90 protein-coding genes, 1 tRNA gene, 1 pseudogene and 1 riboswitch (1 of these 93 running past the window's edge) are annotated in these 115,343 nt (G+C 51.1%); of the genes and pseudogenes, 24 read left to right on the top strand and 68 right to left on the bottom strand.

Annotation, left to right across the window (positions count from 1 at the left end):
• From HQ41_RS00465 to cysS, 4 genes are all read right to left on the bottom strand, one after another.
• Positions 1-720 carry the 5' portion of a CsgG/HfaB family protein gene (locus HQ41_RS00465; RefSeq protein WP_044186398.1) on the bottom strand. The gene continues 222 nt to the left of window position 1, outside the view, so 720 of the gene's 942 nt are visible here — the first part of the coding sequence; it begins with the start codon at positions 718-720; its stop codon lies off the left edge, out of view.
• A gap of 36 nt (positions 721-756) precedes the next feature.
• Positions 757-1,470, bottom strand: a complete 714-nt coding sequence (locus HQ41_RS09190) for a hypothetical protein (RefSeq protein ID WP_052405192.1) — start codon at positions 1,468-1,470, stop codon at positions 757-759.
• An 83-nt stretch (positions 1,471-1,553) separates the two neighbouring features.
• Entirely contained in the window at positions 1,554-2,501 is a 948-nt protein-coding gene (locus tag HQ41_RS00455; protein WP_044186396.1) for a glycosyltransferase, read from the bottom strand.
• 15 nt (positions 2,502-2,516) lie between these two features.
• Positions 2,517-3,992 (bottom strand): cysteine--tRNA ligase, encoded by a 1,476-nt coding sequence (gene cysS, locus HQ41_RS00450; protein ID WP_044186395.1) that lies wholly within the window; start codon positions 3,990-3,992, stop codon positions 2,517-2,519.
• A gap of 1,000 nt (positions 3,993-4,992) precedes the next feature.
• Here cysS and HQ41_RS09185 point away from each other — a divergent pair.
• The 4 genes from HQ41_RS09185 to cobA are packed head-to-tail and all read left to right on the top strand — an operon-like array spanning position 4,993 to position 10,690.
• The gene (locus tag HQ41_RS09185) at positions 4,993-7,053 is read left to right on the top strand and encodes an ATP-binding cassette domain-containing protein (RefSeq protein ID WP_052405191.1); all 2,061 of its coding nucleotides are present in this window, start codon (positions 4,993-4,995) and stop codon (positions 7,051-7,053) included.
• On the top strand, positions 7,031-8,281 hold the full coding sequence (hemA, locus tag HQ41_RS00440; RefSeq protein ID WP_081964696.1) for a glutamyl-tRNA reductase: 1,251 nt from the start codon (positions 7,031-7,033) through the stop codon (positions 8,279-8,281). Before HQ41_RS09185 ends, hemA begins: the two co-directional genes overlap by 23 nt.
• Entirely contained in the window at positions 8,278-9,177 is a 900-nt protein-coding gene (hemC, locus tag HQ41_RS00435) for a hydroxymethylbilane synthase (protein ID WP_044186393.1), read from the top strand. Before hemA ends, hemC begins: the two co-directional genes overlap by 4 nt.
• The gene (cobA, locus tag HQ41_RS00430) at positions 9,170-10,690 is read left to right on the top strand and encodes a uroporphyrinogen-III C-methyltransferase (protein WP_044186391.1); all 1,521 of its coding nucleotides are present in this window, start codon (positions 9,170-9,172) and stop codon (positions 10,688-10,690) included. Before hemC ends, cobA begins: the two co-directional genes overlap by 8 nt.
• Before the next feature lie 7 nt (positions 10,691-10,697).
• Here cobA and HQ41_RS00425 read toward each other — a convergent pair whose 3' ends face one another.
• From HQ41_RS00425 to HQ41_RS00410, 4 genes are all read right to left on the bottom strand, one after another.
• Complete coding sequence (locus HQ41_RS00425) at positions 10,698-11,870, bottom strand: hypothetical protein (protein WP_044186389.1); 1,173 nt, start codon at positions 11,868-11,870, stop codon at positions 10,698-10,700.
• The gene (locus tag HQ41_RS00420) at positions 11,870-12,493 is read right to left on the bottom strand and encodes a viroplasmin family protein (protein ID WP_044186388.1); all 624 of its coding nucleotides are present in this window, start codon (positions 12,491-12,493) and stop codon (positions 11,870-11,872) included. The genes HQ41_RS00425 and HQ41_RS00420 overlap by 1 nt, the downstream gene beginning before the upstream one ends.
• A 5-nt stretch (positions 12,494-12,498) precedes the next feature.
• Positions 12,499-13,632: a metallophosphoesterase gene (locus tag HQ41_RS00415; RefSeq protein ID WP_044186387.1), complete on the bottom strand. Its 1,134-nt coding sequence runs from the start codon at positions 13,630-13,632 to the stop codon at positions 12,499-12,501.
• 143 nt (positions 13,633-13,775) lie between these two features.
• Positions 13,776-13,958: a (2Fe-2S)-binding protein gene (locus HQ41_RS00410; RefSeq protein WP_044186386.1), complete on the bottom strand. Its 183-nt coding sequence runs from the start codon at positions 13,956-13,958 to the stop codon at positions 13,776-13,778.
• 322 nt (positions 13,959-14,280) lie between these two features.
• On the opposite strand from HQ41_RS00410, the gene HQ41_RS00405 reads away from it, so the two are divergent.
• Positions 14,281-14,787 carry an RNA polymerase sigma factor gene (locus tag HQ41_RS00405; protein ID WP_044186384.1) on the top strand — a complete coding sequence of 169 codons (507 nt, stop codon included), beginning with the start codon at positions 14,281-14,283 and terminating at the stop codon, positions 14,785-14,787.
• Positions 14,788-14,862: 75 nt separating this feature from the next.
• Here HQ41_RS00405 and rmuC read toward each other — a convergent pair whose 3' ends face one another.
• A complete protein-coding gene (gene rmuC, locus HQ41_RS00400) occupies positions 14,863-16,182 on the bottom strand; it encodes a DNA recombination protein RmuC (RefSeq protein WP_044186383.1) in 1,320 nt (439 codons plus the stop codon).
• 780 nt (positions 16,183-16,962) lie between these two features.
• On the opposite strand from rmuC, the gene HQ41_RS00395 reads away from it, so the two are divergent.
• Positions 16,963-17,036 (top strand) — tRNA-Met (locus HQ41_RS00395).
• 228 nt (positions 17,037-17,264) lie between these two features.
• Here HQ41_RS00395 and HQ41_RS00390 read toward each other — a convergent pair.
• The 5 genes from HQ41_RS00390 to HQ41_RS00370 all read right to left on the bottom strand — a co-directional run bounded on the left by HQ41_RS00390 (position 17,265) and on the right by HQ41_RS00370 (position 32,064).
• A complete protein-coding gene (locus HQ41_RS00390) occupies positions 17,265-21,056 on the bottom strand; it encodes a LamG-like jellyroll fold domain-containing protein (protein WP_044186382.1) in 3,792 nt (1,263 codons plus the stop codon).
• A gap of 116 nt (positions 21,057-21,172) precedes the next feature.
• A complete protein-coding gene (locus HQ41_RS00385; RefSeq protein ID WP_044186381.1) occupies positions 21,173-24,955 on the bottom strand; it encodes a LamG-like jellyroll fold domain-containing protein in 3,783 nt (1,260 codons plus the stop codon).
• Positions 24,956-25,044: 89 nt separating this feature from the next.
• The gene (locus HQ41_RS00380) at positions 25,045-27,057 is read right to left on the bottom strand and encodes a hypothetical protein (RefSeq protein WP_044186380.1); all 2,013 of its coding nucleotides are present in this window, start codon (positions 27,055-27,057) and stop codon (positions 25,045-25,047) included.
• An 89-nt stretch (positions 27,058-27,146) separates the two neighbouring features.
• A complete protein-coding gene (locus tag HQ41_RS00375; RefSeq protein WP_044186379.1) occupies positions 27,147-28,907 on the bottom strand; it encodes a SusD/RagB family nutrient-binding outer membrane lipoprotein in 1,761 nt (586 codons plus the stop codon).
• A 34-nt stretch (positions 28,908-28,941) separates the two neighbouring features.
• Positions 28,942-32,064, bottom strand: a complete 3,123-nt coding sequence (locus HQ41_RS00370; RefSeq protein ID WP_081964694.1) for a SusC/RagA family TonB-linked outer membrane protein — start codon at positions 32,062-32,064, stop codon at positions 28,942-28,944.
• Positions 32,065-33,390: 1,326 nt separating this feature from the next.
• On the opposite strand from HQ41_RS00370, the gene HQ41_RS00365 reads away from it, so the two are divergent.
• Together HQ41_RS00365 and HQ41_RS00360 are read left to right on the top strand one after the other, a co-directional pair.
• Positions 33,391-35,091 (top strand): glutamine--tRNA ligase/YqeY domain fusion protein, encoded by a 1,701-nt coding sequence (locus HQ41_RS00365; RefSeq protein WP_044186378.1) that lies wholly within the window; start codon positions 33,391-33,393, stop codon positions 35,089-35,091.
• 22 nt (positions 35,092-35,113) lie between these two features.
• Positions 35,114-35,761, top strand: coding sequence for a DedA family protein (locus tag HQ41_RS00360; RefSeq protein ID WP_044186376.1), 648 nt, complete (start codon positions 35,114-35,116; stop codon positions 35,759-35,761).
• A gap of 79 nt (positions 35,762-35,840) precedes the next feature.
• Here the strand turns inward: HQ41_RS00360 and HQ41_RS00355 are convergent, their stop codons facing one another.
• The 18 genes from HQ41_RS00355 to ychF form a co-directional block, all read right to left on the bottom strand.
• The gene (locus HQ41_RS00355) at positions 35,841-37,217 is read right to left on the bottom strand and encodes an Omp28-related outer membrane protein (protein ID WP_044186374.1); all 1,377 of its coding nucleotides are present in this window, start codon (positions 37,215-37,217) and stop codon (positions 35,841-35,843) included.
• Positions 37,217-38,902 (bottom strand): DUF6029 family protein, encoded by a 1,686-nt coding sequence (locus HQ41_RS00350; protein ID WP_044186372.1) that lies wholly within the window; start codon positions 38,900-38,902, stop codon positions 37,217-37,219. The genes HQ41_RS00355 and HQ41_RS00350 overlap by 1 nt, the downstream gene beginning before the upstream one ends.
• 5 nt (positions 38,903-38,907) lie before the next feature.
• Entirely contained in the window at positions 38,908-39,396 is a 489-nt protein-coding gene (locus tag HQ41_RS00345) for a TlpA disulfide reductase family protein (RefSeq protein WP_044186425.1), read from the bottom strand.
• A gap of 833 nt (positions 39,397-40,229) precedes the next feature.
• Complete coding sequence (locus tag HQ41_RS00340; RefSeq protein WP_044186371.1) at positions 40,230-42,833, bottom strand: leucine-rich repeat domain-containing protein; 2,604 nt, start codon at positions 42,831-42,833, stop codon at positions 40,230-40,232.
• A 176-nt stretch (positions 42,834-43,009) separates the two neighbouring features.
• Positions 43,010-43,630 carry a YigZ family protein gene (locus tag HQ41_RS00335; protein WP_044186370.1) on the bottom strand — a complete coding sequence of 207 codons (621 nt, stop codon included), beginning with the start codon at positions 43,628-43,630 and terminating at the stop codon, positions 43,010-43,012.
• Positions 43,631-43,643: 13 nt separating this feature from the next.
• Positions 43,644-44,222: an acyltransferase gene (locus HQ41_RS00330; protein WP_044186366.1), complete on the bottom strand. Its 579-nt coding sequence runs from the start codon at positions 44,220-44,222 to the stop codon at positions 43,644-43,646.
• A gap of 34 nt (positions 44,223-44,256) precedes the next feature.
• Positions 44,257-45,276 (bottom strand): type IX secretion system protein PorQ, encoded by a 1,020-nt coding sequence (gene porQ, locus HQ41_RS00325; protein ID WP_052405188.1) that lies wholly within the window; start codon positions 45,274-45,276, stop codon positions 44,257-44,259.
• A 3-nt stretch (positions 45,277-45,279) separates the two neighbouring features.
• On the bottom strand, positions 45,280-45,699 hold the full coding sequence (locus HQ41_RS00320; protein WP_044186363.1) for a 2-amino-4-hydroxy-6-hydroxymethyldihydropteridine diphosphokinase: 420 nt from the start codon (positions 45,697-45,699) through the stop codon (positions 45,280-45,282).
• Positions 45,696-46,766 carry a bifunctional 3-deoxy-7-phosphoheptulonate synthase/chorismate mutase type II gene (locus HQ41_RS00315; protein ID WP_081964693.1) on the bottom strand — a complete coding sequence of 357 codons (1,071 nt, stop codon included), beginning with the start codon at positions 46,764-46,766 and terminating at the stop codon, positions 45,696-45,698. Before HQ41_RS00315 ends, HQ41_RS00320 begins: the two co-directional genes overlap by 4 nt.
• Complete coding sequence (locus HQ41_RS00310) at positions 46,763-47,992, bottom strand: glycosyltransferase (protein ID WP_044186360.1); 1,230 nt, start codon at positions 47,990-47,992, stop codon at positions 46,763-46,765. Before HQ41_RS00310 ends, HQ41_RS00315 begins: the two co-directional genes overlap by 4 nt.
• A gap of 6 nt (positions 47,993-47,998) precedes the next feature.
• Complete coding sequence (locus HQ41_RS00305; protein ID WP_235316866.1) at positions 47,999-49,456, bottom strand: polysaccharide deacetylase family protein; 1,458 nt, start codon at positions 49,454-49,456, stop codon at positions 47,999-48,001.
• 19 nt (positions 49,457-49,475) lie between these two features.
• Entirely contained in the window at positions 49,476-50,804 is a 1,329-nt protein-coding gene (locus HQ41_RS00300) for a DUF5723 family protein (RefSeq protein WP_044186358.1), read from the bottom strand.
• Positions 50,805-50,840: 36 nt separating this feature from the next.
• Positions 50,841-52,106 carry a DUF5723 family protein gene (locus tag HQ41_RS00295; protein WP_044186355.1) on the bottom strand — a complete coding sequence of 422 codons (1,266 nt, stop codon included), beginning with the start codon at positions 52,104-52,106 and terminating at the stop codon, positions 50,841-50,843.
• 118 nt (positions 52,107-52,224) lie between these two features.
• Positions 52,225-53,385 carry a GTPase ObgE gene (gene obgE / locus HQ41_RS00290; RefSeq protein WP_044186352.1) on the bottom strand — a complete coding sequence of 387 codons (1,161 nt, stop codon included), beginning with the start codon at positions 53,383-53,385 and terminating at the stop codon, positions 52,225-52,227.
• A gap of 16 nt (positions 53,386-53,401) precedes the next feature.
• Positions 53,402-53,974: an adenylate kinase gene (locus HQ41_RS00285; RefSeq protein WP_044186350.1), complete on the bottom strand. Its 573-nt coding sequence runs from the start codon at positions 53,972-53,974 to the stop codon at positions 53,402-53,404.
• 24 nt (positions 53,975-53,998) lie between these two features.
• Positions 53,999-54,538 (bottom strand): phosphoribosyltransferase, encoded by a 540-nt coding sequence (locus HQ41_RS00280; protein WP_044186349.1) that lies wholly within the window; start codon positions 54,536-54,538, stop codon positions 53,999-54,001.
• A gap of 28 nt (positions 54,539-54,566) precedes the next feature.
• Positions 54,567-55,358, bottom strand: a complete 792-nt coding sequence (locus HQ41_RS00275) for an IS982 family transposase (protein WP_152567283.1) — start codon at positions 55,356-55,358, stop codon at positions 54,567-54,569.
• Between the two features lie 298 nt (positions 55,359-55,656).
• A complete protein-coding gene (gene ychF, locus HQ41_RS00270) occupies positions 55,657-56,760 on the bottom strand; it encodes a redox-regulated ATPase YchF (RefSeq protein ID WP_044186347.1) in 1,104 nt (367 codons plus the stop codon).
• A gap of 311 nt (positions 56,761-57,071) precedes the next feature.
• On the opposite strand from ychF, the pseudogene HQ41_RS00265 reads away from it, so the two are divergent.
• Positions 57,072-57,538: pseudogene (locus tag HQ41_RS00265) on the top strand (IS982 family transposase); the annotation flags it as partial.
• Positions 57,539-57,587: 49 nt separating this feature from the next.
• Here the strand turns inward: HQ41_RS00265 and HQ41_RS00260 are convergent.
• On the bottom strand, positions 57,588-58,745 hold the full coding sequence (locus tag HQ41_RS00260; RefSeq protein WP_161780563.1) for a T9SS type A sorting domain-containing protein: 1,158 nt from the start codon (positions 58,743-58,745) through the stop codon (positions 57,588-57,590).
• A gap of 1,440 nt (positions 58,746-60,185) precedes the next feature.
• Here HQ41_RS00260 and HQ41_RS00250 point away from each other — a divergent pair.
• From HQ41_RS00250 to HQ41_RS00230, 5 genes are all read left to right on the top strand, one after another.
• A complete protein-coding gene (locus HQ41_RS00250; protein WP_081964692.1) occupies positions 60,186-61,544 on the top strand; it encodes a leucine-rich repeat domain-containing protein in 1,359 nt (452 codons plus the stop codon).
• A gap of 257 nt (positions 61,545-61,801) precedes the next feature.
• On the top strand, positions 61,802-62,794 hold the full coding sequence (gene trpS / locus HQ41_RS00245) for a tryptophan--tRNA ligase (RefSeq protein ID WP_044186336.1): 993 nt from the start codon (positions 61,802-61,804) through the stop codon (positions 62,792-62,794).
• Positions 62,795-62,851: 57 nt separating this feature from the next.
• Positions 62,852-63,286: a DUF3127 domain-containing protein gene (locus HQ41_RS00240; RefSeq protein WP_044186333.1), complete on the top strand. Its 435-nt coding sequence runs from the start codon at positions 62,852-62,854 to the stop codon at positions 63,284-63,286.
• Between the two features lie 115 nt (positions 63,287-63,401).
• Positions 63,402-63,875 (top strand): 23S rRNA (pseudouridine(1915)-N(3))-methyltransferase RlmH, encoded by a 474-nt coding sequence (gene rlmH / locus HQ41_RS00235; RefSeq protein ID WP_044186330.1) that lies wholly within the window; start codon positions 63,402-63,404, stop codon positions 63,873-63,875.
• Between the two features lie 14 nt (positions 63,876-63,889).
• A complete protein-coding gene (locus tag HQ41_RS00230) occupies positions 63,890-65,629 on the top strand; it encodes a phosphoethanolamine transferase (RefSeq protein ID WP_052405186.1) in 1,740 nt (579 codons plus the stop codon).
• A 116-nt stretch (positions 65,630-65,745) separates the two neighbouring features.
• Here HQ41_RS00230 and HQ41_RS00225 read toward each other — a convergent pair whose 3' ends face one another.
• From HQ41_RS00225 to HQ41_RS00185, 9 genes are all read right to left on the bottom strand, one after another.
• Positions 65,746-67,053, bottom strand: coding sequence for an acetyl-CoA hydrolase/transferase family protein (locus HQ41_RS00225; protein WP_044186328.1), 1,308 nt, complete (start codon positions 67,051-67,053; stop codon positions 65,746-65,748).
• A gap of 242 nt (positions 67,054-67,295) precedes the next feature.
• Entirely contained in the window at positions 67,296-69,044 is a 1,749-nt protein-coding gene (locus HQ41_RS00220) for a RagB/SusD family nutrient uptake outer membrane protein (RefSeq protein ID WP_044186325.1), read from the bottom strand.
• Between the two features lie 7 nt (positions 69,045-69,051).
• Positions 69,052-72,102 carry a TonB-dependent receptor gene (locus HQ41_RS00215; protein ID WP_152567281.1) on the bottom strand — a complete coding sequence of 1,017 codons (3,051 nt, stop codon included), beginning with the start codon at positions 72,100-72,102 and terminating at the stop codon, positions 69,052-69,054.
• Between the two features lie 1,169 nt (positions 72,103-73,271).
• On the bottom strand, positions 73,272-74,318 hold the full coding sequence (locus HQ41_RS00210; protein WP_052405185.1) for an FAD:protein FMN transferase: 1,047 nt from the start codon (positions 74,316-74,318) through the stop codon (positions 73,272-73,274).
• Positions 74,319-74,322: 4 nt separating this feature from the next.
• A complete protein-coding gene (locus HQ41_RS00205) occupies positions 74,323-75,276 on the bottom strand; it encodes a glycosyltransferase family 2 protein (protein ID WP_044186319.1) in 954 nt (317 codons plus the stop codon).
• A 3-nt stretch (positions 75,277-75,279) separates the two neighbouring features.
• Entirely contained in the window at positions 75,280-75,819 is a 540-nt protein-coding gene (locus HQ41_RS00200) for a DUF4199 domain-containing protein (protein WP_044186317.1), read from the bottom strand.
• Between the two features lie 54 nt (positions 75,820-75,873).
• On the bottom strand, positions 75,874-76,416 hold the full coding sequence (locus HQ41_RS00195) for a 5-formyltetrahydrofolate cyclo-ligase (RefSeq protein ID WP_044186315.1): 543 nt from the start codon (positions 76,414-76,416) through the stop codon (positions 75,874-75,876).
• A gap of 1 nt (position 76,417) precedes the next feature.
• Positions 76,418-78,013: a S41 family peptidase gene (locus HQ41_RS00190; RefSeq protein ID WP_044186312.1), complete on the bottom strand. Its 1,596-nt coding sequence runs from the start codon at positions 78,011-78,013 to the stop codon at positions 76,418-76,420.
• A gap of 20 nt (positions 78,014-78,033) precedes the next feature.
• Entirely contained in the window at positions 78,034-78,465 is a 432-nt protein-coding gene (locus HQ41_RS00185; protein ID WP_044186309.1) for a dCMP deaminase family protein, read from the bottom strand.
• A gap of 1,069 nt (positions 78,466-79,534) precedes the next feature.
• Here HQ41_RS00185 and HQ41_RS00180 point away from each other — a divergent pair.
• The gene (locus HQ41_RS00180; protein WP_044186307.1) at positions 79,535-80,782 is read left to right on the top strand and encodes a hypothetical protein; all 1,248 of its coding nucleotides are present in this window, start codon (positions 79,535-79,537) and stop codon (positions 80,780-80,782) included.
• Positions 80,783-81,073: 291 nt separating this feature from the next.
• Here the strand turns inward: HQ41_RS00180 and HQ41_RS00175 are convergent, their stop codons facing one another.
• Positions 81,074-81,559 carry a GAF domain-containing protein gene (locus HQ41_RS00175; protein WP_044186305.1) on the bottom strand — a complete coding sequence of 162 codons (486 nt, stop codon included), beginning with the start codon at positions 81,557-81,559 and terminating at the stop codon, positions 81,074-81,076.
• A 183-nt stretch (positions 81,560-81,742) separates the two neighbouring features.
• Here HQ41_RS00175 and mfd point away from each other — a divergent pair, with 183 nt between their 5' ends.
• The 7 genes from mfd (at position 81,743) to HQ41_RS00140 (ending at position 91,897) form a co-directional block, all read left to right on the top strand.
• The gene (gene mfd, locus HQ41_RS00170; RefSeq protein WP_044186302.1) at positions 81,743-85,069 is read left to right on the top strand and encodes a transcription-repair coupling factor; all 3,327 of its coding nucleotides are present in this window, start codon (positions 81,743-81,745) and stop codon (positions 85,067-85,069) included.
• A gap of 21 nt (positions 85,070-85,090) precedes the next feature.
• A complete protein-coding gene (locus HQ41_RS00165) occupies positions 85,091-85,792 on the top strand; it encodes a Sir2 family NAD-dependent protein deacetylase (RefSeq protein WP_044186300.1) in 702 nt (233 codons plus the stop codon).
• A gap of 47 nt (positions 85,793-85,839) precedes the next feature.
• A complete protein-coding gene (locus tag HQ41_RS00160; protein ID WP_044186297.1) occupies positions 85,840-86,457 on the top strand; it encodes a hypothetical protein in 618 nt (205 codons plus the stop codon).
• Between the two features lie 14 nt (positions 86,458-86,471).
• Complete coding sequence (locus tag HQ41_RS00155; RefSeq protein ID WP_044186294.1) at positions 86,472-87,026, top strand: RNA methyltransferase; 555 nt, start codon at positions 86,472-86,474, stop codon at positions 87,024-87,026.
• On the top strand, positions 87,019-87,702 hold the full coding sequence (gene mnmD / locus HQ41_RS00150; RefSeq protein WP_044186292.1) for a tRNA (5-methylaminomethyl-2-thiouridine)(34)-methyltransferase MnmD: 684 nt from the start codon (positions 87,019-87,021) through the stop codon (positions 87,700-87,702). The genes HQ41_RS00155 and mnmD overlap by 8 nt, the downstream gene beginning before the upstream one ends.
• Positions 87,703-88,029: 327 nt before the next feature.
• Positions 88,030-90,780 (top strand): leucine-rich repeat domain-containing protein, encoded by a 2,751-nt coding sequence (locus HQ41_RS00145; protein WP_044186288.1) that lies wholly within the window; start codon positions 88,030-88,032, stop codon positions 90,778-90,780.
• An 808-nt stretch (positions 90,781-91,588) separates the two neighbouring features.
• Entirely contained in the window at positions 91,589-91,897 is a 309-nt protein-coding gene (locus HQ41_RS00140) for a hypothetical protein (RefSeq protein WP_152567280.1), read from the top strand.
• Positions 91,898-91,964: 67 nt separating this feature from the next.
• Here HQ41_RS00140 and rplQ read toward each other — a convergent pair whose 3' ends face one another.
• From rplQ to HQ41_RS00060, 16 genes are all read right to left on the bottom strand, one after another.
• The gene (gene rplQ / locus HQ41_RS00135) at positions 91,965-92,429 is read right to left on the bottom strand and encodes a 50S ribosomal protein L17 (RefSeq protein WP_044186283.1); all 465 of its coding nucleotides are present in this window, start codon (positions 92,427-92,429) and stop codon (positions 91,965-91,967) included.
• 8 nt (positions 92,430-92,437) lie between these two features.
• Positions 92,438-93,430 carry a DNA-directed RNA polymerase subunit alpha gene (locus HQ41_RS00130; protein ID WP_044186281.1) on the bottom strand — a complete coding sequence of 331 codons (993 nt, stop codon included), beginning with the start codon at positions 93,428-93,430 and terminating at the stop codon, positions 92,438-92,440.
• A gap of 21 nt (positions 93,431-93,451) precedes the next feature.
• On the bottom strand, positions 93,452-94,057 hold the full coding sequence (rpsD, locus tag HQ41_RS00125) for a 30S ribosomal protein S4 (protein ID WP_044186279.1): 606 nt from the start codon (positions 94,055-94,057) through the stop codon (positions 93,452-93,454).
• A 237-nt stretch (positions 94,058-94,294) separates the two neighbouring features.
• Entirely contained in the window at positions 94,295-94,681 is a 387-nt protein-coding gene (rpsK, locus tag HQ41_RS00120) for a 30S ribosomal protein S11 (protein ID WP_044186277.1), read from the bottom strand.
• Positions 94,682-94,692: 11 nt separating this feature from the next.
• Positions 94,693-95,073 carry a 30S ribosomal protein S13 gene (gene rpsM, locus HQ41_RS00115; RefSeq protein WP_044186274.1) on the bottom strand — a complete coding sequence of 127 codons (381 nt, stop codon included), beginning with the start codon at positions 95,071-95,073 and terminating at the stop codon, positions 94,693-94,695.
• Between the two features lie 32 nt (positions 95,074-95,105).
• Positions 95,106-95,222, bottom strand: coding sequence for a type B 50S ribosomal protein L36 (gene ykgO / locus HQ41_RS00110; RefSeq protein ID WP_044186271.1), 117 nt, complete (start codon positions 95,220-95,222; stop codon positions 95,106-95,108).
• Positions 95,223-95,238: 16 nt separating this feature from the next.
• Complete coding sequence (infA, locus tag HQ41_RS00105; RefSeq protein WP_044186268.1) at positions 95,239-95,457, bottom strand: translation initiation factor IF-1; 219 nt, start codon at positions 95,455-95,457, stop codon at positions 95,239-95,241.
• Between the two features lie 5 nt (positions 95,458-95,462).
• Positions 95,463-96,248, bottom strand: coding sequence for a type I methionyl aminopeptidase (gene map / locus HQ41_RS00100; RefSeq protein ID WP_044186266.1), 786 nt, complete (start codon positions 96,246-96,248; stop codon positions 95,463-95,465).
• Positions 96,249-96,251: 3 nt separating this feature from the next.
• A complete protein-coding gene (gene secY / locus HQ41_RS00095) occupies positions 96,252-97,592 on the bottom strand; it encodes a preprotein translocase subunit SecY (protein WP_044186264.1) in 1,341 nt (446 codons plus the stop codon).
• 4 nt (positions 97,593-97,596) lie between these two features.
• Entirely contained in the window at positions 97,597-98,043 is a 447-nt protein-coding gene (gene rplO, locus HQ41_RS00090; RefSeq protein WP_044186262.1) for a 50S ribosomal protein L15, read from the bottom strand.
• 24 nt (positions 98,044-98,067) lie between these two features.
• The gene (gene rpmD / locus HQ41_RS00085) at positions 98,068-98,244 is read right to left on the bottom strand and encodes a 50S ribosomal protein L30 (protein ID WP_044186260.1); all 177 of its coding nucleotides are present in this window, start codon (positions 98,242-98,244) and stop codon (positions 98,068-98,070) included.
• Between the two features lie 28 nt (positions 98,245-98,272).
• Positions 98,273-98,791: a 30S ribosomal protein S5 gene (gene rpsE / locus HQ41_RS00080; RefSeq protein ID WP_044186257.1), complete on the bottom strand. Its 519-nt coding sequence runs from the start codon at positions 98,789-98,791 to the stop codon at positions 98,273-98,275.
• Positions 98,792-98,797: 6 nt separating this feature from the next.
• On the bottom strand, positions 98,798-99,145 hold the full coding sequence (gene rplR, locus HQ41_RS00075) for a 50S ribosomal protein L18 (RefSeq protein WP_044186255.1): 348 nt from the start codon (positions 99,143-99,145) through the stop codon (positions 98,798-98,800).
• 20 nt (positions 99,146-99,165) lie between these two features.
• Positions 99,166-99,717 carry a 50S ribosomal protein L6 gene (gene rplF / locus HQ41_RS00070; protein WP_044186254.1) on the bottom strand — a complete coding sequence of 184 codons (552 nt, stop codon included), beginning with the start codon at positions 99,715-99,717 and terminating at the stop codon, positions 99,166-99,168.
• An 18-nt stretch (positions 99,718-99,735) separates the two neighbouring features.
• Complete coding sequence (gene rpsH / locus HQ41_RS00065; RefSeq protein ID WP_044186251.1) at positions 99,736-100,131, bottom strand: 30S ribosomal protein S8; 396 nt, start codon at positions 100,129-100,131, stop codon at positions 99,736-99,738.
• A gap of 388 nt (positions 100,132-100,519) precedes the next feature.
• Positions 100,520-101,095, bottom strand: a complete 576-nt coding sequence (locus HQ41_RS00060; RefSeq protein WP_044186249.1) for a 50S ribosomal protein L25/general stress protein Ctc — start codon at positions 101,093-101,095, stop codon at positions 100,520-100,522.
• Positions 101,096-101,945: 850 nt separating this feature from the next.
• Between HQ41_RS00060 and HQ41_RS00055 the strand changes: the two genes are divergently transcribed.
• On the top strand, positions 101,946-102,764 hold the full coding sequence (locus HQ41_RS00055; RefSeq protein ID WP_044186247.1) for a glycoside hydrolase family 16 protein: 819 nt from the start codon (positions 101,946-101,948) through the stop codon (positions 102,762-102,764).
• 106 nt (positions 102,765-102,870) lie between these two features.
• On the opposite strand, the gene HQ41_RS00050 is transcribed toward HQ41_RS00055, so the two are convergent.
• From HQ41_RS00050 to HQ41_RS00010, 9 genes are all read right to left on the bottom strand, one after another.
• The gene (locus HQ41_RS00050) at positions 102,871-103,206 is read right to left on the bottom strand and encodes a hypothetical protein (protein ID WP_052405184.1); all 336 of its coding nucleotides are present in this window, start codon (positions 103,204-103,206) and stop codon (positions 102,871-102,873) included.
• A 122-nt stretch (positions 103,207-103,328) separates the two neighbouring features.
• Positions 103,329-104,321 carry an electron transfer flavoprotein subunit alpha/FixB family protein gene (locus HQ41_RS00045; RefSeq protein WP_044186244.1) on the bottom strand — a complete coding sequence of 331 codons (993 nt, stop codon included), beginning with the start codon at positions 104,319-104,321 and terminating at the stop codon, positions 103,329-103,331.
• Between the two features lie 14 nt (positions 104,322-104,335).
• Positions 104,336-105,121, bottom strand: a complete 786-nt coding sequence (locus HQ41_RS00040; protein WP_044186243.1) for an electron transfer flavoprotein subunit beta/FixA family protein — start codon at positions 105,119-105,121, stop codon at positions 104,336-104,338.
• Positions 105,122-105,130: 9 nt separating this feature from the next.
• Positions 105,131-106,270: an acyl-CoA dehydrogenase gene (locus HQ41_RS00035; protein ID WP_044186240.1), complete on the bottom strand. Its 1,140-nt coding sequence runs from the start codon at positions 106,268-106,270 to the stop codon at positions 105,131-105,133.
• 117 nt (positions 106,271-106,387) lie between these two features.
• Positions 106,388-107,743: an aldehyde dehydrogenase family protein gene (locus HQ41_RS00030; RefSeq protein WP_044186236.1), complete on the bottom strand. Its 1,356-nt coding sequence runs from the start codon at positions 107,741-107,743 to the stop codon at positions 106,388-106,390.
• A 30-nt stretch (positions 107,744-107,773) separates the two neighbouring features.
• Positions 107,774-108,886: a 4-hydroxybutyrate dehydrogenase gene (locus HQ41_RS00025; protein ID WP_044186233.1), complete on the bottom strand. Its 1,113-nt coding sequence runs from the start codon at positions 108,884-108,886 to the stop codon at positions 107,774-107,776.
• Between the two features lie 9 nt (positions 108,887-108,895).
• Positions 108,896-110,191: an acetyl-CoA hydrolase/transferase family protein gene (locus HQ41_RS00020; RefSeq protein WP_044186230.1), complete on the bottom strand. Its 1,296-nt coding sequence runs from the start codon at positions 110,189-110,191 to the stop codon at positions 108,896-108,898.
• A 20-nt stretch (positions 110,192-110,211) separates the two neighbouring features.
• A complete protein-coding gene (locus HQ41_RS00015; RefSeq protein WP_044186228.1) occupies positions 110,212-110,520 on the bottom strand; it encodes a NifU family protein in 309 nt (102 codons plus the stop codon).
• Positions 110,521-110,524: 4 nt separating this feature from the next.
• Complete coding sequence (locus HQ41_RS00010) at positions 110,525-111,985, bottom strand: 4-hydroxyphenylacetate 3-hydroxylase family protein (protein ID WP_044186226.1); 1,461 nt, start codon at positions 111,983-111,985, stop codon at positions 110,525-110,527.
• A gap of 249 nt (positions 111,986-112,234) precedes the next feature.
• Positions 112,235-112,435, bottom strand: a riboswitch (cobalamin riboswitch).
• Between the two features lie 983 nt (positions 112,436-113,418).
• Between HQ41_RS00010 and HQ41_RS00005 the strand changes: the two genes are divergently transcribed.
• Positions 113,419-115,239: a tetratricopeptide repeat protein gene (locus HQ41_RS00005; protein ID WP_235316865.1), complete on the top strand. Its 1,821-nt coding sequence runs from the start codon at positions 113,419-113,421 to the stop codon at positions 115,237-115,239.
• Positions 115,240-115,343: the final 104 nt, after the last annotated feature.

Here is a 115,343-nt window from a genome sequence, read left to right as displayed (position 1 = left end):
CTGAGACACTCCACCAGCGATGATGACACCCTCGTCATCCACACTGAGCAGATAGGTGCGCCAAGGCTTGTCCGTACACTTGTTGATGATATTCTCTACGAGCATATCGATCGCTCCAGAGATGGCCTTATCGCTGAGCGTGGCGTCGTAGCCAGCCTTGCCGCCAAAGCCTAGAGTACTCTTCGAGGTAGTCTCGGCCGAGCCTTTACCCTCCTCCGAGTAGATAATAAGCCCCGTGGCGACATCTACGATGCGGATGCTCACACCTGCCTCTACGATCTGGCTCTTCTCGGTGGTAAAGAGTCCCTCCTTGCCTGTCGTCTTACGTCCAAACTCTGTAATAGACCCCAAGATCAGATAGTCGGCCCCGATCTTCTGTGTCGTAGAGGCTTGCGTCTTGAGTTCGGCCTCGATTTTGTCTAGATCTCCACGCTCTAGGAGGATAAACTTACCCGAGCTACTGAGCTTAGTCGAGAGGATGTCGAGAGCTTGCTTGGCCATTGGGTCGTTTTCGCGCTCGTAAAAGATCCCTTTGCCATACTGCGTCTCATTGGAGAAGCGACCGATGGCGACCTTCCACTTGAGTACTTGTGTCGGCTGTGGTGTAGCCTTGTGTTCTGTTTCGTGCTCGATGCGTTGCGGGTTTTGTGCCACTACTATCCCAGAGGCTACCAAGATGCCTAGTAGTCCTAGCGCATACGCTCTAATATTTGCTTTCATATAAATCTAATAATTACGTGTGTACCACTTACTCCTCTAGCGTAGGCGGAAGCCAAACCCAAAGCTGATAGTCCAGTCGTAGAAGCCATTGACCTGATTGAGGCCTAGGCCTGTATAGAAGTCCACGGTGCGTCCCAAGTGGCGACGGTACTGTCCTCCAAGTTCCCAAGAGAAGAGGGTGCGACCCACCCAGTTTCCTTCTAGCTGATAGCGTGCAAAGCCAATAAGAGGCTTCAGCTCGAAGCGATCGTATTTACTCGTGGGCAGAGACAGAAGTCCACCGACCATCATAGAGGCTAGGGATATATCCTCATCGTAGCGCTGCCCGTAGAATGTCTGATCTTCTAGATCATAGACCCGTGCTCCTATCTTGGCCGCTATGCCGACATTGGGCGTCAGGAGAAAGCCAAAATCAATAGGGCTAATATAGCCCCCGATGCTCCTCATACCTCCACTATAAGCCATACCAGCAGAGAAGCCAATATATCCACGCTTCTCAGTATAGCCACTAGAGGCTTTGCGATTGAGTGGAGCATCCTTGACGATACGCTCCACCTCGCTGGAGTTGTACACAAATATGCTCCCATCGGCAGTAAGGATTTTGACCTGCTTGCCCTGCACAACCTCCAGTACTGTACCTCGGATAACCGAGCCGTTTTTGAGGTAGACAACCTCATTGCCCGACTTCTGTGCATAGACACTCGCCCCCACTAGGAGCAAGCTCAGAGTAACTAATACTCTAAAGTTCATACTAATCGAATTTTGAATTTATACCTGAGTATATAACGCGATCTACAAAGGCCGTTTACAGCTCCCCGAAACCTCTAGGGACTCTACCCTACCCAGTGCTTGTCTACCCACGCGCGGATGAAGCCCGAGCCGTAGCCCCAGAGCTGTACGAAGCTAGCAGGGACTGCTCGCACTGCCACGTCCCAGCGCCCAGAGCGCTGCTTGGCATCGACAAGGAGCAAGAGTGCATAGAGCAAGAGTGGCGCGCAGCCTACTACCGAGAGCAGGCAGAGGGCAGAGATCATCGTAAAGAGGGCAGGCAAGTAATGTACAAGCCTCGTACTACCCGGATGCCGTGCCTCTAGAGCGATGCGTGCCATGCCCGAGTGATGCACCTGCATGAAGAACTTACTGAGGTCTACACGACGCTTGTGATAGACAAAAGCATCGGGGAATAAGCGCACCGAAGCGCCAGCCTCAATCAATCGCAAGCTAAAGTCGATATCCTCGCCGTAGCGCATATCCTCGGCGAAACCTCCCAAACGGAGAAAGAGTTCTCGGCGACAGCCCATATTGAAGGTGCGAGGCTTGAACTGCTCCATAGCATCGGCACTACCGCCACGTATGCCACCTGTGGTGAGCCATGAGGTCATGGCATAGTTTACCGCCTGCTGCATCGGTGTGAAGTCAGGTGAAGCGGCGTCTGGCCCGCCGAAAGCATCGGCACGGGTACCATAGATACCTCTCTGCACGGCTTCTAGATAGCCAGAGGGGAGTACCACATCGGAGTCCAAAATGAGAAGATACTCGCCGCTAGCACATTCTGCCCCTCTATTGCGTGCAACGCTAGGGCCAGAGTTGGGAATGCGCAGATATTGCACTGCGGGGAGAAGCGAACGAAAGCGCTCCACCTCCCGCTCGCAGCTGAGCGTAGAGCCGTCCTCCACGATGATGACCTCATAGTCGAGCATCAACTGACGCGTGAGGCTATGTAGTAGCTCACGCACTTCGTCGGGGCGGTTGTAGACGGGGACAATGATTGAGAGGAGCATTATTCTTAGGTTGAGTTATTTAAGTTGCCACTCGGCACCGTCCTTCGTATCCTTGATTACGAAGCCTAGAGCTGTGAGTTCATCTCGAATGCGGTCGCTGGTTGCCCAGTCCTTGTTGCTCTTGGCGGTTGCTCTGAGCTGTAGCAGTAGGTCTACCGCACCGCTGAAAGCCGTCTGCGAGGCCGAGTCTGTCTGTCGCTCGTCTACCAGCCCGAGCAGATCGAAGAGGAAGAGGCGGAAGGTAGCCCTGAGCTCCTCTAGGTCTTCGGCCGTGATGCTCGCCAGACCGCTATGGATGCTATTGATCGCACGGCTCGCCTCGAATAGCTCGGCGATAACCATGGGGCTATTGAGGTCGTCGTTGAGCGCCTCGTAGCAACGCTCTCTAAGCCCTGCCACCGATACGGTCGTCTGCCCCGAGGCCTTGAGCCCATCAAGCAGAGCTGCAGCATCAAGTAGGCGAGCGAGCCCCTTCTCGGCAGCTTGTAGAGCATCATTGCCGAAGTCTACGGTGCTGCGGTAATGCGCTCCAAGGATGAAGAAGCGAATCGTCATCGGGCTATAGGCCTGCTGCAAGTGCTGATGCTCCCCAGTGAAGAACTCATCTAGAGTGATGAAGTTGCCTGCACTCTTGCTCATCTTCTTGCCCTCGATGGTGATCATATTGTTGTGCATCCAGTAGCGCACCATCGCCTGCCCCTGCTGCGAGGCAACCGCTTGAGCGATTTCACACTCATGATGCGGGAAGACGAGGTCCATACCTCCACCGTGGATATCAAACGTTTCGCCGAGATACTTGCGCCCCATAGCCGTACACTCGCAGTGCCAGCCGGGGAAGCCCATACCCCATGGGCTAGGCCAGCGCATGATGTGCTCGGGTTGGGCATTCTTCCACAGTGCGAAGTCTAGGGGGAAGCGCTTCTCGCCTTGGCCATCGAGCTCGCGTGTATTGTGGAGCATATCCTCGATGTTGCGCCCACTGAGCTTGCCATAGCCATAGACCTCGTCGAACTTGCGCACGTCAAAGTACACCGACCCTGCACTCTCGTAGGCGAAGCCTGCCTCTAGGATCTGCTTCGTCAGCTCAATCTGCTCGATGATATGCCCCGATGCCATAGGCTCGATGCTGGGCGGCAGGACGTTGAGACGCTCCATAGCCTTGTGGTAGCGAGTCATGTAGTACTGCACAACCTCCATCGGCTCTAGCTGCTCTAGGCGAGCTTTCTTGGCGATCTTGTCCTCGCCCTCGTCGGCATCATGCTCAAGGTGACCAACGTCGGTGATGTTGCGCACATAGCGCACCTTGTAGCCGAGGTGCTGCAGGTAGCGAAAGAGCAGATCGAAAGTAATCGCAGGGCGTGCATGCCCTAGATGTCCATCGCCGTAAACTGTGGGTCCACAGACATAGAGCCCAACGTGTGGGGCTTGGCTGGGGACAAACTGCTCCTTGCTACGCGTGAGCGTATTATATATATGTAGTGGATGATTCATAACCTAAGTATCCTAATATAATTGAGTATTTATGCAAAGTTACGGAAAACGAATAGAGGAGCGCCAATCCCACAACATTTTTTGGATACAAGGCCGAAGGTACAGCCCTTCCTATCCCTCACTCCCTTTACATAATATAACACTTATATAGCATCAATGAGCAGATTGGCTAGGACCAAGGGGAGGAAGTGACATCCTCCGTATTTGCCCTCTGGGAGGCTCTAGGTTGCGTCCAACCTTCTTTAGGCTCCCTATCCCCAGCTTAACAAAACAGACCCTCCAAAGGCCGAAAACACATCACGCTAATAACCAGTACTATAAAATCTATCTAGAAGCAAACTTAGGCCCTTATGGCATATTTCTTGCTGTTTCTTCCCATCAATCCTCTTGGATTAGTGGACATACCTCTAGAAATTGGTCCACCAATCCCAATCAACCTTCCCATCAATCCTCCTCAAGCACCTCAACACTCTTTACGAACCACTGGCATATTCCCTCAATTTCCTCAAGAACACATTAACACTTCTGAACACAAACACAGAAGAATGAAGCCTAAAATCAAGTAACCTAGATGTAGCGATAGCACACAGGGCATCACAAGCATCAGGCAAAATACGCCCACAAAGACATCAAACGCCCAAGGCAAGCATGGTGCTATCTCGAAGCTTCTTATTGAGCATTGGCAATGGTGTACGTAATTACAACAACGTCACATGGGACCCAAATAACAGTGGGCCTGAGGCATAGCGCAGGATCCAGACGTCACGCACGATTGGCGAACTCACTTTCGATCTAAGCCTCAACTTCGACTTCTACCTCGACTCTCGCCTAATCCACTCTGCAGATACCCCCACAGCTCTAGGCGCAGATAACACCCCTCAAAGCTGAGATACTAGAGGCTTTGAGGAGTATTGCGACACGGGAAGACAGGAGGATAGGTGCTAGAAATTGAGTAATTTTGGGGCATCATAGCCCAAAACGGATTCTAAAAATCAGCAAAATGCCTCAAGCTATCCCTGCCAAGACCGCCACGCTACTGCGCCCGAGCTTACTTGTCCCTTGTGGAGCTTTGGTATTCGCCCTCGTTGTGCCTTGGGTATGGCTCTTGCTCCCCGTGGCAATGTCGCTCTATGGTGCAGCTCTAGGCGTAGAGCCCTACTCCAAGAAACGTTTAGTCATACGGATAAGCATCGTTTGGCTATTCATCTTGTTGGGCACTATCCCCCTACTAATCGAGCGTGCGAGTGCGGAATCGCTCTACACACTTTGGGGCTGGGGCATCAGCCGAGGGAGTATCGACCTATTTGCTCTAGTTAGCATTAGGGCAATCACGGCCTTTGGGGCGATGACCCTACTCACACAGCTCAATCCGATCTATCAGCTCACATCGGATCTTAGGATAGCAGGAGTGCCAACTCTATTTGTTGAGTTGCTGGAGCTCAGCTACCGATATATATACGTATTAGAAGATACGGCGAAGCAAATTGCGTTGGCTCAAGTAAGCCGGCTCGGCTATCTCGGGGGCTATCGTTCTCGGTTGGAACATCTATCCATACTCCTATCGCGGACTTTTGTCCTAGCACACAGCCAAGCCGAGCAGATCTATGACGGCTTACTCTCTCGTGGTTTTGACGATGAAGGAGCCTCAGAGCCTACCACCCCAGCGGACAGTTCTCCAGACATCAGCTTAGCCCTTAGAGGGCTGAGCCACTGCTATCGCCCAGAGCACTATGCCCTCAGAGGAATTAGTTTAGAGATCAAGCATGGCGAGCGCATTGCCCTACTCGGAGCGAATGGTGCTGGCAAATCGACACTCATGCGCATCGCTAGCGGACTGCTCAGATGCGAGGAGGGGCAGATTGAGCTATCAGGACAGGTCATAGAGGTCAATCATAGAGGGCTGAAGCAGCTTCGCCAAAGCGTTGCGCTGGTGCTACAGAATGCCAACCATCAGCTCTTTTGCCCGTCTGTACAAGACGAGATCGCTTTCGGGCTCAAAAACATCGGCTTGCAGGGCGAGCAGCTCGCCACACAGGTTGAGAGCATCATCGACTGCTACAACCTGCACGAGCTTCGTCATCAGCCTCCGCACAAGCTCAGTGAGGGGCAAAAAAAATGGGTAAGTCTGGCAGCCGTACTGGCTACAGACCCCGACATTATACTCCTTGATGAGCCAACGGCCTCCCTAGACCGATATTATACGCATCGGGTTATGGAGCTCCTTGATCGGCTCAATCGCTCGGGCAAGACGATCTTGCTCTCCACTCACGATATGAATTTGGCATACCAATGGGCAAGCCGCATCCTCGTGATGAGCTCTGGAGAGCTTATTGCCGACGGCTCGGCAGACGAAGTTTTCGCTGACGATGCTCTACTCGCTCGTGCCAACCTTGATAGGCCTCTCTTGATGTATGACAAACTAGCTGGGCAGAGAAGGTCGGCTGGGGGATATACCGATGCCGACTATTCGCTTGCTCTCTTTCACCCTGCCAGAGGGAAACAGGTATTGGTAGTCGGTGGCGGTCGGGGAGCTAAGCGCAAAGTGCAGACCCTCCTAGCACATGGGGCACACTGTACGGTGCTCGCCCCAGAGCTAGATGCAGAACTTGCCCAGCTACTACCCACTCATGGCATCGAGTGGAGGCAGGGGCACTATAACTCGCAGGTAGCACTCGAGCCCTACTGGCTCGTCATTGCTGCCACAGGGCAGGAGGCACTAGATAGAGAGATCGCCACACGAGCCGCTAGCATAGGGCTACTGACCAGCACACTGAGCGAGAGCACGCGCGGAAACATTCAGTTCGCCGCACAGCACTCGGGGCAGGGACTAGACCTTGCGATCCACACGCACTATCGTCTTCCCGAGGTAGCTCAGTGCATTCGTGACGAGATTAGCCAGAGCCTTAGGCTAGGAGAGGAGCAGCTTAGACGCCTCTCTGAGCTTAGGGCGAGCTACATCTCACAAACGGGGAAGGAGTCAGAGGCCGCAAGACAAGAATACGAACAGCTCAAAGCACAAATAATAGCACAGATAAGATATGATTGGGTTAATCGGGATTAACCACAAAACAGCGTCAATAGATGAACGGGCGGCTTTTGCCCTTAGTTCTAGCGAAGCAGTTATGCTCATAGAGGACTGGAAAGCCGCAGGCTATGTTGAGGGAGCAATCGTGCTCTCGACCTGCAATAGAGTAGAGATTTACTACGAGAGCCAGAGCAACTGCCCAGCTTCGGCCGATCGTCTAATAGAGTCTTTGCTTGACAACTTGGAGGTTAGCCCACGCTTGCACAGCAAGATGTTTAGCCTCAGGGGCGAGGCCATGGCACGACACCTCTTTCGCCTCGCTTCGGGGCTCGAGTCTATGGTCATCGGCGAAACGCAAATCCTAGGACAAGTCAAAGATGCCTTCCGTCTAGCGACCTCCGAGAACCTAAGTACGCCTCTGCTCTCTCGGCTCTTTCACCGAGCTTTCGAGGCAGCTAAGCGCATTCGCTCGCAGTATCTTATTTCGGCTACACCTCTCTCTGCCGGATCTGCTGCTGTAGACTTCGTCCTCTCACAAGCCAAACATATCCTTGATGCCCCTATACTCATCGTAGGTGCAGGGCAGATGGCCGAAACGATCGTAGCCCATCTCCTGCATCTTGGGGCTCGTCAAGTCGGCATCTACAACCGCACAAGGGATAGGGCCGAGAGGTTCCTTGAGCGTCACCCCGAGCTACGTATCCACTGCGAGGGAGATCTAGGCACTGCACTACTAGAGGCAGAGGCAATCTTCGTAGCCACCTCAGCCTCCAACCCGATTATCCTCCCCGAGCATCTCCATGGACGTAAAGCAGCGCAGTGGTTATTTGACCTAGCCGTACCACGCAATATCTCCGAGCAGGTCGGCACATTGCCTCTGACTCATCTATACACCATAGACGACCTGCGCACAGAAGAAATGCAAGAGCATACTGCAAAGCTCATCAGTGAGGCTGAGGTTATTTTGGAGGAAGTCCTAGCCGACTTCGTTCAGTGGACACAGGGATCTAAGCTACGTGAAGTGATTGCCCTAATTCAGCAGAGCTCCGATGCTATCCTCGAGCGTGAGTTCGCTAATCTACCCAACACACTGACCGAGAGCGAACGTACGCTCATCAGCCAATATGACCAACATCTGCGTACGACCTACGCAACCTCGATCATAGCCGCACTAAGAGAGATCGCAGAACCAACTGGGCAGACGAAGCATCTGGAGGCGATGAGGGCAGTATTCCAACACATATTAAACAAGGAAACAAGATGAAGAAAATAGTCATCGGGACACGTGGTAGCCGTCTGGCTCTGTATCAGACAGAGCTAGTGCGTTCGTCAATCAATGCGGTGGCTCCAGAACTGGAGGTTGAGGTACGCATCATCAAGACCAAGGGGGATAAATTCCTACAACTAGCCTTAGACGCCTCGGGGGATAAGGGGCTATTCACCCGAGAACTGGAACAAGAGCTCCTCTCTGGTGAGATAGATTTGGCTGTGCATAGCCTCAAGGATCTCCCCGTGGAGCTAGTCGCAGGCACGTGCCTCGGAGCAATCCTGCCTCGAGAGATCACAGCAGACGCCCTGCTCGGTGCATACACCCTAGCTACTCTCCCCGAGGGAGCAATCGTCGGCACCTCGAGCCGCCGCCGAGTAGAGCAGCTACGGCTTCATCGCCCTGATCTACAGTTTCGCCCAATTAGAGGGAATGTCGAAACACGTATCGCTAAGATGAAATCTGGCGAATATGATGCGATCGTCATGGCAGTGGCTGGTCTACGGCGCTTGGCTCTAGAGGGCGAGATCAGTCAGGTCATTGACGAGGAGATCATCGTACCAGCCCCCGGGCAGGCTGCGATCGCAGTACATCAGCGTGCCGATAGAGCCGATCTGTCAGAGCTACTACATAAGATTCACTGTCCTCGTACCGCACGGGAGGTTACACTGGAGAGGAATATCCTATCCCAACTAGGAGGCGGATGTGCCCTACCCCTCGGTGCTGTGTGCCACATCAACGGGGCAAAGTATCACTTGCGCACCTTCTATGCCTCGGCAGACAGTAGCCAATATCTAAGGCAAGCCCTTAGCTTCGATGAAAGCGAAGCTGAGCAACAGCTGGCACAAATCATCGAAGAACTGAAGCAACTTAATACGCCATGCCATGGGTAAAGTCTATTTAGTGGGTGCGGGCCCAGGAGATGCCGAGCTACTGACCCTGAAGGCTAGCAGATTGCTTGCCCAAGCCGAGGCCGTCGTCTACGATGCGCTCGTTGGTCCAGCCATCCTATCTCATCTGCCTAGCCATACGGAGCGCATCTATGTAGGCAAACGAGCGGGGCGGCATGCCATGACGCAGGAGGAAATCAACCAGACGCTTGTAGAGGTAGCCCAGCGATGCAAGGGAATCGTCGTACGGCTCAAGGGGGGCGATCCTTTTGTCTTCGGACGAGGGGGCGAGGAGATGCAAGCCCTTAGAGAGGCTGGCCTGAGCTACGAAATAGTACCCGGGGTAACCGCAGGCGTAGCAGCCCCTGCCTACTGTGGCATTCCCGTGACGCATCGGGGCGTGAGCCGATCGGTGTCACTCATTACCGCCTTCAGCAAAGAGGGCGGTGTGCCCGAGCTAGATTGGGAAGCCCTAGTACGCCTTGACGGCACTTTGGTTTTCTATATGAGTATGCGTGTCGTGCCTATCATTGCCGAGCGTCTAATAGCAAGCGGTCTAAGGGCAACCACAGAGGCTGCCATCATCAGCCGTGGCACTCTGCCCACCGAGCAGCTACACACCGCCCCGATCTCGAGCTTTGTGCAGGGCTATCTGGACTACGAGCACTACACCCCCGGGCTATTCGTCGTGGGCGACGTCGTCACTTTTGCCCAAGACTACGCTTGGCGCTCGAGTTATCCGCTGGCAGGCCAGCGCATACTCGTTACCCGTAGCCAAGCACAAGCCTCTCGTCTAGTGGAGATCTTGCAGGAGCGAGGAGCCGACACCACGCTCCTGCCCACGATAGAGATTACCCCGAGCCACGACTGGCTCAGCCCTGAGGCTCTTCGCAAACCAAACTCCAATACTTGCATCTTCTTCACCTCGACCAATGGCGTACGCTACTACATCGAGGGATTGCAGGCTCGCGGACAAGACATTCGCTTCTTTGGCGACTGCACAATCGCTGCCGTAGGCCCAGCCACAGCCAAAGAACTTGCTCGCTATGGCCTACAAGCCGATCTGATGCCTAGCTCCGACTACAGTGCCAGAGGACTTGTAGAGGCATGGAAGAACAGCCCTATGAGGCAGCAGATGACACACGCCATCTTGCCCACATCGCCCTTGGCCTCGGGAGAGCTAAGGGACGAGCTAGCAAGCCTAGGCCTACAAGTGAGCGAATACCACGTCTATGACAACCGCCCGATACCCTACACGAAAGACGAACTTCGGGAGTTGCTTGATGAAGGGTTGGATTGGATTACTTTCTGCTCCTCATCGGCCGTGCACAACTTCATGGCTCTGCTCAACCTACACGGCTTACAGGGCTATGCGACTAGAGTGCCTCTAGCAGCTATCGGTGAGGTGACCGCCCAGACAATACAGGCGTATGGATTGAGTGTAAGTGCCATGCCAGCCGAGGCGACCCTCACCGCTCTAGCAGATGCCCTAGAGGGCAAGGCAAGTAGACTATAGGACTTGTCTACCTTGTATTAGATCTAGTAATATAGGCATAGAATGCGGACTGCTCGCTTGGGAAAGTGAGCGGGACGAACACATCTCTCTGAGCCAAATGCTCCTGATAGAGCTGACGCATCGTAGGCGGTTTGCCGTAGATGAGCTGATACGTGCCACTACCATTCGGAGCAAGATGATGCTCATAAGCCATGAGTGCAAGCACACCCATCGTGCAGCGCACATTGATCTCGACTGCGGGGTGGAGCTTTTGTCTACCTGCATCGTCGAGATAGACGAACATATCAATCCCGATATATCCCTCGTAGCCTCTTCCTAGTCTTACCATGAGAAAGTCCTGATGCGCATGCACCAGAGCTTCGAGCTCCGCCTCGCCCACAATGGGCGACAACTCCGCCCAAAGCGCTTGCTCGGATTGTAGCTCATTGCCCGTATAGGCGCCTGTAGTGGCCGTCGTCGCAAATTTGGATAGCCCAATATAGCGTGCCTCGCCCTCGGTGTAGTAGTACTCCGCCGCCCAGTCCTGCACAAGACGTAGGCGAGGCTCTACGCTTAGCCCTCCAGCCCGGGCACAAGCGGCCACTAGGCTTGATATTTTCTCATCAGACAGAGGTAAATCATATGCCATCACACCACGCCCAGAGGAGGTATAGGGACGTTTGACAATGACCTCCCTAAGACCTTGACGCAACCTAAAACCCTCCAATAATTCTCGCAACGCTCTCTCTGTTTCGCCCGTAGGCATGATCCATCGTGGCGCCAGCTCCTCAACTCGAGCCCAGTGCTTATCGAGGTACTCAAGTAAATCGGTGGCTGAGCGCCTATGCGACAGAGTGAGATACCCCGAGCTAACCTCTGGGGCGAGTAGACGAATACCTAGCGACGTGGCCTGTCGTCTGACCTGCTCAATGAACCGAGGTTCTAGTGCCCAAGGGGTCAGCAGTAGCGGAGGGAGAACTGATAGATCCTCTAACAATACGCCCTCGTGTGTGGCTATCTGGGCAGAGCCATCGGCACTAGGGAGCCATATATAATCGTCCGTAGAGGCTAATAGCCGCATTAGAGGAGAGAGGTCGAGCATCATACGCCGAATTTCTTTGGGCGGTGTATAGCTCTGCCCTTGAGGAAGACGAAGTGCCTCCTCGTGCCCGGGGTTAAATACGAATAGGCGCCCTGACATTACTTACGGCCAAAATCGGCTGGGATCTCCCCCCAGCGACTAGTATCCCACTTGAGGATCTGTGTCTGATAGGTATTCTCCTTGAGCCACTGCTCGGCACGTGCCACTACCCCAAGGAGATGCTCGGTTTGGGCATCTCGTGGCAGTAGGGTCTTGCAGCGCTTGTTGCGTACCCAAGCGATAGCCGTAACGCTATCGGAGTAGATCGGCATCGAGAGGTTATGCTTCTTGAGTAGAGCGAGGGCATGGACGATAGCCAGAAACTCGCCGATATTATTCGTTCCCTTGGGGAAAGGGCCTACATGAAAGATTTCCCGACGCTCATCGACCAGCACACCTCTGTACTCGAGTACCCCGGGGTTACCCGAGCAAGCTGCATCTACCGCCAGAGCTCGGAATGAGGGAGGCGCACTGCTCAGCGCATCGGCCTCACGCAGATAGTTGTGTCGCACATAGCTCTCGGCACCCTCCTCGTAGGCACGCATCGCTTCGCTCCGAGAGCCGAAACCCTTGTAGCGAGCTCCGGCATAGCCTGCCGTCTGCACCTTGCACTCCTCCCAAGTGTCATAGATGCCCGGCTCGTGTCCTTGCCAGACGACGTACCATTTAGACTTCTTAGCCATAGGCTCTACCAGTATAAGTCATAGATCACCAACTCACTGCGTGTGCCGATGCGGTAGGGGGCGCCTGCTGCACCGATACCACTCGTCACGCAAACCTCGGTCTGCCCGATGCGTTCTGTACCTGAAACAATCCCATATTTAAGCCAAATCAAGAGAGGCATCGGCCAGAGCTGTCCGCCATGGGTATGACCATAGAGCGCTAGATCAATGCTCTCGCCTTTGAGGCTATCTAGCTCCTCGGGGGTATGCTCTAGGAGTATCGTAGGGCGGCTCGTATCGAGCCCTCGGGTAAGCTGCTCGAGCATTGCACGAGAGCGGTTTACATAGTCGTCACGGCCAATGAGGTTTATGAGTCCACCCGCAGGCTGAGCTACAGAGTCTACGAGCAGCGTCCCACCAACCTGCTCCACCCAGCGCATATTGGCGAGCGTGTCTACCCGATACTCATGGTTGCCGAGCACGTAGTAGACCCCATGCGGAGCTTGGTTGAGCCGACGCATCGCCTGCATCACCCGCTCGGTGTAGGCATACTTATGGTCGTGATCGATGTAGTCGCCTCCGATGAGCACTAGGTCTGGCTTCTCGGCTAGGGTACGATCGACAGCCTGCTCAACATAACCCGGAGTAATCCCCTCACCGATATGTAGATCCGTCAGCAGAGCCAAGCGTAGGCGATGCTCTGCGGGAATGCTAGGATTGGCCAGTCGGTCGATCACTAAGCGGTGGTATCTGGTGGCTGGGTCTGCCACATTGAGATAGCCCGAGTACATCGTACCCAAGAAGATCACACCAGAGAGCAGCCAAACCAAGCGCTCCGCCCAAAGCTTGATCCTAGAGCCTAGTCGAGCATACCAGCCTAGGTAGCGCTCGTCTAGTAGCCTTAGCCCATTGATCAACAAGGCGAAAACAGAAGCATAGCCAAGCGAGAAAAAAATGAAGAGACCCATGCTCATGTAGAAGCTCATGAGCGAATGCTCTATATAGCGATGAATGAGCACGCCCAGTAGAGCCAATAGAAACTCTACGAGCAGGGTCATTCTAAGACGTCTGTACCAAGTATGGCTGAGCGCCTTGCGGCCACGCCACAGCAAATAGGGATATAGGACAAGGCGATAGATGATCGAATATATATACACCATAGAACAAAGTTTTGTTACTCAGACATTATGGACAAAGATACGACACTTTGACCTAACGCATAGACAGAAAACGAGCTACCCACCTAGGATAAGCCTAGAGGATAGCTCGTTCTTTTGCTGTATGCCCAATCTGGGCAATATGCTTAGCCCTTAATCTCGGCGATGATCTCCTCGATGTCGTCCTGACAGCTACCGCATACGCTACCAGCCTCAGTAGCTTCGGATACTTCGTCGAAGGTAGATAGACCCTTCTCGCGAACGGCTTCTTCGATCTGACCACGAGTGATGCCAAGGCAATGGCAAATTATTTCATCTGCTTGTCCCATAATTTTTGATGTTTCGTTTAAGTGAATAATTCAAACTATTCTAAATCGGGAGCAAAGTTAATCAAGCTGAGGCAATCTACAAATACCACCAAGGCCCAATCCATTTTGAGCTCGGCACTTAGCCTATTTGGGACGTCCTAGAGGCCCACAAAGCAGCCCAAATACCTATAAATGACCAGCAATTATCATTGTCTATGGAGTAACATACAACATCTATCGAACAAATCGGCTATTTTGTTTACCTTTGTTAAAGAGATGTGAGGGAAAACCTTACTTGACAAGAAGCAATTATTCACGATCCAAAATAGGTGTAAGAATAGATATGACATCGGCACAATTCCAAAAGAACCTGCTCGGTATGCAAGACTATATGAAGAGTTTTGCTCGCTCTCTCACCGCTGACGAAGCGGACGCAGAGGACTTGATGCAGGATACAACCCTCAAGGTGCTCAAAAACCAGCATAAGTTCGTAGACAATGTCAATTTCAAAGGCTGGGTGCTGACCATTATGCGCAACATATTCATCAACAACTACCACAAACTCGTGCGCTCGCAGAGCGTCATCGACTACAATGTTGATGCCTACAATGTGCCTCTACTGAGCGAGGGCGGAGAGAATACACCCGAGGGCTCTATGGATATCAAGGAGATTACGAAGGCTATTGCGGCACTGAGCCCAGTACTCAAGGAGCCATTCTCCATGTTCCTCTCTGGCTACAAGTACAACGAGATTGCAGAGGTTCTAAACATTCCTCTAGGAACGGTCAAGAGCCGCATCTTCCTAGCCAGACAAGAGCTACAAAAGGCGCTCAAGGATCTACGCCACTAGGTGACACCACCTACGAGATAGGGTGCTACCAAGCGACAGCCGCTGGTAGCACCCTATTCTTTTGCCCATACTTCCCTACTCCTCGCTCTCGTCTGGCTCGAGCTCTGCTGGTAGTGACTTCTTGCCCCTGACGCCCATCTTGCTTAGCTTCTGTAGGCGCCCCACGAGGTTGCCTCTACCATCGGTAAGCTGATTGCGCGCCTTGCTCAGCGAGGCCGAGGCTGCTTGCATCTTCTTCTCCGCCTCGAGTAGCGTCTCGGTATAGGAAACGAATTTGTCGTATAGCTTGCCTGCCTCTTGGACGATGTTCTCCACATTGCTAATCTGTCGATCTCGCTGCCACATATCCTGTGCCATGCGCAGGGCTGCGATTAGGTTGGTGCCATTGATCAAGACAATGCGCTTGCGGTAGGCATCCATCCAGAGTTGTGGATTGAGCTGCATCGCCAAGTTGTAGGCAGGCTCATTGGGTATGAAGAGCAGGACGAAGTCTGGTGCTCCCTCGATCAAGTCGCTATATGACTTCCTCGAGAGCTCGTCGATATGCCTACGAACACTCTCTAGGTGTCTGAGGGCTGCTGCCTCACGCTCTAGATCGTCTTCGGCTGTTACATATACAGTATAGGCCGTGAGGCTAACCTTACTATCAATGACCATAAACCCACCATTGGGGTACTTGACTACCACGTCCGGGCGCAAACGGTTGCCCTCCTCGTCACGCACTTCCTGCTGGGTGAAGTACTCCTCCCCAGAGCGCAGACCGCTCATCTCTAGGATATTGTCCAGTATCATCTCGCCCCAATCCCCTTGTACCTTGGCATCGCCCCTCAGAGCCTTGGTCAGCTGATTGGCCTCTTGGCTAACCTGCTGGCTGCGCTCCATAAGCTCCTTGATCACACGCTCTAGCGAGAAGCGCTCACGTGCCTCCTCTGTATAGGTCTTCTGTACCTGCTCACCGAAGCGCTTGAGGTCCTCTCGTAGAGGCTTGAGTGCCTCCTCGTTGCGCTGGTCGAGTGCCGAGCTTCGCTCTTGGAGGATATCCGAGGCGAGCTGACGAAACTGCCCCTTGAGCTCCTCGCCCAAGACCTGCTTCTGTGCCTGTGCCTCTCCTAGCTGATGCTCTGCCAGCTCGAGGCGTGTACGCAGCTCGGCAGCGGTTGTATTGAGTGCTATCTCCTCTCGGCGAGCATGTGCCAGCAGCTCCTCCGTGCTGCGCAGATCTCCCTCTAGGGCTTGCAGCCTCTGCTCGGCATGGGCAAGGTCACGCTGCCCTTGCTCGGCAATTAGTTTACTTTGGTCGAGCTCGCTCTGCACACGAGCACGCCGACGCTCCAAGGCGAATATCGCCAGTACAGCACCGCCAAGCAGTGCCACTAGTAGTATCTGTATAATCATAAATTCAATTGGCTCTCATGCTGGGGACAACCTCATATCTTGCCACAGCCCCCTAAGTTATGAAGGTCTGTGGTAATGAGCAAGCAAAAGGACAATTTACGGGCTCAGATCTAGATCTCCGCCGTCTTTGCTTAATCTAGACGATCTCATGAAGGATTTACAGAAATAAACAAATAGCATGGTTGAGTTTATATTCTTGACCCCTCTCTCGGCATCGTACTCGAAACCATCGACCAACAAGGGGTAGATTACCCACACCCCGTATTTGCCCCCTAGCAGACTCTAGATTGAGCGCTCCCCTCTTGCCGTACCTAGCCTCAGACAGACGGAAATAGCGCCGTTAAACAGGAGATCAACAAACAAATGAAAACCAAATACATACATCAAACAAAAGGGCAATTCGATAAACCTTGGGCAGACTTTGAGGCTTTTCTTCCCTCCAATCTTGGGCAAACGGTGGACACATCTCCGAGGATTAGCCCTAGGATCCGAATAACTCTTCCCATCAATTTTCTTCAGCAGCTCCACTACTCTTTATAAACTAGCCAGCCATTCCACCAATTTTAAGCACAATCCATTTACAGACCTTAACAAAAAAGCAACTAAACGAGCAGGTATGGACCTCAAAACCTCCAAGCCTCACACAATACATGAGGCTACGATGGTCGGCTTAGTTGGTGTCTAGACAACAAAATCGAGTGCAAGGCACACGAAGACTTGTTAGTTTCAGAAAAAGTATTACCTTTGCATCGATTTCGGGAGTACCTCAGGTACTCAGATGGCGAGATAGCTCAGCTGGTTAGAGCGTCGGATTCATAATCCGAAGGTCGGGGGTTCAAGTCCCCCTCTCGCTACAAAAAGGGGCTGTGTCAAAATTCATTTTTGGCGCAGCCCCTTTTGAGATATCTCAGAATATCGCAAGCAACACAGCAGTTTGTGCACTATGACACACCGCCTTTTTAGTCCCGCCAGCATACATAGCCGCTCTTAATACTCTTTAGACCCTAGCATATGCTAGAAGGGCTGCGCCAAAATCAAATCTTGGCACAGCCCCTCTTGGATTATTCTAGGCTTAGCTCAGCCTACTTCTTCTGCAACTTGAGCGTCGTAACCACACGCCCAGCCTGAGAAATCTTGAGTAGATAGATACCAGCAGGTGCATCTACATGTAGCGTATGCAGCATAGCAGTATCCACATGCGCCTCGCTACGAGAGATCTGACGACCAGCCAGATCATATAGAGCTATATCGTAGCGACCAGCCTCGGCAAAGCGAATGCGCACATCTTCGACAAAAGGATTGGGATATACCGTTAGGTCAATCATCTCTGTCTGCTCAACTGCTACATTCTTCTTGACTACATTGACCACATTGAAGGTCTTAGTATCCTCACCCCACGCATTCTGCAGGGTAAGCGTTACAGGATAGGCACCCTCTCTAGACCAAGAAACCAGTGCTGTACCGCCAGCCTCGGAGCTCTTGATGTCGGCTAGTTTGCCCTTAGGAGCGCTCCAAACGGCCTTAGTCGTGACGTTGTAGCTATTGCCGGGTAGTAGACCAGTGCCGGGGCCAAAGAGCGGATTAGGCTCCTTAGTCCAAACCACATTACCCTCTCCCTTCCAAGTAAGCGAACGTACTTCAGCCTTGACGTTGTTGCCCACACGGCTAATGAAGTAGCCATCTTGTGGCTCCTGTTCAAAGTCGAAGTAAGCCTTGAGTCCCTTGATGCTCTCGGGATTATCGCTGTGCTTCATCGCTTCCTTGACCTCTGCCTCTGTGATCACACGATCGTAGACACGCACCTCATCAATCAGGCCGTCAAGCGCAGAGGCAAACTTCACATAGCGGCTGATGTTGAGGTCATAGTTGGAGCCATATACGGACGAACGCTTATCGGAAGGCTTAGTTTCATCAAGGAGTACACCATTGATGTAGATCTTAGCCGCTAGGTCGTAGCTAAGAGATACGGTGATGTGGTACCAGCCTCCAGCCTCCATCTTGTAAGGCTTAGTATCGACGAACTTCTCGCGAGCGTCATTGCTGTCGTAGCCTGTAAACATATTGGTCCAGCTGAAGCCTTGGTAGGATGGTCTAGACTTATGGTTGTTCGTATGGCCTCCACCGTAATTTACCCAAAAGTAGCTCCACTCACTCATTGGCCATGGAGCATGAGGCTCTGCAATCTCAACCAAACGGACGCCATCTTCTCCGGGGGCATAGACCGTCTTGTGTGGACGTAGCCAGAAGGAAACTGTCATACCACCCTCTGCATTCGTAGCACGAGAGTTACCAAGACGAATGCCTAGCGTCTCGTAGATTCTCTTGATCGAGAAGCTCTTGTCTTGGATGCGCAAAGCTCGCGACACAGCACCATCGCTCTTCTTGGCGGTGTAGGCCATAGTCACGGCTTCATCGGGGCGTACTTCGATAGCTGTATTCTTGCCGTTAGCAGTGAGACTATTAATACGTGGAGTAGTACCTGCGGCCTCGGGCACTACAGATATATAGGCTGGGAGAACCTCCGTCTGTCCATTCTGTAGTGTATACTCCACATCGCATAGTCCTACTGCACTTGCAGAGAACTCCACAGATTTACTATTGCTTACCTGCTTGATGACCTTGCCGTCCTGCTTGACTGTCCAAGACTTAGCTGAGGGGTGAGTGGGGTCATCGAAGCTGATACGCACAGGCTCACCGATATTAACAGTCGTTCTGTCGGCACTTACCGTACCTACAACCTTGGCCTCGGAGAGGTCTACATAGTCAGTCCATGTGATTGGGCTCTCGGTCTTGCCGTCTAGAGAAACAGCCGAAACGCCATAGCGCACACGGCGCTTACCCTCGATGTTGAGCTTAGCGCCCACGACATAAGCAGCCCAAGAAGTGGTAGCCGTACAGAAAGCCTCGGACTCCCCTTCTTGCTGAGCATAGATCTTGTAGAACCAAGTATTGACCTCGTCATTGTAGATAATAGTCTTGTCTGCCTTAGGCTCGGCCATTTTGTAGACGAGCTTGAAGTCGTGCCCCTTATAGTTATTGTCCAGCACCTTGTGCAGCACGATCTGGGGAGCCTTAGGAGTTTTGTAGCTATCACGAGTAAGCGAAATCTCCCCAAGGCGCACGGCGAAGTCGGCAGAAGTATCTGTAAACTTCAACCCGATGAGTGCAAGCGTTGCATCAGACATATTTAGATCTGTAAAGCCCGAGCCAACCTCAACCGTTTTCTCAATCCACTCTCCATACTGGGGCTTCTCTTCGCTATCTAGGATCGTAGCCGAGTATTCGTCGGCCTTGCCTTGAGCTGCGTTGGCCCATGCAATAGAGCCAGTACCTCTGAGCACCTTATAGCGCACTGTTAGCTTATCGCCAGCCTTGAGCTCATACTTGGTCTTGAAGAGCTGGAGATACTGCTCCTTGCCAGAGCCTCCAGAGATCTCTAGACAAGAACCACCAAACCAAGCATCTGCCCAAGTGAAGCGGGCTTTCATACTCTCTTGAGGGATAGTAGCCTCGGTGCGCCCCATGAACTGGGTGGAGAACCACCAGCGCCATGTAGGCATGAAGTCCTGCATACCGATATTGTACCACTCACCAGCAAAGGCTTGCTCGCCCTTGAGGTTGAAGTAGCGTCCGTTACCGAGGTTGAAGTACGTTACAAATGGTTCTTGCCCTAGATTGCCGTGCAGAGTACTGCGGGCAGAGATTAGCTTAGAGATGCCGAAAAAGCTAGATGCAGCTTGAGAGCCAGAGGGGATAGTACGACCATAGTCGAAGTGGCTAATAGGGTTGTGCTTGCCACCAGTGAAGAAGTATTCGCTAGCCAGCTGATACTCCTCCTGCTGGCTTAGGGGGTTTGAGCCACCGCCTCCACGGTTCTCAAAGAGCATATTGGATCTGTGTGCCCCCCAAACCCCGATAGAGATCGGGTGGCGTGACAGCAGTTCCCAGCGTACGCCGCTACCAGCCTGCATATTGATACCAGCATAGACATCGTATGAGCTACGTCCTAGCCCCTCTGCTGTAGCCTTACTGGTATTGAGGTGGGTATCGTACCAGTTATAGTTGAGGAAGTAATGGTTCGACACCACACCACCATCTTTGTGAAACCAACCAGTGTCCTCGCTAGCCAAGTCGTCCCAGTTGCTTGAGAAGTTACCCGAACTTGCAGTGAGGGAGTACCAGTCGTTGGAGTAATTGAAGAAGCCTTGCTCGGCGGCTTTCTTACCCACATTGGCCAAAAATGAAGACATCTCCATAGCTAGCCTCCAGTCCATACGAAACTCGGAGTTGTAGCCGGCTCCATCGAGGCCGTAGTACTTAAGGTACTGCAGATATTTATCTACTCCACCTTTTACAACTGTATGATACTGTAGGCCTGCTCCATTGTTGCTCGTTATGTGGGCACCGAAAGCAGGAGAAGATGTTGCGGTAATAGATACACCGTTTTTGTGTGCTACGTCGGCGAATGCTCCCGGCATACGTAGATAGGGAGCGGTCCAGTTGCCCCAGTGGTCGATATAGCTCCATGTAGAGAATACCTCGGAGTTGAAGAAATACGAGGGAACGGCATTCCATCCACCTACGCCGCAAGGTACCCACCACATGAATTTGCGATCCGTTGATAGGTTACTATTGACCTGCGTGCTACTCTCCACGAAGCGGCGACGAGGGCGCACTCGGCTCGTGAAGAACTCCTCGTCCTCTACACGCTCCTTGGAGAGAGGGCTACCCAAAGACCAATTACGGTAGAGGGTGGCGAAATCTTCGGAGCCCCCCATGTCCTTAACGTACTGGGGATGCGTGGGCGTCTGAGCTTCCACTACCCAGCCACTAGCCAAAGCCATGGATAGACTCAATAAAATTGTCTTTTTCATACTAAATGATTTGTATACGTTCATTAGCAATCATAAAAAAGAGAGTGGGCTAGCACTTCTCGAGAAATGTCTAGCCCACTCTTTGCATTATCTGCTTATACTACTGAGGTTAAACCCTACTTTTTCTGTAGCTTAAGCGTCTGTAGGAGCTTACCTTCTGCTGTCTGTACACGCAGTAGGTAGATTCCAGCAGGTGCGTCTAGGTTTACGGCAACGATGCTACCAGCCTCTGCGTACATAGCCTTACGGCTTACGAGGTTACCAGAGAGATCGTAGATAGCAATCTGGTACTGGCCGGCAGTAGCAAAGCGAACATTCACTGTTTCCACGAATGGGTTGGGGAATGCAGCTAGGCTTACTTCGTCGGTAGTCTCGATGCTACCGGGATCTGTGATGGTAATCACGTCGATCTCACGGCTATCACTACCCCATGAATTAGTTAGCGTAAGCTTACCAGAGAAAACTCCCTTCTTGGCATAAGTAACCTTAGCGCTACCAGCTACATCGTTACCAGTAGCTTCGGTAACGGCACCGCGTGGGAAAGTCCACTTAGCTGTAGTTTCTACCTTGAAGAGCTCACCTGGCAGATATGGAGAGCCTGCCTCGAAAGAAGATGGGATGCTGGATGGAATAGAGCGTCCTTCTGCACCATTGGGGTCAGCTGTGAAGATTGCAGTCCAAGAGTGAGGCTTATCTGTGAGCTTAGAGATCTTAGACGTAAACTTATGGTCAGAATCCATCTCGCTCTCGAAGTCCCAGTAACCTACGATATTGCCTGTGAGCTTAGCCTCATACATTTCCTGAGCTACCTGCTCATCTGTCAGAGCGCTATCATAGAGCTTAACATCATCAATCACGCCATCTACACCTGCGCGACCAGCAGCCGTACCACCGAAATAGACGAACGATTTGTCACTGTAGTCTGTCACATTGAATCCTTCTTCATCAAGGCCTGTCTTTGTAACTCCGTTCTTCGTATAGTCAATCGCTTCTGCTCGCTTACCGTTTACATAGAGACGGAGAGCGGTCAAGTCGCCCTTCTTCTCGAAGACATAAACCAAATGTGTCCAAGCTCCGATTGGGAAGTCTACACGGAATCTCTGCTTGTGCTCTGGAGAGCCATTGGGATAATGTTTGCGACGGCTAATCTCGTAGATCTTCTGCTTGGGCTGGTAGCCAGACCACACTGCACCCCAGTTATTCTGAGGCCACTGGTGGTACTGTACGTCACGCACATTGAGCAACTGAGTATAACCGCTAAACGAATTGAACTTCACCCACATAGCCAAAGACCAAGTTTGACCAGGCTGAGTCAAACCAACCTCCTTAGAGGGGATCGAGTATGGCTTCTCTGACAAGCTAATCCCCCTAGATACAGCTCCATTGGCGCTATTACCCGTATAGGCAAGCTCATTAACCTTGGCCTGCTCACTCTTCACATTCTTAGCATCACTACCATTGAAGGTTAAAGTCTTGATGCTTGGCACGGCTCCCTTACTCAAATCGGACACCTGAATGAAGCCGAAGAGTTCCTTGGTTTCACCCCCAACTGTATATTTGAGTGAGTAAATACCTGCCTTGGGCAACTTATGAGTAAACTTCTTTGAGGCAGGGAAGCTCTGGATAACCTGCTTCTTGTCATCAAGAATTTCCCAAGTGGCATCGGCGTGCGTTGGATCCTCAAACTGGACAGTGAAGTCCTGTTCTGGCTTGATTACAGGCTTGTCGATAACAATCGTTTCACTTATCTCCTGAGTACCAACAGCCTTGTATTCGCTCCAAGCGATTTCCCCCTCGGTAACACCATCTAGGCCAACAGCAGATACCCCGAAGCGAATCTTCTTGGTCTTAGCAACGTCGAATGGAGCAGAGAAATAAAGACCAGCCCACGAAGTCGTTGTTCCAATGAAGTGTTCCTTTTCGCCCTCCTGCTGGCTGTATAGTTTGAAGAAGGCTGTCTTAACATCTTCGTTGTACACGACTTCGTTCTTCTTATGATTGGCGGGCTCAGGCATGTTAAAGATGATTTTACCATCGATACCCTTGTAGGAGTAATTGTAAGCCTTCGTATATTTCTCCGTGATGATAGGAGTAGCAGGCTTCTTAACCTCACCTCTCAGAATAGAGAACTCACCGATGAGAAGCTCCATATCCTTAGCATTCTCAAATTTGAGTGCGACAGCAGCCATAGTCTGATCAACTAGATCGAGGTCTGAGAAACCTGTTCCAACCTCAATCTCAGTGGTAACCCACTCATCAAGATCAACGTCTGATGCCGTAACAACACCTGCAGAAACTTCTGTTTGCTCTTTATCCTTAGCCGAAGCTACAAGAGTAAGGTCAGCAGATCCTGATCTGAACTTATAGCGCAGACGAATCTTGTCACCACTCTTGAGTGCAAACTCAGTTTTGAAGAGGTGGAGATACTCGCTTGCTGCAGTACCCTTAATTTGGAAGCTAGAGCCACCAAACCATGCATCATCCCAAGTAAAGGTCGCAGATAGACCTAAACCTTGAACATCTGTGTCTGCTGAACCAAGATACTTTTTAGAGAACCAGTAGCGCCAAGTAGGGAGATAATCTTGCATCCCCAGATTGTACCACTCTGCATTACGTACTGTTTTACCCTCGATGTTGTAGAAGCGACCATTACCAAGGTTGAAGAATGTGAAGAATGGCATCTGGTCAAGATCCCACTTGAGGGCACTCTTAGCAGTGGCAAAAGCACTAATCCCGTGGAAGTCTTTTAGGAAACCTAAAGAAATACCCAGTTTATCCTGCACACGTAGCTTGATGGCGGGGTTACGACTGCCATTGCCAAAGAAACTTTCGGTACGCCCTAGGTATGTACGTTGCATGATCTCTGGAGCAGACCCCATCTCATTACGGCTCTCGAAGAACATATTGCGGTTGTGAGCTCCCCAAAGACCAATAGATGTGCCTGAGGTCTTAAGTAGATTCCAGCGACGGCCTTCAGCTCCTTGGAGATTCATACCCGCATAAACATCTCTTACATCTCGGCCATTATTCTTTGCGAGAGTTTCATTCGCCGACAGCTGTCCTGCATCCCAGTTGTAGTTACCGAACACGTAGTTCGATACAGGACGATTATTCTTCTGGAACCAATGTAGATTGTAATCTCTCAATCCATCAGCGAACTGCAATCGTCCATTATTATTAACCAACGTATACCAGATAGCAGCATACTGAGGCCACTGTTGTTTGGTAATAGCACGGTCATAAACATCGGCCATGAAGTCTTGAAGGCTATTAGCAAATGCAGGAGTACCATTAAACTCAGAGTTCATTCCCCAGCCACCAATACCGTATTGCTTGAGGAGAGCTAGAAACTTATCAGCTCCTCCTTCGTACATTCCAGAGAGGTCGAGCCCATGCCCTGAGCCAGGATTTATATTATCGCCAAAGGGGATAGATGATAGAACCGATGTACCTACGCCATTCTTATGAGCAGCGTCCATAAAAGCTCCAGGCATGCGCACCAGCGGAGCTGTCCAGTTACCATAATGCGTCAGATAGCTCCATGTGGAAAACACATCACTATCGAAAACAGCTGAGGGCAAAGCATTCGTATTACCATCGTTAGAAGTCCCAATAGGAACCCAGTTCAGGACATTCTTGTCCTTATCCTGAGTAAGGGACTTGTCTACCTGAGTAGCTTGATTGGTAAAACGAGGACGGAACTTAATACGGGAGATAAAGAAGTTCTCGTCCTCCGCTGCCCCAGGATACAGAGGCTTACCCGGAGACCAATCGCGATAGACATTACCAAAACGTTCTCCTTCTCCTGTCCACTTGACATACTTCGTTGGAAGCTGTGCGAGTAGAGAAGTCGAAGAGAGTAGCACTGCCGCCAGGCAGAGACTTGTCTTTGTCTTCATAAAACTAATTATTTGTGAATGAAACTTTAATTATCATTATCAGCTAGAGCCACCAGAGCCTTTATCGAAGCTCTGGTGGCTCTAGGTTTTTACTTACCTCGAGCAAGACCTGTTACAGTTCCTGTGAATTTAATCTTCTTCCCAGCCACATCGAGCGTCAGGTCATTAACGACAATCTTGTACTTAGATCCGTCCTTCTCGATGCTAATACTACCAGACTCGGCCTCCTTAATGAGACCTCCACCAATGCTCCAGCGAACAGAGATCTCGGTACCATTACCCACAGTGTAAACACCTTCTTCAAACTTGTCGGAGCCAGCAACCTTGACTCTGAAGTTGGCAGGGATACTCTGCTGTGCGTCCTTGGCCTTGAGCACTATGTCGTACAGACCACCCGAGTAGCGGATACCACTCTGCTTGGTCTCGTACATCTCATTGCTGAGTGTAGCGCTAGGCTGTACTGGCACGATGGTCATCTCACGCTTATCCATGCGGTCGGACTTACCATACTGAGCCCTTACCTCTACCTTGACAGGCTCATTGCTTGGCAAATCAAGAGCCTTGAGACGTACAACCTCTCCTACTGGGTTCTTGGTTACAAACTCTAGAGGTACATTCTTGTCGATAGACCAGTGCACCTTAGTCCAGTCTGGCTTATCAGCTCCCTCCATTAGGAGCTTAGCTCTCCAGTCTACCTCGTCGCCTACCATCAAGACGTTGGGCGTTGAGTTGTCGATGCTCAGCGACTTAGGAGAGGCAAGCGTAGTGATATTCTTGAGTGTAAAGCTCTTGCCTCGTAGCGTAATGGTCATATCTGTAGTACCCGTAGCTAGAGCTCTGAGAGAGAAGACACCATCGTTGCCCTGTAGCTCCACAATACCGGGTGTAGAGTAAGTAACGTCCTTCTCTAAATCGAGCTCGCCGAGAATCACTGCCGTAGAGCTACGAGGAATCACGAGTAGACGGATAGGCAGGTGCTCACCCACAGAGAAGCCCGTGATCACAGATGGAGCAAACGAAATGCCCTCAAATGGTATCGTCTTGAAGTTGAGTACAGAGAAGATAACCCCGACTGTAGCTTCCTGCAGAGTGCAACTTACCTTGAAGTTGCCCTCAGTAGAACCGCTAGCCACATGAGCCACAAACTTGAACTTACCACTTGGGTCAATAGAGCTATCGGTCTGCTCGATGATACCGCCGCCACCTGATACCTCCCAAACGACATCGCCCTTAATCTGGTCTAGAGCTTCCTGAGTGTTGGGCGTAACATCGGCATAGACCTCTACCTGATGCTTCGTTAGGATATCAATAGCCTCAGACTTCTCAAACGACTTGAAGCTTGGGTCAAGACCGAGCTGTGGCTGAATCTCCTTATTAACTACAGCCGCCTTAAGCGTTGGGCCTAGCTTGACGGATAGGCTCTGCGTTTTGCCTGCTAGCTTGACGTTGAGCGTGTAGACACCTAGAGGAACGGGCTTAGCCTCTACAACGTACCAAGCAGCCCCCTGTGGGAGATCCTTGATGATGTCACTGTCCTTCTCTGGGTCTAGCACCTTTTTGGTTACCTTGAACACATCGTCCTGCGAAGACCACTCAATCTCCTCCTCTGCAATGAGTGCAGCAGGCGTCACCGCCAACAAGAGATCCCTTTTCTCGCCAGCAGGCATATAGAAATACTTCTTGACTGGAGTAATCTCGTTGAGGAAGAAAGTAATGCCACTGGCGTTAGCCTTCTTGGTCACCGTAGCTGTTACCTTGGCATAGCGCCCGTTCTGTAGGCTAGCACGTATCGCTACCTCTTTGCCTTCGCCACCCTTGACGGCAACAATCTTATTTCCCTCTATAACCTTAACAATCTTCTCATCTTCCGAAGACCAACTCACCACAGCATCCTTGATGTCCTCTCCATCGACATTGCGCACAGCACAAGTCATGGCGATGGTATCGAGCTCTGCTCTTAGCTTGGGAGCAGATGGCGTGATGGTTATGTAGTAGTCGTTGCCTACCCCAGCCAAGGTCTGCTTGTCCTTACAGCTAAACAAGGACGAAGCCAGCACAAGACCAGAAAGACCTGCCACCCATTTATTGAGATTTCGTTTCATTTCCTATTGGTTATAATAATGTCATTCATATCAACCCTACCCTATTGCCCAGAAGCATTGGGACTAGGCAATAGAGTAGAGCCTAGAGATTAAAAGTTCTTAGGTTCTCGGCGCTTGCTCTTGGCGAGGTCATCTCCGGGAATATCCGTGATCGTTTCCGTTGGCACGTCCCACCATAGGCGTGTGGATCCTTCATTAGGGCCACCTAGTAGCGCAGGTAGTGTCTTGAGTTCCTCTGCGTTGTTGGGGTTCTCTACGTATGGGATACGGCGGAGCTGTAGCTCGCCATCTACACCCCTCCAGTTGTTGATGTACACTGGGAATAGACGTGGGTAGCCCGTACGGCGGAAAGTCGTCCAAGTAGGAGCCGAGCAAGGGAAGACAGCCATATACTTCTGGGTAATGATCTTCTCTAGCTTGATCTCGTCGGTATCGGCTTCATTCCAAGCTACACCTACCATCACACGGCCCTTGAGGTCGTGAGCCTTGCCTGCGTATGGATCTACATAGTCGATATCCTTAGGCTCTGTACGCTCCATGTACTTGGCTGCATCATCTTCGGTGAGGCCATTCTCGGTAAAAGAGAGCTTAATGCCTCGCTCATACCACTCCTGTGCAGTAGCGCCACCGGGAGTATTCCAGCCACGCAGAGCAGCCTCCGCCATAATGAAGAGCATCTCCGTACGCTTAATCCAAGGCAATGGCATATTCTGCATATTGGAGCTAGCAGCCGAATAGGGGCCATAGCCGTGGAGTTTATCGCTCTTATTGATCATGGGGATACCCTGACGAACGCCGATATAGCCCTCGTCCTCGAATGTGTAACCCGTAGACTGATTGTTGGCATTGAGGATATTACCATGCTTAGTGAACCAGACTCCGATGAGCGGATTGTCTAGACGCTTCATGATATTCTCCATAGATCCACCTAGACGCAGGTCGTCCCAACCCACAGAAATCTTCCAGATGGGATTATCGCCCACCCAGTCGCAGAAGTTACGATCCTGCGTGAAGTCGTAAGCATCCTTGTCGGTAAACACACCTATATCATCGCTCATAGCCTTCTCCGCCTGCTGACGAGCCTGTGTAGGATCAACCTTAACGATATTCATAGCCATACGCAAGCGGATTGAGTTGGCGAACTTAACCCAGTTGCGCCAGTCGCCACGAGAGATACCACCACGTGGACCCTCGATCTTGGCTAGCTCGTCGGACGAAGGCTGCGTTTCTCTAAGAATCTTAGAAGCCTCGTCTAGCTCGTCGAAAATACGCTTGTAGACCGCCTGCTGTGAAATATAGGTGCGAGGGGGGAAGCGCTTCACTGCTCTCATATCGTCGAAGGCCAATGGGCCAAAGATATCTGTAAGCTCCTGAGCCGTGAAGTCGAAGAGGATCATCGCGATCGCCTTGAAGTGTGGCACCCCTAGACGCTCACCATGGAAGTAAGCATTGCGGATAGCAGGATAGAGGGCAGAGGGTGTACTCATCGCCCCCATCAGATAGTCATTGGGGAACGTATAGGTGGTAGGCAGAGCACCTCCGAAGAGGAACTTATTCTGCGTTACCGTCCAGTAGCCTGCATACACATCGATATGGTTCGCACGCTGATACTGATAATTGTGCTCCTGACAGGTAATCACATGGTTCATACCACCCTTCATCTCCTTGGCAAGAGCTACGGGATCTTCTGCACCTGCACCACCCGTATCGTCAATCTCTTTATTCTGCCCCTGATGCTTCTCACGAGGAGCATTCCAAGGGTAGTTGTCAAGTTCTCTTGATCCGCAGGCGGGAAGCACTAGCCCCAAAGAGGCTAATGCGATCCCAACTACTATATGTTTCTTTTTCATCGAATTTCTTTTGATAAATAGTTAGACAACTCAACTAGAAAGTAACCTTGGCACTAATCCCGAAGGTACGTGTCGTAGGCATTGAGTAGGCATCAATACCACCAAAGCCGTTGGCAGCAGACTGAGAGATGTCTGGGTCGATTGGGCTATTGCGGTAGATGAAGAATAGGTTACGAGCGATAGCACTGAGCTGCAAATTCTTGCTAGCACCTAGTAGGTCGTAGAACGTGTAGCTCAGAGAAACATCTCTAAGGCGTAGGTTCGTCGCATCGTAGATATAGTCTTCGATTGGGTTACCACCGATCGTCTTGTAGTAGATCTCGGGGTTTACACGGCGTCCGCTACCATCATTGAGCTCTACGTAGCCACGGTCACGAGCCTCGGCTGAGCGCACAGACACACCATAGAGGTCCATATCTGGCTGCGTGAGGCTCATCACCTTACCACCGATCTTACCATCGATGAGCATATAGAGCTGGAAGTTCTTGTAGCTAAACGTATTGTTGATACCGAAGTTGATGCGAGCCGTAGCATTACCCACCTTAGTATCGAAGCCTCCCGATGCGAGCACTGGTGTATGGCCATCGTCTTGTAGCACGATGTGACCCTTCTCGTCACGCAGGAACGAGTTCACATAGATATCACCATAAGCACCTCCCTTGACGTACTTGATCTTGAACTTATTGGGGCCAGTGACGTAAGTGTGAGGTGTGCCGTCGGGGCGAATGTAAGTTTCGAGGATCTTATTGTCGTTGTAGGCAATGTTGAAGCCGGGGCGCCAAGTCAGATCCTTGGTGATATTCACTCGATAGTTGGTAGAGAACTCAACCCCCCAGTTGCGGATCTTACCTGTATTGACAGGTACACCGTCGATGTAGAGGAACTGGTTCTTGAGCGTAGAGTTATAGAACGTTAGGTCAAAATCCCAACGGTTGTCGAAGAGTGCTCCGTCTAAGCCGACCTCAAAGGAGGTTGTTGTTTCGGGCTTAGGATCCTTGAAGGGGGGTGGAGCAGGAGAGATAGAACCACTTGGATCTCGCAGGTTAATACCCTGAGCGAAGAAGTCTTGGTTGGGCACTGGGTTACCTACTACAGAGAATGAGGTACGTAGCTTGAGGCTATTGAACTGCTTACCCAGAGGCAGCAACTTATCTAGCTGAGCATTGGCACCAGCAGAGTAGAATGAGAAGGAGATGTATTCATTTTCCTTGGCAAACTGCTGGAAGCTCTTCGCCCACTCGATACGGTAGCTACCATCTACGAAGATCTTATCGTCCCAGCCCAGAGTTGCCGTAGCGAAGAGGGCTGCCTCCCAGTTGTCGCCCCATCTTTCGTTGGGGTTAGCGCTACGACCAGACTTATTGGTATCGTTGATCACGAGGTCATTCTGTGGCAAGAAGATATTGGGGCGAGCCGCAGTATCTTGGTCGTTACCCACAGAGAGAGAGCGGTTGGCTGAACGCTTGTGGCTAGCACCGGCAGTGGCCTGTAGACTCACAGCCTTACCAAGCTCTTGGTTGTAGCTCAAGAGAGCATCTTGGAAGAAGTCCGTAGAGTGGCTACGACCCGTGTAGTAAGAAGCACCGAGCGCTTGACCTGCTACGATAGAGGTAGCATAGCGAGAGTTGAAGCTTCTATTCTGTATGTAGTCGAGGTTGGTACGTGTCTGGAAGTTCAGATTGTCAAGAATTTTCACTTTGGCCGACAGTGTACCAAGCAGACGGTCTTGGATAGACTCGTCAGAGAGCATATTCACAAGCCACCATGGATTATTGAAGTCTGTGTCTAGCCAGTACCAAGTCTGTACGGGCTGGCCGAGCAGCTTGCTATTGTGGCGTCCGTCGATTGGGTTGTAGACAACGAGATCGTCGTAGGTACCGGGGTGCTGGTAGTTGTGACGGAAGTAGCGCATATCCACACTAGCTGGCGTACGATAGAGCGCAGCCATAGGGCTCATAGAGCGACCGATAACGGGGCGGTTGAGCGTATTCTGGTGGATATAGTTCATGCTCAAGTCTAGGTCTAGGCGCTCGAAGAGCTTATAAGACTGCTTGAACATCATATTATGACGCATAAACTTATTCTTGGGCATGATACCTGTCTGATAGGTATTGGCATAGGAGAAATAAGTCTGTTGCTTCTCTGTACCTCCGCTGATCGTAGCAGCTGTATTCTGCGTAAAGCCAAGGTTGAAGAAATCCTTGATCGTATTGCGAGGTGTGCGTGTCAGGTAGGGCGTAGCAGCTAGCTCGTCGTCTGTCAGCTCGCTGATGCGCTTACCCCAACCATCGTACCCTGCACCTAGGCCATAGGTCTTCTGTAGCTCGGGATAGTCTGCGATGAGGTCTACCATAGTGCTAGTAGATACATCTACACGTAGCTTACCCTCGCGACCACTCTTGGTGGTGATGATGAGCACCCCGTTATTGGCACTACTACCATAGAGTGCAGCAGCATTGGGGCCCTTGAGGACAGTAAGCGAGGCTATGTCGTCGGGGTTAATCGTAGAGAGGATATCCCCACCATCTCGACCACCACCCTGCAAGAGGTCGGTAGCCTGACCCGAAGGTCCGCTAGAGAGGGGCACCCCGTCGAGCACGATCAGAGGTTGGTTCGTACCGAGGATCGAGTTCTGTCCACGAAGAGTAATCTTGGTAGATCCACCACCTGCACCCGAGTTGTTGGGGGTAATGGTCAGACCGGCACTCTTACCACGCAGAGCATTGACGAAGTTAGGCTCCTTGATACGTGTGAGCTCCTTGTTGTCCACCGACTGTGTAGCATAGGTCAGCGTCTTACTCTTACGCTTGATACCAAGAGCTGTCACTACGACCGCTTCGAGCTGCTGCGAATCCTCACGCATAGTCACATCAATCTTGCTACGACCATTGATGTCAATAGTCTGCGTAGCAAAGCCGATGTAGGAGAAGCTCAGCTGTGTAACACCCTTGGGGACATCTACACTGTAGTTGCCATCGAAGTCGGTAAGACCTCCATTCTGAGTAGCCCCTACAGGTACCACCTGCACTCCGATCAAGGGTTCTCCCTTGTCGTCTTTGACTACCCCTACAACCTTACGGGTTGCTTGCGCACCTAGGCCGTCGATCACAAATAGACCTAGTAGCGCCATGAGTAGAAATTGCTTTAGTACTCTCATCACTATAATTAAAATTAAAAAATCATTTACCTCTCAAGAATTCCTTCCTTGGATCACCACACCGGAAGATAGTCAAATATCATACCGACATACATATATGTAATCACGTACGCAAATACAAAATTAAGACAAACCCATATAATAATCCAACTTATTTTACATTACACCAGCAGGCCCGGTTAGTTAAATTAATTATTAAAGCAGGACAGATAGAAAAATGTCCTTTTTTACCCCTCGTTTACTGCAAAAAGGAAAATATATCAACAGATAAAGCACACATAGCATAGTAAAACTGACCTCCATAGACACTCAAAAATGCTCATCTACACCACGAAAAACAAAACAAATTTTATCTAGAGCTCTAGAAAACGGACAAATCATACACTTTTTAGGCACAAAGGCGTCGCACTCCTAGCCCCCAATCGGAGCATATAGGGCTCTCGGGTGCACCTCTACGACTCCCAAGCACAACCCCTATCTCCCCGTACTAGAGGGCAGAGCGATAGAAGCAACCCCTAGGAGAACACGAATACGATATACTAGTTAGGCGGGCGTTGTTACTGGCAGGGATTTTAGATTTTAGACCAGATTTCAGAATGTTGATGAGAAAGCCTCTCATAGCTCGGACAAGAACCGCTAGACCCCGTATTTGCCCTCTAGCAAGCTCTGTACTGCGTCCGACCGCATTTGGGCACTTGGGGCTCAGTCGCACGAAAACATCCGTCTAAAGCAAGCCCTTTATAACTACCTATAAAACAAACTAATACACCAAAAACAAACCACATCTTAGTACCCTTGTCGTATATTCTAGGATATTTCTCCCCATCAATCCTTGGGAATTGGTGGACACACTGCAAGAGATTAGTCCTCCAATCCAAGTAGATCTTCCCATCAATTATGATCACAGTAGGCCCAATCTGCCGAGGACACCCTGCGTTTCAGCCTTGATGTGAGGATCCTTTGTTTATGCATTTTAACAAAAAAAGCGCAAAGACACAGCTACCACTAGGAGCGATGCTTGGGCAGCCCACTCACTAAGCCAAGCCTCTCAAATACGCTTAGCACAGTGGAGGCTGAGTATATCCAGACTCCAAGCCACTGGAGTGCAACGCCCATACGCCCACTCTGGCAGGGGAACCAACAAGCCGACCCCTCCAACGGAGGCAAACCTCAAGACACGAGATCATGTACTGACCAGCTAGGAATTTGGGATAAGGCAGGTAATCAAGCGCAAATGTGTAACTTTGTGTCCCAAATTCGGCAAATCAATACTGATCTATTGATCAGCCCAACTCAAGCGAATAAGATTACAATAGAATATAGATTATGAGTGAAGTACTAGAGCAAGAAATCGAGAGCAAGAAGAGCCTCAACTTCATCGAGCAGATCGTCGAGAGCGACCTCTGCGCAGGCAAAAACGGAGGTCGCCTACAAACTCGCTTCCCACCAGAACCCAACGGTTATCTGCATATCGGCCACGCCAAAGCCATTTGTATGGACTTCGGCATCGCCGAGAAATACGATGGTGTGTGCAATCTGCGCTTCGACGACACCAACCCTGCCAAGGAGGACGTCGAGTACGTCGATGCGATCCGTGAGGATATTGAGTGGCTAGGCTTCAAGTGGGGCGATGTGTACTACGCTTCCGACTACTTCGATCAGCTCTACGAGTTCGCCGAACGTCTGATCCTAGAGGGGCACGCCTATATCGACGAGCAGAGTGCCGAGGAGATTGCCAAGCAAAAGGGGACACCCACCACCCCCGGGATCAACAGCCCCTACCGTGATCGCCCTGCCGAGGAGAGCCTAGATCTCTTCCGCCGCATGAACGCAGGCGAATTTGAGGAGGGGGCCATGATCCTGCGTGCCAAGATAGATATGGCGCATAGCAATATGCACTTCCGTGACCCTATCATCTATCGCATCATCAAGCACCCACACCACCGCACGGGACACAAGTGGCACGTCTATCCGATGTACGACTTTGCCCACGGGCAGAGCGACTACTTCGAGGGCGTAACGCACTCGATCTGTACGCTAGAGTTCGAGGTACACCGCCCGCTCTACGACTACTTCATCGACCTACTCAAGCCTGCCGATAGCGAGTATCGCCCACGTCAGTTCGAGTTCAACCGCCTCAACCTAACCTATACGATGATGAGCAAGCGCAAGCTGCTCCAGCTCGTACAGGAGGGGCTAGTGAGTGGTTGGGACGATCCTCGTATGCCTACGATCTGTGGCTTCCGTCGTCGTGGCTATACGCCTGCCTCTATTCGCAGCTTCATCGACAAGATTGGCTATACCAAGTATGATGGCATCATCGACGTAGCCCTGCTCGAGCACTCGGTACGTGAAGACCTCAACCGCCATGCCCTACGTGGCTCTGCGGTACTCGACCCCGTCAAGCTCGTCATCACCAACTACCCCGAGGACAAGGCCGAGGCAATGGATTTCCTCAACAACCCCGAGGACGAGAGTGCAGGACACCACCAAATTACCTTCCGCCGTGAGCTCTTCATCGAGCGCGAAGACTTCATGGAAGATGCGCCGAAGAAATACTTCCGTATGACTCCCGGGCAGGAGGTACGCCTCAAGAGTGCCTATATCGTCAAGTGCACAGGCTGCAAAAAGGACGCAGAGGGCAATGTCGTAGAGGTCTATGCCGAGTACGACCCACAGACACTAAGCGGTATGCCAGAGGCGAACCGTAAGGTCAAGGGTACGATACACTGGGTATCTTGTGCCGATAGTGTAGAGGCAGAGGTACGCCTATACGATCGCCTCTTCACGGACGAAGACCCATCGGCAGTCAAGGACAAAACCCTTGCCGAGCTCATCAACCCCGAGAGCCTGAAGGTACTGACGCACTGCCGCATCGAGCCATTCCTAGCAGAGGCTAAGCTAGGCGAGTCCTACCAGTTCCAGCGCATCGGCTACTTCTGTCTGGATAAGGATAGCACGCCAGAGCGCCCAGTCTTCAACCGTACCGTTGGGCTGAAGGATACTTGGAAGAAGGTGAATAAATAACCCCTAAGCACGTCGCTATCCTATGCTCGAATCATTAGAGTTTATCCAAGAAATCCTCCACCACCTCAACTACTTTTGGGTGGCGGTACTGATGGCTATCGAGAGTTCGTTTATCCCCTTCCCTAGCGAAGTGGTCGTACCCCCAGCAGCCTATCTGGCGGCCAATGGCAAGATGAACGTAGTATTGGTCGTACTGGCGGCTACGCTGGGCTCCAACGTTGGCGCCCTCGTGAACTATTATCTAGCACGCTACCTAGGTCGCCCACTTGTCTACCGCTTCGCCGAGAGCAAATGGGGACGTATGTGCTTGCTCAGCCGTGAGAAGGTGCAGCAAGCCGAGGCTTACTTCCAGAAGAATGGTGCTACCTCTACGCTAGTGGGCCGCTTGATCCCGGGTATTCGCCAGCTCATCTCGATTCCTGCTGGGCTATCGGGCATGAAGCTGATGCCTTTCCTCATCTACACAACGATCGGGGCTGGTGCGTGGAATATCATTCTTGCAGCAATAGGCTACTATCTAGGACACATTGTGCCAGAAGATCAACTGATCCCTACGGTCATGAGCTACAGCAAGCCAATAGGTATCGGCATCACCGTCGTGGTAGTCCTAGTACTCGTGGGTATGTACCTACGTAAAAAGAGAGCTAGCCAAAGCAACGAAGTGCGCTAGAGCACTAAGGGGAAATAATTAATTAGGGGGTGTAGACCGATGCGGTCTACACCCCCTAATTAATTATACGATATGTACGCTACTCCGTAGGCTTCTTGAAGACGAAAGTCACGAAGCAATGTGCGACTTCCTTACCAGACATATCGGAGATAGTTACCTTAGTCTTGTACTCCGTACCATCTGCTGGAGGATTGTTGGCAGGTACTTTGTAGTGGATCTGTACGAGCTCAGCGGCCAACTTGTCGGCAGGCTGCACATTGATTTCCTGCTCGTAGGATTCGGGGTTCTTGGCCGAGTTACATTGGCCTAGGACACACACAGAGAATAACCCTACTGAAGCATCACCCTTGTGACTCACCTTCTCTACCTTGATTTGGTATTGACCCGCAGGAGCGTTCTTACCGGGGTGAATGAATACATTGGGCATTCCGATTTGATACTCAGAGCCGTCCTTCTCGGGCTTCTCGGTAAACTTAAATTCATATCCCGAGTCGGCCTGCTTGATGAGCCTAACGAACTTGAGAGAATAGTCGGAATTGAAATCCGTTTCGGCTAAGTAAAAGCTTAGGCCTTCACGTAGCTCAGGCTTACCATCTGGCTGAGGATTAGGATTGGTCTCTGGGTTGGGATTGGGCCCCGGCTTGTTACCCGAACCGAGAGCAACAAGACCAGCTGCTAGCACTTCGTCACCACCCTTGAGCTTATGAATGAACACAACGACCTTGGCGTTCTTGATGTCCTTGAGACTTGCCTTGAGTCCCGTAGCTGTGAGTGTAGTCTTGCTCTCTGACTTAACGACCAAGGCTTCTCCACCTGAGAGCACCTTGCGTAGGACATTGTGGTGCTGATAGTCTTCTTTAGTCTTACCATTGAGCAATTTCTGCCCTGCCACCACATCTTCCACGAGCCAAGCTACTAGGCCAACTTGTTGGTCGCTCAGAGTAGGTGCTGGCTTGAGCTCAATGCTGAGGCTTAGCTTATCCTCCGCCTCGTTATACTCAGGCTTACCAAGCACAATGTCTGCGAGCTTGGGAGTGTTGATGAGCTTACGAATGCTATTAGGCCATTGGAGATAGTCGGAGTTGAAGTTCTTGTTGTCGGCAAAGGGCATACGGCTCATCATCATCATGGGCACAGCACTAGGTAAAGCATAGTGCTTGGCTAGGCGAGTCGCCTCGGCGTTCTCCAGATCACGTGCCATGCCCGAGTGCGCCGAGTGCATGGCTACGACGATTACGTTCTTGGGGAACTCCTCCTCTAACTTATGCAAGACTCCAGCTGCGGTTGGGCAATTGACACAGTCCTGACCCGTATACTCCTCGATGAGAACGGTACGGCGCTCCGCTTCGCTTAGCTGGACGCCCTCGTTGCTCTCCCAGCGAGGTTCTTTTTGATTTTTGTCGCAGGCGGTGAGTAGAGCCCCCACCGCCATAAGCGCCACAAAGATTTTCTTCATTAGAATGCTGAATTAAGTGATAGATATAGTCCCTGTGTCTCGGGCATCATACGGCACACACCACCCGAGCAGTTGATCCCGGCACGAGTACGACCCCATGAGAGCTGTAGGCGATGCGACTTATAGGTACCAGCAACAGCCACCATGGGGTAGTGTTCCTTGGTCTTGCCATTGTTGTACTGGTCGCTAAGCGAAACGATGAGATGCTTGCCGATAGACGCCTCTACAAGGCCAAACATCCAGTCGCCCTCGGCCTGCCCAGAGTGCAGATATTGCAGCTCTGTGCGCAGCCCCAAAGACTTAGTAAGGCGATGCTTGCCATCGTAGACGAAGATGTGGCTACGCACATCACGCTCGCCGTGCTGCTCGAGCTGGAACTGATTGTAGTATTGGTTGAAATAGCTGAAGGCGAAGGAGTACGAGCTGCTCACCTTGCGGCTAATCTCTAGCCCCAAGTCATGGAAGAGCTTCTCGCCCCAGCCGAAATAAGCATAGCGAATACCATTGTCGCCCTGTTGGAGGTTGTCGAAGACCTTCTCGCCTGCCTGAGGTTTAAGCGCACTGATGTACGAGGCCGTCAGCTTGATCTTGGTACCATAGCGACCGCCTAGAGCCGTGCCACGATCGAGAGAGTAGCGGAGCTCTCCTTGTAGCGCCCACTCTCCACGAGCCTGAGTAGCATACGGGCGTAGGGCCGCTAGCGTATAAGTCTGCGCCTGCGTGAAGGGGAGCAAGTGATTGACCCTAAGATCCGTTTCGCCAGCCGAACGAGCAGAGCGGAAGTCAAAGTCCTCCGAGCGTCTTGCTCCGATCACTGCGCTAAGTCTATTGGTCGAATACGAGGCCGTCAGCATAGCTACCGAGCCGGGACCATAGGTGTACTTATTGGATCGGTTGGGATCTGCCCACTTGTAGCCATACTCACCATAGACCTCCCAAGAGCCATACTGCACAGAGGTACGACCAGACCAAGCAGGCGTTACCTCGGGCAGGTTGAGCCTGAGCTTGGGATCGGTAGGATGCAAGATGAGCATACCCGCATCTGTCTTCTCATACTTGCTGACGAAGCTACCGCCTAGATCTATGCGCAGATCGCTCTGCTGCAGAGGGCTGATGAGCGACTGCAAGTCTAACTGTAGGTCTGTGCCGAGGAGATGTCCACGAGAGCTATTCCAGAGCTTGCCTTCACGATCGAAGTGGTTACGTTGCTGACCACCTAGAGCCACCAAACGAAGACCCTCGAGAGGCGTCAAGATTAGTCGCCCACCACGTATGGCGTTGTCGATCCCCAAAGGACGATCTTCATAGGCACGGAGCAGTAGCCCAGAGCCAAACTGCTCGTACACATCGCCCACCGTCAGATCCAGCATCTTGTACTTACCTCTGAGGTAGAGATGGCTGATGCCCTTGCCTGCTGTGGCGTGTAGCCCGGGCAGAGGGTGTGGCATATACTCGCCACGAACGCCTAGGCTCAGATAGTCGTTGGATAGCTTCATATCCAAGTATGACATACCCGTAAAGCGGTGCGACAGCTTCTCATCTTGGCTGAGGTGCTGATCACTCTGGAGCAGTATGCTGTAGTTAATCTTCTTCCACCCGTTATCTTCGCCCTGCGCTTGTGCAGAGTGCAGGCCTAGACCAGAGAGAGAGGCCAGTGTGTAGAGTGCCAATAGACCCTTCTTCATACAGCCTACTTCTTGATGAGTTTACGCACCTCTGCAATGATCTCCTGTTCTCCACCCTCATTGTAGCCCGTGTGGCGGTAAACGATCTTACCTGCACCGTCGAAAATCACGACAGTAGGTACCATCGTCACATTCATCGCACGCATCAAGTCGCTATTGGGGTCGAGCAGTACCTGCCATTCCCAACCATTGCTACGAGCTAGAGGCTTCACCTTACGGCTATTGGCCCCCTCGTCGATAGAAACGGCAATCAGCTCTACACCTGTTTCTTCTTTCCAGTCGGCATAGACCTCATGGATAGCACTAAGTTCTCGTAGACAAGGCTTGCACCAAGTAGCAAAGAAGCTCATAACGACAGGCTTGCCTTGGCCGACAACAGCAGTAGTCTGATGCGTACGCCCATCAATATCCTTGAGCTTAAAGTCTGGAATCTGAGCCGAGGCTATGAGGCTAATACCAAGAGCCAAGCCCAGCGTGTAGAGTAGCTTTCTCATAAGTGTAACTGATTTAATCATTAGAGTATCTTACTTTATTTCTTATTCAACTTTGACTTGCAACAAACAGCACGAGGATAAAAGTAACACAAATCTATCAAATTAGCAGAACCGCACCACAAATGTTGGCACAAGTATGCCGCAAGACACCGCGATCCGACAGCAATCTTCCAACAACAGAAGATACCAAAATGCAACTTATTCGTTAAGATTTGCAAACAAACAAGGGCACATACAACCCCAATCATGGACTCGTTGAGGCAAAGCGACAGACCCTCTGGGCAAAATCGGTGGGAAGATTTATTCGGATTGATGGACTAATCCTTGGCGATGTGTCCACTAATCCCCAAAGATTGATGGGAAGAAATACCACAACATAAGCTACAGATGGATCAAGCACTTCAAAACACGAACATACAAATCTAGAAATCAAATAATTAAAAAGAGGCCGTTTAAGAGGGGTATTTCCGCTTATGTAGGCCTAAGCCCCCAAGCGGAGGCACGCACCGTATAGCGCCTGCTAGAGGGCAAATACGAGGTCTGCTATTTCTTGACCTATCAGCTGAGCATTTACCCACCAACATTCTGAAATTTGAGCTGAAATATAAATCTTGGAGGCTTTGGCTCAGACCAACATCAACAGCCCCAAGCAGCACTATTACCCCCTATACAGGAAAAAGGGCTATACTAATGAGCTCCTCCCGAGAGCCGACGACGCAGCACGTAGCGTCGCTACATCTTAATCACTCACTTGTCGATTAAACGACCAAAGGGGCTGTGGCAAATTTGATTTTACCACAGGCCCTTCGACTTACAACAGTGTTGGAGTAGTCCTAATGGCGGATCTCTATCCGGAATGTTTCGACCGAGCTATCGGGGAGCCACAGACGTAGCAGATAGCTACCCTCTGGCAGATGGCTAACACTCCACGCCGTCTGCTCACCCACGAGGCGAGCAACCTCTACCCCATCGAGGCGATAGAGAGCACCACGAGTATAGGCTCCTCTAATCTCCACTCGATCGGTAGCCACGGTTGGGAAGACGCTCAGCCTCTGCTGCACAACCTCCTGCAAACCTAGAGGCAGCGGCTCCTCGCCATCTTGCATAACCCAATGCTTCGCCCTAGCCTTAGAGGCCAGCTCGGGGGTAATTTGATTCTGATCTTGCTCATCGGGGAATTCCTGCTTATTGTAGTAGATTACAACCCCAGACTCATCGGCCGAACGCATAGGTAGAGAAGCAATGAAAGCATCTGCCGCCGCTAGTGAGAGCTTATTGAACGAGACATCAATTCCCTCCAGAGAGGCACAACCCTCTACCGAGAGCGCAGAGAGCTGATTGAAACTCAAAGCCAAAGAACCAAGCATAGGCAAAGCCGTAGCCTTAATCTCTGTAAGTTTGTTATCGCCAGCGCTAACGACCTCTAGCTTCTTACAAGGCGTGAGGTCTAGCTTGTCGATTTGGTTCGTCCAGCAGTAGAGTTCCTTAAGCTCGGCAAGCCCGTTTAGATCAAGCGACTTGATTTCATTGGCCGAGGCGTTGATCTCCACAAGAGCGGGATTAGCTTTGAGGTCAAGCGCCGTGAGCTTATTGCCCTTACAATAGAGCTTCTCGAGCTTAGGGCAAGGCGTGAGGTCTAGCTCCTTGATCTTATTACTCTCGCAGGATAGAGCTGTGAGCTTAGTCAGCCCCTTGAGGTTAAGACTCTCGATGCCATTGGCTTTGCAGTAGAGCTGGCTCAGCTCGGGGTTGTGGGAGAAATCGGCCTGCTTGACCTTATTTTTATCGTAGGTTAGGTTCGTCAAGAGAGGCAAGCCAGAGAAGTCGATCGAGGTTAGACTATTGAATGAGAGATTGAGCTCTCGTAGCTTGGGTAGCTTGCCTAGGGTAACGGCCTCTAGCTCGTTCTCCATGGCATAGAGGTAGACTAGGTCTTCGCAGGCCGATGCGTCTAGGCTCTCTAGACCTGTGCGGGAGCAGTCGAGGACTTGTAGCGACTTGGCCTTGCTCAGATCCAGACTTTTTAGGCTGATATCCGAGCAAGCTAGCAACCTTAGCTCTCCGTCTAGCTCTACCACGGGATGCTCCTCTGTCGATCTTAGGGTCAGAGGAGTCGCCTGCTGCAGGTCTGTACTCACCTCGTACTCTCGCTGCTCGGCTCCTACTTTGATCATCGCCTTACCACTGCGAGAGACAAGGCGCAGGCTGATTGGTGCTCCAGCCTTGACGCCCGTAGAGAGAACAACGTGCGAGGTCTTCTTCTCGAGAGTAAAAGCATAGGAAACGAGCTTATTATTGTACTTCTTATCCTTGGTAATGTAGCGCCCGATGCCGGGGTAGCCGCTATTCCACATACGGAAGTAGACCTTACGCTTGCCGTCGATGAGGATAGACTCGTCGAAAGTAAAGACACCGTCCTTCTGCTTAATCTTATCCTCGGGGATAGGAATGTATTCCGTTTTCTCTCCCTTCTCGACACCCATTACCCACTCGAAGTTGGTCAGCGAGATACCTGCTTGTATCCCCTTAGCCTTGTAGAGGTGCGCCAGATTGACCGTGAGGCCTTGGATATACTGGCGGTTGAGTAGATAGTTGCGCTGATTGCTGTAGATAAATTGCTCTAGGGGCACTTCCTCGGGTCTATTGGGGAGCTGATCGAACCCTAGCTCATTGTTTTGCCCGTAGAATCGCTCGAGGGTTAAATCTTTGATGCCTAGGATCGCACGCAGCTTCTTGCGCTTCTTATCCCCCTTGTCTAGACCAGCAGCCACACCTAGGACACGCAGCTCCTTGTTGTTGCGCAGGTCGAGCGTATCGGGCAGTGCATGGTTGCCGATAGCGAGCTGAGTGAGCTTGGGAGCAGCCTCTACATTGATACTCTTGAGGAAGGTTTTCTCCACCAGCGTAGGCGAGATAGCTACCGAGGTCAATGTATTGGTCTTGGGCAATACCACATGCTCCAGCCCCGTGTAGGTCATGCTGAGCGACTTGAGGCGTGGGGCTCTAGAGAGATCGAGCGAGGAATGTTCCTCTAGGGACGTGTGGTCGCCAAAAAGATGCTCCAGCCGTGGAGCTATCACCTCAACTATTCCGTTGATCTGCTTGGTGGCCTTGGTCATACGTAGGGTCAGCAGCTCGGAAGCATCGAGAACGATCTGGCGCTCCTCGGTGCTAGGCTTCTTGAAGGTATAGGCAATCGTCATACCACTGTCGCCATCGGGCTTGTAGGCAATGGGGCTATTGTCTTCTCCTTCTCCAAAGAAAACCTTGGCGGCCTGAGTACCATCGGTAAGGCGTACGATGAACTTGATCTGCTTGGCATCAGGCGCAACGCTCAACGTCACACGATGCTCGGGTTGGCCTTGGGCGAGGGCCGAGAGGCCCAATAGGACTGTAAGCACAAAGGTGCCACAGATCTTGAGTAACTTTCTGTTCATAGTGTAGTCATTAATGAAATATTTACGAAACCAATAAGCCAAAGGTAAAAACAAAAAGTGACCAAATCTGAAGATTTGGTCACTTTTTGCACTTTCGACTCCCAACAAATCATGCAGATCACTCGGGCATCGGGGAGGTATTATGAAATAAAAAATAGCCTTGTCCTAGGCTCTATCTATGCTGTATCATCTTGATCCAACCACTGAACCTGTACCCCATAGAGCCGGCCTAGACGATCGAATAGTGCTGGCGCATCGTCTGCCCTAAGGCTTAGCTCTAGACGGCAGCTCTCTCGGAAGTCTTGCAGCAGCACCTTCGCTCCACTCTCCTTGACGGCTCTCATCACCTCGCCCATCAGGTCGTAGCCGAAGCTAGCACTTAGAGAGCGCTCGATGATGCAGGTACGCCGTGTCGCCTCAGCTAGAGCGGCTACAGTCGCCTCACGATAGGCCTCGATCAGCCCACTAGTCCCGAGCTTAATACCCCCGAAGTAGCGTACCACGAGGGCAATGATGTTGGTCAAATCGGCAGAGATCAACTGACCGAGAATAGGTTTGCCAGCGGTACCCGAGGGTTCTCCGTCGTCGTTGGAGCGATAGCGTGCGCCATCGGGTCCCAAACGATATGCCCAGCAGACGTGCCGGGCATCATAGTACTTAGCTCTCACACGAGCCACTTCGGCCAAAGCCTCTTCTTCGCTCTCGATAGGTATCACGTAGGCGATAAACTTGCTGCGCATCTGGCTGTACAGACCCTCAGCCTCAGCCTCTATGGTGTAGTAGGTATCTTGCGACATTGTCATCGGTAGCTTAGTCTTCTCTCATGGGCATCAGCCTAGAGGTCTGTGGGTCTAGGCGGTAGCGCTCGCCACTCTCGGGACAAGTGCCTTCTTTGGTTACAGGATCTAGCTCAAGGCGATGCCCAAGGCGGCTCACCCAGCCATGCTGTCGAGCGGGCGAACCATAGACTAGGGCATAGTCTGCCACATCTCTAGTTACGACGGCTCCCGCACCAACCATAGCATAGGCCCCAATGGTCACACCACAGACGATCGTCGCATTCGCCCCGATGCTCGCTCCCTGCTGCACGAGAGTTGATTTGTATTCGTGCTTTCGACTAACGAAGGCACGGGGATTGATCACATTGGTGAAGACACAGCTTGGGCCGAGAAACACATCGTCCTGACAGATAACCCCCGTGTAGAGCGATACATTGTTCTGCACACGGCAGCCTCGCCCGAGCCGAGAACCCGGCATCATCACGACATTCTGCCCGAGGCTACAACCCGAGCCAATCTCCGTCTGTGGCATAATGTGGCAGAAGTGCCAAATGATCGCATCGTCGGCGACCACAGCTCCCTGCTCTACGACGGCACTTGGATGTATCATAGACCTAATCAGTAAAAAGAAATGGGTGGATAAATTAGAGGCGATCGACCAAACCGAAGTCGGTACTGAAGGTCGCCATGAAGCCCCAGAAAGAACTATCGTAAGCTACTGCAGACACAGCGACACGATAGCCTGCCCGATTGATCCCAACGCCAGCCGAGAGCCCAGAGAGCTTAGCGCCTCTCAGCTCACGATAGTCTTGGGCAATGCGAGGGTTATAGCCCAGAGCAAGCCAAAAGTGATTGCTAGGAATGTATTCGACACCTAGGGCAAGGTGCCGCAGGATACGACCAGTACGCCCTAGCGTAGGGGTAAACTCGCCCGTATGCTTGGGGCGCAGGCTGTATGCCGTCAGATGGACCTGAAAGGGCGCGTGGGCAAACTTCTGTGAGTAGCCCACACGAATATCCCAAGGCATCGCCTCTTGAGAGCCAAGACCAAGGGGACGAAACTGCGTACCGACATTGACAAGCGCTATACCCACAGAGCGTTCTTTGTTTTCGCTGAAGTAATTCAGACCAAGATCAGCCCCAAGCCCCCAAGCGGTATATTCGAGGATCGAGCTATAAGTCCCCTTGAGCGAGATGCCAGCTCTGAGGTGCTCGGTCAGCTCGTAGCTGTAGGAGGTTTGGAGCATCACATCACGGGGACGGAATGTGCCCAAGTAAACCCCTTGCAGGCTGCGCTCCTCTTGGCTACCATAGTCGATAAACCGAGCTCCAACCCCCCAAGCTCCACGCTCCCCGAGTGCCCGGCCGTAGAAAGCTGTACCTAGGTTCGCATTCCCGAGATAGTTCATATAGGAGAGGGAGAGCTGTCCATTCTGTTCGAGACCGAATAACGCAGGGCTCTCTAGTGCTAACGCCACATCGTTGGCCACAATAGTCGTTGTCACTCCGCCTAGCGCCATCGTCTTGGTGGTCGCAGGGAGCGAGATATAGTGTAGCGTTGCGCCACGGCTCTGCCCCATCAGCTCCAAGGGCAGGAGGACGCAGAGGGCTAGAATTGGCAGCAAGTAGCTCCTGTACACGCCTTGTCTAAGTTGATTCTTCATTGTTCAATGTTCGTCAGTGATCTCTACGCCCAGAGCAGCTAGACCGCTCTGTACGTATGGACGCGTCAGATCCCGAGGCTTACAGACCTCTCCGTCCCAGACAATCAAATCAAGATCCATCGGAACGAGCTCTGGGTGAATCTGCCTACTCTGTGGGGTTCGTCCGCAGTCAGTTTCGAGCTGTTTGAGGATCGTGTAGACCTCGTTTTGGCTCAGTGTAGTCTTGGCCACGAGGACGATGTTGGTAAAGTCTGCCGAGGCATAGGGAAAATCTATCGGCGCTGTCTGTACTGGCTGGGTAGCCTTACAAACAGAGAAGTGCTCGCCTAGGGCACGCTCTACGTATGCAACGTGTCGCGGCGCATCCGTATTGCTCCCAATGGTAAGCACCATCCAATGTATCCCATTCGCCCGTAGTGTCATCGCTTCTGTTGCTGTAGATGAATAGAAGTTTCGTGAATCAGGCTGAAGAGATCGTGTACTAGAACCTCATCAAGACCTAGCTCCTGTCCTAGGGTTGCTCTCTGAGCCATCAGCTCTCGATAGCGACTAGGCTGGAGAATGCAGAGATTATTTTTGTCCTTGTAGGCTCCAATCTCTTTGACGAGGCTCATACGTTTGGCCAAGAGATCAAGCAGAGCATTGTCTAGACGATCTATCTCCGCTCGCCAGACACGTAGACCCTCGGCCCCCGCTTCGTCGGCCTCTGGCATAGAGATTTCACCAAGAATCTCCCTAAGTCGCTCGGGCGTTACCTGCTGGGCAACATCGCTGAGTGCCAAATCTGGGGCACAATGCGTCTCGATGATCAGCCCGTCGTAGTGTAGCTCTATCGCTTCTCGAGAGAGAGGCTCAATCAGATCTCTGCGTCCGCCTATGTGGCTAGGGTCGGCCAGTAGGGTCAGCTCGGGGTGACGACGCTTGAGCTCTATGGGGATTTGCCACAGAGGCGTATTGCGATACTTGGCCTCACCATAGGTACTGAACCCACGATGTATCGCACCGACGTTGTCAACGCCAGCACCTTTGAGGCGAAGCAGTGCGCCCTCCCAGAGCTCAATATCGGGGTTGATTGGATTCTTTACCAGCACTGTAACCTCTCGGCCACTGAGAGCCTCCGCCAGCTCCGTAATAGCGAACGGGCTAGACGTCGTGCGTGCACCAATCCAAAAAGTATCGAAGCCGGCACGCTGCATCAAGTCTATGTGGCGAGGTGTAGCAACCTCTGTGGCGACCTGAAGCCCCAACTCGTCACGCACACGCTCGAGCCATGGGATACCTGCTTCGCTAACACCTTCGAATCCGCCGGGGCGAGTACGAGGTTTCCATAGACTAGCCCTAAAAACCGTTACGCCCTGCCCTGCCAATGCTCGAGCCGTCTGCAATACTTGTTCTTCGCTCTCGGCACTACATGGGCCAGCAATAAGGCTATAGGGATAGTTGGAGGGTTTAGCCCATCTAAGTGGGCGGAATATATTCGTTTCGTTCATTCTGTGATCTGATCTAGTAGCCCAGCAAACTGCTGAGCCTCACGCCTGCGGCTAAACTGCTGTATGTACTGGTCGTCAGCATGACGTGCTGCAGTGAAGCCCATCTGCACCCACTCAGTGTAGTGCTGTAGGACGAAGTTAATGATTTCTCCTCTCTCTCCCGAGGCTAAGCCACAGCCAGAGCGCACAAGGATCTGCGCTGCCTCGCCCGAGCTATCGGGGAGAAGCAATGTCGGCTTCTGCATCGCCAAGGCCTCGAAGAGCTTAGTTGAAACCATTCCGTTGGGGCCATCGGACCCATTCTCAGCATTGCCGAGCAAAAGAATGATACTGGCTTCAGCCAATAGACTAGGCACCTGCCGTGAGGGAACCATAGCATGAATATGACAACGAGGATCGGCGACGAAAAGAGGTAGTGAGCGAAGCAACTCGGCCGAGTAGTCGTCGGTGTAGAAGTCTACTGACAAGGGGATTGATCGTAGCTCTTCGGAGGCCAATGCTTCGAGCAATAGCGACGGATCCCTCATAGCAAGGCTAAGCAATCGCCCCGTAAAAACAATCCGAAAAGTCGTCTGAGGCGGATAGCTCGGAGCAAAGAGTTTGTGGTCGTAACCATTATATATAATAGAAACCGACGAATGCACTTGGCTAAGAAGGCTACGATGCCACTGAGAAACTGTAATTACACCCTTAGCCGATGCAAACGCTCGGTTACGCAGCTCAATAAATCGCTTAGCTAGTAAGCGCTCCAGCCAACGTAGGCGAAGGGGACCCAAGCGAATAGGTCTAGGCAAAAAATCGCCATCGCTATACTGCTCCACCAAATCTCTGCAATCGGCTAGCCAAGACACGCCCCAGAGCCGAGCCAGCGTCTGCGCTGTGCGGAGCGGGAACTTGCGATAGGTCATACAGAGAATGGCATCGGGGCGAGCGAGTCCGTGCTCCTGCATGTAAGCTATGATAGTACGGGCAAAGCTCCGCTCCTTGTACTCAGCCACGAGCTCCAAGGCAAAAGCCAACAAACGCTCCCAACCTCGCTCGGGGCGTAAGTACACTCGATAGACAGGGCAAGGGATTAGGAAGTCGGCAAAGAGCTGATGGGTACCGACCTGCTCTGTGAAAACCATCGGTTGCCAACCGAAGGAGCGCAAGTACTGCGTCAGATAAGCCACACGGGGAGCGAAGGCAGGGGGGTAGAGATCGCAAAGAATTAGGACTCGCTTCATGCCAAACTAAAGATGTATTTCGGTACCACCGCACGAACTAAGGTGCTTGGCCAGTTCTACAGCCTCGGGATCTCTGCGCTGCAGATCTTCATACTCTATATCCTCAATGACACCTAATAAATATCTGTATAGGGAAGTCTGCCACGAATGTACCGTAGGGCTAAACTGCTCATTGTGCCAAAGCAGATTGAGCTCGCCGTTGTAGTGAGCCACTTGTCTAATCAATCCCTCAGCGTAGCTCTCGGCCTCTTGTAGGCTGAGCCCCATATAGTCCTGCCTTGAGAGGGTTACGTCCATCATCGTCAAGGGGTGTAGCACAAGCTCTGTGAGGCTACGTGTATTGGGATTAATAAACTTAACTGGGCGACACGTTCCCAAACGAAACCCTGCCACATCGGCATAACCCATCGTGTAGTCGTGCCTAATGCCAGCACTATAGAGGAGCAACATGTCTTCCGGTTCACGCAACGCCAAGAAGTGATGCCTAGACTTATGGATCGTCATACCTAGTTGCTTCTGCAGATACTGCCTCTGCTCAGCGATGAGCTGAGGCATCAGCCCAGAGGCATAGCTGCAGTGCAAGCCTAACCGAGCCCCAGCTCGCCTCATCTGTGCAAGCAGGGTACGCATATAGGGTCGGCGCAACCGATAGTTCGGTTTGTCGAGCTTATGATCGGCAGGGGTCTTGAGGAAGAAAATCATATCCGTCATACCCTCGGGCGTCCTGCGAATAAGCTGCTTATTCCATGCGATGAACTTGCTGAAGGTATTGAACTCATCGTTTTTAGGGTGCCCAAAGCACAGTCCGAAAGCGGTGAAGGGATTACGCCCATCTTTGAGCACAGCCCTCAAGTAGCTCCACACTCCTCGATAGAGGTAGGGCTGATCAACATCGTGCGTAAGGTTGATCTTACTGAAGAAGGGCGGACGAGCGCAAAGCGATAGTCCTCGGCTAGAGAGCATATCGTGCTCTAGCAGTATCGCCCTGAGAACCTCTCCGTATTCGTCTACAATAGGACGATGGATAAAGCCTGCTCGGTAAGGAAGAGAGGACTTGCCGGGGAAACGCCCATGTTGATCCCGCTCTCCTCGGCGATACATCTCTTCATATCGGCTAGTGAGATAGTAGGTAGAGGCTAAGACATCGGCATATACTACAAGCGTCTTGCCCTCGTTGATCCACTCCTCTCGGGCCTCTCCAAAGAGCAGAGGGATACCCCTCCAGTCCTGTAAGGGTAAGATAGGCTGAGCTTGCTCTGTGCCATAGACCCCGAAGTCGAAAAAATCCGAGGGATAGATGACTAGCTTGTAGCGAGTCATCTCCCTAGGATTGCGAGTATAGCCAATCAGGTTGGCACGTGCCAACTGTCTATCCGTGATGCAACCAGCTCGGACTGTCTGAGCATCGACCTCGACGCCCACAAGAAACTCTATCAGATATGTCTTTAGCTGTTCGCTCAGCATGATTATTTAGTTACAACGATCAGATACGCACATGTACTCCGATATAGCTTCGTACACTGTGCTTGCTATGTCCAAGCCCGTCGAGCCCAAATGCGACCTGCAGATATTTCCCAAACACTAACCCAGCCCCGAATTCGCCTCTAGCAAATGGGACAGAAGAATAAGTCACCGTGGTCCCTAACCATTTGGTTGGCTGTAAGACGAGTCCCAATGCACCCTCCCAGTTTGCCTTACTACGATAGAGAGATGCTCCGGCAAGTGCTTTGAGCTGTAGCCAATGCATAGGCTTGTAGGTCGAGGTGAGGTAGAAATGAGCAGGGACCCATGTGCGCAATGATGAGATATGCCGTTTGAGGATAAGATCATTGTCTAGCAAGTCATCTATCTGCTTCAAGCGGAGAAGTGCCTTGTCTACGTGAGAGTCGTTAGGCTTTGACTCTCCCCAACGAGAGTTATTGACGAAGTGGTAGGGCGACTCCTTGGGCCAATTAGCCTCCACCTCTACGGCTCTATCCCAAACGAGGAACCCGAGATCATTGAGAGCAAGGCCAAAACTAAGATCACGGGTTAGCTCGTACTCCACACCGAGGTCAATCCCCCAGCCTGTAGAGCGTCCTCCGGGCATTCCCTCCATGCGATAATATCTGTCTGCGGCTTCTCCTTGTTTGGGATCACCGGGAACAAACCCTCCGGTTACTCCAGTACGCACGGCGGTGTAGCGTAGAGAGGCCTCGGAGAGTCCTCCCTTGACATCGAAGCCAAGGGTCAGGTATTCGGGCTTACTATCTCGATAGTCGAAGCCATGAAGCAGCTTGAATCTAGCCCCGACCTTGAGCCGTCGGCTCGACAATAGTCTATCGGTAGAGAACCCCATAGCGTGCTCTTGGTAGCCAAGGAAATATTCCCCCAATCCTCCAGTCTGTATGTGCTTACCTGCAAGCTGAGTAGGATTGGTCTGTATCAAGGTTCTGATCGCAGGATCTGCCGTATATTCTCCAATCCAGTTGAATGAAAGCTGGTACGAGAAGAAACCCCACTTGGTGTTCACTCCTAGATCCAAGCCTATCTTACCAGACTTCACATCGGGGCGATCTAGCTCCAAAGAGCTTGAACGACCCCAAAAAGGAGAAAGCTCTGGGGTGAGTATACCACTCTGAGAGCGGACGTCTATACTCGAACCCAAACCTACCAGTACCGTACCTCGATCGGGGATGTGCGAGGCATTGAGATCTAGGGCTGCAAAATCGTTGAGGGAGCCAAGCATTATGAAGGAATTGCTCTGGGCATAGGCCGAGAGGCTGGGAAACAACGCCAGCACAACAAACCAAATAGACCACTTCGTTTTCATAGAGCTATTGTTTTTAGGCATCATTAAGATGATGCATTAGAAGTTCAATTGCATCCCTAGCTGTATATACCGATCGCCCAAACGGCCCGATGAAAATCCCTTGGCAATAGACACAGAGAGAAGTAACTGCTCAAGACCGCCTGTGAGCCCAAGGCCAACATTAGCACGTGAGTGATGATGCGAAAAAAAGGCGAGGTTGCACCCGAAGTAGTGGCTAGGTTGCCATGTAGCAGCTAGTGCAGCCTCCCAAGCGTAATGCTTGTAGTCGTACTCAGATGCTCCAACCAAGCCCGAGAGCTTGAACGCCTTGATAGGACAATACTCCAGAGCTACATGACCACGAGGAGCCAACCATGTATTAGTACCGGCCGAATAGGCGTCTTGGGTCTGTACATTCTTACCCACCACCTCGTCTACCTGATAGAGAATATCGGAGATGTTCTTGGGTCCCTCTGGCGTATCCTTGGCCTTGGGCTTCTGGGCAAATCGCTTATCCTTGGCCTCTACTTTGGGGTCGGCGCCTGTCCGACCTCGTAGGGCACGCTCCCAATGAATTCCACCAAGATCCGTGATGGTCCACGATAGCGTGAGCTGATTGCTAAGGTCATACTCAAAGCCTAGCTCGGCAGCTAGCCCATAAGCCAGCCCTACCGAGGTTTGCTGACCATAATACTCGGCGATACTTACCTTGCGGTACTCTCGCTCGCCGTAATAAATAAACCCAGCTCTAAGGAACTCATAGTCGATATTGGCATCAACTACGTCGCCCTTGGGGGAGGCCTTGAGGTTGAAGCGCCCCATATCCCGCTCGAAGTGCCGTAGCCCCATCATCACACGCAGCCTAAGCCCCAGTCTAAGGCGACGATACTCAAGAAGCTCATCGAACGACCAACCCGCCGAGGCATAGAGATAGTCCGTCTGTCGTAGCCGTACGCCCTCGCTCACGAGGGAGCGTCCCACAAGACACCCTATCGGCAAACGGGCAAAATCTCTCAAGGGTGCATCTAGATACGCATAACCCAAAGAGCTGTACCCACCAAGAATACTCAAAAATCCCCAACGTGTAGGCCTACCAAAGGACAGTGCTACGCCTCTACGCTCGTAGTCCGGGAGATCTAGCAGACCACTATGCCCCCAAGTAAGGCGACCAACAGAAGAGAGGGGTTTATCCTTCATACGCACGTCCTGACCTAGATTTACCCCGAGGATTATCCGCCTCTGCTTGGGGAAATAGGCTGGGTTGTGCTCTAGTCTGGCAATATCGCTCAGCGGTGTGATCGTCAGGTCGCTACTCTGTGCCATACTCGTGCCAGCACATATACAAGTCAATAGAGCAGTCAGACCTATAAGCCTGAACCTAGTCACCCCAGCGACCATAGTACCCCACACGACCAACCTCATAAACTCCGCTCTGCCTCTACTATGGTTCTTCGTCCCAGTCAATCTCAATATCCGTGTCCTCCCCCCAGTCTCCCTCGTCATACTCTTCGTCTTCCTCAATCTCTGGGGCATCGTCCCAGTCATCGTCCCACTCTAGGCTCTTGATGTCCATAGCCTTGTGGACTATGCTCTCTACTTGGTGTTTGGTTTCTCGGTTGAGCTCTTTCCAGAGCAGATCCTTGAGTTCAACGAGCCCCATGTGTGCCACCGCAGAAATGAAAATCACAGGTAGCCCCTCAGGGAGCTCGGCACGTAGTAGCTCTTGCAGCTCTTGATCGATGAGGTCACACTTGGTAATGGCGAGTACCTTACGTTTGTCGGCAAGCTCGGCATTGTATTTGGTAAGTTCGCTCAGCAGAAGCTGATACTCCTGAGCGATATGCTCCGTATCGGCAGGAATCATAAATAGCAGTAGAGCATTGCGCTCGATATGGCGCAGGAAGCGGAGTCCCAAACCCTTGCCTTCGGACGCCCCCTCGATAATCCCCGGTATATCCGCCATCACGAAAGAGCGATTGTCGCGATACTGCACCATGCCCAGATTGGGCTCAAGAGTAGTAAAGGGATAGTTTGCAATCTTGGGCTTGGCTGCCGTCAGCACAGAGAGCAACGTAGACTTACCAGCATTAGGTAGCCCCACAAGCCCTACATCGGCGAGCATCTTGAGCTGGAGGATAACGGTACGCTCCTGAGCAGGCTCACCCGGCTGTGCATAGCGAGGAGCTTGGTTGGTAGCGGTCTTGAAGTGGGTATTACCCTTACCTCCACGCCCACCCTTGAGGAGCATCTCCACCTGACCGTCCCTGTTGAGGTCCATAATGAACTCGCCCGTCTCGGCATCGTAGACTACCGTCCCCACGGGCACCTCGATGGTGCGGTCCTCGCCGTCGGCACCAGTGGATCGTTTACCACTACCACCCTGCCCTGCCGTAGCCATGATGTGTCGCTCGTAGCGCAGGTGCAGGAGCGTCCAGTAGTTACCATTGGCACGGATGTAGACGTGTCCGCCACGTCCTCCGTCGCCACCGTCTGGGCCACCCTTGGGGATATATTTCTCTCGTCGGAAATGCGAAGATCCTCTGCCGCCCTTACCCGAGCGACAGTAGATCTTGACATAATCGACAAAATTTGATTCTGCCATTGTTTTGGTTTGATGTTTACTTGAGGCTATCTACCACAGCCGAGATACGTGCTGTGATATCGGAGATAGCGCCCATACCCTCTAGGGCATAGTGAACCCCCTTCTTGGCGTAATACTCAGCCAGAGGGGCAGTCTGGGCATGATAGACCGATAGACGCTTCTGTATCGTTTCTAGATTGTCATCACTACGGCCACTCTCCTGCCCACGCTTAAGCAGACGCTGCACCAATTCGTCTTCGTCTACCTGTAGGTCTAGCACGGCATGCACAGCAGTCTGGTACTTAGCCAGCAGACCGTCGAGAGCCTCTGCCTGTGGCACTGTACGAGGAAAGCCGTCGAGGATAAGGCCGATCTTGGGCTTACGCTCCTCAAGCACGCGCTCGATTAGACCGATGATGAGCTCGTCTGGTACTAACTGACCAGCATCTATATAGCCCTTGGCCGCCTGACCTAGCTCGGTCTGCGCCTTGATAGCCGCACGCAGCAGATCCCCAGTAGACACATGGTCAAATCCATACTTCTCGATGAGCACTTCGCTCTGAGTGCCTTTGCCAGAGCCGGGAGCTCCAAAGATGATAAGATTTAGCATACTTAATGTATTATATTTTACAGTTTAGTCCTTGAGTTGATAGATATCCTTGTACATACGGCCATAATCGTCGTAGTCTAAGCCGTGCCCTACGATGAACTTAGGGTCAATCTCCATGGCTACATACTGGGCATGTACATCACACTTGAGCGCAGCAGGCTTGCTGAGCATCGACGCAATATGCACCTCTTGGGCACCTTGGGTAAGGTAGAGGTCGCGCACACACTGCATCGTATAGCCTGTGTCAATCAGGTCCTCCACAATGACGACGATACGCCCCTTAATGCGCTCAGGTGCTACAGGCATAATCTCTTTGAGCTTCATGGTGCTCTGCGTACCCTCATAGCTCGAGTAGCGTGCGAAGGCTACCTCAAAGTCTTCGTCAATGGCATACATCAGCTCGGAGGCAAACATAAACGCCCCGTTCATAACGCAGACAAACAGCGGGTTCTTGCCCTTAAAGTCCTCTTTGAGCCTATGCCCTAGAGCCACAACCGCTTTATTGATTTCCTCGGCCGTGATATAGAGCTCAAACTGCCGACCATGCAATGTAACTTCCTTCATTTGGATATGACGTGAGTTCGGCGTAAGTTTATGCTCTTTTTAGGGTGCTGACGACATGCTCTAAGTCTAGTGAAGGCTTCTTCTCCAAGGCTTGGTAAGCAATGAGTCCTGCAAGTAGATTGGAGCAAAAGTTGTTTATGGAACGATGTCTGGTATGTTCGATTTGGCAAATGTTCTTGAGTTGGTCGTTAACCGATTCAATCAAGGCACGTTTACGCAGAAGAACCTTGTCGTGCAGATGCATCAAGGAGTTCTTCATATTGCGTTTACGCTTGGTAATCATATGAATATCATCAATAAACAGTCGTTCAAATAGATCCTGTGAGATGTATCCTCTGTCTGCCACGAGTTTGCCAAAGAGCTTGTTCGTAAAGGCTTCACTCTTCAAAGGTTCTCTATCATCTGTAGCTCCATGAGTAATTCTAAAAGTGATGATTTCGCCTCTGTCATTAATCACGAGATGTAGCTTAAACCCATAAAACCAGCCCAGCGTAGATTTCCCAGTTTGTGCCCAGCCCTTGAGGCTACGGTGTTGATGAGCGCGCTTGATATGGCAAGCACGCAGCGGCGTCGAGTCAATGAACGAAATGCCCGTACAAGGACCCAGACAGCGGAGGTTGAGAAAAAGTAGCAGATAAACTCCAACAGAAGTTTGTCGCTCAACAAAGCGATTGTAAGATAGCTGTTTAGGAAAGTCCTGCTGACAATGCCTTTTGATGTAGCCTAGATAGAATGATTTAAGGTCTCTCATTCTTGACAAGTGAAACATGATCAGTATGCTTAAGTGCCATGTAGCGATCAGCGCCTTTACAAAACTCATCAACTACACAATATATTTCTACTAACTTTGCCTTATCCATAGGATGGGAGTATTTGGCTATCTGTTTGATTTACAACTATAAAGATACTAAATATCTCCCATTCTTCCAATAGATAAACCATTGATAATCAAGAAAAAATACTCAATTCTTACTCCATATCTTATACCGAACTCACGTTTGAAATGTATTGGATCGTTTATCCAAGCGATATAATCATTGCGATAATAAATGGGGCTGTAGCAAGTTTGATTTTGCTACAGCCCCTCTTTTGTTCGTTATTGAATTCGATAGAATCGCCTAAACATTGAAGCGGAAGTGCATGATGTCGCCGTCTTGCACCACGTATTCCTTGCCCTCGACAGCCATTTTGCCAGCTTCCTTGACTGCTGTTTCGCCGCCATAGTGAATGAAGTCGTCGAACTTGATGACCTCGGCACGGATGAAGCCTTTCTCAAAGTCGGTATGAATGATGCCTGCACACTGAGGAGCCTTGCTCCCCTTGGTGTACGTCCAAGCACGCACCTCCTGAACCCCAGCGGTGAAGTAGGTCTGCAAGCCGAGCAAACTATAAGCAGCCTTAATAAGACGTGCCACACCACTCTCTTCTAGACCAATCTCGCCAAGGAACATCTGACGCTCCTCGTAGGTCTCCAGCTCGGCGATCTCGCTCTCGATTTTAGCCGCTACGACCAAGATATCGGCAGACTCACCCTTGATTGCCTCACGCACGGCTTCCACATACTTATTGCCCGACACGGCACTCGCTTCATCGACATTGCACACATAAAGCACGGGCTTGCTCGTGAGCAAATACAGCTCCTTGGAGATCTTCTGCTCGTCTTTGGTGTCGAAAGTTACCGTACGGGCATTGAGCCCCTGCTCGAGGGCAGCCTTGTAGCGGAGCAGTACCTCATAGGTCTGCTTGGCTACCTTGTCGCCACCTGTCTGCGCCTGCTTGGCTACTTTCTGTATGCGTGCCTCTACCGTTTCCAGATCCTTGAGCTGTAGCTCCGTATCAATGATACCCTTATCACGCACGGGGTCTACCGAGCCGTCTACGTGGGTGATGTTGTCGTCGTCGAAGCAGCGTAGCACATGTAGGATTGCATCAGTCTCGCGGATATTGGCGAGGAACTTATTCCCTAGCCCCTCGCCCTTGCTAGCTCCTTTAACTAGACCCGCAATATCTACAATCTCCACTGTGGTAGGGACGATGCGCTGGGGGTTGATGATTTCGGCTAATTTATTGAGACGCTCATCGGGCACAGTGATTACCCCTACGTTGGGCTCGATTGTACAGAAGGGGAAGTTAGCAGACTGCGCCTTAGCGTTTGATAGGCAGTTAAAAAGCGTAGATTTACCCACATTGGGTAGACCTACGATGCCGCATTGTAATGCCATTTTTCTATTTCTATTATCTAATTATTTCTACGACAAAGATAAACACAGAACCCTATTCGCCCCAAATAGCCACTGGCCGAGCCCTCGAGGGCAATGACTCAATGGGAGCATATATGGGGCATCAATCCGATTTAACGTGAGTTCGGTATAAGAAATGGAGTAAGGATTCAGTAGTTTTTCTTGATTCTCAGTGGTTTATCTACTGTAAGAATGGGAGATATTTAGTATCTTTAAGTTGTAAGTCAAACAGATAACCAAATACTCCCATCCTATGGATAAGGCAAAGTTAGTAGAAATATATTGTGTAGTTGACTACGCTGGGCTGGTTTTATGGGTTTAAGCTACATCTCGTGATTAATGACAGAGGGGAAATCATCACTTTTAGAATCACCCATGGAGCTACAGATGATAGAGAACCTTTGAAGAGTGATGCCTTTACAAACAAGCTCTTTGGTAAACTCGTGGCTGACAGAGGATACATCTCACAGGATCTATTTGAACGACTGTTTGTTGATGATATTCATATGATTACCAAGCGCAAACGCAATATGAAGAACCCCTTGATGCATCTGCATGACAAGGTTCTTCTGCGTAAACGTGCCTTGATTGAATCGGGTAACGACCAACTCAAGAACATTGCCCAATCGAACATACCAGACATCGTACCATACACAACTTTTGCTCCAATCTACTTGCAGGACTCATTGCTTACCAATCCTTGGAGAAGAAGCCTTCACTAGACTTAGAGCACGTAGTCAATAATCTAAAAAGAGCTTAGGCTTACGCCGAACTCACGTAAGACTACTTGTGGATAAAAATAATCAAGCTCATTTGAGCGTAATTCGTTTTGCCCTCGGTCCTACTAGGAGGATGTATATGCCTCGCTCGAGTTTACTAAGATCGAGGGAATCGTCTTCCCCTTGCAGGATCTGTTGTCGCACCAATTTGCCATCTAGTGTGTAGAGTCTTAGTGGCTCTCCATGGTGTGCGCCTACTATATTGACATAGGTGTAAGCTGGGTTGGGGTATAAGTGCAGATCATCTCTTGAGAGCCTAGGCTGGGATATTCCCTCCGGATGGATATAGACAACGCCTTTATTACTCACTTTCCCGTCTTCCCCAATACCTCCGTTATAGTCTCTGACAGAGAATCCTTTTTCGGTAGCCAGATCAACGATTTCTTGGCTTACTTCGTTTCCCTCATTGAGGTTCTTTTTGTCGATACAGACGAATGGTGTGTTTGGCGTTACATCCCTCAGGGAGCTTACTAACCTTTTTAGGGAAGAGTCTTTTAGTCGGTTGCTGTGTAGCGATAGGAACACAAACGAAGTTCGATCGCTTACCCGTATGTCTGTCAACTTATTGATCGAGCAATCTAATGTTCTACACTCAGGGGAATGACTCAGGTCTATTTCGCCAAGGTCATTGCCTCTACAGTATAGTCTGGTAAGATTATCGCAGGATCGAAGGTCAAGACTTCGAATATTATTGTTTTCACAGTTTAGTCTCTCTAAGTTGGAACCAGAGAGCTCGAGGCGTTCTAGAGCATTACCCGAACAATCTACCTCGGATAGCTTAGGCTTGTTACTTAAATCTATTTCTCTGAGTTTGTTATTTTGGCATGTTAGCATCTGCAGATTGGGGCTTTTGCTAAGATCGAGCTCCTCCAATTGGTTGTTTTCGCTGTATAGTGAGCCTAGCGTAACATTAGAGAGGTCAAGTCGCTTGAGTTGATTGTTGGAGCAGTCGATATAGCCGAAACGAGTATGCTTGCCGAGGTCTATCTCGGTGAGCCCACAGCGAGGAACCATCAAGAGCCCAATATCACCAAAGAGCTTAAGTGTAGGGCTGGTTACCTTATAGAACATTTTGAGAAAAAAGGCTTCCCTCTTCTCAATAAGTGTTGCTCCTTCTAGTCGAAATGTTTTGGAATCATCAGCAAACTCCATAACAATAGTATCCCCGATGGCCTTGTTTGTCTTCATCGTGATGACTACATCTTCGTCAACTTGAGCCCCTAGTGGTAGAGAGAGCAATAGTAGTAGACCTACAAGTAAGCTGCTGTTTATGTTCCTTATATGGGTATTAAGGCATTGTTTTATAGTGTTCATAGCCATTTAATTAATTGGGTTTAGCGGAGGGTTATTCATACAACTTCGAGCAAACATATTCATTTTAATGTGAGTTCGGCATAGGGATTACTGTACCCCGTTGATCGACCACGCCATACGCGACGTTGTCGCTTAAAGAGCTAAGGTACTACTATAAAGCCTCAAAGGGGAGCTACTCGGGTGCTATTAGGATTTCTCTCGTATCTCCAGTACTTCGGTACGCTAGAGGGTAGTACCATCGTCAAAGGTTATCACGAAGCGTAGCTTAACCTTCTGCTGACTAGGGGCTTCTAGAAACTCCATAGATAATGCCAGCAAAGATCGCAAACATGGCAATCATTAAATACTTCGCTTTCATCGTTCTTATCCAATTATCTAACTTAAATCAAGGGATCAAGAATACTCTGGCTTCTCTACACCTCCATCGCCTATTCATAGTAGTTCTAATAGATTGGCAAGATGAAACCGAGTACAACCAAATAGATCTGATGCAAATGTACATAATATTTCTCTTCGATTCAACGCTCTAGATACTATGTGTAAGCATTTTACCTAGACTTAGAGCGAGCTCTCTATTGGGGATACTAGCCTAATGGGGTATAGCTTGGAAATTCTATCCTCCTATGCTCAATTCCTCCCGATAGGCTACACCACATGCTACGATGAAAAACGGAAAACATGGCAATCAGCTTTTCGCGCTTTTCGTTAAATGATGTAAACGAATTGGCGTCAAATTGGGACGAATGGCGAACTACTTCTAGGGCGATTGGTTCGCCTTCGCGAAAAAACTCTAAGCGTTTTTCTTGGATTGTAGGACTAATCCGATGCGATGTGTACACACATCCGAAAAGATTAGTGCAGAGAAATTCTGAAATCGGAGCTTGACTTAGATTAAATCGGAGCAAACTCCATTTTATCCAGCTCATTATTAAACCAATACAAATTAGACGTTTTAAGCGGTTGTTTTCATTCAGCTGGGACTAAGTGCCAAATTGAAGGTAAACGCAGTGTAGAGCCTCCTAGAGGCCAAATACGCGATCTGCCGTTTTTCGCCCATCTTCAAAGCATTTCTCTCATCAACATTCTGGAATTTGAGCTAAAATATAAATCTAGCCCCTTTTAGCTTGTCTCCCACAGATGGGGCTAGGTGGGGGCTAGATAGAGATATTCAAACATTGCTTATGCCGTGTTTTTGAGTGTATTGTCTAGGTAAAATCAACAAAATGCAAGGGTCTTATACATAAAATCCGCAACTTTGCCGAATGTAGTGTGCGAATCATCTATTCGCAAAGTGTATCATTAATAAACTTAACGATGAAACATCTAAAATTTATGAGCAGAGCTGCCATGCTTTGCCTCCTATTAGGATTGATTTTCCCCCTTGCTGCCCTAGCACAAGACCAGCCTGTCATCAAGATAGTTGTGGATAAAGAATCTGGCGAAACGATTTCGCTAGGCATCAAAGGGGCGCCCGATGTGAAGATCGAGGGTGTCAAAGAGCCTTTCGAGAGCGGTAGAGGCTGGCACGACCGCAAGACTTACACGCTTACAGGTAAAGAAATCAAGATTGTGGGTCGAGTAGACGAGCTAGACTGCTCGGAGAATGATGTAACCTCACTCGAGATCTCTACTCAGACTCTCAACTTAGAGTACCTAGGCTGCCAAGACAACGCCCTCGAAACGATCGACTTCTCCAAGAGCCCCAACCTACGCTTTCTTGTAGCACCGGGCAATATGTTTACTAAGCTGGACGTCAGCCAGCTCAAAAACTTGGAGAGCCTAGACCTGAACTTCAACAAGCTCACAAGCATTGACCTAAGTGCAAACACCAAGCTCAAGGAGCTACGTATATCTGGCAATGCGGCGCTCTCGGCTCTCGATCTGAGCAAAAACACCGAGCTAGCCTATCTCGTATGCGAGAACATCAGCAAGCTCACTTGGCTAGACATAGCGAACAACCAAAAACTCCTTGGCTTGCACATCGCTGGGAACAAACTATCTCCCCACGCTATGGCACATTTGGTCAGCCAGCTCCCCACCCTCTCCGAGGCTCAGAGAGAGAAAGAGGGCAAGCTAGTCGTTGTAGACGGCACCAACAATAGAGAGTACCAACGCCTCAGCCCTATCACAGTGGCAGAAGCCAAGGCAAAGGGCTGGAAGGTGCTCGACAGGAATGGTGGAGCAGAGCCTAAGCCCTACGAGGGAGTAGAGATTAAGTTCGAGGTCAAGCTCCCAGAGGTTGAGCATGCTACTCTGTCGATCAAGGGCAACCCCAACCTCAAGGCAGTACTATTCGGCACAGAGCTAGAGCTGATTGTAGAGCCAGCGACAGACTACAAGGTGGCTGAGGTCAAGGTAGATGGCGTAGCCCTCAAGGCACCATACAAGTTCGTGGTGACCAAAGAGCCAGAGATCGTAGTGGTAGTCAAGCACAAGACCTCAGTGAGCGATGTGGCGGCTACGGCCTTCACTCTACACCCCAATCCTGCTGTGAGCTATGTAGAGCTCTCAGGTGTTGAGGCAGGGGCTACCGTACAGCTGCTCGACCTATCTGGTCGCCTCGTACTAGAGCGCAAGCTCTCGGCAGATGCTCGTGTAGACGTATCTACACTTACCAAGGGCATCTACCTGCTCAGAGTGGGCAAGCACGTAAGCAAACTCTCGATCCGCTAAACTAGCTTCCGGCTAGATACGCCTAAGAAGAGTATAAGACAAGGCGGTGCGTCGGTGTACAAACCTCGACGCACCGCCTTGTCTATGACATCTATCCGCTTCTAGGGAGGGGGCAATAGTTTGATATATGGCTGATTGATGGAAGTTACACCCTCGTTTATCCGTCTGTAAAACAATACTTTCATTTTGCAGGAATGAGGATTAACCACTATCTTCGTAAGCTAATAAACAGAGATTACAAGAGTAGACAAGACTAAATGGAAATAGTAGTTAGCGGTATTCGCCCCACTGGCAACTTGCACTTGGGCAACTACTTCGGGGCTGTACGCGCATTCGTCCAGATGCAGAGAGAGTATGACTGTCGTTTCTTCATCGCAGACTGGCACTCCTTGACGACGCATCCGCACCCCGACAACATCGTGCGCAATGCTTATACAATCCTAGCAGAGTATCTGGCCTGTGGTCTAGACCCAGAGCAAGCAACGATCTATATACAGAGTGATGTACCCGAGGTGCTAGAGCTCTATCTATACCTCAATATGAATGCCTATCTGGGCGAGCTAGAGCGCACGACGAGCTTCAAAGAGAAGGCTCGTCAGCAGCCCGACAACGTCAATGCGGGACTATTGACCTACCCTGCACTTATGGCAGCCGATATCCTACTACACAAAGGAGTGAAGGTACCAGTAGGCAAGGACCAAGAGCAGAATATGGAGATGGCACGTAAGTTCGCTCGACGCTTCAATACGATCTATGGGGTAGACTACTTCGCAGAGCCACAGAGCTACTCTCTAGCAGGCAAGGCCGTCAAAGTACCGGGGCTAGATGGCTCTGGTAAGATGGGCAAGAGCGACGGCAACTGCATCTACTTGATGGACGACGAGAAAACCATCAGTAAGAAGGTGATGAAAGCCGTAACGGACTCGGGCCCCACCGAGCCCAATAGCGAGAAGCCAGACGTGATACAGAATCTATTTACTTTCATGGAGATTGTGTCTACGCCAGAGGTCTACCAGCACTTCGATGAGCTATACAACGACTGCTCCATTCGCTATGGCGATATGAAGAAACAGCTTGCGGCCGATATCAACGCCTACGCTGCGCCTATCCGTGAGCGCATCGCAGAGTTCAGCGCAGACCAAGATCTGCTGCGCCGCATCGCCCGTCAAGGAGCAGAGCGAGCTCGTGAGCATGCCGCCAAGACGATCGAGGAGGTACGCCACATCATTGGGTTCCGCTCGGGCAAATAATCAGACTTAATACAATATATAACGATAGATAACCCAACGCAAAGGGGATAAAAAATTATGGAAATACAAGGTAAGATCATCCACGTACTGCCTCTGCAGAGTGGAGTAGGCAAGGCCTCTGGCAAGGAGTGGAAGAAGCAGGACTATGTACTCGAGACACTCGATGGTCAGTACCCCAAGAAGATTTGTTTCAATCTATGGGGCGACAACATTGACCGCATCGGCCTACAAGTCGGCGAGGACGTAACGGTGCAGATCGACATCGAGAGCCGTGAATTTAACGGTCGCTGGTACACAGAGGTGCGTGCTTGGCGTGTAGATCGTGGGCTAGTATCTCTATCTGCACCACAGCAGCAGGTAGCACCAGCCCCCACACCTGCAGGCTACGCAGCACCACAGCCACAGGCCTTCGATCCGCTCGGCTCTGCTCCCACGATGCCAACCTCTGGCCTCGGAGCAGCACCAGCCGCCGCAGACGATCTGCCATTTTAGTTTGGGCTCGTCTTAGATACGAGATAGATCAAAGGCTAGGCGGCGTGTCGGCATACGTCAAGTGCTATGCTACGACACGCCTCCTAGCTATTTTTTGTTTCAACGATAGCATTGCATGCGCATCACATTGCTGGTCATCGGCAAGACAGACAGTAGAGCTCTAGACGAGCTGATCCAAGTCTACGTTGGTCGGATTGGGCATTACCTCCCATTCGACCTAAAGATATTGCCGGACGTCAAGCGCTCGGCCAAGACTACGCCTCAGCTACAAAAAGAGCAGGAGGGTCGGGAGCTGCTCAAACAGATTGAGCCAACCGACCGCCTTGTTCTGCTCGATGAGCGAGGCAAAGCCTACACTAGTGTGGATTTCGCACGGCATCTCGAGGAGCGAATGGTTTCGGGAGAGCGGCGTATGGTCTTCGTCATAGGAGGACCCTATGGGTTCTCCCCCGACGTTTATGCACGGGCCAACGAACAGATTACCCTAAGCCGTATGACCTTCTCGCACCAAATGGTACGCCTCTTCGCCGTAGAGCAGATCTATCGTGCCATGACTATTCTTCGTGGTGAGCCCTATCACCACGACTAACTCAAGTATATTCTGTGAACTTGCTCCAAATACTCAAGCGCCGCTTACGCACACTCGATCAGCGTTTCTACTATGTGTGCCTCGTTTGGGCACTACTTCTGCCCAATGTAGTACTTTACTGGACCTCCTCTAGTCCTTATCCACAGTCGATCATCAACCTCTTCCTGCCTCTAGGTATCTATATGGCCTTCTTCGCTATCTTCAAGAAGCCGGGGCGAGGGTTAATGTGGACTATTCCGCTTATCTTGATCAATGCCTTTCAGCTTGTCCTACTGACCATATTCTCGGGGAGTGTCATCGCCGTGGATATGATCCTCAACCTCTTTACCTCCAATAGCGACGAAGCTGGCGAACTCCTCTCGGGCATTATCCTCCCAATCGCAGGGGTGCTCTCGGTCTATGGTCTTGCCACTGCTTTGGCCATTAGGTCGATCAAGATGCGCAGTGAACTATCGCTCAAGACTAGGCGTGTGCTGACGGCCTCGGGGCTCATCATTGCCACAGTGATGATTATACTTGCCTTTCGCCGCTCGCCAGAGCTGGAGGGCTACAAGCTCCGCAACGAGGTTTATCCACTGAGCGTCTTCAACAATATGCGCATTGCCCTAGGCAAGCTACAAGAAGTGGCTAGCTACGAGCAAACATCGGCAGACTTTAGCTACAACGCTACGAGCGAACGCTCTGGCGACCTAGAGGAGATCTACATCTTCGTACTGGGAGAAACCTCCAGAGCATACAGCTGGGAGCTCTACGGCTACCCAAGGGCTACGAACCCAAGACTCATGCGACGTCGAGAGCAAATGAGTGTTTTCACGGACGTCATCACACAGTCCAACACCACTTACAAGAGTGTCCCTATATTACTCTCGCCTGCCGACGCCCACCACGCAGAGGATCTACCCAAGGTCAAAGGACTACTCACAGCGATGCGAGAGGCTGGGTTCTATACGATCTATCTGAGTAATCAGCCAGAGAATAGGAGTTTTGTGGATTTCTTCGCCATGCAAGCCAATCAGCACCACCGCATCAAGCAGGAGCTGTACGAGGGTGTTTCGCTCCTAGATCGTCAGCCGATCTATGATACCGATATGCTTCCGTATGTCGATCGGGCCCTTGCGGCAGGGCATCGCAAGCTATTCATCGTACTGCATAGCTACGGCGCACACTTCAGCTACAAGGATCGCTACCCACGTATGCAAGCTCACTTCCTCGATGACCAAGCCGAGCGAGCCTCAGTCGGCGAGCGGAAGCGGTTGATCAATGGCTACGACAACGCAATTCGTTTGACGGATCTGCTGCTCGATAGTCTGATGACAAAGCTAGAGGCTAAGACTAATGCCTCTACGGCACTCTTCTACATCAGCGACCACGGCGAGGACGTCTACGACGATGAGCGAGAGCGCATCTTGCACTCCTCTCCGTCCCTCTCCTACTATCAGCTGCATATCCCTGCGCTCTTTTGGGCTTCTCCGGCGTACAAGCAGCACTTTCCTGAGCGGGTAGAGAGCGCAAGGGGTAATGCGTTTAAGCCCGTGTCTTCCAACGTAACCTTCCATACTCTGCTAGATATGGCAGGCGTGCGCACATCGTATCGCTCCGATAGCCTCTCTCTACTTCGCCCAGAGCTCAGCGTAGGGCCTCGTGTCTACCTAAACGACCGCTACGAGTGCGTCAAGCTCGATGAGCTAGGTCTGCAAGAGGAGGATCGTACGATGTGGAGGCGTATGAGGCTCGCTCCCTTCTGGCGAGAGTAGACAAGCTGCGAGCCTCGACACACGGACATAAAGTATTCCCCGACGAGGAGCAGGGCCTGCTCCTCGTCGGGGAATACTTTATGCGGGCACGACTGAGCGTGCGTAACCAAGCAAATCTATTCGCCGTAGAACCTCTGGCGAATGGCAGCCTCTAGCATTGGACGGAACTTGGGGTGTGCAACAGACACCAGTGCCTCGGCTCGCTCCCGGATTGATAGACCACGCAGACGAACACGACCGTACTCCGTGATGATGTAGTCTACTTCGTTGCGCCCAGCCGTCACGTTAGAGCCTTCGCCAAACATGGGGACGATACGAGAGATCGTGTCATTCTGTGCAGTGGAGCGGAAGGCAAGGATCGAGCAACCACCCTTACTTCGCTTAGCACCTCTCAAGAAATCTACTTGGCCGCCCGTACCACTAAACTGATTGATGCCAATAGCCTCGGAGGCTACCTGCCCCGTCAGATCTACCTCTAGACAAGAGTTAATCGAGATGAGCCTATCATTCTGCCCAACGACGTATGGATCGTTGGTATAGCTAACGGGATAAATCTCGATCGTATCATTGTTGTCGAGAAACTCGTAGAGCTCCTGAGAGCCCATCACAAACGTCGTAACGATCTTGCCGGGATGAAGCGTTTTGCGTGCACCATTGATTTGGCCCGAACGAGCCAGATGCATCACACCATCGGTAAACATCTCGGTATGTATCCCGAGGTCTTTGCGATCTTTGAGGCACTGAAGTACGGCATCTGGTATGGCACCAATGCCAAGCTGTAGGGTATCGCCGTCTTGGACGAGCTCGGCGCAGTAGCTAGCTATCTTGAGCTCTACCTCTCCGATTGTCGCGGGCGGTAGAGCAATGAGCGGACGATCGACCTCGACAATGCAGCTCAATTCATCAATATGTATCAGGTTATCTCCTCCGATGAAAGGCATCTGTCGATTGACCTCTGCGATGACCACACGTGCCTGATTGGCAGCCACCTTAGTATAGTCATTGGAAATACCGAACGAACAGTAGCCCTCGGCATTGGGGCGAGAGATCTGGATCATCGCTACATCTACGGGGAAAGCTCCCGAGGTGAAGAGCGTAGGCACCTCGTGGAAGTGACAAGGGATAAAGTCTGCTCGGTGCTCTCGGTAGGCAATGCGAGAGTTCTTGTCGAGGAAGTTGATGTAGGGCTTGACCGTTGAGCTCATCTCCGGCATCAAGTGCCAAGGCTCTCCTAGATAGAGTAGATGAAAAGTCTTGAGGTCCTTGAATTCCTCACGCAGATCGTACAGAGCCTTGACAATGCTGTCTGGGGCTGCCGCTGCGTGACCGAGCACAATATGATCACCATGTTTGACACCACGGCGTACGGCCTCTACAGCTGTTACACACTTGCTGGTGTAGCTATCTTTCCATTCGGTAGTCATAGTATTACCTGATGTTTGATTAAGAATAATTATAGAAGGTAATGGGCGCACCGCCCATAGGGCTAACCCCGTCAAGACAGGCACTTACCCAAACGCAAATATAGGCCAAAGCTCTAGCACTCACAAGTATCTAGCCCCATCTCTGGGGCTACCTCTAAGCATCGCCTCTCGAGGGCTGATAGGTTTAAAAAAACTTCGCCCAAGGCTTAGCTAAGCTCTGGGCGAAGTCCTAATCTATGGGGCTAGTTCTTTGTTGGGTTCTGAGTCAGCGTGCCTGCATAGGAGTTGATCGCACTCTGAGGAATGTAGTACACTACTCGGTAGTCTGTCGCTGGGATATCCTCCATCTGCTTATGAGGCCCGGGATAATGGCGCTGAAGAGCCATACCGTTGCGGAATACGTCGTAGCTACGCTCAGCCTGATAGGCTAGCTCTAGCTGACGCTCCTTGTCGATGAGCTTAGGGGCAGTCGTAGCATCTAGAGCCGCATAGCCTTTGCCGGGGATCGAGCGAGTACGAATCCTATTCAGGTCTGCCAGTGCCTCGGCGTAGTTGCCGAGCTTGGCCTGAGCCTCCGCTCTATTGAGGTAAATCTCCCCTAGGCGGCTAATCACAGGAGAGTGCAAGTGAGAGTCCTCACCCTCACGCGAACACTTAGTAATATAGAACTGAGGATAAGCCCTATTAAGCGTGATGTAGTAGTCGAGCATACCCGTACGCTTGACTCCGGGGCGGTACTCAATGCTATACGTTTGGTCTTGCTCATTGACTACGGTCAGCTCATAGGTCTTCGTTTCCTCGGTTTTATCAGCCTTTTTGATCTTCTCCTCGGCGAAGATCTTACCGTCACGCCTCTTGACCTCTAGTTGGAAGTAGTGTAGAGCATTGCTACCCTTGCCGTCTTGGTCGATGAAGCGGAAGACCTCTGTGTAGCCACCTTCGCTATTCTTGGCGTAGGTAGGCTCGATGAAGGCTGCACGAGCATCGACAATCTTGTAGCTATCGGGGCGCCAGTCGTTACGACCCGTTTCGTTAAGCAGGTCAATATACTTGGCGCTCGCATACATCTCGCCCCAGCCCATACCTCCGATATTGGCATACATACCCCCTACACCGTAGTAGTGGTCATAGCCAGTAAACTCGCTTGCCACACGCTTAACGACGAAGATAGACTCCTTATTGGCCTCTGGTGCGAGCCTATTGTACTTCATGAAGTCCCCACGATCTAGGAGCTTATACTTGCCTGAGTCAATGACACGTGTTGCGTACTCGACAGCCTTGCGAGCATACTCTACATTGGGGACCTCGTAGGTACCACTCATGTAGAGGTAGATGCGAGAGAGCATAGCCTCGGCAGCACCTCGAGTAGCCCTAATAGGGTTAGTGCCCTCGGGCAGGAGCTCGATAGCCTTCTCTAGATCCTTGATGGCTTGCTCATAGGTCTGAGCAACCGTCGATCTATCGGGCAAGTGCAGGTCCGTCAGCACATTTTTGGGCGTACCATTGACGATAGGCACACCGAGGTTCTTCTCGGGGTCCTGATAATATGGGCGGCCGTATGCACGACACAGATAGAAGTACATCATACCTCGCACATAGTAGCACTGCCCGATCTGGGCGTCAATCTCCTTGCTCTTGCCCTCTCCGATCATATTGATGATGTTGGAGGCCTGAGCAATCGCTTTGTAGCCTCTGTCCCAGAACTGAGTTAGACGACCATTGACGGGCGTACGGGAAAAGGAGATGAACTCATAGAAGGAGTCGGTAGACGAACCTCGGATCATCATATTGTCGCCAGCATACTCACCACAGCGATGCATGGGGTCGGACCAATCCTTGAGCTGGGAGTACATACCATTGATGAGGGCATTGAGCGAGGCTTGGGGGTCGTCTGTAATCTGCTTAGACGACATATACTCTGGAGGTGTGCGGTCGATGTTGCAAGAGAAGAGCGCAGCTGCCAGCACAGCGTATGATAATATCTTTTTCATAAGGCGGCTAGAGAGTTAAGTTAATACCGAATACGAGCTTGCGTGTCGAGGGATAGACACTTGGAGTTGATGTCCCGATGATCGATCCGTTGTCTAGAGTTGGGATCTCGGGGTCTACACCGGAGTAGTCGGTTAGGGTCAGTAGGTTCTCACCCGTGAGGAAGAGGCGTACTCCCTTGACGCCATACTGAGGTAGACGGAAGGTATAGCCCAAGGTAAGGGAGCGGAGCTTGAAGTAGTCGCTCTTCTCTAGATAGCGAGAGGACGATGCATTACCCTTGTCCTGATTGTTGTACTTGGCGATTGGGTGCGTGGCGACATCTCCCTCCTTTTCCCATCTTTTCCAGCCCTTGTGCAGAGCCATCTGGTTGCGGTCTGTGTAGGTACCGTCGGAGTCGTACTCTTGGCGAGAATAGTTGTAGATCTGTCCGCCTATGGCATAGCCAAAGTTGGCGCTTAGATCGAGGTCACGCCAGCGCAGACTGGTAGAGAATCCGCCGAAGAGCCAAGGGGCAGCGGAGCCGACCTTCTCGTATGTAGCCTCGGCGTAGTTGGAAGTCGTGGTACGCTTGACCTCGTTGCCTGCCTCATCACGCTCCACGATGTACCACATAGGTGCACCATTCTTGGTATTAACCCCTGCCCACTCTTTGAGGTAGTAGGTATCTACTGGCGAGCCTACCTCAAGCAAGCGATTAGCCGAGCCTGCGATGTTGCTACCATCGCCCACGATCACGGGCTTGATGATGTAGTTACCCTTGGCGTCTAATTGCTTAAACAGATCCATCAGCTCGTTCTTATTATGCCCTAGGTTAGCCTCGATCGTCCAGCCGAAGTCCTTCGTCGAGATGATGTCTGCCCCTATACCGAGCTCAATACCAGTATTGCGCATCACACCGATGTTGCGCCAGATACTAGTCACACCCGTGAGGCCAGAGATAGGCACTTGGTAGAGGATATTGTCGGTATTCTTGATGTAGTAGTCTAGGTTGAGGCGAAGGCGATTGTCTAGTACCGCCAGATCGAGGCCCGCCCCTAGGGTCTGGGTCTTCTCCCATGTAAGCTCATTATTGCCGATCTGTGCGATCAGAGATCCCGGCTCGCCGTTGTAGCTAGACGACACGCTATACAGATCGTACTGAGGGTAGAGAGATGTAGGGCGGTTCCCCACCGTACCGTATGCTAGACGAAGCTTGAGCTGATCGACGAAGTCTGCTCTAAACCACTGCTCGCGGTGCAGATTCCACCCTGCACTCACAGAGTAGAAGTTACCGTATTTATTGGCATCACCGAAGTTGGACGCCCCATCTCGGCGCAGAGATATTTGTGCCAGATAGCGATCGTCGTAGGAGTAATTGGCATTCATCAAGAAGGACTGTACCGCCCACTCGCTCATGCCTCCCTTGGCCTTGTCGGGCTTGGATGTGGTACTGAGCTGATCAAAACCCGGCACAAGGCCCGTACCAGCGACATCTAGCGTACGGCCTACGTAGTCGTTGTATTCATAGCCTGCCACACCATTGAGTGAGTGCTCGCCCCAGCTCTGGTTGAAGCGAAGCATCTGGCTCGTGTAGCGACGAGTATGCTCGGCACGCCATTCGTCCACACGCCCCTTGACGTTCAGGCCACCATTGCTACGGGGATCGGTGTAGCTATGCGAGCTGAGCTGAATGTGGCGGAAGTTATTGACTGAGGCGAAAGTGAGCCAAGGCATGATGCGTATGTCGAAGTCCAACCCTCCGTTGAACTCGTAGTCACGCCCCTGTGCATAGTTCCACTGCAGGTCATAGAGCGTATTGGTCGTCACACTATTGACCCAGCCTGAGTATTTGTGAGGCACTGGCTTGCCGTCCTCCAGATATGGATTGTCCCATGGGAGCTTGGCATACATATCCGTCACAGAGTGCTGACGATTCTCCACCCCCTTGAGCGAACCACTGATATTGGGCTTGATCGTTAGCCACTTGGTTGGCTTATACGTCGTCTTCAGGCGGAAGTTGTAGCGATCGTAGTCGTAGCCCTTGACGGCCCCAGTTTCTTGGTAGTAACCCAGCGAAAGGAAGGATTGGAGGGTTTCGCTACCGCCTTGTATAGATACGTTGTACTCTTGATTGAGTCCGGTCTGTGTAGACGAGTTCCACCAGTCGTAGTTGGAGTCACGTAGCTCTGGCGTCCAGCGTTTGAACTTGATCTCATTGGCATTCTGGAACGACTTGTAGTAGTCGTACAGCTCCGCCCCATTCATCACCCTTAGGTTGCCGTTGTTGAGTTTGCTACCTCCCATCTTGGCTGATACATGGACGCTAAACTTCCCAGAGCGCCCCGTCTTAGTCGTCATCACGATGACGCCATTAGCTCCCTGCGAACCGTAAATGGCCGTCGAGGCAGCGTCCTTGAGCACTGTGAGGCTCTCGACATCATCGGGGTTAATCTGCCCCGGATCATTCCCCACAATCACGCCATCAATTACCCAGAGCGGAGCGGTGGTACCGCTGAGGGTGGCTTGTCCACGGATCACCACTGCACCTCTCGTGCCGGGCCTACCAGAGCCGGGAGCGACATATACCCCGGGCATCTTACCATTGAGCATGTTCTCGACCGAGGGGGTAGTGATATCCTTGAGCTTGTCGCTCTTGATGGTTTGTAGAGCTCCCGTTAAGCTCTCTTTTTTCTGTGCCGTATAGCCCACGACGAGTAGCTCGCTCAACCCCATGCTATCCTCCGAGAGAGTAACGCTCAGAGGGGCACCTTGATAGACCACCTCGATCGTCTTATAACCAACGAAGGAGATGACCAGTGTGCTACCAACCTTGACATTGGCGATCGTGAAGCTACCATTAAGATCGGTAGAGGCCCCGAGATTGGTCCCCTTGACGCGAACCGATGCGCCGATGATGCTCTCTCCCGTGGTGTCCTTGACGACCCCTTTGGCTAAGCCTGTAGATTGCTGCAGTACAATCGCCTCATGCGTGGCGACACTCCCTCGAGCATGGCCTTGTAGCCAAGGTGTAGCCGATAGGAGTAGGACTGCACTCATTTTGTAGAGATTTCTTGTCATAAATGAACGTGTTACTTAAATTATTTTCGGTATTACCGTGCTTGTGATAGGTTTTTGACAAATATCCGCTTTGGATTATGCGAATAAGCCCCATTAACCAGTCCAAAAATATAGCATTTTTTCATGCAAATATTATTTCAACACAAATAAAATAAATTAAAAAATCAACCTCAATTCATGGGCTGATCAATAAAAGTTTCTAGCTAACTCCATAGAACTTGGGGACAGTTCCTCGGAGGAGCCAGATTTAGATTTTAGACCAAGTTTCAGAATGTTGATGAGAAGATAGTGCAAGTATGGGTTCAAAATAACAGACCCTGTATTTGCCCCCCAGGAGGCTCCAGATTGCGTCCGACCTCATTTTGGCACCTTAACCCCAAAAGGTCGAAACAAACCATTAAAATAGCCCAAACACAAACCCCTATTAAACAGACATATAAATACATTTACTAAGCAATCTCATAGATCTATCGCCTTCTTTTCTGGTTTTCTTCCCATCAATCTCTCAAGATTGGTGGACACATCGCCAAGTATTAGTCCTCCAATTCCTCACAATCAGTCCTTCAATTTCTCCCAGCACACTCGGATGCGTAGCCTCATCTACCCACACAGCTACCCTAGTAGGAGGACAAATCGTTTACATCTCTTAACGACGTATTATTACAATCGTACCACAAAATAATGTGAGTTCAGTATAAGAAATGGAGTAAGGATTCGGTATTTTCTAATTTCCAGTGGTTTATCTATTGCAAGAATGGGAGGCATTTAGCATCATCACATCTGTAAATCAAACAGATAAACAAACGTATTCCCCCTATCGATAAGACCAAGTTAGTAGAAATACATTGTGTAGTTGATAATTTCGTAAAGGTACTAATCGATACATGGCATCTAAGGCTCTTGTAAAGAACGGCAAACGCAGGCTACTATGGCTCAGACGAGAGCGTCTTCATACAAGTGGGCCACATTGACAATAGCCTACCTTACTACGGCTATACAGTACGTCTGAAGAGAAGCTGCCGATAGAGCAGAATTACCCGACTAGATCAATCTAGCGGCTACATACGCAGAGATACGACAAGGGGCTGTGACAAAATTTGATTTGTCACAGCCCCTTTTAGGTGCATCAGAATATTTCGTTTACCGCCTATGGTAGGATGCCTTGTATCCTAGGGCTCCTCGACGACGAGATCACGAAATCCGTCGCTCATGATGGTACGGAAGTTTTCGTCTTGCCCCGAGAGGATAAGCAAATAGTCCACACCGGGGAACTGTGCGATGAACTCGGGGATCTGATCGGACGTCATAGTCATACAAGCCGTAGCCAATCCGTCGGCCATCATACAAGAAGGAGCGATGATCGTTGCGCTCAGCACATCGGTCTGTATGGGATAGCCCGTATGAGGATTAATGGTATGCGCCACCTTGCGTCCGTTGAGGATCCTAAAGTTGCGGTAGTTGCCAGAGGTAGCTAGCCCACCAGCTGGTCGATTGAGCGAAACAACCAGCTGTAAGTCTTGCATCATACCCATAGCGTCCTCGATAGGTTTGTTTATGCCTACACGCCATGGCTTGCCACTAGGGTTAAGACCACAAAAAGCAATCTCACCACCCAGCTCAACCATATAGTTGGCGGAGCCTTGCTCGCTGAGCATCTGCCCCAGCAAATCGGCGCAGTAACCCTTGGAGATTGACGAGAAGTCAAAAATAGTTCTTGGGTCACTCTTGATAAGGCTATCCCCAGAGAGGCGGACGCCCGTGTAGCCAACGAATTGGCGTAAGCTATCAATCACAGCCTCCGTGATGGGGAGAGAGGAATCGAAACCAAAGCCCCAAGCATTGATCAGGGGCGAACAAGTGACGTCATAGCTCCCTGCACTAGCCCTAGAGATCTGCTCCGAGGCTCTCCAGACGTGCTTGAGCATCGTATCGGCGATGACAGATTGATTGCAATTGATTGCAGCGATTAGACTTGTGGAGTCGAATGGATTGAGCGAATGGCTAAAGGCTCTGAATACCGAGTCGACCAAAGCACTATGATCGGCAGATTGGTCGTACTTGATCTGGTAGAAAGTGTGAAAGACCTCCCCCTTGAGCATCGAATACTTATCCTCTTGCGTGGCGGTACGATGATCCCAATAATACTTAGCTCCTATGGCTAACACGACCAAAGCGAGGAGTACATAGGAGATGGTGTTCCGTGTTTTCTTGTCCATAATCTTAGATTTCTTTTTCTATTTTGTATGTATTGCGTTCTGGGTCTTGACGACTAAGCAACTCTCCAATGAAACCAGCCAAAAAGAGCTGTACACCGATGATCATCGCCGTAAGGGCAATAAAGAAATACGGACGATCGGTCACGAGTGGTGCTGGGGTACCATTGTAGATATGAACGAATTTATTGAGTAAAATAAAACCCAGAGCGATGAAGCCCAAGAGAAACATCAAGCTCCCGCCTAGGCCGAAGAAATGCATTGGCTTGCGCCCAAAAGTGGAGGTAAACCAGAGCGTCATCAAGTCGAGATAGCCATTGACGAAGCGATTGAGCCCAAACTTGGTCGAGCCATACTTACGAGCCTGATGCTGCACGGCCTTCTCCCCAATACGATGAAAGCCCGCATTCTTGGCCATGTAAGGTATGTAGCGGTGCATATCATTGTAGATCTCTATATTCTTGACGACCTCACAGCGGTAAGCCTTGAGCCCACAGTTGAAGTCATGCAGGTTCTTAATCCCCGAGAGCTTGCGTGCAGTGGCATTAAACAGCTTAGAAGGCAAGTTTTTGGATAGGACTGGGTCGTATCGCTTCTGCTTCCAGCCACTAACGAGATCGTAGCCATCTTCCTTGATCATGCGGTAGAGCTCTGGGATCTCGTCGGGCGAATCTTGTAAATCGGCGTCCATCGTGATGACTACATCGCCCTGAGCACGCTCGAAGCCACACTGCAGCCCGGGCGACTTGCCATAGTTGCGCCTAAACTTAACGCCACGCACCGCTGGATTGTACTTGCTCAGCTCTTCGATCACCTCCCAAGATCCGTCGGTACTACCATCATTGACGAAGATAATCTCGTAGCTAAAGCCATGCGCCTGCATCACACGGCGGATCCAAGCCTCCAACTCTGGGAGCGACTCCACCTCATTGTATAGAGGGATAACCAGTGATATATCCATACCTTATGCGTGATCTTGTGGTTTGGCCTTGCGACTGATAATCGCCGCATTGATAAGACTGAGAAGCGCTCCGACGACAACGTTGTTGCTTAGAGAGCTAAGGAGTCGATTGAAGATTGGGATCTGCAAGCTCTCTCTGAGCACCTCAATCGGATCAACGCCATAGAGGCTATGCAGTGTGCCCTCTAGCCCGGGCATCTCGGCATAGCGAGCTTGCAGAAGCTCTTGGAGCATCTGTATCTGCTCGGGATACATACGTGTGAAGAACATATACTGAGGCAGAAGCAGTATGATCGAGGCAAAGAAGTAGAGCATCGTCCCATGCGCCCAAGCCATACGGAAGTTAATCGTATATCCCACTTGAGCAAGGCGAGCACCATAGCCCTTAGTCATGCGATAGGCAACGAAAGGCACTACTAGCGTAGCAATAAAAAAGATCAAGTAAAGCAAAGGAAAGTACAGCCCATACATCAGACACAGATACTTGACGGCGAAATATAACCCAAGCACTACGCCTGCACGAGCAGCATCTATAGTAGGCATTAATTGACGTGGAAACTGAATAGGTGTCATAGAGGCAGTATAATAATATGTAGTTTATAGTCTGACCCGCACGACCTCGTCCATAGGCAAGTCCCATGGGTCACGAGGCAGTTGATCAATATGCATCAGACCGAGGCTCACGCCTATGGTCTTGGCCTGCGTTTGGGCGAGGTAACGATCATAGTATCCCTTACCACGCCCAAGGCGAAACCCCAAGCTATCGAAAGCCATAGCTGGGACAATAATTAGATCAAGCAGGCTCGGCTCTATGGGAGCATCGAGCGTGGTTGGCTCCAAAATCTGATACTTACCTGCTCGCTCTAGGGTGTCGAGCTGCTCAAAAGCATAGAAATTCATATCACGCTCTCCCTCTACCCTTGGCAGATAAACCCTGTGTTTAGTAGTCAAATCCAGTAGCAGAGGCTCTAGATCGGGCTCATCGTGCATGGCCATGTATAGCCCTATATGCCTATGCTCTGGACGAATGAGCGCCTGCACCGCCTCGGCCACTAGTAGCGACACACGAGAGCGATGCTGGGCAGATAGCTCGGAGCGCACGAGAGATTTGTAGATGCGGCGATAGTCTTGCTTGGTCATGCTACTTGCTTGCGATCGGGTTCCACTCCCCTGCCTCTATGAGGTCTACTCCTCTGAGTAGCTCGGGCGAGTCCTCCATAGCTATCTCATAGAGCGCATTGGTATCTCGTGCCACTTGATCAGCAATATTGGCCCTGAGGCGTGTGAGGATTAGGTTAGCAGACTGATAGAGGTAGGTGGTTCGTATCGCCACACCTCTGGCTTGAGCATAGTAGGCAAACTCAAAGAGGAAGCCATTGCCGAGGGATTTGAGGTAATCATTCAGAGCCTGCGTACTCTCAAAGCTAGAGAGTAGCTTGCGATGCTTATCGGCATAGTCAAAAGAGAAACGAGCCAGCATACCATGGTCGAGTAGACGGGTGTAGTAAGGGTTGATACCGGTAGTATCTCTGGGGACGAATATATCTGGTGTAATGCCCCCCGCCGCATGCACTACACGACCAGAGGTGGTGTAGTAGCGTGCCGAGTCTGCATCGCTGATGCTGTCTGCACTATGTAGCTCGCCATGCTCAAGGCGTCTGAGTAGATCTTGGGCATAGTCTAAGTTGCCCTCGGCATAGCTCTTCTGCACGCTCCTGCCAGAGGGGGTGTAATAGCGTGCCACAGTCAGGCGCACCACGGAGCTATCCGAGAGAATGAATGGCTGCTGCACGAGCCCCTTGCCGAAAGTACGTCTACCAACGATAGTAGCCCTATCGTGGTCCTGCATCACTCCTGCGAATATCTCACTAGCACTAGCACTAAATTCATTGACCAGTACGACTAGAGGCATGTCCACAAGTAGCCCTGTCTTGGGATTGATGTAGTTCTCCCTCGGGAATGCACGTCCCTCGGCATAGAGGATTAGTTGCCCCTTCTTTAGGAATTCCCCTGCCAAAGACAGTGAAGCCTCCAGATATCCCCCAGAGTTATCTCTAAGGTCAATGATCAGTCCCTTAACCTCCTGCTTGAGATGACGGGCATACGCCGTAAGAACCTCCTGATGTGTACGTCCCCCCCATTTGTTAATTCGGATATAGAGAATGCCGGGGCGAACCATGTAGGCCGCATCGAGCGTGCTGACTGGCACGGGGCCACGCACCACGGCAATGGTCTGCTCCTGCCCATCTCGACGAATAAGCAGCTTCACTACGCTATTGGACGGCCCCTTGAGGTGGCTCATGACCTCATGGTCGGTAAGATCAGCCCCGATGAGGCTCGTGGTATCGGCTCTAAGAATACGGTCGCCAGCTTGTAGCCCAGCACGCTGACTCGCTCCTCCGTCGATAACACGGGTAACGACAATCGTATCGGTGTGGCGATAGAAAAGCACACCGATACCCTCAAACGAGCCATTGAGTCCCTCGTTTTCCTTGCGGCTCATCTCTGCCGAGAGGTAAGTCGAGTGAGGATCCAGCTCCCCTAGGATAAGTGGGATAGCTCCCTCTTGGATACTATCCATATTGACCGAATCGACATACTGCTCCTCAATGAGTCGCAGCACGTGGCCAAGTCTATTGGTTTGGATAAATCGCCTCTCCTCTAGAAGTCTACCTGCGAAGATCCCCAAGGCAAAAATGGCTACTAGAGCTATGAAATATAGCAATTTGCGTGACATATACGATTTCTTAGAGAAGACTAAAGCTCACGAAGGGGGACAAAATCGACCTGCACACCTGCACGCTCGAGCAAATTGACACCATCTCTGAGGCGATACTCCTCGCTGTAGACCACTCTACGTATTTTACTCTGAATGATGAGCTTGGCACACTCGATGCATGGAGATGCGGTGATGTATATGGTAGCGCCAGAGCAATCGTTGGTACTACTGGCAACTTTGGTCAGGGCATTGGCCTCGGCATGAAGCACATACTGCTTGGTTAGCCCCTCGTCATCTTCGCAGATATTCTCAAACCCAGCAGGGGTGCCATTGTACCCGTCCGAAATAATTCTTTTGTCTTTGACTATCAGAGCTCCAACCTTGCGGCGCTCACAGTACGAGTTCTCTGCCCATATCTCAGCCATGCGCAGATAACGCTTGTCGAGTATGAGCTGTTTATTTTCTGACATAGTTTGTACTCTTGAGCTTATAAATCAATTACAAAGGTAAATAATCTCTCCCAATCGTCAATCTATCGTTATATCAATTCTATGATCCCTGCCTAGTCCTATGCCAAGGTGCTAAAAATGAGGGCGGAGAGGGCACGAACTGTCGAGATATTTAGCAACCCAAACAGCCATCGTGTGCACTATCCTTGGCGGACGACGGCATTTACATTTTAACACACTTCTGGAGCAATAAAGGTGGCTTATAACCTAGCGCATGGAGCAAAAGGGCAAACCTCGTATTTGGCCTCTAGCAGGCCCTAGGCTGCGTCCGACCTCGTTTTGGCACTTGACCCCAGCCGAATGAAAATAACCGCCAAAAACGGCCTAATCACAAATACCTATAAAACAATTAGATAGAAACAATACAAGAATAATTTAGCCTAAGTGAAGTAGACTTTTCGGATTTTCTTCCCATCAATCTGCTCGGATTAGTGGACACATCGCATCGGATTAGTCCTACAATCCGAAAAAATCTGTGAGAGTTTTTTCCGCGAAGTTGGACTTGCTCCCCAAAATGATTGACCAAATAAGTCCAATTTGATAGTAATCCATTTACGCACTTTAACAAAAAAATAGCAAAAAACCGATTCTTCAGTCTTCGAGTTTTGCTTCGATCGTCTTCAGCTTGTAGCGACGCCGCGTGCTGCGTCGCCGACTCACGGACGGAATGAAAACACAAGGCTGTTGATTTCAACGCTGCGCGCTGCGATGCTACAGGCTAGTGTGGAGATAAACAGGCCAATAATATTTTACTGATTACAAATATTTTCCGAGATTTTATGTGTAACTTTGGAGAAAAGAGAAAAAGATTGAGATATAACCTCCCCCTTGAGTAAGAGAAGGCTATGATGTGTATGCTCGCACAAGATCTGAGGCTGAGCCCAACTTCTTACTCATGATGAACAAATGCACAGAGAGGGACTAAAGACTACAGCAAGCAATGGACGCCCTCTGTGCAGAGTAAAAACTCATAACAATGACTATGATTATGAAAACGATGAAATTTTTGTTGTGTTGCCTCCTTGCTAGTATGGCAACGCTATGCTGGGCACAAGGTAGCTTACCCCTAGAACCCCAGCACTGTACCCTCACAAGTGGCAGCTCCGAACTCTATAAGCCACTTAATTTAGTCCAGTTCTCTTTTGGAGAAGAGATTGAAGTAGCCCCTGCCGCTACTGCTTTTGTGTACGATGGCGACCGAATCGTCGCTACAAGCTCAAAAGTTTCAAGCGAAAACTACAATCTTAGACCTCAAGGATTGGCCATCATCTCTTTCGACAACGTCAAGCTACCCAAAGGACGCAAGTACACTCTAGTTGTTCCTCAAGGGGTAATACACTCCCAAGCTAATCCTCAGAAGCGTAATCTAGAGCTACGCGAGAGTTTTACCGTCCCCGAAACATTGAAATTCACAGAGACATATCCCAATGGTAGCATTGCGACTGAGAGTATGATTACGTTCTTTTTCACAACGGAAATCAAGGCTCTCGGCACCCCAGAAGCCACCCTCTACAAGGAGGGTAAGGCCGCACGTCGCTTACCCGTAAAGGCTGTCTACGACTGGGATTTGGGGCAGGCACAGGTATATTTCGGTGAGGATACAGACTTCCAAGACGGAGTACGCTACAGCATCGTGCTCCCCAAGGGGAGTGTTTCTGCTCTACAGAGAGATGACATCATCAACGAGGAGCTACGTATGGACTTCGTAGGCGCCTACAAAGAACCAGCCAGAGAGCTAAGGTTCGTTTGGTGCAATCTCTTTGACATGAGAGACTTCAGCAGGCTCAACGAGATCTACTTCGTTTACAACGAGGAGATTATCGCTGCACCCAATGCCACACTACAGCTCTACGAATTGCCAGACAAGCTCATCGCCTCTCCGAGAGCAGCCGTCCGCAAGGAAGGTAATAACTGGTTACTCTTTGCCAATTTTGGAGGCATTGAGTTAGCACCAAGGAAAGGTTACTCGATCGTTATCCCAAGGAGGAGCATCAAGGCAGTTGCCGACGGGGTACTTGCAGGGGAAACGAGTGTAGGTGTAAACGTTGGCACAGGAATGGCACCTATCGACGCCAGCCCTATCCATTACATCTGCTTGGGCAATGTCCTGCGTCTATCTCAGCTACCGCATGGAGCAGAAGTTACTGTGTTTACGTTAGACGGAGTAATGGCAGCTAGAGTACAAGCAAGCTCTTCGACCCTAGAGATTCCTCTACCCTCTGGTAGTGCCTTCGTCGTATCCATCAACGGAAAGACCTACAAAGTCATCAACCAATAGCAGATGCTCTACAGGGGAAGGATGGCGGCGCCTCATAGTACGCAAACGGCTGTGTTACCTACGGGCTTCCAGCCCTTACAAAGCAGAGGATTTCAACGCTACGCACAGCGTTGCTACGGGATGGGACGAGCCAATCGAAAGGCAATTAACCTGAACTTGTAGCGACGCCGCGTGCTGCGTCGCCGCCCATTGAGCGGAACGAATCATCAAAAAGAGGTATAGATAAAAAGGATGCGACCAAGTTGCCGCATCCTTTTCTGTGAATAGATGTAGAGATTTAGCCCTCGTGCATTATCGTAGGCATTGGGCAACGAGCTCGGCTATCGCCTCTAGGTGCAGGGCATCGACCTCATCAAAATCATCAAGCTGGTCGCTATCTACATCAATTACCCCTAGCACCTGCCCTTGAGCATCTTTGATTGGCACTACGATTTCGCTTCGGCTGCTTGAGCTACAAGCTATATGTCCGGGGAAGGCTTCTACATCGGGGACAAGCTGTGTCGCAGCCTTGGCCCATGCCGTCCCACACACGCCACGCCCACATGGGATACGTGTGCAGGCGATGTCCCCTTGGAAAGGGCCCAAAACAAGCTCCTGCCCCTCGACAAGATAGAAGCCTACCCAAAAGAACCCAAAGGCCATGCGCAGAGCAGAGGCGATATTCGCCATATTCGCCACGGCGTTGCGTTCGTAGCTGACGAGAGCCTTGAGTTGAGGGAGCAGCTCAGCATACCGCTCTGCCTTAGTAATGTGTGATAAAATGAGATGTTCTGCCATTTTCGTTGGAATAATCTTTAATTAAATAATTCACGAAACTAGGCATTTCTCCCAGAGCCACCAAACGAAGGAGCCTCATACGGCGCACTTTAGCCTCTCCACCACTGATCTCTACACCCTCGGCACAATTGTCTAGATGCGGATAATTGACGAACTTTGGAGCTACTAATCACTTACAGTTGAATGGACTTATCACGACTACGCTCGGCTTTTGCCCTGCGCTATACCTCCCTAGGGCAGAAGCTCAAAAGCACAAAGCAAGACCTATCTCTACGTGGGCGAGGTGGCTCCAGCATCGCCCTACTTATCTCTATGCTCTCGGACGAGAGGTCAGTGCTATGCATCATGGACGATGCCGACGAGGCTGGCTATCTGTATAGCGATCTGGTGCAGCTACTTGGTCAGGAGGCTGTGCTGCTCTTCCCCTCTGCCTACCGCCGTGCTATTAAATACGGTCATCGGGACGAGGCTAGTGCCATTCTGCGCTCTATGGTACTCTCCACCATTGCCGAGCGAGGCAAGCTAGGAAGTGCCCTACCGATCATCGTCACCTACCCAGAGGCATTGGCCGAGGGGGTGATGCAGGAGAGCGAGATCAGCCAAGAGCATCTAGCCATAAGCGTAGGGCAGGAGATCTCTCAGCAAGCTGTAGCGGATAAGCTACACGAGTGGGGCTTCGAACGTGTGGACTATGTCTACGAACCGGGACAGTTCGCCATACGTGGCAGCATCTTCGACGTCTACGCCTTTGCCTCCGAACACCCTCTCAGGCTTGACTTTTTCGGCGACGAGATAGACAGTTTGCGCAGCTTCGATGTAGAGAGTCAGCTCTCCATCACTAGACATGAGCACATCAGCCTAGTACCAGACCTCGCCTCAGCGACTGGCGATTTAGTCCCTCTACAAGCTCTACTCGGGGCTAGTACTCTGGTCTTCGCCTCGGATCGCCATTACCTAGCCGATCGAGTTGGGTACATCTGGCAGGACAGCCCCAAGCTCAACGACGGTGAGGGCTTCGATACGCTCGAGCAGCTCCAGCGCCTGCTCATTGCCCCCGAGCAGATACGAGAGGCAGACAGCCGCATGTGCCACTGCTACTGGCGCAACCAAGCCCGAGAGAGCTGCATCGACCTAGGGATAGAGGCACACCCAGCACTAGGCAAAGACTACGACACCCTTACTCTAAGGCTAGCCGAGTGGACAGAGCGGGGCTATGAGGTATATCTGAGCGCTGCCACCGAGGAGCAGTACAAGCGTGTGAGCGAGATCATCGTAGAGCGCCGCCCCAAACTCGCCCTACCTCTATGGCAGCAGGGCGTCCTACACGAGGGATTCGTAGATACAGCCAAGGGCATCGTCCTACTCACCGAGCATGAGATATTCGGCCGCTATCACCGCTACAACCTGCGCAGCGACAAGGCACGAGCGGGTAAGGTTAATCTATCCCTCAAGGAGCTCATGACCTTCAGTCCCGGAGATTTGGTCGTACACTCCGAGCACGGCATTGGCCGCTTCGGGGGGCTACTGACGATGGATCTAGGTGGACGCCCGCAAGAGGTCGTCAAGATCGAGTACCGCAAGGGCGACAGCATCTATGTCAATCTACACAGCCTGCACAAGCTCTCGCACTATCGATCGAGAGATGCCGCCGAGGCGACACAGCTCTCCACCCTCGGTACAGGAGCTTGGCAGCGCATCAAGGAGAAAACGAAGAAGCAAATCAAGGACATCGCCCGTGACCTCATTCGCCTATATGCCAAACGGCGAGACACTCCGGGCTTCGCTTTCAGCCCAGACTCCTACCTCCAGCACGAGCTGGAGGCATCATTTATGTACGAGTACACGCCCGACCAAGCTAAGGCGATCGAAGCTGTGAAGGCGGATATGGAGCGTTCGTTCCCGATGGACAGGCTACTGTGCGGAGATGTAGGCTTCGGCAAGACGGAGGTAGCAATACAAGCAGCCTTCAAAGCCGCCACCGACGGCAAACAAGTGGCTGTACTAGTCCCCACGACCGTACTGGCATATCAGCACTACCGTACTTTCTGCAAGCGTCTAGCAGGCTTCCCCGTACGCATCGAATATCTATCCCGAGCACGATCGGCCAAGGCCACCAAGGACATACTCAAAGATCTGGCAGAGGGTCAGGTAGACATCGTCATCGGGACGCATCGCCTAACGAGCAAAGATGTACACTTCAAGGATCTAGGGCTACTCATCATAGACGAAGAGCAGAAGTTCGGCGTAGCAGTCAAGGAACGCTTGCGCAAGCTACAAGTCAATGTCGATACGCTCACCATGAGTGCAACGCCAATCCCCCGTACGTTGCAGTTCTCTCTGATGGGCGCAAGAGATCTCTCCAACATCAACACGCCGCCTGCGAACCGTCGCCCCGTAGATACAATCCTCACACGCTTCGGAGCGGAAACCCTAGCCGAGGCGGTGAACTTCGAGCTTAGCCGCAATGGACAGGTCTATCTGGTACACAACCGCATTCAGAATATCAACGAGGTGGCAGGTGTGATCAGACGTGAAGTTCCCGATGCTCGTGTCGCCGTAGGGCACGGACAAATGTCGCCGGCCGAGCTAGAGCAGCTATTACTCGACTTCGGCAACCACGAGTATGACGTCCTCGTGGCCACGACCATCATTGAGAACGGGATTGATGTACCGAACGCCAATACCATTATCATCAACGATGCTCACCGCTATGGCCTAGGCGAGCTACATCAGCTGCGGGGGCGTGTGGGGCGTAGCGACCGCAAAGCCTTTTGCTATCTGCTTAGTCCGCCTCTGGCTACTCTACCCGAGGAGTCTAGGCGTAGACTTAGGGCGCTAGAGAACTTCAGCGAGCTAGGTAGTGGCGTGCGCATAGCTCTACAAGACCTAGACATACGTGGGGCGGGTAATGCCCTCGGCACGGAGCAGAGTGGCTTCATCGCCAATATGGGCTACGAGACCTATCAGAAAGTGTTTGAGGAGGCTGTAAACGAACTCAAAGTCGATGAGTTCAGTGAGCTCTACCGCAGTGAAGTACAGGAGCGTGCAGATCACTTCGTTGTAGAAACGTCGGTCGAGAGCGACCTAGAGCTCTCGCTCCCCGAGAGCTACGTGCCGAGCGATGCCGAGCGCATACTGCTCTACCGTGAACTGGACAATCTCTCGAGCGATGAGGAGCTCAAAGCCTTCCGTGAGCGCCTGCTCGACCGCTTCGGCGCACTACCTCAGCAGGCCGAGGAGCTAGTCCTCGTACCTCGACTCAGGCGCATCGGCAAGTCACTCGGCATCGAGAAGCTAATCCTTCGCTCGGAGATGATGAGCCTGCACCTCGTAGCGAACGAGGCTAGCCTCTACTATCAGTCGCCTGCTTTCGACAAGCTGATCAACTATGTGGTACAGCACAGCAAACGATGCGAGTTTAGAGAGCGCAACGGCCGACACATCCTGCGCATCAAGCAGGTCACAAGCATCGCAGATGCTATTGCACTCTGCGAGGATATGACGAAGTAATCACCCAACAACAACCGAAATATGAAAAAGAAACTGGTCATACTCTCGGGCGCAGGTATGAGTGCCGAGAGCGGTCTGGCGACCTTCCGAGATAGCGACGGGCTATGGATGAATCATCGTGTGGAAGATGTCGCCTCGATCGAAGGCTTCTACCGAAATCCTCAGCTCGTACTTGACTTCTATGCCATGCGCAGACGTGAGGCAGAGCAAGCTACCCCCAATGCCGGTCATCTGGCTATCGCAGCTCTAGAGCAGGACTATGAGGTGTATGTAATCACACAGAATGTGGACGATCTGCACGAGCGAGCTGGCAGTACACAGGTCATTCATCTGCACGGAGAGCTGACGAAGAACTGCTCGGTCAAAAACCGCCAACAGACTTATCCCGTCACGCCAAAGACTCTTGCCCTCAAGGTCGGAGATCTTGCCCCAGACGGCAGTCAGCTACGCCCATTCATCGTCTGGTTTGGCGAGGACGTCCCGATGATGGTGCCTGCCATTGAACTGGCCGAGCAGGCTGATATTTTCGTCGTCGTGGGCACTTCGCTCAACGTCTACCCTGCGGCAGGATTGCTTGGCTACGTCCCTCACTCCACGCCTGTCTACCTGATTGATCCTAAGCCCGTGTCTTCTGCCTACCGCAGTCAGATCCATTGGATCGAGGCTGGGGCAAGTCAAGGCCTTAGTCAGCTACGAGATTTGCTTGCCGAAGCAGAGAAATAAGCCATCCCAAGACGATATGCTACAAATCATCTTAAGAGAATACGACAATGAAACGATATATCTGCACGATACTTAGCCTACTAGTGCTCGCCAGTCTGCTATGGCCTGCTAGCCTCAGAGGGCAACAAGTAACCGATAGACTGCCAACCTATCATGCACTAGAGCTTGGGCTTGGCCGCATCGGCTACACGCTAGAGAAAAACATTGCTCCAGACCTCTCCGTAGGCTTCAGCATCGGGGTAAATAGCTCCTTCCACTTCAACTACGACCAGCAGACCATCAGAGATGGAGTATCGGAGCGGAGGACAACTCGTAGCGACTTCGGCCTCTCCCTCGCTCCTGCCCTCGAGGTGGACGCCACGTGGTACTACAACCTACTGAGGCGACAAGCCGCAGGATACAACGTAGCAGGCAATATCGCCAACTACATCACCCTAAGGGTTTCGCCCATTACGATGGCCAATCTGGTGGCTACCTCTGGCTACAATCGCCATGCTTACAGCAGTGCGCTAGTGGCTTGGGGAGCACGCCGTAGGCTAGGCTCTTCGTTGATGTACCACTACCAGATCGGGCTCTCTGCTGGCTACATCTACCCCAATCGCTACTACCAGTCGCAGTGGTACTACGCCCCAGCCATATCAGTTGGCATCGGCTACATCCTTTAATGCAATGCACATCGATGAAGAAGCTCAAAGTAACAGAAATGGCCCGCCTCGATCACGAGGGTTACAAGGCTAGTCGCAAGCTACCTCTGGTCATCGTGCTCGATGATGTGCGCAGCATGAACAACATCGGCTCGGTCTTTCGCTCGGCGGACGCCTTTCGTCTAGAGGGCTTGTACCTCTGCGGCATCACAGCTCGACCACCACACCCAGATATTCACAAGACAGCCTTAGGGGCAGAGGACTCTGTTTCTTGGCGCTATGCCGCATCGGCAGATGATGCTGTCGCCGAGTTACTCCGAGAAGGCTACAAGGTTTATGCGCTAGAGCAGGCACATGGAAGCATCTCGCTTGAGCAATTCGCTCCAATCGCAGGCGATCGGTATGCCTTGGTACTGGGCAACGAGGTCAAAGGCGTGCGCCAGAGTGTCGTAGATATATGTACGGGCTGTATCGAAATCCCACAGTTCGGCACGAAGCATTCCCTCAATGTGAGTGTGGCAGCAGGGATTGCGATTTGGCAATTCGCCCGCCCTCTACTCTCTCTACTACAAGACTCGTCCGATGAATAACCCAATCCCTCCCACTTGCCACCTGACCGAGGACGGTAGCCTAACCCTCTACAATGCCGAGCTAGGCGAACACTATCACTCCAAACATGGAGCGATGCAGGAGAGCATGCACATCTTCATCAATCTAGGGCTTCTCTTTCGCACTTCGGTTGATGAGCGTAGGCCGCTCAGGGTACTTGAGATTGGCTTCGGTACGGGTCTAAATGCTCTGCTAAGCCTAGAGCAAGCCGAGCTCATCAAGCGTCCACTACACTACACCACTCTAGAGCTCTACCCTGTCCCCGAGCAGATTTACCACCAACTGAGCTACCAAACGCCACACAATATGCCTCATGATAGCCTGCTCGCCCTACACGAAGCGGCGTGGGGTGAGGACTGTGTGCTGAGCGAATACTTCACCCTGCGTAAGGAGGCCGTCGATCTACTCGCCTATACCCCCGAGGGCGAGATAGACTTAATCTATTTTGATGCTTTCTCCCCCGAGGCTCAGAGCGAACTATGGTCGGAAGAAGTCTTCTGCCGTCTACGCAAGCACTCAGCAGCAGGGACGGTACTGGTAACTTACTGCGCCAAGGGCGAGGTACGCCGCCGACTACAGAGGGCTGGCTTCGTCGTTTCTCGCCTAGCGGGTCCTCCGGGCAAGCGAGAGGTCCTGCGTGCCGTCATACCCCTCTAGGGCAAAAAGGCTCCCCATCACGATAAAAAGGGGCTGTGTCAAAATTGAATTTTGACACAGCCCCTTTTAAGGTATCTCAGAATGTACAAAATGCAAGGCGCTAAGACTGAGGCTAACGGGAGCATACTACGGTATGTGACCGAAGCCGACGACGGAGTCCATGCGGAGCAAATGTCGCAAGCAACACTGCAGTTTGTGCATTAGGACACACCGCCATTTTGACTTTAGGACTGCAAGTTTATCCGCCACCGAACTTGACGCATCTGGATCAATTAGTTAAATTTGTCACTATCTAGAATTTTTTCTCACGTAAAAAGCAAGTAATCTATGAAAAGACAACTCATCTTATGGCTCCTTGCCCTCGTCAGTATTACATGGGGGGCGGCTCAGACCAACGAAGAGGCAACTATCAAGCTACGCTCTAGCAAACAGGGCAAGCTCTACCTAGATGTAACGCCCGTACAGGATCAGAAAATCATGATCGACTGGGGGGACGGTAACAAGGTAAGCGTCACACCCAACTGGTCGGGACGCTACATCTTCAATGCCGAAGCCAGAGGCGAAGTGATAACGATCTACGGGCAAGCCAAAGCTATCGACTTCAATGGGGGCTACAAAGATCCCAACTTACTAACGGCACTAGAGTTTCACAACCAAGAACTTATCGAGAAGATCGAGGCTAAAGGCGGGAGCATACAGACACTAGACATCAGTGCGCTAACCAAACTAACCCATCTAGATGTAAGCAAAAACAAAATCCAGCGCCTAGACATTTCCCAGCAGCCAGACCTAGTGTATTTCTTAGCCACGGACAATGAATTAGTTTCTCTAACACTTGGACAACACCCTAAACTCCGAGAGATCAAAGTCAGCCATAATCAACTCTCCGCACTACGAATACCCAACGAGCTGCCAAGCCTACGCATACTAGACATTGAGCAGAACGCTATCCTCGAAGTAGAACTGAACAAACTCCCAGATCTACGCCAGCTGAACATCAGCCACAATGGGTTTACAACTCTCAACATTGGCACACTCAAGAAGCTAGAGAAGCTCTATGCCCAGAGCAACTACCTGACTAAAATCGACCTAAAGAATAACCCAGAACTACTGGCTATAGACCTAGGAGCTAACCGACTAACCAAGCTCGATGTAGGGCAGAACACAGCACTGACGAGCATAGAGGTCGGAGGCAACAACCTCAGACGACTAGATGTGAGCAAACAGCCTAGACTCAAAGTCTTAAATATCAACAAGAATGAACAAATCAGCCACATCAACCTCTCGGCCAACCGCTACCTGCGCTCCTTCAAAGCCGACACGACAAACCTCTCTGGGCTAGACCTCTCCAACTGTACAGCCATAGACCAAGTACACCTGAGGGGCACTAGACTATCACCTTGTGCGTTCACCTACCTATTCAACACACTCCCTCCACTAGATCGCCCCACGGGCTATGCCAATATCCTACTCTCCTTCACGAGCTGGAGGGGGGCAGACTTCTCTATCCTACAAGAGAAACGCTGGAAGCACGACATAGATGCAAGCACAGATCTGGGCACTCCTGAGCCCTGTGGCGAGGTAACGCTCGCCCTAGAGGTAAGCACTGGAGGCAAAGCAACGATTGATATTTCGGGACAAGAGGTTAAGCAATTCCCCCTACAAGTAACCAAAGGGGCAACGGTCAATATCTCCACCCAAGCAGACGAAGGCTACGAGCTCGCAAGCGTGAGAGCCGTGCTTGCCGAGGCAGAAGAAGGATACCTCATATCCCCCGAGGGGACAACACTAGAGGCCGATACGAAGCTCATCATCAGCTTCCGACGCAAAGAAACCAAGCTAATCAGCCTAAAGAGCAGGATCTCCTCCGGCAGTGAGGTTGCCCTCACCCTGCGCCAGAGTGCCGATGCTACGAGCGACTATGTGCAGATAGACTGGGGTAATGGCGAGTGGGAGGACGTACAAGTAACCCGCAACCAAACCACCGCCTCCGTCATCACTGGCAAAATACTCGGCCCCACGATACACATCTCTGGAGCTGTGAATAAACTGTCTGCACCAGAGCAGAGGGTTGCAGACATTAAGTTCTCTGGAACGCCCGACATAGAGGAGATGGATCTATACGGCAACGAGCTCAAAGAGATTGACCTAGGGCTACTCGGCAAGCTCCGCGTCCTAAATTTGGCAATCAACGAGCTCAAAAAGATTGATGTAAGCAAAAACACAGCGTTGCAATCGCTGACCCTCTACGGCAATAGCGATATCACGGCACTTGATTTGAGTGCCAACAAAGCTCTCGTAGAGGTTGATATAAAAAATCTATCACTCTCGGAGCTCGCTCTAGATCTGCCTCTGCTCGAAGAGCTAAATGCCCAAGGCAATAACATCAAACAGCTAGACCTCGGCAAGACTAAGGCTCTAGTCAATCTAAGACTCGCCTACAACCCAATCGAGGCATTCGCTCCCAGCGCACCCCTAGAGCACCTGAAGCTACTCCTGCTGACCAATAGCCCTGTCAAGGAGATTAAACTGGATAATATGCCTGCCATTGAGCGACTATACCTCAGTAGCAACAGCCAGCTCCAAGGGCTCAAGTTCCCCAGCAGCATCACAGGGCTGAACTACCTTGACATCTCCGACTGCGGTCTAGATGCTTGCCAGCTAGACAAGATCTACAAGGCCATGCCTATTTGGTCGGAGAGCTCTATCGGCATCCAAGACCCCGTAACGCTCTACAACAGAGGGCAGGGCGACAAGCAGAACGAAGCCTCGACGAGCACGACTTCAATCGTGACGGACAAAGGCTGGAACGTAGCGGCAATCGGTGATGGTACGGGATGCAAGGACACAGCACTTGATGAGATAGCTAGAGGGCAGGGCTACAATTACTATGTAGAGAACCAGAGGCTATCCGTACTACTAGCAGCAGAGCTACAAAGCGAAGAGATCAGACTCTACAGCCTATCGGGCAAGCTGATCTACCGAGGCTCAGGCAAGCTAGAGCATCATCTGGCTCTGCAGAGAGGGGCATACCTGCTCGAAGTCTGCCATCAGACCAATAAGGTGCTGGTAGACTAACGTTCGAAATCTTCCGATCGTCCCTCCACTCAAGAGGAGGGACGAAACAGGGGGCTGTGGCAAAATTCATTTTTGGCACAGCCTCCACAACCCGACACTTTGCGCCCAGTGACTCGCCACCATAGGCGATCAACATACGATACGCAGCCGTTGGTGTGGCTCAACCTACACGTTAGCCCACCAACGGCTATGTATATTTGTGCAAAAGAAAAGAGACCGAAATTTATATTTTAGACCACTTCCAGATATATTAATGGGTAGATCCTCGAGGGACTAGGACATTGGGTATGGACTGCGTATTTGCCACCTAGGAGGCTCTACACAGCGCTCAACCTCATTTGGGCTCCTACCCCTTGGGGCCATGGATATCCTCGCTCAAAACGCATACACACAAAACACTAATATCCAAATATATAAAACAAACTCCACGCCAAAATCCTGCTCCGATACCACATTTTGGGGTATTTCTTCCCATCAATTTTGGGAGATGGGAGGACACATCGCAAGGAATTAGTCCACCAATCCCCAGAAATCTTCCCATCAATCTCTCGAGGACACCTCTCACTCCCTTACGAACTGTCGTCCTATTCCCCAAACTTCTTGACCAACCCATTAACACTCCTTAACCCAAAAGTAGCACAACTAGAAACTAAGCACTCTCCTCATAATAGTATCGGACAGAAGCCTAATTGGTTTTAGGTATGGCTATTGCCTTGGGAATTGTTTCTTTCACTACTTATAGGGATTGTCGCACAAAGGTTTTAGCAGGATATTTGCAGCGTAAATATGTATTCAGCTTAATATGAAGATGAAAAAGAACTACCTGATTTTGACGGGGCTTTTTGCCTCTGCCCTAGCGTGGTCTAGCGGAGAGCTGTGTGCCCAAAATAAACAACTCAAGGGGCGCATCATAGATCGAGAAACTGGGGAGGTGCTACCGGGAGCTACAGTGCGGACCAATCGAGGTCTGCATACTCTGAGCGATACTCATGGTAGATATAGCCTAGAGACAGACAGGGTCGACTCGCTCTTAGAAGGGGCTACAGCAAAAACAAATTTTGCCACAGCCCCTTCAGTACAAGAGCCATGCAGTAACAGATACAAGAACCTAGGCTAGAACAAAAAGAAATCGGGAGCATCACCACTAGGGCGATGCTCCCGATTTCTTTATATAGGTCGGAGAGTTATTCGGCAGAAGTTGCTTCTACTGCCTCTTCCTTAGCCTTGCCAGAACCACGACGTGAGCGACGTGTCTTAGCAGCCTTCTTCTCTTCGCTCTTGAGCATGTTCTCGTTGAAGTCTACAAGCTCGATGAAGCACATCGCAGCGTTGTCACCAAGACGGTTGCCAGTCTTGAGGATACGAGTGTATCCACCGGGACGGTCAGCGATCTTAGCAGCTACTGGACCGAAAAGCTCTTGGATAGCATACTTATTCTGTAGCTCAGCGAATACAACACGGCGAGCGTGTGTGCTGTCCTCCTTGGCACGAGTAAGCATAGGCTCTACATAAACACGTAGGGCCTTAGCCTTAGCTAGCGTCGTGAAGATGCGCTTGTGCAGGATCAGCGATGTAGCCATGTTGGAGAGGAGCGCTTCACGGTGAGCCTTCTTACGACCCAAGTGATTGAATTTCTTATTATGTCTCATCTGTTTACTTAGTCTTTATCTAGTTTATACTTACTAACATCCATTCCGAAAGTCAGGTGAAGACGCTCTAGGAGCTCATCAAGCTCTGTGAGGGACTTCTTACCGAAATTGCGGAACTTCATCAGATCATTTCTCTGATACCCTACAAGTTCGCCAAGGGTAAGTACGTTAGCAGCCTGCAGACAGTTCTTGGCACGTACAGATAGGTCTAGCTCATCGAGAGTGCTCTTGAGGAGCTGACGCATGTGTAGTGCATCTGAGTCGAACTCTTCACTTGGCTCGAAAACAACCTCCTCTACCTCGATCTTCTCATCTGAGAATAGGCAGAAGTGTTCTATCAGGATGCGGGCAGACTCCTTGAGAGCGTCCTGTGGATGAATGCTACCATCGGTAGTAATCTCTAGGATTAGCTTCTCGTAGTCAGTCTTCTGCTCCACACGATAGTTTTCGGTGAAGTACTTAACGTTGCGGATAGGAGTGTAGATAGAGTCAATAGCGATGCTCTGGAGCTCATCTACCTGCATATGCTTCTCGTCTGCTGGCACGTAGCCACGACCCTTATTGATCGTCAGCTCGATAGAGAGCGAATACTCTGGATCGATCTGGCAGATCACAAGCTCGGGGTTCAGCACCTCAAACGAAGAGAGCTTAGCGTTCATATCGCCAGCCTCAAACTTATCCTTGCCAGAGATCACTAGAGAGATCGTTTCCTCTGTAGCGTCCTTAACTAGGGGTTTGAAGCGAACTTGCTTTAGGTTAAGAATGATATTAGTAACATCCTCCAAGACACCCGGAATAGTAGCAAATTCATGATTTACGCCCTCGATCCGAATGGACGAGATGGCGTAGCCTTCGAGTGAGGAAAGGAGTATACGACGCAGGGCATTACCGATCGTAATACCATAGCCCGGCTCGAGAGGGCGGAACTCAAACTTAGCGAATGAGCCGGTCGCCTCCATCATGATTACGTTTTCGGGCTTCTGAAATGCTAATATTGCCATGTGAACTATATAGGATTATGATTACTTAGAATACAATTCTACGATCAACTGCTCCTTGATTTCTTCTGGAATATCAGCACGCTCGGGAGTGTGAAGGAACTTACCGCTCTTGCTTCTGTTGTCCCATTCGAGCCAAGGATACTTGCTGTGGTTGAAGCCTGTAAGAGAGTTCTCGATCACCTCCAAGCTCTTGCTGCGCTCACGCACACCTACTACCTGACCGGGTTTGAGGGTGTACGAAGGGATGTTCACAACCTGACCATCTACTACGATGTGGCAGTGTGAAACAAGCTGACGAGCAGCTGCACGAGTGCGAGCGATACCAAGGCGGAACACTACATTGTCTAGACGGCTCTCAAGGAGCTGTAGTAGGATCTCACCTGTTACGCCCTTAGTGCGCTGAGCCTTGTCGAAGAGGTTGCGGAACTGCTTCTCAAGTACACCGTAAGTGTACTTAGCCTTTTGCTTCTCCTTGAGCTGAATGCCATATTCGCTCGTCTTACGACGGCGGTTGTTTCCGTGCTGTCCGGGAGGATAGTTCTTCTTCGTCAGCACCTTGTCAGCACCGAAGATGGGCGCGCCCAGCTTACGTGCGATTTTTGATTTTGGGCCTGTATATCTTGCCATTTTATTCTTTCTTGTTTAGCGCCTCGAGAGAGAGGACGAGCTCAGTATTTGTGCGGAGAGAGCCAGAGCGGTGCAGCCGCGACCGGTTATGAGGAGAGGATAGAAATATGAAAGTATAGCCAATCTATTCACCAAATCTCCAGCCTGATGTATCCTCCGTCTTTTGACCTTGAGCTCAATCTATCTCATCGGCATCGTTGAATTATATAATACTTACTTCTTGCGACTAAGCGTGTATTACACTTTTCTTCTCTTTGGAGGGCGACAACCGTTGTGAGGCATTGGCGTCACGTCGATGATCTCAAGAACCTCGATACCTGCTCCGTGAATCGTACGGATAGCAGACTCACGGCCATTACCGGGACCCTTAACGTAAACCTTAACCTTGCGAAGACCTAGGTCGTAAGCAACCTTGGCACAATCCTGAGCAGCCATCTGAGCTGCATAAGGCGTGTTCTTCTTCGAGCTACGGAAACCCATCTTACCTGCGCTAGACCAGCTGATCACTTGACCATCGCTGTTGGCAAGGGATATGATGATGTTATTAAAAGAAGAGTGGATGTGAGCCTGGCCCACCGCATCTACGCGTACTACCTTCTTCTTTGCGACTGTTTTCTTTGCCATATCAACCTTTATTATTTAGTAGCTTTCTTCTTGTTTGCAACTGTCTTCTTCTTACCCTTGCGTGTGCGAGCGTTATTCTTAGTGCTCTGACCACGTAGTGGCAAGCCGATACGGTGGCGGACACCACGGTAGCAACCGATGTCCATAAGACGCTTGATGTTTAGAGAGATCTCACTGCGAAGATCACCCTCTACCTTATATCCAGCAGCGATAGCCTCACGGATAGCAGCAGCTTGATCATCAGTCCAGTCTTTTACCTTGATGTTGCGATCTACACCAGCAGCATCAAGAATCTTGGCTGCGCTACTACGACCGAGGCCGAAGATGTAGGTCAAGGCAATTTCTCCTCGTTTGTTTTGCGGCAGGTCAACGCCGACAATTCTTATAGCCATACTTATTTATTAGTTTGTGTAATGACGATTTACTAACCCTGACGCTGTTTGAACTTAGGGTTTTTCTTGTTGATCACGTACAGGCGTCCCTTGCGACGTACGATCTTGCAGTCTGGGGTACGCTTCTTCAAAGATGCTCTTACTTTCATATCTTCTATATATAACTTATTTGTATCTAAAGGATATTCTGCCCTTGCTTAGGTCATACGGAGACATCTCTACTTTTACCTTATCGCCGGGGAGGATCTTGATGTAGTGCATACGCATCTTACCCGAGATATGGGCTGTGATGATATGTCCGTTCTCTAGCTCCACCTTAAACATGGCGTTGGACAAAGCTTCTAGGATGACTCCATCCTGTTCGATTGCAGCTTGTTTCGACATAATTTCTAAAATTCTCGATCTCCTAATACTTCACTTATAAACTCGAACGAAGAGAGTATATCAGCCTTTCCTTCTCGAATGGCGACACAGTGCTCGAAGTGCGCCGATGGCTTACGGGTCTTGGTGCGAACCGTCCATCCGTCACGCTCGAAAGTCACATTCTTGCTGCCAATGTTGATCATTGGCTCGATGCAGATGCACATACCCGAGCGGAGCTCTGGTCCTGTCCCGCGACGCCCATAGTTGGGCACCTCGGGAGCCTCGTGCATACTCTGGCCGATGCCATGCCCCACCAGCTCACGCACTACGTGGTAACCTCTGGCCTCGCAGTACTGCTGTACGGCATGGCCAATATCTCCCACACGCTTGCCAGCTACCGCCTGTTCGATCCCTACATAGAGTGATTCCTTGGTCGTGCGGAGCAATGCTCGCACTTCGTCGGAGATCTCACCCACTGCGAAGGTGTAGGCGGAGTCACCCGTGTATCCGTCTAGCTTAGTTCCACAGTCCACCGAAACGATGTCGCCCTCTTGGAGCACCACCTTGTCGGAGGGAATGCCGTGTACCACATGATCATTAACCGAGGTACAGAGGCTACCGGGGAAGCCGTGATAGCCAAGAAAGGCAGGAGTCGCTCCGTTATCACGAATAAACTCCTCGGCACGTTTGTCTAGATCTTTGGTCGTTACACCGGGGGCGATAAGCTTAGCTACCTCGGCGAGGGTACGCCCCACCAGTAGGTTAGCCCGACGCATCAGCTCTATTTCTTCGTCTGTCTTTAAGTAAATCATACTTTAGTAAGCCGCTACCGAACCTGTTCTTCCCTTAATGCGACCACTCTTGAGTAGCCCATCGTAGTGACGCATCAAGAGATGACTCTCGATCTGCTGGAGGGTATCCAGCACTACACCCACGAGAATGAGCAGCGAAGTGCCGCCGAAGAACTGAGCAAAATCTTGTTTGATGCCCAAAAGTTGAGCAAAGGCAGGAAGAATAGCTACGACAGCCAAGAAGATCGCACCGGGTAATGTGATGCGGTCCATAATAGCATCTAGATATTCCTTCGTAGGCTTACCGGGCTTAATGCCGGGAATGAAGCCCCCATTGCGCTTTAGGTCGTCAGCAATCTGTGCAGGGTTGATCGTGATAGCCGTATAGAAATAGGTAAATACGAGGATCAGTAGCCCGAAGACTACGTTGTACCAAACACCTGTCATATCCGACATCGAGCGAACAAACGCACTATTCTCCCCTACTCCCATGAAGGTGAGGACAGACACAGGGATAAACATAATAGCCTGTGCAAAGATGATAGGCATCACATTGGCAGCATTCACCTTGAGAGGGATATACTGACGTGCGCCACCATACTGCTTGTTGCCCACGATGCGCTTGGCATACTGCACTGGCACACGGCGTGCACCCTGTACAAGCATGATAGCACCTGCGATCACGAGCAATAGGAAAACGATCTCAAAGAGGAACATAACCATACCACCAGCAGCTGCACCTAGACGAGCCATAAACTCGCCGAAGAAAGCGTGTGGCAGACGAGCAATGATACCGATCATGATGATGATCGACACACCATTGCCAAGCCCCTTATCCGTGATACGCTCACCGAGCCAAAGCACAAACATACTACCTGCAGCCATGATGAGTACCGATGATATAGTAAACCACCAGCCCTCGGGCACAGCACTACCTACCTCACGTAGCTGAGCGTCTAGGTTCATCAGGAACATAGGTCCCTGTACCATAAGCAACAGCACGGTTAGATAGCGTGTCCACTGATCAATCTTACGACGACCACTCTCTCCCTCGCGCTGGAGCTTCTGCATAGAAGGCACCACGATGGCAGCAAGTTGCATCACGATCGACGCCGAGATATAGGGCATGATACCCATGGCGAAGATCGAGGCGTTGGAGAATGCACCTCCAGAGAACATGTCCATCAGAGCCAGCAGACCCGTCGAAGTCTGTTCCTTCAACGAGCTAAGCTGAGCTGGGTCTATACCGGGGATCACAATAAATGAACCCAAACGATATATGATCACAAAAAACACTGTGGCGAGGATACGCTGACGTAGCTCCTCGACCGCCCAGATGTTTTTTAATGTCTCGATGAACCGCATAAGCCTAGAGTTTTACAACAGAGCCACCTGCTGCGATGATAGCAGCCTCGGCGCTCTTGGAGAAAGCATCTGCCTTAACTTCTAGCTTTGCCTTGAGCTCACCATTACCCAAGATCTTGACGAGCTCCTTGCCAGAGATAAGACCAGCCTTGGCTAGCTCCTCTTTGCAGATCGTCTGTAGACCCTTGCTCTCGGCCAGAGCCTGAAGGGTAGATAGGTTGATTGGTGAGTACTCTACACGGTTGATGTTCTTGAAACCGAACTTAGGCAGACGACGCTGAATAGGCATTTGACCACCCTCGAAACCAACCTTCTTTGAATAACCTGAGCGACTCTTAGCACCCTTGTGACCACGGGTAGAAGTGCCACCTAGACCGCTACCGGGTCCACGGCCAATTCTTTTACGCGTCTTGATAGAGCCTTCTGCAGGCTTCAAACTTGATAGATTCATATCTTGTAAGCTCTTTAGCGTTTATTATTCTACGATGCGAACGAGGTGCTTGACAGCACTTACCATTCCCAGAATCTGAGGAGTAGCTTCGTGCTCTACAACCTGATTCATTTTCTTGAGGCCTAGTGCATCTAGCGTTAGCTTCTGTACCTTAGGACACTTGATGCGGCTGCGAACCTGTTGGATCTTAATCTTTGCCATTGTTTGATCTCCTTTCCTAATTTAATTACTAACCCTTGAACACCTTCTCTACCGACACTCCACGATGACGAGCCACCGTCAGAGGATCACGCATTTCGCTTAGAGCCTCGATCGTAGCCTTCACTAGGTTGTGTGGGTTAGACGAACCCTTACTCTTGGCAAGCACGTCATGCACACCTACACTCTCGAGCACGGCACGCATAGCACCACCGGCCTTAACCCCAGTACCCGCACTAGCTGGCTTGAGGAACACACGAGCTCCACCGAAGGCAGCACTCTGCTCGTGAGGGATAGTACCCTTGTGTACAGGCACACGCACTAGGTTCTTCTTGGCAGCCTCTACGCCCTTGGCAATAGCAGCAGTTACTTCGCCTGCCTTACCGAGCCCCCAACCTACGATACCATCTTCGTTACCTACTACTACGATAGCCGAGAATGTGAACGTACGTCCACCCTTGGTTACCTTGGTTACACGGTTGATGGCAACCAATCTATCTTTTAGTTCTAAGTCGTTAGTCGACTTAACGCGATTTTCCATTCTTGCCATTTGAGATTAAAATTTAAGACCTGCGGCACGAGCGGCTTCAGCCAGTTCTTTTACACGACCGTGGTAGAGGTATCCGTTACGGTCAAACACTACAGACTCTATGTTAGCAGCCAGAGCAGCCTTAGCTACCTCTGCCCCAACTAGAGCAGCGACCTCCTTCTTTGTCTTCTCTGCGACATCCAGCTTGAGTGAAGATGCGCTAGCAAGCGTGCGACCAGAGATATCATCGATCACCTGTGCATAGATCTGCTTATTGCTACGGAAAACTGTTAGGCGTGGACGCTCTGCCGTCCCACTGATCTTACCGCGGATACGGGCCTTAATCTTTAGTCTTCTATTTTCTTTCTTAACCATGATTACTTGAGTTTTTGAGCTTACTTACCAGCTGACTTACCAGACTTACGACGGATAACCTCACCCTCGAACTTGATACCCTTACCCTTATATGGCTCAGGCATACGGAAAGAACGGATCTTCGTGCAAACCTGACCGAGAAGCTGCTTGTCTGCGCTCTCTAGGATGATAAGAGGGTTCTTGTTACGCTCACTCTTCGTTTCTACCTTGATCTCAGCAGGGAGCTGTAGATATACGTTGTGCGTGAAACCGAGTGATAGCTCGAGGATCTGACCCTGATTGGAGGCACGGTAACCCACACCTACTAGCTCAAGAGTCTTCGTGAAGCCCTGAGATACACCAGTAACCATATTATTGATGAGGGCGCGGTACAGACCATGCATAGAGCGATCCTGACGCTCCTCGCTCTGACGCTCTACCACTACTGTATCTCCCTCGATCTTTACTACGATGCGTGGGTCTACGCTCTGCTTGAGCTCACCCTTTGGTCCCTTTACTGTTACTACACCTTCATTCTGAGACACAGTAACGCCAGCAGGGATGCTGATAGGCAACTTACCAATTCTTGACATTGCTTGTACCTCCTACTATTAATAGATGTAACATAGTACTTCGCCACCAACCTTGAGCACACGAGCCTCCTTGTCGGTCATCACTCCACGGCTAGTAGAGAGAATAGCGATACCCAAACCATTGAGCACTCGTGGCATATCACGATACCCAACATACTTACGAAGACCCGGACGTGACACACGCTTGAGAGCCTTCAATGCATTCACGCGGCCAGTACGGTCGTACTTGAGTGCCACCTTGATGCTACCCTGTGGGCCTTCTTCGATGAACTTGTAGTTCAGAATGTAGCCCTTGTCGAAAAGGATCTTAGTGATCTCTTTCTTTAGATTAGACGCTGGGATCTCAACCACTCTGTGGCCAGCCTTCACTGCGTTACGCAGGCGCGTCAGATAATCCGCTATAGGATCTGTCATTTGAATAAAAAATTAAATTGATACGGAACGCCCGTACAATATTTAAAATTGGATTTATGATCTCTTGCTTCCCATAACCCGCTCTGTGCGACAGTGAAACACACAACTCGGAGCATAAAAAGCGTACAAATTTACGAATAAAATCTGGACTAACAAGAGTTGGCGCCAAAAACTTTGTTTCCAACACCTTACGAAGCACTCACAGCACCCCAATAAGCGAAGCAAAAAAACCAGCCCTTGCCCCTCGGATTGCTCGCCAGATTGGCATAAGCAACCTCTCCTGCACCTGCACAACAGAGAGCACCTACACAACGAAGCTGGGCTACATCGAAGCACTTGCTCCGACATAGCCCAGCTTATTTCTTGGTTTATGCTAACCTCTGAGGGATTACTTGCCACTCTTGGCCATAGCACCACGAGCCGCACGAGTCAGCTTCACAGCACATACTACAGCATTCTTGGCGTTCATGAGCTCAAGACCGTCGAAGCTAAGCGCACCCACCTGAATAGTCTTACCTAGACCAAGGTTAGTTACATCGATAAATAGCTTCTCTGGGATCTCTGTGTAGATAGCCTTAACCTTTAGCTTACGCATCTCAAGGCTGAGCTTACCCCCTGCCTTCACACCCTCGGCGTGACCAGTGAGGACAACAGGCACTTCGATGACTACTGGCTTCACATTATCAACTTCGAGGAAGTCTAGGTGAAGAATAGCATCTGTAACTGGGTGGAACTGGATATCCTTGAGGACGGCCTTAACTTCCTTACCATCGATCACTAGATCTATTGCAAAAATCTCTGGAGAGTAGATCAGGTTACGCACGGCTTCCTGAGTTACAGTGAAGTGAGTTACTTCCTTACCACCATAGAGCACCGCAGGGATACTCTCACTACCACGAAGAGCCTTAGAGGCCTTCTTACCGAGGTCGCTACGTAGCGCACCCTCGAGCTTGAATGTCTTCATTCTTGTCTTTTACTTTAATTAGTGTTACTCAAAATTAGCTTTCCTAATTTCCCATCACACGACACAGAGCTCACGCCCTGCCGATGCTTCGAGTCAATCGAAAAACGCCACAAAGATAAGGATTTATTCCCTAATAACATCTGCCTCCAATCAGCCTCACCTGCACGAGGCAGGGGTATGAGCTGCCTCGTGTCTGATTTTGAGGTCTAGACAAAGTAGTGGCAGCTCTACAAACAACCCCTCATATTGTTTTATCAAACATTTACACTCCAGTAGACATTTGAGCCCCTAACGAGGTTCTCCCAAGGTTAGAGGGGAGCAAAACAGCAGACTGCGTATTTAGCCCTTAGCGGGCTCTAGATTAAGTTTGACCTCGTTTTGGCACTTCTCCCCAGCCAAATGAAAACAACCGCTTAAAACGCACCTTTTGCAATCACCTAATAACCACATTAATAAAATCATTTCAGAGGCGGTTTGCCATGCCAGTCCCACATTTCTGAGCATTTCTTCCCTTCAATCTCTCAAGATTAGTGGACACACCTCTGCGGATTAGCCCATCAATCCGAATCAATCTGCCCTCCAATTTTCACCAACTACTCCATTGACCTTTATGAACTACTAGGCCATTCTATCAAATTCCTCCAAAAATCATTAACATTACTTAACTAAAAAGAAGACAAACAGACATCAATTTTCTAGGCTAATGGGAGCATACATATTCGGTCTAGAGGGCAATCTCGACCGCTTTACCCAAGGATCTGTCTACGCTACGAGGCGCAAAGGCACTCCGAGCCAGCAATTGTATTATTTTTGTGATAGATAGTTCAATCCAAATATCATACTTAGACCTATGAACCTCTACCAAAGCGTCAAGCTAGGCATCGCCACACTCCTAGTATCACTCGGCATCGCATCTTGTTCGTCCAAGCACAAAAGGGAGCCCGAAGTGCCCAAGCCCCAAGGGTGGCAACTGGTGTGGGCAGACGAATTTGACCGCTCGGATATTTTCGCAACCGGCGACTGGACGAAAATTCCACGAGGCAAACCCGATTGGTGCAATACGATGAGCGACCACGAGAGCCTATTCGACATCAAGGACGGCGTAATGATTCTACGAGGGCGGCGCAATGATGTGCTCCCAGAAGACCCATCGCAGCACCTCACGGGAGGGGTCTACACACGAGGCAAAAGACGCTTCGACCTCGGGCGCATTGAGGTGCGCTGCAAGCTACAAGCGGCACAAGGGGCTTGGCCTGCGATCTGGATGATGCCACACAAGGGCGAATGGCCCAAGGGTGGAGAGATCGACATCATGGAGCGGCTCAACTTCGACAGCTTTGTACATCAGACACTACACACCAACTACACATGGCATCTCAAAATCAAAGATCCAGTACCTACGACGACGGCTCCTATCAAGCCCGACGACTACAATGTCTATGCGGTGGAGATCCACACCGACAAGCTACGCTTCTTCGTCAATGGACAGCTAACGCTTAGCTACCCTCGAATTAAGGGGCTAGAGAATAAGGGGCAATTCCCTTTCGGCAAGGATTTCTTCCTGCTGATTGATATGCAGCTCGGCGGACAATGGGTCGGCGAAGTGAGAGGCCTCGACAAACCCGTAGAGATGCACATCGACTGGGTCCGCTACTACCAATGGAGATAGTCAACAAAACTAAAATGAGGAGGAAATCTACAACCTAGATTTCCTCCTCATTTTAGTTTTAGCTTCTTCTGTGTACAGAAGAGGTGGAAGCAGACTTGTATTATATTTAGTTCCCAGTCCAACGATACTGTCTACATTGATATGCTTGACGTGTTTCAAATTCTCGTTTATCCCTACTTATCGCCTTCTTCAGAAGTTTTCCAGCCGCTTGTCCCGCCAGCTTTTCGTCCTCAAACAAGTCGTACAAGACAATCATCGGAGTACCCTGCCAATAGTAGTTTTTCCCTCCCAAAAAGTCACGAGCAGAAAACCAGCTATCAGATTGAGTATTACACCAAGCGTAAACTAATCCTTGTAAGTAAGTGAGGATTTGCTCCTCTTGTTCTTTCGTTAGATTTCTCACATTAATAATGCGTGTCCCCGTTGATCCTTTCTTAAACATAAATATGGTAATTAATTGGTTAGACAATTACAAGGGTAAATAAAATATCGTCCTCGCAGAATTCAGTATAATTCCACAAGGACGATTAATTATTGCCAAAAGACCGCAAGCTCGGCCGTGGGTTATCGGCTGAGCTTTTTCGTTAGGGCGGGGAGGATTTGGTGCAGGTCGCCCACGAGGCCGAGATCAGCGACTCCGAAGATTGGGGCGAACTTATCCTTATTGATCGCAATGATGTACTCCGACTCCTCCATACCTGCTAGGTGCTGGATCGCGCCCGAGATACCACAAGCGATGTACACATCAGGGCGAACTGTCTTACCCGTCTGCCCTACTTGGCGTTCGTGACCAATCAGCCCAGCGTCTACCATGGCACGAGAGGACGAAACCTCAGCCTTGATGCAGTCCGCTAGTGCTCTTAGCTTGTCGAAGCCGTCGTGACTGCCGACACCACGACCACCAGAGACGAGGATATTCGCCTCAGTGATGTCCACAAGATGCTTCTCGGCCTTGACCACTTGCTTAACGCGCACCTTGGGGGCCTCTGTAGAGAATGCTACGGCGAAGCTCTCTGTCGTGCCAGTGCGGCTAGGATCAGCTGCTGCACGACGCATCACCCCGGGGCGAACGGTAGAGATCTGTGGACGATGTTCCTTACACAGGATAGTCGCACAGAGGTTACCACCGAAAGCAGGGCGGGTCATCATCAGATGGCCATCGGGCGACATATCGAGCTGCGTGCAGTCAGCAGTCAAGCCCGTCATCAGCCTAGCCGAGAGGCGTGGGCCTAGATCTCGGCCGATTGTCGTAGCCCCTAGCATCACGATCTCGGGCTTCTTGGCCATAATCACCTGATGAAAGGCATGGGTATAAGGTTCCGTTAGGTAATGCCCTAAGGCTGGGTCGTCCACAAGGATGACGTGATCTGCACCAGCTGCGTGCAGTTCGCTCGCCAGTGGCGTAATGCCCTCGCCCATAAGGAGGGCGGTTACGGTCATTGGCTTCTGCTCGGCCAGCTCACGAGCCTTGGAGAGTAGCTCGAAAGCGACGGAGCTGATCACGCCCTCACGCTGCTCGGCAAAGACCAATATGCCTTGATAATCTTGGATATTCATAAGCTAGCTAAGAATTAGATGATGAATTTTTCTTTGAGTTTCTCTAGGATCACGTCCGCAGCCTCCTCGGCAGTGAGATCTTCGTAGAGCACACCCTTGGCCTTAGCACCCTTGGTGAAGGACTTGCCGACGCGAGTGGGTGAGCCTTTGAGCCCGATGAACTGCTCATCGACGGTGATGTCTTCGCTGCTCCACAGCGTGATGGGGCGGTCGAAGGTCTCCATAATCCCACGCACATTCATGTAGCGAGGCTCGTAGCCAGAGGCAAGGATCGTCAGCACGCAGGGCATATCAACCTCAAGAATCTCGTAGCCCGTCTCCGTTTCCTTGCGCACCTCGAGGGTTCGCTCACCGATCTTCTTGGCATCTGCTACGTAGGTTACTTGTGGTAGACCTAGGTGTTCGGCAATCTGAGGGCCTACCTGTGCGGTATCTCCGTCGATTGCTTGTCGGCCAGTGATCAGGAGGTCAAACTCTAGGTTGCGTAGCGCAGCGGCGAGCGTGTAGGACGTGGCGAGCGAATCCGAACCGCCAAACTTACGGTCGCTCAGGAGAATTGCTTCGTCGACACCCATGGCGAAGGCTTCGCGCAGTATGGCTTCGGCTTGTGGAGGACCCATCGTGATGACCGTAACGTGCGCACCGAACTCATCCTTGAAGCGCAGGGCTTGCTCCAAGCCGCCCTTGTCGTCGGGGTTCATGATGCTGGGCACGCCGTCGCGGATCAGTGTTCCCTTCACGGGATCGATCTTAATCTCTGTCGTATCGGGGACTTGCTTAATGCAAACTACTATCTTCATATCGGTACATTATTTAAGTAAGTGCGAAGCGATCACGATGCGCTGCACTTCGCTTGTGCCTTCGTAAATCTCCGTAATCTTGGCATCGCGCATCATGCGCTCGATGGGATACTCTCGGGTGTAGCCATAGCCACCATGGAATTGGACAGCCTTGTTGGTCATCTTGACCGCGACGTCGGCGGCGTAGAGCTTAGCCATAGCCGAATCCATCGAGTAGGGCACACCATTATCTTTCTTCCAAGCAGCCGAACGTACTAAGAGGCGTGCTGCCTCGATCTCGGTTTTGAGGTCTGCCAGATGGAACTGTGTGTTCTGGAACTGAGCGATCGACTTGCCAAACTGCTTGCGCTCCTTGGTGTACTTGACCGTCTCGTCTAGTGCTCCCTGAGCAATGCCTAGAGCTTGAGCTGCGATACCGATACGTCCGCCGTCGAGCGTCTGCATCGCTACCTTGAAGCCTCCGCCCTCAAGGCCGAGCATATTCTCCTTGGGCACAATGCAGTCCTCCATGATGAGCTCGCAGGTAGCCGAGCCACGAATCCCCATCTTCAGCTCCTTCTTGCCGACCGTGAAGCCCGGCATATCCTTCTCAACGATGAAAGCGGTGATGCCCTTCGTCCCACGGCTCTTGTCAGTCATGGCAAAGATGATGTACACATGGGCGTATTCGGCATTGGTGATGAAGATCTTATTCCCGTTTAGGATGTAGTTATCTCCGTCGGGAACGGCCGTAGTCTGCTGAGCAGCAGCATCCGTTCCTGCGTTAGGTTCGGTCAATCCGAAGGCACCAATCCATTCGCCAGAGCAGAGCTTAGGCAGATACTTCATCTTCTGCTCCTCTGTGCCGAACTGATAGATTGGCGCGCAGCATAGCGATGTGTGTGCTGAGAGCACCACGCCCGTAGTGGCGCAGACCCGAGCGAGTTCCTCGATCGCCATTGAGTAGATCTGGTTGTTGGCGCCTGCTCCGCCGTACTTGGTAGGGAAAGGAATCCCCATCATCCCGAGCGAAGCCATCTTACGTACAGTCTCGATGGGGAAACGCTCCTCTGCATCGATCTCAGCAGCTAAGGGCTTTACCTCCTTTTCAGCAAAGGCACGGATCATTTGCAGGAAAAGTTCTTCCTGTTTGGTCTTGCTAAAGTCCATATATTATCGTTGTTGAATAGTTAATTCAAAGCTACTTTTAGGCTATTGGTCTAGGGAAGTCGAGAGGCTCTAAGGCTCTCTGCTCCTACCTCTCGCATGACTCCCCTAGAGCAAGCCCTACACGCGCCACATTTCCTCCTCCGTTGGCTCTACGATCTTGTCGGAGAGTGGAGCGATGCGAGAGATATTGAGCAGGTGTTTGTAGGTGAAGTTCTCTGAGATAGAGTTATTCCCCCAAGTGCCACAGCCCAAGGTGTTGGTTACGGCTAGGCCATTGCGGATATGTCCGCCAGCAGTCGTGGCACTAGGAGCATTGACTACGATACGCGAAACCGTTAGCTCCGAGCCTGCCAAAATGATATGCGCCTGATTGTTTGAGTGGATCGCTGCGGTGTGTCCGTTGCCTTCGTTCGCTAGATTTGTGCGTGCGATCTCTACAGCTTGTTCGAAATGTTCGTAGGCGAGTGTACACATCACGGGACACATCTTCTCCTTGCAGATGACGTCCTCGGCACCCACACCACGAGCCTCTACCATGATCACTCGAGTGCCCTCGGGGATACTGATACCAGCCTTATTGGCGATGAACTGAACGCTCTGACCAACGATGTCCTTGGCGAGGTGCCCATCCGAGAAAATTGCCTGACGGATACGATCGCCCTCTTCCTCAGAGCAGAAATACGCACCATGAGCACGGAAGGCATCGAAGACGATGGCCTTATCGGCCTGGTGATAGATCACGCTCTGTTCGCCCGAGCAAATGATGCCGTTGTCGAAAGTTCTGCCTGCGATGATCTTCTTAGCTGCGTCATGGTAGTCGATATTACGGTCTACGATCACCTGCACATTGCCTGCACCAACCCCGAACGAAGGCTTACCCGAGGAGTATGCCGAGCGTACCATATCCATACCGCCCGTAGCGACAACCACATCGACGGCCTTCATCAGCTCTTGAGTCTTCTCGATGCTTGGCTCCTCAATGATCTGAATCATCGCCTCTGGCACCCCGAATGGGGCGATCGCCTCCTTGATTAGGCGTACGGCGTGAGCCGAACAGTGCTTACTGCGAGGGTGAGGAGCCACGATGATAGCATTGCAGGTCTTCAGAGCGAAGATGATATTGCTCATGGGCGTTACGACTGGGTTGGTCGTTGGGGTGATACTCCCCACTACGCCGATAGGTTTGGCTACCTCGATCATACCCGTACGGTCGTCGATGTTGATGATGCCGACCGACTTCTTGCCCTTGAGGTTGTACCAAACGCCCTTAGACTTACCCTTACACTTGGCTACTTTGTCTTCATACACGCCCATCCCAGTTTCATCTACCGACTCACGAGCCAGCACCTCGGCGTTGTCATAGATCACTTTGGCCGCTGCGTGACAGATACGATCGACCGACTCTTGGTTGTGTCTGGCTTGAAACTCACGTTGAGCCTCACGAGCTAGACGGATCATTTCCTTGATTTCCATTGCTAGTTATTGGTTTGGTTGTTTAGGCTTCTAATAGAGTTGTGTATAGATCTGAGCGATTTCGTCCTCCGAGAAGGGAACGTAGTTATTCGCCAAAAGACGTTGCTGAGTGGCAAGTACAGCCTTGGCGAAGCCTCGGCATTCCTCCTCCTGCATACCATACTCACGGAGCGGACGGCGTGCGATGAGCTGACCGAGTAGCGCATCGAGTGCCTCGTAGACCTCGTTAGGCTGGCACTCTAGATGCTCGGCGAGCTTCTGCTCTAGGGCAACGATCGAGCCAGTGGGGTTCTTCTGATGATAGAGCTTGAACACAGCCGTGAAGAACTGATAGTTCGCCTCCCCGTGTGGCACGTGATAGTTCCCTCCTAGAGGGTACGATAGCGCATGTACAGCCCCTACACCGACATTGCCGAAGGCGATACCTGCCATATTCGCAGCCGTGAGCATCTCACTAGCGTACTCATGTCTAGCCTCAGGGTTGCCCGCAATCTTGCGGAAGACACCTATGATGATGCGCATAGCCTCTAGGCTAAAGATGTGCGAATAGGCATTGGCTCGGGGCGACACGTAGGCCTCGACAGCGTGGATAAGTGCGTCGATCGAAGCGGCTGCATAGAAGCGGAAGGGTAGGCCGCGAAGCAATTCGGGTATTATTACCGCATCATCAGCCACGATTGCATCATCGGCCAAGCCCATTTTGGTATGTCTGCTCTTGATTTCGGCGATTGAGATATTCGTTACTTCGCTACCAGTACCACAAGTGGTAGGTACGATGACCAGTTTCTTCGCCTTCTTCAGCTCTATCTTGCGTTCGAAAGCATCAAGCGCCGAGGTCAGTCCGTCCAAGACGAATAGCTTAGAAATATCGATGACTGTACCACCCCCAATCGCGATGACTCTGTCGTAGCTAATGCCCTTGAGGTCGCCGAGGATTTTATCCATCATTTCGTCCGAAGGCTCTCCCATACCGTAGTGCTCCTGCATGACGAAGTGGCAAGGCAGGCCGCAAGCCTTCATGAAAGGCTCGTAGAGGAACTCATTGGTAATCACGAGATCTCGCTCGCCGAGGGCGAAGGCTTCGGCGAAAGCCTTAAAGTCGGCAAACTCGTGAACTGTAGTTTTCAGTTTGAATAGTTGCATCACTTTACTCTATTTATTGAACTTCTGATCATAAAACTCTTGGAGCTCTGCCCTGAAGTCGGGATGTGCTATGGCAATTAGTGCCTCGGCTCGCTCACGCAGGCTACGCCCCTTGAGGTGCGCTACACCATACTCGGTGACGATGTAGTCCACTTCGTTGCGCGAGGTCGTGACGGCTGCACCCGTCGCTAGGTGAGGCACGATGCGCGAGGCCTTACCCCCACGAGCCGTCGAGGGAATGGCGATGATGCTCTTGCCACCACGAGACATTGACGCTCCACGGACGTAATCGACCTGTCCGCCCACTCCGCTAAACTGCTTATCTCCCATCGACTCGGCTACGACCTGCCCCATCAGATCGACTTCGATACAGCTGTTAATACTGATCATACGATCGTTCTGGGCAATGACTGCAGGGCTATTGACGTAGTCTACGGGGTAGAGCCAAACGTCTGGGTTCTTGTCCACGAAGCGATAGAGTTCCTCGCTCCCCATGAGGAAGGTAGAGACCATCTTGCCCGGATGCAAGCTCTTGCTCTTACCCGTAATCACGCCCGAGCGAACGAGCTCCACGACCCCGTCGGAGAACATCTCGGTGTGGATGCCTAGATCTTTCTTGTCGCCCAAGAAGAGCAATACAGCATCGGGAATAGCTCCTATCCCCAGCTGTAGCGTCGCTCCGTCGGGAATCAGGCTAGCACAGTGCCGCCCAATGGCTTGCTCCACCTCGCCTGCCTTAGCCTTGGGAATGGTGTAGAGTGGATAGTCGCAGAGGACGATATGGTCTAGTCTGGAGACGTGAATGAGGTTATCGCCACCGACGAAAGGCATCTGCTTATTGACCTCGGCAATGACTAGACGAGCACGCTCTGTGGCAGGCTTAGTATAGTCACAGGAAATCCCGAAGCTACAGTAGCCCTCGGCATTGGGCTCGGAGACCTGAATCATCGCGACGTCGATGTGTAGCAGTCCCTCACGCATCATCTTGGGCACTTCGTGGAAGTAGATCGGGCAATAGTCGGCACGGGCCTCATCGACTGCGGTACGAGAGTTAGCTCCGACGAAGTTGGTACGATGGCGGAAGTGTCCGGCCATCTCTGGGAGCATATACTCCCCCGGGCCGAGACAAAGCATGTGATAGATATCAACACCCTCGAAGGCTTCTTTCTGCTCCGTGAGTGCCTTGACTAGCGTCTGTGGTACGGCTGCGGCATGCCCTAGAGCGATGCGCTCGCCACTGCGGATGTGTCGAACGGCCTCGGATGCTGTTGTCTGCCGCTCTTTGTAGGTTTCGGTCCAGTTCATAGCGTAGGTTTTGGTTGGTTCTAAGGTTGGAGTTTGCGCTGACGTAGGATTGCTTTGGCTTGCTGGAGCAAATCTTCGCTAACGCCCTGCCGCAGGGCTACTTGCAGGGTATCGTCGCCGAAAGCCTCACGGACGATGCTCTGGACGACACGCTCCATAGTGTCGTTGAGCGAAGGACAAGAGCTACACGAACCGAGGAAGCGTACCCGAATGAGCTTACCCTTGACTTCTACGAGCTCTAGATCGCCTCCGTGCTGAAGCAAGAGGGGGCGAACCCTCTTGCTAAGCACTTCACTCACGTTCTCAGTATTGAATGACAAAGCATTCATATCTCTATTGATCTAGCGATACGTCTATCTTGGCGATCTTGCGTGCTAGCTCCTTCTTGCCTTCTAGGTCGCTCTGGCGAGCGATCATGATGCGCTGTGCTTGAGGCGAGCCAGCTCCGTGCATACTCTCGGTACGGTATCCCACGGCTGCCGTACCCAGTGTGATATTCTCTATTAGGCGTAGTATGCGCATACGGTTCTCTACGTTTTTGCCCTTAGCTCCTACCATATACTTACGTACTACCTTGCCAAGCTCGGGGTGGCGTAGGTCTGCCTCGCTAGGCATCGTCACCATGATACCGCCTGCTATATCCTCGGCGAGGCGTGCGATCTCGTAAGGGAAGCGAGTAATGTTTTGCTTACATACGTTAGCCAGTAGCAGGTCTACCATGTAGTTGCCAGCTTTCATGGGCTTACCCTCGCTCGAGCAGGCGATACCACAGGCGTATAGGGTTTCGTTCAGGTGCGTCATCTCGATGATCTTGTCCTTGATGTGGGTAGCCTTAGGTACGCCATTGTAATCGGCAGCAAGTGCAGCTGCACCGATCAGCACGTCACCCACACCGACCTTACAGCCTCCGTAGCTCTGGCGATGGTAACCAGCGAATCGCTCTACCATAAGGCCAGCGAACTGATACTCACGGCACATGAATACACGGTCATTGGGAATAAACACTCGGTCGAAAACGACAAGTGCTTCGTGGCCACCAAACTCAGTATTACCGGGGTCGATGTCGTGATACTCCTCACTCTTGCGTGTGTCGCAGCTCTGTCGGCCGTAGATCATGAGGATCCCCTCGGCGTCGCTAGGGCAAGCAAACGACACGGCATAGTCGGCATCCTCCTCACGCATGGCGATTGTGGGCATGATGAGATGTTCGTGCGAATTGACGGCACCCGTCTGATGCGCCTTCGCTCCCGAAACGATAATCCCGTCCTCACGTATCTCGTCGATATGTAGATAGAGATCGGGGTCTTCTTGCTGCGAGGGTGAGAGTCCACGATCCCCCTTGGGGTCGGTCATGGCTCCATCGACCACGAGGTCATTGTCCTGCACATACTTTAGATACTCGACAAAGCGCTTATGGTACTCAGTGCCCAGCTCCTCGTCCATCTCATAGGTAGTAGAGTAAATGGCGTTGAAGGCGTCCATACCTACACAGCGCTGGAAGCACGATGCGGTCTTCTGGCCTAGCAGGCGCTGCATCTTAACCTTGTTTTTGAGGTCCTCGGTGCTCTGGTGTAGGTGACAAAATCGGTTGATACGCTTGCCTGTAAGGTTCGACACTGCGGTCATGACCTCTTGATACTCGGGCATCTGCGCCAGTTCGTAGGTCATACCCACAGAGTTCATAGAGGGGCGAATGATAGGGTGGTCTACGGGATTGTCGATTTTCTCACCCATGAACCAGACATTCAGGTTCATCTTCCTGAGGCTGTCTTCGTACTCTTTTCTGGTCATCATATCGGTCTAACGGTTATCAGTGAAACGTTTAAGTAATAATTCCGATAGTTAAGTTTGGCACGCACGAGCCCCGAGGTCTGCCGACGCAGCATCTCGCATAGCACTCAAAGTCTACGCACAAGTATCCACAACAGCATATTGCATCGAGGTACAATATCCCTCAACGCACAGCGGAGCACGAGCCTAAAATAGTTTTAGTCTTGTCTGAATTTATTTCGGTCGCTTCGTCACCTCTCTACCCCAAGGTGGGAAACATCGCTTGTCATGGGCAGGTCTTCTGACTTCTCCTAGTTTTACGCCTTCCCGCTTGTCTGTAATAAGCCTAAGCAGTGGCATCGGAATGTAAAACTATTGTGTCTAATGGAGTTACAGCTGGGGGGACAGTCCCGGTCTTGCACCGTAGTTCCCTTTTAAGCCAATCGATTGACTACCGACTGATCACCTATGACAGAGGCAAAGATAGAAACAATTATGGAATAAAATACACAATCAGCATTTTTCTGTAATAAATTCTCTCCTTAACCCACCTCCACTACTCTGAAATATATGGACAACAAAAATTTACATTTGCTGATTACATTTATAGTGTATTGAATGCAATCTGCTGGAGGTTAGGTTCCGAGAGTGGAGGTCTTGTATTTGGGCTCTAGGAGGCTCTAGATTGAGCGCAGTGGCGTTTAGGCTCCTTGGCTCCAGAGAAGTGGAGNAGGTTAGGTTCCGAGAGTGGAGGTCTTGTATTTGGGCTCTAGGAGGCTCTAGATTGAGCGCAGTGGCGTTTAGGCTCCTTGGCTCCAGAGAAGTGGAGATCGTCGCTTACAGAAGATGCTTTTAACTTGTTATCAACTAGGGTTATAGATGCATTCCTGGAGGTGTTCTGCTCCTTTGTGGCACATTTCTGGGCGTTTCTTCCCATTGATTTCTTCAGATTGATGGACACATCACAACAGATTAGCCCATCAATCCGAATAAATCTTCCCATCAATTTTTCCCAGCCCCTCTGGCGCCCTTTACAAACTACTACCCCATTCCCCAAAATCCGAGCATAAATCCTTTACATACCTTAACAGAAACTTAGATCAACAACACCCGTTTATCCCCTATCTGCCAGCTATATATCTTGTGGCTAATAGGCGAAATGGCAAAAAATCTGACTTTTTTGCTTAAATTTGCAATCTGATTTTCCTTATACTTTCACTTACATTAGAGTTGTATTTATGCCTAGTCTACACAAATACCGCTGTATTAGAAGCCTGAAAGCATTTACCAAGAAGCGGTTTAATCACAGAAACTTATCTAAGTACACGGATTTACTCAAAAGGACTGTAACCCTCTCCAAGTGCAAAAGCTATTGCACCAATATCATACTCAGTATTATCTCCAGCATGATCGTTTGGGTGGGCTGTGAGATACACAGAGGTTTTACCAATCGCCCCATGAAGCAGTTAGGGCAAGCTATAGACAAGACTTTGGCCAATCTAGATGCCGATTCGCCAGAGGAGCTCAAGCTGCGCCAGAGGCTCGACGAGTACCTCCAGTCGCCCGACAGTACCACCGCAGCCATGTCTGAGCAAGGCAAGCTCATGGATCAGTTTAATCAGAACCTTGCCCAAGAGCAAGTTGCTTTCAACTACATCAGCCGCAAGGAGAACCAACAGCAGCTAGAGCAGATACAGATGGGCATCAGCGAGCTGCTCAACATCACCGAGGGGCTAGGTATAGACCCACGCAAGGTAGACTCGTGTCTGGAAACTCTCCCCTTCCGCTCGGGTGTAGAGGCAACCAATCAGGCGATCAGAGAACTCGGGCATCAGGGCGCTATATCACCCGTCGTGGAGAAACTCCTTATGTCCTTCACCAAGTACCTATTCTCCTACTCCAAGGATATGCAGAAGGAGATTGACCTGCTGCATAGCCAAGGCAATCGGCTACTGGCTGGGACACTACAAGCCATACAGAGGGTTATCACCGAGGAGAGCTCGGCGAGCCTTACCGAGGTCTACGAGGAGTACAAGGTCAGACAAGGAGAGGAGGAGGTTGATGTGCTCAAGGTATTCATCGAGTCTGCACTGGTCAAGCTCGCCTTCGATGAGGCATGTACCTTCTATGAGCGTCTACTCAAGCTCGCCCCAAGCGCCATGCACCACTACGAGTTCGCAGATCTACTACACTCCTTGGGCGAGGAGGGGAGAGCTATGGGACACTACCAAGAGGCTCTAGAGCTGTACCGCAAACTCAGCAAACGCAACCCGAGAGTCTACAAGCCATATATCGCTGCCACGCTTAACCAACTAGGGTTGATATTTCAGAAAAATGGCAAGATAGATTCAGCTCAGAGATACTATAGCGGTGCCCTTAGGATGTACAGACAGCTAGCCAAATACTTGCCCAGAGAGTATCAGCCCAATGTGGCTATGGTGCTCAATAACCTAGGCAATCTATACAACGACGCCAACGATCATAAGCGAACCAAGCAGTACTATTCTGAGGCGCTGCGACTGTACCGACAGCTCGCCAGGCAGGCTCCTCATGTCTATCAGCCACATCTGGCCAGTGCACTCAACAATGTAGCCATACAGCTCAAGAAAGAGGACCGTCTGGAAGAAGCCAAGCGCTACTACGAGGAAGCACTAGAAATCAAGCGCAACCTCTCGCAGGAGAACCCACAAGCCTATCTGCCGAGCATAGCTCTGACGCTAAATAATTTGGCCATACTACTCAAGAAGATGGGGCAACTACAGCAGGCGAGGGGGTACTACGAGCAGTCGCTACAAATCAAGCGTAAGCTGGCTCTACAGAAGCCACTGGTGTACCTGCCAAGCATCGCTATCACGCTCAATAACCTAGGTGCCTTGCTGATGAAGACGGATGAGCTTGCTGCCGCCCAAGCTCACTATGAAGAGGCTATAGGAATCTACCGAGAGCTCGTGACACAGCGCCCCGAGTCCTATCGCCCCGCCATAGCGATGCTCTTGATCAACCTAGCCCTACTCTACCACCGCCAGCGCCAATATACCGAGGCAATCGCTGCCTACAAAGAGGGCATGGAGCTCAAGCGTCACTTGGCTGAGCAGTATCCGGCTGTCTACGAGCTGGACTACGCCGAGGGTATACTCTTGGGCAATACGATACTGGGCTATTCGCTCAGTCGGGTGCGAACGGCTAAGCAGATCATCGACAGGTACCCAGATAGCCCCAAGGCACAAGCTCTACAACAGGCCATCGCAGAAGGCCTGAGAAGTGCTGAGCAGGTCTAGCGAGTCCGTCGGCAAGCCTTGATACTAGAAGGCGTTTTGTGTGTCCTCATATACCTTAAACTTAAAAGGGTCTGCGCCAAAATCAAATTTTGACACAGACCCTT

The sequence above is a fragment of the Porphyromonas sp. COT-290 OH860 genome, assembly GCF_000768935.1.
GTDB lineage: Bacteria > Bacteroidota > Bacteroidia > Bacteroidales > Porphyromonadaceae > Porphyromonas.
The sequence above is the reverse complement of the archived record's forward strand: the minus strand, read 5'-3'. Positions and strand labels throughout refer to the sequence as shown.

Excerpts from the sequence above, each read along its gene's own strand:
- HQ41_RS00020 (WP_044186230.1), bottom strand. The coding sequence starts at position 110,191 with ATGAACTGGACCGAAACCTACAAAGAGCGGCAGACAACAGCATCCGAG.
- HQ41_RS00210 (WP_052405185.1), bottom strand. The coding sequence starts at position 74,318 with ATGGACAAGAAAACACGGAACACCATCTCCTATGTACTCCTCGCTTTG.
- HQ41_RS00055 (WP_044186247.1), top strand. The coding sequence starts at position 101,946 with ATGAACCTCTACCAAAGCGTCAAGCTAGGCATCGCCACACTCCTAGTA.
- HQ41_RS00005 (WP_235316865.1), top strand. The coding sequence starts at position 113,419 with ATGAAGCAGTTAGGGCAAGCTATAGACAAGACTTTGGCCAATCTAGAT.
- HQ41_RS00040 (WP_044186243.1), bottom strand. The coding sequence starts at position 105,121 with ATGAAGATAGTAGTTTGCATTAAGCAAGTCCCCGATACGACAGAGATT.
- HQ41_RS00420 (WP_044186388.1), bottom strand. The coding sequence starts at position 12,493 with ATGGCTAAGAAGTCTAAATGGTACGTCGTCTGGCAAGGACACGAGCCG.
- HQ41_RS00165 (WP_044186300.1), top strand. The coding sequence starts at position 85,091 with ATGAAAAAGAAACTGGTCATACTCTCGGGCGCAGGTATGAGTGCCGAG.
- HQ41_RS00300 (WP_044186358.1), bottom strand. The coding sequence starts at position 50,804 with ATGAAAACGAAGTGGTCTATTTGGTTTGTTGTGCTGGCGTTGTTTCCC.
- HQ41_RS00315 (WP_081964693.1), bottom strand. The coding sequence starts at position 46,766 with ATGAACGAAACGAATATATTCCGCCCACTTAGATGGGCTAAACCCTCC.
- HQ41_RS00250 (WP_081964692.1), top strand. The coding sequence starts at position 60,186 with ATGAAACATCTAAAATTTATGAGCAGAGCTGCCATGCTTTGCCTCCTA.
- HQ41_RS00330 (WP_044186366.1), bottom strand. The coding sequence starts at position 44,222 with ATGATACATCCAAGTGCCGTCGTAGAGCAGGGAGCTGTGGTCGCCGAC.
- rplQ (WP_044186283.1), bottom strand. The coding sequence starts at position 92,429 with ATGAGACATAATAAGAAATTCAATCACTTGGGTCGTAAGAAGGCTCAC.
- HQ41_RS00205 (WP_044186319.1), bottom strand. The coding sequence starts at position 75,276 with ATGGATATATCACTGGTTATCCCTCTATACAATGAGGTGGAGTCGCTC.
- mfd (WP_044186302.1), top strand. The coding sequence starts at position 81,743 with ATGGACTTATCACGACTACGCTCGGCTTTTGCCCTGCGCTATACCTCC.
- HQ41_RS00455 (WP_044186396.1), bottom strand. The coding sequence starts at position 2,501 with ATGCTCCTCTCAATCATTGTCCCCGTCTACAACCGCCCCGACGAAGTG.
- rpsM (WP_044186274.1), bottom strand. The coding sequence starts at position 95,073 with ATGGCTATAAGAATTGTCGGCGTTGACCTGCCGCAAAACAAACGAGGA.
- HQ41_RS00200 (WP_044186317.1), bottom strand. The coding sequence starts at position 75,819 with ATGCCTACTATAGATGCTGCTCGTGCAGGCGTAGTGCTTGGGTTATAT.
- HQ41_RS00375 (WP_044186379.1), bottom strand. The coding sequence starts at position 28,907 with ATGAAAAAGAAACATATAGTAGTTGGGATCGCATTAGCCTCTTTGGGG.
- HQ41_RS00175 (WP_044186305.1), bottom strand. The coding sequence starts at position 81,559 with ATGGCAGAACATCTCATTTTATCACACATTACTAAGGCAGAGCGGTAT.
- HQ41_RS00195 (WP_044186315.1), bottom strand. The coding sequence starts at position 76,416 with ATGACCAAGCAAGACTATCGCCGCATCTACAAATCTCTCGTGCGCTCC.
- HQ41_RS00310 (WP_044186360.1), bottom strand. The coding sequence starts at position 47,992 with ATGAAGCGAGTCCTAATTCTTTGCGATCTCTACCCCCCTGCCTTCGCT.
- HQ41_RS00185 (WP_044186309.1), bottom strand. The coding sequence starts at position 78,465 with ATGTCAGAAAATAAACAGCTCATACTCGACAAGCGTTATCTGCGCATG.
- HQ41_RS00045 (WP_044186244.1), bottom strand. The coding sequence starts at position 104,321 with ATGAATATCCAAGATTATCAAGGCATATTGGTCTTTGCCGAGCAGCGT.
- HQ41_RS00305 (WP_235316866.1), bottom strand. The coding sequence starts at position 49,456 with ATGCTGAGCGAACAGCTAAAGACATATCTGATAGAGTTTCTTGTGGGC.
- HQ41_RS00370 (WP_081964694.1), bottom strand. The coding sequence starts at position 32,064 with ATGAGAGTACTAAAGCAATTTCTACTCATGGCGCTACTAGGTCTATTT.
- HQ41_RS00140 (WP_152567280.1), top strand. The coding sequence starts at position 91,589 with ATGAAAAAGAACTACCTGATTTTGACGGGGCTTTTTGCCTCTGCCCTA.
- HQ41_RS00345 (WP_044186425.1), bottom strand. The coding sequence starts at position 39,396 with ATGAGAAAGCTACTCTACACGCTGGGCTTGGCTCTTGGTATTAGCCTC.
- HQ41_RS00280 (WP_044186349.1), bottom strand. The coding sequence starts at position 54,538 with ATGAAGGAAGTTACATTGCATGGTCGGCAGTTTGAGCTCTATATCACG.
- HQ41_RS00160 (WP_044186297.1), top strand. The coding sequence starts at position 85,840 with ATGAAACGATATATCTGCACGATACTTAGCCTACTAGTGCTCGCCAGT.
- ychF (WP_044186347.1), bottom strand. The coding sequence starts at position 56,760 with ATGGCATTACAATGCGGCATCGTAGGTCTACCCAATGTGGGTAAATCT.
- HQ41_RS00225 (WP_044186328.1), bottom strand. The coding sequence starts at position 67,053 with ATGACTACCGAATGGAAAGATAGCTACACCAGCAAGTGTGTAACAGCT.
- HQ41_RS00215 (WP_152567281.1), bottom strand. The coding sequence starts at position 72,102 with ATGACAAGAAATCTCTACAAAATGAGTGCAGTCCTACTCCTATCGGCT.
- HQ41_RS00035 (WP_044186240.1), bottom strand. The coding sequence starts at position 106,270 with ATGGACTTTAGCAAGACCAAACAGGAAGAACTTTTCCTGCAAATGATC.
- rplR (WP_044186255.1), bottom strand. The coding sequence starts at position 99,145 with ATGGTTAAGAAAGAAAATAGAAGACTAAAGATTAAGGCCCGTATCCGC.
- HQ41_RS00410 (WP_044186386.1), bottom strand. The coding sequence starts at position 13,958 with ATGGGACAAGCAGATGAAATAATTTGCCATTGCCTTGGCATCACTCGT.
- HQ41_RS00015 (WP_044186228.1), bottom strand. The coding sequence starts at position 110,520 with ATGAATGCTTTGTCATTCAATACTGAGAACGTGAGTGAAGTGCTTAGC.
- HQ41_RS00155 (WP_044186294.1), top strand. The coding sequence starts at position 86,472 with ATGAAGAAGCTCAAAGTAACAGAAATGGCCCGCCTCGATCACGAGGGT.
- HQ41_RS00360 (WP_044186376.1), top strand. The coding sequence starts at position 35,114 with ATGCTCGAATCATTAGAGTTTATCCAAGAAATCCTCCACCACCTCAAC.
- HQ41_RS00220 (WP_044186325.1), bottom strand. The coding sequence starts at position 69,044 with ATGAAAAAGATATTATCATACGCTGTGCTGGCAGCTGCGCTCTTCTCT.
- rpmD (WP_044186260.1), bottom strand. The coding sequence starts at position 98,244 with ATGGCAAAGATTAAGATCCAACAGGTTCGCAGCCGCATCAAGTGTCCT.
- HQ41_RS00365 (WP_044186378.1), top strand. The coding sequence starts at position 33,391 with ATGAGTGAAGTACTAGAGCAAGAAATCGAGAGCAAGAAGAGCCTCAAC.
- hemA (WP_081964696.1), top strand. The coding sequence starts at position 7,031 with ATGATTGGGTTAATCGGGATTAACCACAAAACAGCGTCAATAGATGAA.
- HQ41_RS00030 (WP_044186236.1), bottom strand. The coding sequence starts at position 107,743 with ATGGAAATCAAGGAAATGATCCGTCTAGCTCGTGAGGCTCAACGTGAG.
- HQ41_RS00145 (WP_044186288.1), top strand. The coding sequence starts at position 88,030 with ATGAAAAGACAACTCATCTTATGGCTCCTTGCCCTCGTCAGTATTACA.
- rpsD (WP_044186279.1), bottom strand. The coding sequence starts at position 94,057 with ATGGCAAGATATACAGGCCCAAAATCAAAAATCGCACGTAAGCTGGGC.
- HQ41_RS00385 (WP_044186381.1), bottom strand. The coding sequence starts at position 24,955 with ATGAAGACAAAGACAAGTCTCTGCCTGGCGGCAGTGCTACTCTCTTCG.
- HQ41_RS00380 (WP_044186380.1), bottom strand. The coding sequence starts at position 27,057 with ATGAAACGAAATCTCAATAAATGGGTGGCAGGTCTTTCTGGTCTTGTG.
- cysS (WP_044186395.1), bottom strand. The coding sequence starts at position 3,992 with ATGAATCATCCACTACATATATATAATACGCTCACGCGTAGCAAGGAG.
- HQ41_RS00130 (WP_044186281.1), bottom strand. The coding sequence starts at position 93,430 with ATGGCAATATTAGCATTTCAGAAGCCCGAAAACGTAATCATGATGGAG.
- HQ41_RS09190 (WP_052405192.1), bottom strand. The coding sequence starts at position 1,470 with ATGAACTTTAGAGTATTAGTTACTCTGAGCTTGCTCCTAGTGGGGGCG.
- HQ41_RS00320 (WP_044186363.1), bottom strand. The coding sequence starts at position 45,699 with ATGACACTACGGGCGAATGGGATACATTGGATGGTGCTTACCATTGGG.
- HQ41_RS00025 (WP_044186233.1), bottom strand. The coding sequence starts at position 108,886 with ATGCAACTATTCAAACTGAAAACTACAGTTCACGAGTTTGCCGACTTT.
- trpS (WP_044186336.1), top strand. The coding sequence starts at position 61,802 with ATGGAAATAGTAGTTAGCGGTATTCGCCCCACTGGCAACTTGCACTTG.
- rlmH (WP_044186330.1), top strand. The coding sequence starts at position 63,402 with ATGCGCATCACATTGCTGGTCATCGGCAAGACAGACAGTAGAGCTCTA.
- rplO (WP_044186262.1), bottom strand. The coding sequence starts at position 98,043 with ATGAATCTATCAAGTTTGAAGCCTGCAGAAGGCTCTATCAAGACGCGT.
- HQ41_RS00425 (WP_044186389.1), bottom strand. The coding sequence starts at position 11,870 with ATGTCAGGGCGCCTATTCGTATTTAACCCCGGGCACGAGGAGGCACTT.
- rpsK (WP_044186277.1), bottom strand. The coding sequence starts at position 94,681 with ATGGCAAAGAAAACAGTCGCAAAGAAGAAGGTAGTACGCGTAGATGCG.
- HQ41_RS00340 (WP_044186371.1), bottom strand. The coding sequence starts at position 42,833 with ATGAACAGAAAGTTACTCAAGATCTGTGGCACCTTTGTGCTTACAGTC.
- HQ41_RS00190 (WP_044186312.1), bottom strand. The coding sequence starts at position 78,013 with ATGTCACGCAAATTGCTATATTTCATAGCTCTAGTAGCCATTTTTGCC.
- rmuC (WP_044186383.1), bottom strand. The coding sequence starts at position 16,182 with ATGATTATACAGATACTACTAGTGGCACTGCTTGGCGGTGCTGTACTG.
- map (WP_044186266.1), bottom strand. The coding sequence starts at position 96,248 with ATGATTTACTTAAAGACAGACGAAGAAATAGAGCTGATGCGTCGGGCT.
- HQ41_RS00060 (WP_044186249.1), bottom strand. The coding sequence starts at position 101,095 with ATGAAGACATTCAAGCTCGAGGGTGCGCTACGTAGCGACCTCGGTAAG.
- porQ (WP_052405188.1), bottom strand. The coding sequence starts at position 45,276 with ATGAAGAATCAACTTAGACAAGGCGTGTACAGGAGCTACTTGCTGCCA.
- hemC (WP_044186393.1), top strand. The coding sequence starts at position 8,278 with ATGAAGAAAATAGTCATCGGGACACGTGGTAGCCGTCTGGCTCTGTAT.
- HQ41_RS00350 (WP_044186372.1), bottom strand. The coding sequence starts at position 38,902 with ATGAAGAAGGGTCTATTGGCACTCTACACACTGGCCTCTCTCTCTGGT.
- HQ41_RS09185 (WP_052405191.1), top strand. The coding sequence starts at position 4,993 with ATGCCTCAAGCTATCCCTGCCAAGACCGCCACGCTACTGCGCCCGAGC.
- ykgO (WP_044186271.1), bottom strand. The coding sequence starts at position 95,222 with ATGAAAGTAAGAGCATCTTTGAAGAAGCGTACCCCAGACTGCAAGATC.
- rpsE (WP_044186257.1), bottom strand. The coding sequence starts at position 98,791 with ATGGCAAGAATGGAAAATCGCGTTAAGTCGACTAACGACTTAGAACTA.
- HQ41_RS00415 (WP_044186387.1), bottom strand. The coding sequence starts at position 13,632 with ATGGTGTATATATATTCGATCATCTATCGCCTTGTCCTATATCCCTAT.
- HQ41_RS00010 (WP_044186226.1), bottom strand. The coding sequence starts at position 111,985 with ATGATGACCAGAAAAGAGTACGAAGACAGCCTCAGGAAGATGAACCTG.
- HQ41_RS00295 (WP_044186355.1), bottom strand. The coding sequence starts at position 52,106 with ATGGCACAGAGTAGCGACCTGACGATCACACCGCTGAGCGATATTGCC.
- HQ41_RS00180 (WP_044186307.1), top strand. The coding sequence starts at position 79,535 with ATGGCAACGCTATGCTGGGCACAAGGTAGCTTACCCCTAGAACCCCAG.
- mnmD (WP_044186292.1), top strand. The coding sequence starts at position 87,019 with ATGAATAACCCAATCCCTCCCACTTGCCACCTGACCGAGGACGGTAGC.
- HQ41_RS00275 (WP_152567283.1), bottom strand. The coding sequence starts at position 55,358 with ATGAGTTTTGTAAAGGCGCTGATCGCTACATGGCACTTAAGCATACTG.
- HQ41_RS00335 (WP_044186370.1), bottom strand. The coding sequence starts at position 43,630 with ATGTCGCAAGATACCTACTACACCATAGAGGCTGAGGCTGAGGGTCTG.
- rplF (WP_044186254.1), bottom strand. The coding sequence starts at position 99,717 with ATGTCAAGAATTGGTAAGTTGCCTATCAGCATCCCTGCTGGCGTTACT.
- HQ41_RS00050 (WP_052405184.1), bottom strand. The coding sequence starts at position 103,206 with ATGTTTAAGAAAGGATCAACGGGGACACGCATTATTAATGTGAGAAAT.
- cobA (WP_044186391.1), top strand. The coding sequence starts at position 9,170 with ATGGGTAAAGTCTATTTAGTGGGTGCGGGCCCAGGAGATGCCGAGCTA.
- HQ41_RS00355 (WP_044186374.1), bottom strand. The coding sequence starts at position 37,217 with ATGAAGAAAATCTTTGTGGCGCTTATGGCGGTGGGGGCTCTACTCACC.
- HQ41_RS00285 (WP_044186350.1), bottom strand. The coding sequence starts at position 53,974 with ATGCTAAATCTTATCATCTTTGGAGCTCCCGGCTCTGGCAAAGGCACT.
- secY (WP_044186264.1), bottom strand. The coding sequence starts at position 97,592 with ATGCGGTTCATCGAGACATTAAAAAACATCTGGGCGGTCGAGGAGCTA.
- HQ41_RS00260 (WP_161780563.1), bottom strand. The coding sequence starts at position 58,745 with ATGAAGACAAACAAGGCCATCGGGGATACTATTGTTATGGAGTTTGCT.
- HQ41_RS00405 (WP_044186384.1), top strand. The coding sequence starts at position 14,281 with ATGACATCGGCACAATTCCAAAAGAACCTGCTCGGTATGCAAGACTAT.
- obgE (WP_044186352.1), bottom strand. The coding sequence starts at position 53,385 with ATGGCAGAATCAAATTTTGTCGATTATGTCAAGATCTACTGTCGCTCG.
- rpsH (WP_044186251.1), bottom strand. The coding sequence starts at position 100,131 with ATGACAGATCCTATAGCGGATTATCTGACGCGCCTGCGTAACGCAGTG.
- HQ41_RS00390 (WP_044186382.1), bottom strand. The coding sequence starts at position 21,056 with ATGAAAAAGACAATTTTATTGAGTCTATCCATGGCTTTGGCTAGTGGC.
- HQ41_RS00240 (WP_044186333.1), top strand. The coding sequence starts at position 62,852 with ATGGAAATACAAGGTAAGATCATCCACGTACTGCCTCTGCAGAGTGGA.
- infA (WP_044186268.1), bottom strand. The coding sequence starts at position 95,457 with ATGTCGAAACAAGCTGCAATCGAACAGGATGGAGTCATCCTAGAAGCT.